The sequence below is a fragment of the Klebsiella grimontii genome, assembly GCF_900200035.1.
GTDB lineage: Bacteria > Pseudomonadota > Gammaproteobacteria > Enterobacterales > Enterobacteriaceae > Klebsiella > Klebsiella grimontii.
The window spans coordinates 57,050-172,392 of the sequence record NZ_FZTC01000052.1; the positions used below are offsets into that span (position 1 = coordinate 57,050).

A 115,343-nucleotide genomic window follows, 5' to 3' on the forward strand; every position below is an offset into this window, starting at 1 on the left:
CCGCCGAGGCCAACCTGCACGTCCAGCGCTTCGTTGTGGCGGAACCACGGGTAGCTATTACGCCCCCAGTCATCCGGCGCTTCCATCTGCTGACCGTCAGCGAAAGACTGGCGGAACAGGCCGTACTGGTAGTTCAGGCCGTAGCCGGTCGCCGATTGTCCCACGGTGGCCATTGAATCAAGGAAACATGCCGCCAGACGACCGAGGCCGCCGTTGCCCAGGCCCGGGTCGATTTCCTCTTCCAGCAGGTCGGTCAGGTTAACGTCATGCGCCTGAAGCTCATCGCTGACCTGCTGATACCAGCCGAGGTTGAGCAGGTTGTTGCCGGTCAGGCGACCAATCAAAAACTCCATTGAGATATAGTTTACGTGGCGCTGTCCTTCGGTCGCTTTTGCTACCGGCTGAGCCGACAACAGCTCGGACAGCGCGCCGCTTACGGCGCGCCACCATTGACGCTGGGTCATCTCGGAAGCGGACTGTAAACCAAAATGCTGCCACTGACGCGTCAGTGCAGCCTGAAACTGAGCTTTGTTAAAAGAAGTCTGTGACATAAGTAATCCGGGTCCTTTACTAAAACGTTAGCGTTAGTGTGCCGACCTCCCGGAGTCACGTCCTCATCCCGCCAGGGATTAGCCGGGGAGGAGTAGCAGGGATGAGCGAAAAGTGTGATCGTGGCCACTATTACGTTAGCTTACCGGCAAAAATTATGCTGCAAAATTCGCCACGCTGGAACCACAAATCGGCCCGCTTCCCGCGCACAATTTTGTTACAAGCCAGGACGATAAAAGCGGGCAAAACGCCGTTTTGTAAATATTGCCAAATAAAAGTAAATATCCGCAGAATAAACGGACTGTAATGCAGAAATAGCTCAAAAAGATGACTTATAAGATTTCACTGATAATATTTTATTAAAAACAAACAGCTACTAATTTTGTAATAAAAGATTAGCTTATCGTGCCTAAAACTTCCGCAATCCCAATAACCGCGCCCGCTGACGCGCATTTATATGAATTTCTCTCACTATGCAAATTTGTGACATAGAGCAAATTCAAGAGCATAAAACTCGGACATAACTTGCAATAAAATTCATTATGGCCGACCTTATTGGATATTAATTACGAAGCGCAAAAAAATTCGCAATTCCTCCCTTGCACAGCGAAATGAAGAACTATGTTGATTCCGTCTAAATTAAGTCGCCCGGTCCGCCTTGAACACACTGTGGTTCGTGAGCGATTGCTGGCGAAACTTTCCGGCGCGAACAATTATCGTCTCGCGTTGGTGACCAGTCCGGCTGGATACGGTAAAACCACGCTCGTTTCTCAATGGGCTGCGGGGAAAAACGATCTCGGCTGGTTCTCGCTGGATGAAGGCGATAACCAACAGGAGCGTTTTGCCAGCTATCTTATCGCCGCCGTTCAGCAGGCCACCGGCGGCCACTGTGCGGCCAGCGAAGCGATGGTGCAAAAGCGCCAGTACGCCAGCCTGCCCTCTCTCTTTGCGCAACTGTTTATTGAGCTGGCCGACTGGCAGCGCCCGTTATTCCTGGTGATTGATGATTATCATCTGATCACCAATCCGGTTATTCATGATGCGATGCGTTTCTTCCTCCGCCATCAGCCGGAAAATATGACGCTGGTGGTGCTGTCGCGTAATCTGCCGCAGCTGGGCATCGCCAACCTGCGCGTGCGCGATCAGCTACTGGAGATCGGCAGCCAACAGCTGGCTTTTACCCATCAGGAAGCGAAACAGTTTTTCGACTGTCGTCTCAGTTCGCCTATTGAGGCCGACGATAGCAAAAGGCTGTGCGACGATGTTGCCGGCTGGGCCACCGCGCTGCAGCTGATTGCCCTCTCGGCGCGTCAGAACAATACTTCCGCCCATCACTCCGCCCGCCGTCTTGCCGGTATAAACGCCAGCCATCTTTCTGACTATCTGGTCGATGAGGTGTTGGATAACGTTGACCCGCGGACGCGTAACTTCCTGCTGAAAAGCTCGCTGCTGCGCTCGATGAACGATGCGCTCATCGTCCGCGTCACCGGCGAAGAGAATGGACAGATGCAGCTGGAAGAAATTGAGCGTCAGGGATTATTCCTGCAACGGATGGACGACTCCGGCGAATGGTTCCGCTACCATCCGCTATTCGGCAACTTCCTGCGCCAGCGCTGCCAGTGGGAGCTGGCGGTCGAACTGCCGGAAATTCACCGTGCGGCCGCTGAGAGCTGGATGGCCCAAGGCTTCCCGAGCGAAGCGATTCATCACGCCCTGGCCGCGGGCGACGCCAAAATGCTGCGCGATATTCTGCTCAACCACGCGTGGGGCATGTTTAACCACAGCGAGCTGAGTTTGCTGGAACAGTCCCTCGCCGCGCTGCCGTGGTCAAACCTGCTGGAAAACCCGCGTTTGATTCTTTTGCAGGCCTGGCTGATGCAGAGCCAGCACCGCTATAGCGAAGTCAATACCCTGCTGGCGCGCGCCGAGCAGGAGATGGATACAGAAATGGACACCGCCATGCACGGTGATTTCAACGCCCTTCGTGCCCAGGTGGCGATCAACGCCGGCGATCAGGACGAAGCCGAGCGCCTGGCGATGGTGGCCCTTGATGAACTGCCGCTGGCCAGCTACTACAGCCGTATCGTTGCCACATCCGTACACGGCGAAGTTCTGCACTGCAAAGGCCAGCTGAGCAAATCGCTGGCGGTCATGCAGCAGACGGAACAGATGGCCCGCCGTCATGACGTCTGGCACTACGCGTTATGGAGCATGATCCAGCAAAGCGAAATTCTCTTCGCGCAGGGCTTCCTGCAGGCCGCCTGGGAAATTCAGGAAAAAGCGTTCCAGCTCATTCGCGAACAGCATCTGGAACAGCTGCCGATGCATGAGTTCCTGCTGCGTATTCGTTCCCAGCTGCTGTGGGCCTGGGCGCGGCTGGATGAAGCGGAAACCTCCGCGCGCAGCGGCATGAACGTACTCTCCTCCTATCAACCGCAGCAGCAGCTGCAGTGCCTGACGCTGATGGTGCAATGCTCGCTGGCGCGCGGCGATCTGGATAACGCCCGCAGCCATTTGAATCGCCTGGAAAACCTGTTGGGCAACGGTCATTACCATAGCGACTGGGTATCCAATGCCGATAAAGTGCGGGTGATCTACTGGCAGATGATCGGCGACAAGGCCGCCGCGGCGAACTGGCTGCGCCAGACGCCAAAACCGGAGTTCGCCAATAACCACTTCCTGCAGAGCCAGTGGCGCAATATCGCCCGCGCGCAAATTCTGCTCGGCGATTTTGATTCCGCCGAAATGGTGCTGGATGAGTTAAACGATAACGCCCGCTCGCTGCGTTTGATGAGCGATCTGAACCGCAACCTGCTGCTGCTCAACCAGCTCTACTGGCAGGCCGGGCGTAAGAGCGAAGCGCAGAAAGCGCTGCTGGAAGCGCTCACCCTCGCTAACCGCACCGGGTTTATCAATCATTTTGTCATTGAAGGCGAAGCGATGGCGCAGCAGCTGCGCCAGCTGATTCAGCTCAATACGCTGCCGGAGCTGGAGCAGCACCGCGCCCAGCGTATTCTGCGCGATATCAACCAGCATCATCGCCATAAGTTCGCCCACTTTGACGAGAGCTTCGTCGAGCGGCTGCTGAACCATCCGGAAGTGCCGGAACTTATCCGTACCAGCCCGCTGACCCAGCGCGAATGGCAGGTGCTGGGGCTCATCTATTCCGGCTACAGCAACGAGCAGATCGCCGGTGAGCTGGACGTGGCCGCCACCACCATCAAAACGCATATTCGCAATTTGTATCAGAAGCTGGGCGTGGCGCACCGCCAGGATGCCGTTCAGCATGCCCAGCAGCTGTTGAAAATGATGGGATACGGCGTATAAGCCGCTATCGGCTGGCCTTATGCATCGCCACCCTGATTCATCGCCGGCGGAAAATATCCCTCCGCCTGGCGTTCTCCCTCTCCATCACCGGAGATAAGCGAGTGACGTATCACCCGCGGCATCACGCCGTGCAGCGCGCGTTGGTCTGCCGCGGGAAATGTTAATGAATCAGCACAGCTCCAGCTGAAGATTATTGTCGGTAATCACCTTCAGCACGCCGGCCGGCGGCATTACATCGGTGTAGACCGCATCAACCATACTGATGCTGCCCATATTGACCATCGCGTTACGGCCAAACTTAGAATGGTCAACGACCAGCATCACGTGACGGGAGTTTTCAATAATCGCCCGCTTGGTGCGCACTTCATGGTAGTCGAACTCCAGCAGTGAGCCATCGGTGTCGATACCGCTGATGCCGAGAATGCCGTAATCAAGACGAAACTGGGAGATAAAGTCCAGGGTGGCTTCACCGATGATACCGCCATCCCGGCTGCGCAGCTCGCCGCCGGCAAGGATAATGCGGAAGTCCTCTTTCACCATCAACGTATTGGCGACGTTGAGGTTATTGGTGACGATACGCAGATCGTTATGGTTAAGCAGCGCATGGGCTACCGCTTCCGGCGTGGTACCGATATCGATAAACAGCGTCGCGCCGTCGGGGATTTCACTCGCCACCTTGCGGGCGATGCGCTCTTTTTCCTGGGTCTGGGTCGATTTCCTGTCGTGCCAGGAAGTATTCACCGAGCTGGAAGGAAGCGCGGCGCCGCCGTGATGACGCAGGATCATTTTCTGATCGGCTAAGTCATTCAGATCGCGGCGAATGGTCTGCGGGCTGACGGCAAACTGCTCGACAAGCTCTTCGGTACTGACGTATCCCTGTTTTTTTACCAGCTCGATAATCGCGTCATGACGTTGTGTTTGTTTCATGAAATATCCCTGGGAATCTCTACGTTCGTTTTCGCACATTCTGCGTATCAACAAACGCCATCGCCAGCCCGGTCACCAGACCGGCCACGTGCGCGCCGTTCGCAATCGACATGCCGAAAACATCAAACCAGCCAGCAATTAACCACACTAAAGAGAAGAGTATCAAGCCGCGCTGTAAATAAACGCCGCTCTGCGGATCGCGCTCGCCTCGCAGCCAGACATAGCCCATTAGCGCATAGACCACGCCGGACAGTCCGCCAAACCACGGTCCGCTAAACTGATGCTGAACAAAGCCGCTCAGCAAGGCGCTGATTACGGTAATCACCACCAGCTTGCCGCTGCCAATGCGCTTTTCTACCGCTCCGCCGAGGTACCACCACCATAGCAGGTTGAACAGAATATGCATCAGCGAGAAGTGCATGAGCGCATGGCTAAAGTAGCGCCAGACTTCAAATTTCAGCGAAGGATCGTAGGGCCAGGCCAGCAGCAGCATGACCGGCCGATCGCCAATGACCGTTTGCAGGACAAAGACGGCGATGCAGGCGATAAGCACGCTCCAGGTAAACGGCCCGGCGTTTTGGCGAAGCGTCGCTAAAAAGGGGAAGCGCTGGTAGTGCAGCCCGCTGTTGGTGTGCCCCGACTGCCAGCTGGCGGCGAGGTAACGCGGATCGGCGGGATTTTCCAGAAAACGGGCCAGCTCGGCCTGCACGCGTCCGGCCTGGGACTCATCGGCCAGCCAGATATCGCTCTGCGTATGCTGCTGAATAGTCAGAATAATCCCCTGCGTCGCCATATAGTCGACAAACGCCTGGGCCACGCGCGGGTTGGCAAAAGAGGTAATCATTAACATGCAGCGGATCGCTTATTCCACACAAAGGGAGATATTATAGCCACAACCGACGCTAACGCCTAAAGTGCGCCATGCGCGACTTCCGCCGGGAAATGCCGATGCCAGGCATCAAACCCGCCATCCACGCTATAAACCTTGTCGTAGCCCTGCTGAAGCAGATACTGCGCGGCGCCTTTGCTGCTGTTGCCGTGATAGCACATCACCATGACCGCCGTATCAAAATCGTTGTCGCGCATAAACGCGCCCAGCGTATCGTTAGTCAGATGAAATGCGCCCGGCGTGTGGCCCATCGCATAGCTTTGCGGGTCGCGAATATCGACCAGCACTGCCGTCTGCTGGTGCATTTTCTGGTGGGCTTCTTCTACGTTAATACATTCAAAGCGATCCATAAGCTCTCTTCTTTATATACGGATATACAGGCAGGCGGCGAAACGCCCTGGATTTTAGCGTCTAGTGTACAGCCTGGCGCTAAATAAACGCCAATATGTTACACGCATCACTCTGAAATGTTTTTTTGATGTTACCAATAGCGCGATTGTTTGCTATATTGAGCGATATCGAACATTTATGAGCTTAAACGAAAGTGTAAGAGGTGGCGAGCGTGGAAACCAAAGATCTGATTGTGATAGGGGGAGGCATCAACGGTGCCGGTATCGCGGCAGACGCCGCAGGGCGTGGTTTATCCGTGCTGATGCTGGAGGCGAACGATCTGGCCTGCGCCACATCCAGCGCCAGCTCAAAGCTGATTCACGGCGGGCTGCGCTACCTTGAACACTATGAGTTCCGCCTGGTGAGCGAAGCGCTGGCCGAACGTGAAGTATTGTTAAAAATGGCCCCGCACATCGCCTTTCCGATGCGCTTTCGTTTACCGCATCGTCCGCACCTGCGCCCGGCGTGGATGATCCGCATTGGCCTGTTTATGTACGATCATCTGGGCAAGCGCACCAGTTTACCCAGCTCAACCGGGTTGCGTTTTGGCACAGAATCGGTACTTAAACCTGAAATCGTGCGCGGTTTCGAATATTCCGACTGCTGGGTCGACGATGCACGCATGGTGCTGGCCAACGCCCAGATGGTTGTGCGTAAAGGCGGAGAAGTGCGTACCCGTACCCGCGCCATCTCGGCAAAACGTGAAAACGGTTTGTGGATTGTTGAAGCGGAAGATATTGATAGCGGCGAGAGGTTTACCTGGCAGGCGCGCGGTCTGGTTAACGCCACCGGCCCGTGGGTTAAACAGTTCTTCGACGAAGGGATGCACCTGCGCTCACCTTACGGTATCCGTTTGATTAAGGGCAGCCATATCGTCGTACCGCGCGTGCATGCGCAGAAGCAGGCCTATATCCTGCAAAATGAAGATAAGCGTATTGTTTTTGTGATCCCGTGGATGGATGAATTCTCCATCATCGGCACCACTGACGTTGAATATAAAGGCGACCCAAAAGCCGTGGCGATCGACGGTAAAGAGATTAACTATCTGCTGAACGTCTATAACGCCCACTTTAAAAAGACGCTCACGCGGGACGATATTGTCTGGACCTACTCCGGCGTGCGCCCGCTGTGCGACGATGAATCCGACTCACCGCAGGCGATCACCCGTGATTACACTCTCGATATTCACGATGAAAACGGACAGGCTCCGCTGCTGTCGGTCTTTGGCGGCAAGCTCACGACCTATCGTAAGCTGGCCGAGCATGCGCTGGAAAAACTGACGCCTTACTACAAAGGCATCGGCCCGGCATGGACCAAAACCGCGGTACTGCCCGGCGGCGATATCGGCGGCGATCGTGACGACTACGCGGCGAAGCTGCGCCGGCGCTTCGCGTTCATTAGCGAATCGATGGCCCGCCACTATGCGCGGACTTACGGCAGCAATAGCGAGTGGATCCTCGGCGAAGCGACTTCACTTGCCGATCTGGGCGAAGATTTCGGCCACGAGTTTTATGAAGCCGAGCTGCGCTATCTGGTAGAACACGAGTGGGTACGCCGTCTGGACGACGCTATCTGGCGCCGGACCAAACAAGGTATGTGGCTGAATGCCGAGCAGCAGGCGCGTATCAGCGAGTGGCTGGCGCAGCACGCGGGAAAGTCTGAACTGTCGTTAGCGTCGTAAAACCGTAAACAGCAACGGGGCCTGGTGGCCCCGTTTTGTTATGGCTAACCCGTTACAAGCGTACCGGATCGATATGCCAGATATGGTCGGCATACTCCTTGATCGTACGGTCAGAAGAGAAGTAGCCCATATTGGCGATATTGAGCATTGCTTTGTTGGCCCACTCTTCCGGGTGAAGATACAGCTCATCCACCTTATCCTGACAATCCACGTAGCTACGGAAATCCGCCAGCACCTGATAGTGGTCGCCGAAGTTGATCAGCGAATCCAGCAGATCGCGATAGCGGCCCGGCTCCGATGGGCTGAACAGGCCGGTGCCGATCTGCGTCAGCGCCTGGTGCAGCTCTTCATCCTGCTCATAGTAATCACGCGGTTTGTAGCCGTCGGCACGCAGGGCCTCCACCTCTTCCGCCGTATTACCGAAGATAAAGAAATTATCCGCCCCTACGTGCTCCTGCATCTCAACGTTAGCGCCGTCCAGAGTACCGATGGTTAACGCGCCGTTAAGCGCGAACTTCATATTACTGGTCCCGGAGGCCTCCGTTCCCGCCAGCGAAATCTGCTCGGAGAGATCCGCCGCCGGAATGATCAGCTGCGCAAGGCTGACGCTGTAGTTAGGGATAAACACCACTTTCAGCTTATCGCCAATCTGCGGATCGTTATTCACCACCGCCGCGACGTCGTTAATTAAATGAATTATATGTTTGGCCATGTAGTAAGCCGACGCCGCTTTTCCGGCGAAGATATTCACCCGCGGCACCCACTCGGCGTCGGGGTTGGCCTTAATGCGATTGTAGCGAGTAATTACGTGCAGCACGTTCATCAGCTGACGTTTGTACTCGTGAATACGCTTGATCTGCACATCAAACAGCGCCTTCGGATTCACTACCACATTAAGCTGCTGACCAATGTAGTTCGCCAGCCGCTGCTTGTTTTCCAGCTTAGCCTGACGCACCGCCTGGTTGACCTTCGGATAGTCAATATGCTGCTCCAGCTCCTTCAGCTGGCTCAAATCCGTGCGCCAGGTATGGCCGATATTTTCATCCAGCACTTTCGATAGCGGCGGATTCGCCAGCGCCAGCCAGCGGCGCGGAGTCACGCCGTTCGTGACGTTGGTAAAGCGCATCGGGAAGATTTTGGCAAATTCGGCGAACAGCGACTCGACCATCAGCCGGGAGTGCAGCTCCGACACGCCGTTGACCTTGTGGCTCACCACCACCGCCAGCCACGCCATGCGTACGCGACGACCGTTGGACTCGTCGATAATCGACGTCCGGCCCAGCATCGCCGTATCGTTGGGGTACTGCTCCTGGAGGGTCTTCAGGAAATAGTCGTTGATCTCGAAGATAATCTGCAAATGACGCGGCAGGATTTTACCCAGCATATCGACAGGCCAGGTCTCCAGCGCTTCGCTCATCAGGGTATGGTTGGTATAGGAGAAGACCTGGCAGGTCACCTCGAACGCCTCATCCCAGCTGAACTTATGCTCGTCAATCAGCAGGCGCATCAGCTCCGGAATCGACAGCACCGGGTGCGTGTCGTTGAGATGAATCGCGATTTTGTCCGCCAGGTTGGCGTAGGTTTTATGCAGCTGGTAGTGGCGGCTGAGGATGTCCTGCACCGTCGCCGAAACGAGGAAGTACTCCTGCCGCAGGCGCAGCTCGCGTCCTGAATAGGTCGAGTCATCCGGATAGAGTACCCGCGACACGTTCTCGGAATGGTTTTTATCTTCCACCGCCGCGAAGTAGTCGCCCTGGTTGAATTTACCGAGGTTAATCTCGCTGCTGGCCTGGGCGCTCCACAGGCGCAGCGTGTTGGTGGCGTCGGTGTCGAAGCCAGGGATAATCTGGTCATAGGCTTCAGCAATAATCTCTTCGGTCTCCACCCAGCGGGAGTATTTACCTTCCTGCTGAATGCGTCCGCCGAAGCGCACTTTGTAGCGCGTATTATGGCGCTCGAACTCCCACGGGTTACCGTATTCCAGCCAGTAATCCGGGGATTCTTTCTGCCGCCCATCGACGATATTCTGCTTAAACATCCCGTAGTCGTAGCGAATACCGTAGCCGCGGCCCGGTAACCCCAGCGCCGCAAGCGAATCGAGGAAGCAGGCCGCCAGACGACCAAGACCGCCGTTGCCTAAGCCCGGGTCGTTTTCTTCATCAATTAATTCTTCAAGGTTCAGCCCCATCTCTTCCAGCGCGCTGTTCACATCCTCATAAATGCCGAGCGATAACAGCGCGTTGGACAACGTACGGCCAATCAAAAATTCCATCGACAGGTAGTAAACCTGGCGAACTTCCTGAGAGAGCTGCGCGCGGTTTGAGCGCAGCCAGCGCTCAACCATACGATCGCGAACGGCGAACAGCGTGGCGTTGAGCCATTCATGCTTGTTAGCGATAGCCGGGTCTTTGCCGATGATAAACATCAGCTTATAAGCAATAGAGTGCTTTAACGCCTCAACGCTCAGGGTGGGTGACGAGTAGCTAAAAGGTACATTCATAGCTTTGGCTCCTGGTTACAGCAAGCGTTGATAAAGTTCGCGGTAAGAATTCGCGGCAACCTGCCAGCTAAAATCCATATTCATCGCCTGACGCTGGACGTAGCGCCAGAGCGATGGGCGCGACCACAGAACGAACGTGCGTCGAATCGCCCGCAGCAGCGACAAGGCGTTGCTATCTTCAAACACAAAGCCGGTAGCCAGGCCATCGGCGAGGTTCTCCAGCGAGCAGTCGGAAACGGTGTCCGCCAGGCCGCCGGTACGCCGCACCAGCGGTAGCGTGCCGTACTTCAGGCCGTACAGCTGGGTTAAGCCGCACGGTTCAAAACGGCTCGGCACCAGAATCACATCGGCGCCGCCCATAATGCGGTGCGAGAAGGCTTCATGGTAGCCAATCTGTACGCCGACTTTGCCCGGATGTTCAGCCGCGGCGGCAAGGAACCCCTCCTGCAGCACCGGATCGCCCGCCCCCAGCAGCGCCAGCTGGCCGCCCTGTTCAAGCAGGCCCGGCAGCGCTTCAAGCACCAGATCCAGCCCTTTCTGGCTGGTCAGACGGCTGACAACGGCAAACAGCGGCGCTTTGTCATCCACCTTCAGCCCCATGGCGATTTGCAGCTGGCGTTTATTCTCCGCTTTTTCTTCCAGCCGATCGCGGTCATAGCGCGCGGCCAGCAGCAGGTCGCTTTCCGGATTCCAGATATGGTCATCCACCCCGTTGAGGATCCCGGAGAGGCGGCCCTCGTGCTGACGCTGACGCAGCAGCCCTTCCATCCCATAAGCGAACTGCGGCTCGGTTATCTCGCGGGCATAGGTCGGGCTGACCGCCGTAATATGATCGGCGTAGTAGAGACCAGCCTTCAGAAAAGAGATTTGGCCGTTAAACTCCAGGCCATGAACGTTATAGAACGACCACGGCAGTTCAATGTCGTTCATATGCCACGAATAGAACATCCCCTGGTAGGCCAGGTTATGCACCGTAAAGACCGACTTAGCCGGGTGGCCGCGCGCCGCCAGATAGGCCGGCGTCAGGCCCGCATGCCAGTCGTGGGCGTGAACAACATCAGGGCGCCAGAAAGGATCCAGGCCGCAGGCCATCTCGCTGCCTACCCATCCCAGCAGCGCAAAGCGCAGCACATTGTCGGTATAGGCGTGCTGATTGGTATCGTGATAAGGGCTCCCTGGCCGATCGTAGAGATGCGGGGCATCAATCAAATAGATGCCCACGCCGTTAAAGTGCCCGAACAGCAGAGTGATGCGCCCGGCAAAGGTCTCCCGACGCGTCACCACCTGCGCATCCGTTACGCCACGACGAAGATCGGGAAACGCGGGCAGCAGCACGCGCGTGTCGACGCCCCCTGCGATTTGCGCTGCAGGCAGCGCGCCGATCACATCCGCCAGTCCACCGGTTTTTAACAGCGGGAACATCTCTGAACATACATGTAATACCTGCATTAGCGCTCCTGTGGGTACCCCAATTTCCGCAGCATGTCGCGGGTGACCAGCACGATACCTTCCTCCGAGCGGTAGAAACGGCGTGCATCCTCTTCCGCGTTCTCCCCAACAACCATACCTTCCGGGATCACGCAGGCGCGGTCAATAATGCAGCGACGCAGGCGGCACGAACGGCCAACCCAAACCTCTGGCAACAAAACTGCCGAATCAATGTTACAGAATGAATTCACCCGCACGCGCGGGAACAGCACCGACTGCACGACCACCGAACCAGAGATAATACAGCCCCCGGAGACCAGCGAGTTCAGGGTCATCCCGTGGCTACCCGAGCGGTCCTGAACGAATTTTGCCGGTGGCAAAGGTTCCATATGGGTGCGAATCGGCCAGTTCTGGTCGTACATATCCAGCTCCGGGGTCACCGAAGCCAGATCGAGGTTGGCTTTCCAGTACGCTTCCAGGGTCCCAACATCGCGCCAGTAGGGTTCAGACTGCGGATCGGACTGTACGCAGGAGAGCGGGAAAGGATGTGCATAAGCCATGCCAGCTTTAGTGATTTTCGGGATGATGTCTTTACCAAAATCGTGGCTGGAGCTTTCGTCGTTATCGTCGTCTTCCAGCAGCTCATAAAGGTAATCCGCATCAAAGACATAGATACCCATACTCGCCAACGATTTGCTGGCATCGCCCGGCATCGCCGGAGGGTTAGCCGGCTTTTCGACGAAATCGATAATCTTATCGCTCTCGTCCACCGCCATCACCCCGAACGCCCGTGCTTCTTCAATAGGCACCGGCATACAGGCGACGGTGCAACGCGCGCCTTTTTCGACGTGGTCGATAAGCATCCGCGAGTAGTCTTGTTTGTAAATATGGTCGCCCGCGAGGATAACGACGTACTCCGCCTTGTAGCGACGAATGATGTCGAGGTTCTGCGTCACCGCGTCCGCCGTGCCGCGATACCAGTTTTCGCCCTGCATCCTTTGCTGGGCGGGCAGCAGGTCAACAAACTCGTTCATCTCTTCATTGAAGAACGACCAGCCGCGCTGGATATGCTGCACCAGAGTATGCGATTGATACTGGGTGATGACGCCGATACGGCGAATGCCTGAGTTAATACAGTTAGATAACGCAAAATCGATAATGCGGAACTTGCCGCCAAAATGGACAGCAGGTTTCGCGCGTTTATTGGTCAGATCCTTCAGACGGGTACCACGTCCCCCGGCAAGGATCAGCGCAACGGATTTGATCGGCAACTGACGCGCCAGCATCAACGGATCGTTCTTTTCTACCCCAACCATAATTAACTCCTTTTTTACTCCCCAGCTTGCCTGCCCTTCTCGCCGCGCCGTCGCTTCGAGACCAACCGGAAGCCTCGAGGTTACGACCTTTGAAATACGCACACTCCGTGCGCGGGCCCATGCCAGACAGCCATAGTGACCGGATTATCCTCTCCGGCGAAAGGTGGAATGGCGCGCCATTCCCCCGCAGGTAAAACCATCTCCGCCACCTCGGCGGTGGCGTTGAGCGCCATCAGCCAGCGATCGGACAATATGATCTGCATACGCGGCGCACCGTGCTGCCATTCATCGGCGGACAGCGGCTGCGCATGTTGGTTTAACCAGCGAACGCGGCCGTCTCCCTCCTGCCACCAGCGATTCTCGGTTAAAGCCGGAATACGCTGGCGCAGATGAATTAACGCGGCGGTGAACGCGGTCAGCCCGCGGTTAGTATGGTTCCAGTCCAGCCAGGTCAACGCATTGTCCTGACAGTAAGCATTATTGTTGCCATGCTGGCTGTGACCGTGTTCGTCACCCGCCAGCAGCATCGGCGTTCCCTGCGCCAGCAGCAGCGTCGCAAGGAGCGCGTGAACGCTGGCACGACGCCGTTCAATCACGGCAAGACTCCCTTCTAATCCTTCTATACCATGATTGTTGCTGTAGTTATTGTTAGTCCCATCGCGATTCTCCTCCCCGTTCGCCTCATTGTGTTTCTGATTGAAACAAACGCAGTCGCGCAGGGTAAAACCGTCATGGGCGGTGATAAGATTCACCGCCGCCGCAGGTGCTCGTCCGTGACGCTGAAAGACGTCGCTGGAGGCGGCAAAACGCTGAGCGAAGTCGCCCAGCGAGACACTCTGCTGCAGCCAAAAACGACGCCCGGTATCGCGGAAATGGTCGTTCCACTCAGCGAACAGCGGCGGAAAATTCCCCACCTGGTAGCCGCCGGGGCCGATATCCCAGGGTTCCGCGATCAGCTTCACCTCCGCCAGGCGCGGATCGTTACGGATGGCCTCGAACAGCGGCGCATCCTGACGAAACGCCGGCGTCCGCCCCATCACCGAGGCCAGGTCGAAACGAAAGCCGTCGACGTGACACTCATCGACCCAAAAGCGCAGGCACTGGCGGGCATACTCCACCACGCCGGGGTGGCTGAGGTTGATGGTGTTCCCGCAGCCGGTCCAATTGTGGTAATCACCGTCTTCCCTGATCCAATAATAGCTACGGTTATCGATTCCGCGCAGGGAGAAGGTCGGCCCTTCCAGGTCTATCTCCGCGCTATGGTTGAGCACCACATCAAGGATCACTTCAATGCCCGCCGCATGCAGCGCTTTAACCGCATCGCGAAACTCATTTAACGCCTGTTCCGGTGCGCTGGCGTAGCGAGTGTCGAGGGCGAAAATCGCCAGCGGGTTGTAGCCCCAGTAGTTGCTTAACCCCATCCGCTGAAGGCGCGGTTCGCTGGCGAACTGCGCCACCGGCATTAACTCTAGTGCAGTAATGCCAAGCATGCGGAAGTAATCGATCATCACCGGGTGACCGAGCGCTTTGTAGGTGCCGCGGATATTCTGCGGTAGATCGGGGTGCAGATACGTCAGCCCCTTGACGTGGGCTTCATAAATCACCGTCTGGCCCCACGGCGTGCGCGGCGGCTTATCGCCGCGCCAGTCGTAATGCAGGTCGATCACCCGCGACTTCGGCGCTATCGCCGCGCTGTCGCGGTTGTCGGGAGCGAAGTCGCCGCCGTGCAGACGCTCATCGTCAGGCAGCCCGCCCGCCACCTGATGGCAGCAGGGGTCGAGCAGCAGCTTGGCCGGGTTGAAGCGGTGTCCCTGCGCCGGGTCCCAGGGCCCGTGGACGCGATAGCCGTAGCGCAAGCCAGGCCCGGCATCGGCGAGCCAGCCGTGCCAGATATCGCCGCTGCGCGTGGGCATATCGACGCGCCGCTCATTGCCCTGGTCGTCAAACACGCAGAGTTCCACCCGCTCCGCATGGGCGGAAAAGAGCGCGAAATTCACGCCCTTACCGTCGTAGCTGGCCCCTAAAGGCGCGGGCTTTCCTGCCGTGAGTACGATCATTGCGCCTCCCGCACCAGCCACACCGTCGCCAGCGGCGGCAGGGTAATGGAGAGGGAGTGCTCACGACCGTTGCTGGCGATCGCTTCGCTTTCAACGACCCCGCCGTTGCCGGTATTGCTGCCGTGGTAGTGCATGGAGTCGGTGTTCAGCTCTTCACGCCAGCGGCCGGGCTGGTTGATGCCAAAGCGGTACTCATGACGCGGCACCGGAGTGAAGTTGCTGGCGACGATGATTTCATTGCCCGCCCTGTCGCGACGAACAAAGATAAACACCGAGCGCTCGTGATCGTCCACCACCAGCCATTCGAAACCGTAAGGGTCGAAATCCAGCTCATGCAGCGCTTTGTGGTGACGATAGGTATGGTTGAGGTCGCGCACCAGCCGCTGGACCCCGTGGTGCCAGTTGTCGCCGCCCTCCAGCAGATGCCAGTCGAGGCTCGCATCGTGGTTCCACTCGCGCCCCTGAGCAAACTCATTGCCCATAAACAGCAGCTTTTTACCCGGGAAGGCAAACAGCCAGCCGTAGTAGGCGCGCAGGTTGGCGAACTTCTGCCAGGCGTCGCCCGGCATGCGGTCGAGTATCGATTTTTTGCCGTGCACCACTTCATCATGCGAGAGCGGCAGGACAAAGTTTTCGGTGTAGTTGTAGAGCATACCGAAGGTCATCTTGTCGTGATGATGTCGGCGATGCACCGGGTCCAGCTTCATGTAGTCGAGGGTGTCGTGCATCCAGCCGAGGTTCCACTTGAACCAGAAACCCAGCCCCCCGGTGGAGGAAGGACGGGAAACGCCGGGAAAATCGGTCGACTCTTCCGCCATCGTCACCGCGCCCGGCGTCTGTTCGCCCAGCACGCGGTTGGTATTACGCAGAAACTCAATCGCTTCAAGGTTTTCCCGACCGCCGAACTCGTTCGGCACCCACTCGCCCTGTTTGCGGCTGTAGTCGCGATAAATCATCGACGCCACCGCATCGACCCGCAGCGCGTCAATGCCAAAGCGCTCGATCCAGTACAGCGCATTGCCGACCAGGTAGTTGCTGACCTCGCGACGGCCATAGTTGTAGATCAGGGTATTCCAGTCCTGGTGATAGCCTTCGCGCGGGTCGCTGTGTTCATACAGCGAGGTGCCGTCAAACGAGGCGAGGGCAAAATCATCCGCCGGGAAATGACCGGGAACCCAGTCCAGAATGACGTTAAGCCCCGCGGCGTGCGCGGCGTTGATAAAGTAGCGGAAATCCTCCCGGGTGCCGAAGCGACGGGTGGGCGCGTACAGCCCGGTTGGCTGATAGCCCCAGCTGCCGTCAAAAGGATGCTCGTTAACCGGCAGCAGTTCGAGGTGGGTAAAGCCCATCCATTTGGCATACGGGACCAGCTGGTCGGCAAGCTCGCGGTAGCTTAGCCAGAAGTTATTATCGGTGTGGCGACGCCAGGATCCGAGGTGCACTTCATAAATCGAGATCGGCGCATCAAACTGATTCGCCTGCTTGCGCGCCGGCGGCTGCTCGACCTTTTCCGGCAGCCCGCAGATAAGCGAGGCGCTCTCCGGACGCATTTGCGCTTCAAAAGCGTAAGGGTCGGATTTCACCCGCAGGTTGCCGTGAGCATCGATAAGCTCGAATTTATACAGCTGGCCGTTCAGCGCGCCGGGAACAAACAGCTCCCAGATGCCGGACTCTTTGCGCAGGCGCATCGGATGACGGCGACCGTCCCAGTAGTTGAACTGGCCGACAACTGACACCCGGCGGGCGTTAGGCGCCCAAACCGAGAAGCGCGTGCCGACCACGCCGTCCATGGTGTCGGCATGCGCGCCCAGCGTTTCATAAGGACGCAGATGCGTGCCTTCCGACAGCAGCCAGACATCGAGATCCTGCAACAGCGGGCCAAAACGATACGGGTCATCAATCAGGTTCTGCTGCCCGTGCCAGGTGACGGCCAGCTGATAGCGAAAAGGATTTTTGCGGCGCGGCAGAACGCCGCAGAAGAAACCGCGCGAGTCGAGGCATTCTAGCTTGCCGACTTTGCGTCCGGTTTTTGGTTCAATGACCCACACATCGGTGGCATCGGGTAATAATGCGCGAACTTCCAGCCCGGCGTCGGCGTAATGCATGCCAAGCACGGAAAAAGGATCCGCAAAATGGCCGGCGATAAGCGCATTAATCACGTCCTTATCAATACGATTAGACATGGTTTCATCCTGTTGTAGGTGTCGCCCTTTCCTGTATCCGGCGACTTTTTTTGACCTGAACGGCGCAGCACGTTATGCGTCCCCCTGCTCCGTCCCACCTTCAGGTAAGGAGACAGCGTGACTCCTTACTTAAAGCATAGCCAAGGCTGAGTTACCTCCGTTGGGAAAAATCTAACATTCGCGTTTACTCCTTGTATTACGCAAAAAAAAGGGGTGTTTCAACACCCCTTTTCCCATCTTGTGACGGCTACGCCAGCTGTTTTAGCATGCGGCGGAGCGGCTCGGCGGCCCCCCACAGCAGCTGGTCGCCCACGGTGAAGGCCGACAGATACTCCGGCCCCATGTTCAGTTTACGCAGGCGGCCCACCGGGGTAGTCAGGGTGCCGGTGACGGCAGCCGGGGTCAGCTCACGCATCGTGATATCACGATCGTTCGGCACCACTTTGGCCCACGGGTTGTGCGCGGCCAGCAGTTCCTCAACGGTCGGAATAGAAACCTCTTTTTTCAGCTTGATGGTGAACGCCTGGCTATGGCAGCGCAGCGCGCCAACGCGAACGCACAGGCCGTCTACCGGAATCGGTGAGGCGGTCGCGAGAATTTTGTTGGTCTCCGCCTGGCCTTTCCACTCTTCACGGCTCTGGCCGTTATCCAGCTGCTTGTCGATCCATGGGATCAGGCTGCCCGCCAGAGGAACGCCAAAGTTGTCCACCGCCAGTTCGCCGCTGCGGGTCAACGAGGTGACTTTGCGTTCAATCTCCAGGATCGCGGAGGCCGGATCCGCCAGCTCAGCCGCAACGTGGCTGTGCAGCTGGCCCATCTGGGTCAGCAGCTCGCGCATATGACGCGCGCCGCCGCCGGAAGCCGCCTGATAAGTCGCCACGCTCACCCACTCGACCAGATCCTGCGCAAACAGGCCGCCGAGGGACATCAGCATCAGGCTGACGGTACAGTTGCCGCCGACAAAGGTTTTCACGCCGTTGTTCAGACCTGCGGTAATGACATCCTGGTTCACCGGGTCAAGAATGATAATGGCGTCGTCCTTCATGCGCAGCGAAGAGGCCGCGTCAATCCAGTAGCCCTGCCAGCCGCTTTCACGCAGCTTCGGATAAATATCGTTGGTGTAATCGCCGCCCTGACACGTGACAATAATGTCCAGCGCCTTCAGCGCTTCCAGATCAAATGCATCCTGAAGCGTGCCACCGGTACTGCCACCAAAGGATGGAGCAGGCTGCCCCAGCTGAGAGGTGGAGAAAAAAACAGGGCGAATGGCGTCAAAATCGCGCTCTTCAACCATGCGTTGCATGAGGACAGAGCCGACCATTCCGCGCCAGCCGATAAAACCAACATTTTTCATAACGTATTCCTGCGAGGTGTGTGCTGTTTGTTCCAGGCCAGTTTCCTACTGGTTAGTCCTTCACATTACAAAATGCAGCTAAAGTCGCAAGTGAAATTAATCAATGATTGCGAGGCAATCAGTAACGCAGCTAATTTTGCCTGATGGCCGCCGTCACTGGCACCCCGGAATACCCGAATAATTATCAGGGAATTTACATGGTGAAGGGAATATTTTCCGCCGCTATTTTATTGATCCGGATTATGGATTTCAGCAGAAATTCGGTTGTTTTACCTTTCCTGACCAAACCCGACAAACCCAGGCGTGGCAAGGGTTTATGAGCCGTATGACGTTTGTCGTATCTCTTATTACGCAGGTTTTAGCGGGATGCAAAGCTTATCTGATACCGCTGCGGATCGGTTAGCTTGTTAATAACTTTCTCCTGCTCGGCTCTAACCAGCCACTCACGTAGCTGTGAAGGGAGCACGTTCAGCTCCTCGCTCAGCTTTTGCAGAGAAACCGGCTGTTGTGCCAGCCGACGCATTTCAGCCAGAAAGAGCTGATAAAACGGATCAGAAGAGGTGTGATACCCCGCGGGCGATTCATAAAGCGAATATTGCTCGACGCTTTGAGTCAACAGGGCTGAGGGGGGGTTAGGCTGCGGTAATAAAAGCTGCTGCGGTTCAATATCGAGGGCATCTTCACTACACCAGGCGCCTCCCAGTTGAACCAGAAGCGCATTCGATGATTCAGGATCATCCGAGGGCTTTACCCAGACGGTTCCCCAGCGATGTTTTAGCGCCTCTTTTGCACCGGTGATGGTTCCACCTTTAGTACCCGCATGGACAACCAGCGCGGCTTCGGCCAGGGAGTAAATATATCGGTTTCGCGCCATCGCATTCGCAACGCTGAAGCCACCCTCCGGATAAAAAGGTGAGATGAGCACCAGCCTGCCATCCATAAGCCCCTTACGCCACTTTGCCGAGGTTGAAGCCCGCAGCAGGCTATCCGCCAGCACGCCGGTCGCGCTTCCTCCTGCTTCGAGCGCAGAGATCATGGCACACTCATCAATGCCGCGGGCCCCGCCGGAAACAATATTCACCCCTTGCGCTGCGGCTTTGCTGGCGAGCTGTTGCGTAAAATGCAAATCATCAGGAAGCGCCGCGCGTGAACCGACAACCGCCAGCCCGCCGCTTTGCAGCAATGCACGATTACCACAGCCAAAAATGACCGGCGGCGAATCATTTTTTAGCGTTGCTTTTAAACGGCACGGATAATCCTCGTCAGCGCGCGTGACCACCCATAACCCTGCCCGCTGCCATTTATCTAGCGCCAGCGCCAGGCTATGACCGCGTGCTAACAGTCCGATAATCCGCGTAACGGGAATTTTCGGATCCTGCCAGGCCATTAACCGAATACCGACCTCTGGCGTTAATAGATCCGCTGGCGACATGCGCTGATGCCTTAACCAAAGCGCCAGCCTTCCCCACTCAGCAAGGCTTAACGGCTGGTGCTCATGCGCCTGCCCTGCCGAAAAGTGACAGGTGAGTAAAAGCGTGGCTTGCGCGATCGCGGTAAGGTTCATCCATTTTTCACCGAAGTTGATGCAAGGGCTACCGGATACACTTTTTCGCATCCGGCCTGACGCAGCAGTGCTGCAAGTACGGTCATAGTCCATCCAGAGTCAATGAGGTCATCAACCAAAAGAACAGGACCATCCGGCAGCGCTGAGTTTACCTGAAAAACGCCATCCAGATTCTGGCACTGATGATAGCGGTTTTGCTGTAATTTCTGCGGCTGATTGTCCCTGACCTTAACAATGGCATCAACAAAAGGAAGTTCTAAAAGTTGCGCCAGACGCCGGGCAAAATCAGGAACAAGCTCGGGGTGCTGTAAAGAAGGCGCACAGCAAACCCAACTCGGCGGCGGATTTGGTGCCCAGCGGTCAGAAATCATTTCAGCCAACCCGGCAACCAGACTATCGGAAAAAAAGCCACGATGTTTATCTCTCGCGACTTCCGCTCCCCAACCGGAATCTCCCCATCGTGATAAAACGCGCCCTTCTTCAGCGCGTAGCGAATCCGGAAAATTCCCCTGAAAGCCATAGGTACTGAAAGCCCCAGCAGCAACCTGCCTGTTCAGTATCAGCGGGAGATCGGCACGCTGAAGAAAGAGATTTGCCGACTCAAGCAAAGAACGATCTTCACGATAATCTAAAAGATGATGCTTTTGGCAGGAACTACATTGCCCGCAACGTTCTGTTGTTGGTTCATCCAGCGCGCGTTGGATAAACGCCATTTTGCATTCATCCGTAGCGATATACTGCCTGACTTCCTGCCATTCAGTCTCCCGCTGCCGGGTGAGATGATCAATACGCTGCTGGTTGAACGCAAATGGTACAGCCGTGCGATACCAGCGCCGGTTCTCCAGCAACACCGGAGAAGGGTATTCAACACTCAGTAATTTGATCGTTTTTTCAATTTGACCGTAGCGCAGATTAGTTCGCGCTTCAATATCGCGAAGCGTCAGCCCATCGCTGCTTTCAAGCACCTGTAACACCTCAGCAATCTGACTTTGCGTTGGGAAAGCGGACTGGCGAAAATAATCATGAATCGCGCTATCTTCTTCTCCCGTCAACAGGATCCCTGATGCATGGTCTATTCCGCGCCCAGCGCGCCCTACCTGTTGGTAGTAACCCACGATCGACCCCGGAGCCTGATAATGAATGACAAAACTTAAATCCGGTTTGTCATAACCCATTCCCAATGCGGTCGTCGCCACCAGCACCTTAAGCTCATTACCCTGTAGCGCATTCTCCAGATATTCTCTGGTCGCGTTGGTATCATTAAACCCTGGATGGACCACGCCGCTATAGTAGGCCTGAGCATTAATAGCGTTTTGCCTGAGCCATCGAGCGACCAGATCGGCATCTCGCGTCGTTAAGGTATAAACGATGCCAGCGCCGGGAAATTCGGGGATCGTGCCCGCCAGCCAGGCCAGCCGTGAAGGCTGGTCGCGCAAAGTCAGTACATCCAGCGCCAGGCTTTTACGCGATAACGTTCCTCGTTGAATGACGATGTCGCCAATTTGCTGTTGGATATCAGTCACGACTCGCTGATTCGCCGTAGCCGTGGTACCCAGAACAGGTGTATTAGCGGGTAGCTGACGCAGGATATCCAGAATACGTCGATAATCAGGGCGGAAATCATGCCCCCAGTCAGAAATACAGTGGGCTTCATCCACAACCAACATCGAAATGCGATCCCCTACGGGCGCTAAAACCGATTGAATGAAATCCTGATTCGCCAGCCGCTCAGGTGAAATTAATAAGCAATCGAGTTCGCCGGCGACAAGCTGTCGGGTGATAAGCAGCCACTCATCCCTGTTCGTTGAATTCAGCGTTTCAGCCCGAATGCCCAGCCGTTCCGCAGCCAGCACCTGGTTTCGCATCAAAGCCAGCAGGGGTGAAACTATTATTGTTGGCCCCCTACCGCGATCGCGGAAAATCTTCGTACTAATAAAGTAGACTGCGCTTTTCCCCCACCCAGTACGCTGCACAACCAGCAACTTTCGCCCATAATTAACTAAAGTATCAATAGCTTCCCATTGCCCTTCGCGAAAGCTTGCAGCAGGATTTGCCAGCATCCGTTGCAAAAGCTGCTCTGCGCCGAATTTGTCCATAATCACGCGCCTTTTCAGATGAATTTATGCGCATTTAGCGGGAAGGGAAAAGAAACGAAGATGACTGAAATCAAGAAATGATGCTAAAAAGGAAAGGAAAGAGTAGCGCTGCGAGCGTGCTCGTAGCGCTATGTATGGCAAGGGTTAACTCAACAACGTAAACGCAATCATACCGACTATCGCCCCGACGGTGCCGAGGATAGTTTCCATCATCGTCCATGTCTTCAGCGTTTGCGCTTCGGTCGCGCCGGTAAACTTACCGAACAGCCAGAAGCCCGCGTCGTTAACGTGGCTGACGACGATAGAGCCGCCGGCGATGCAGATGGAGAGCGCCGCCATCTGCGCGCCGCTGTAGTGCAGCTGTTCAATAACCGGCATGACCAGACCGACGGCCGTCAGGCAGGCAACGGTCGCGGAGCCCTGAATAATACGTACCGCCGCCGCCAGCACGAAGCAGGTGATCGCAATCGGCAGGCCCATCCCGGTCAGCGCTTCGCCGAGCGCCGGCCCCACGCCGGAGTCGACCAGCACCTGTTTGAACACGCCGCCCGCACCGATCACCAGCAGAATAATGCCCGCTGGCTGGAGCGCATGACCGCAAATCTCCATCACCCGGTCTTTCGCCATCCCCTGACGCACCGCCAGGCCATAGATAGCCACCAGGCAGGCAACCAGAATCGCGGTAAACGGATGACCGATAAACTCAAACCATTCATAGGCGGTAGAGCCTTCCGGCACAAAGCGCGCGGCAATGGTTTTCAGGCCAACCAGCACCAGCGGGAGCAAAATTAAGGCCAGGCTGAAGCCGAAGGACGGCATTTTGCCTTCGCCGAGGTGCGGCTCGCTAATATCGTCAGGCGTATGCAGCTCAACGTAGCGGCTGATAAAATTACCCCACAGCGGCCCGGCAATAATCATCCCCGGGATCGCGGCGCACAGGCCAATCAGGATCATCCAGCCAAAGTCGGCGTGCATCTGCGATGCCAGCAGCATCGGCGCAGGCCCCGGCAGCAGGAACGCCGCCGCGGCGGCCACCCCGGCAAACAGCGGGATCACCAGCTTCACAAGGTTGGTACCGGTATGACGCGCCATTGAGAACGCCACGCTGATCAGCAGCACGATCGCCACTTCGAAAAACAACGGCAGCGCGCAGATAAGGCCGGCCAGGCCTATTGCATAGTGGGCGCGACTATGGCCGAAAGATTTCAACATCTTGACGGCAATCTGGTCGACCGCGCCGGTTTCATGCAGGATCTTCCCGAACATTGCCCCTAGCGCGACGACGATAGCCAGAAAGCCCAGCGTGCCGCCCATGCCTTTTTCCATCGTCGCCGCGATCTTGTCCAACGGCATTCCGGAAAAAAGCCCTGCTCCAATAGAAACCACCATCAAAGCCACGAAGGCATGCATACGCGCCTTCATCACTAAAAACAGCAGCAGCAAAACGGAGCCGACTGCTGTTAAAACAAGCGTTAATGTACTCACTATTTACTGCCTTTGTTGATCACCTCAATGGTGCTGGCGACCACGCCTTCCAATGACTGGTCGATATCGACGATTAAAACATCGTTTTCATCCGTGCCCGGCTCTTGCAGCGTTTCAAACTGCGTAACCAACATCTGGGTTTTAAAGAAGTGGCCTTTACGCGCCTTCAGACGTTGTTCGATAACCTCGAAATCGCCTTTCAGGTAGATAAAAGAGAGGTTCGGGTTGCCTTTACGCAGGATGTCGCGATAGCTCTTTTTCAGGGCGGAGCAGACAATCAGCGACACTTTATTGGTACGCTGCATGGCAAACGCGGCATCGTTCAGCGCCTGCAGCCACGGGGTGCGGTCATCGTCATTTAACGGTTCGCCGGAAGCCATCTTGTTGATGTTGCTGCGCGGATGCAGAAAGTCGCCGTCGAGAAACGCGGCGTGCAGTTGATGCGCCACTTCGCTGGCGACAGCGGATTTGCCGCTGCCGGAAACGCCCATCAGGACATAGATGTGGTGATCATGGTTAGTCGTGCTCAAAGCTTCCTCCCACTGGACACATACGCGCAGCTGGCAGCGTTTAACGGCGTGAAATACTGGCGTACAGATTGATTGTTACGGGTAACTGTTATCGGTAACATTGTCATGCCGGAGTTGTGGAGAAGCAATAACCATTCGTGCCAGATGTGAATATGTGTGATCTACTTCAAATTTGTCAGTTTAAATAGATCCGCCCGGTGACAATGTGAAACCTAAATCTAACATCTTAGGCGTCACCGCTTCACCGCGTATCCGCGCCAGCAGACGTTCTGCGCCAATCCGCCCCATCCGCTCGCGCGGCGTCAGCACGCTGGCCAGACGCGGCTCCATCACCTGGCCGATATCGTGGCCGTGGAAACCGGCAATCGCCATATCGTCAGGGATTTTCAGCCCCAGGCGCTGGCACTCAAACGCCGCGCCGACCGCAAGGTCATCGTTGGTACAGAATATGCCGTCAAGCTGCGGATATTCACGACGCGCCTGGCGCATCAGCTCAATCCCCGAGGAATAAGAGGAAGACTGCTCAACCATCACGCTGTAGGGCGTCATCCCGGCATCAAGCATCGCCTGCTCGTACCCCTTCTGTTTGATGATAGTACGTTCATCAAGACGTGCGCCAAGATAGGCTACGTGACGGTGGCCATGATTGATAATCGCCGCGGTCATCTGCCGGGCCGCTTCAAAGTTATCAAAGCCGACGGCGATATCGAGACACGGCGACTGGCTGTCCATCAGTTCCACGACCGGGATCCCTGCGACCTCGATCATCTTCAGGGTGCGCGGCGTGTGGGTTCGTTCGGTGAGGATCAGGCCGTCAATGTTCCAGGAGAGCATGGATTCCAGACGTTTTTCTTCCATTTCCGGCTTATAGCCGTAGTGCGCCAGCATCGTCTGGTAACCGAAAGAGTCAGTCACGCTTTCAATACCGCGCAGCACTTCTGAGAAAACCTGGTTGGTTAACGAGGGCAACAACACGCCAATGGCGCGGCTGGTGGCATTAGAGAGGATGTCAGGGGCGCGATTAGGAATATAACCCAGTTCATCGAGAGCAACGGCTATCTTGCCACGCAGCGCTTCGGAAACCTGTTCCGGGTTACGTAAATAGCGACTGACCGTCATTTTGGTCACGCCGACAAGATCGGCTACATCCTGAAGTACGGGTCTTTTCTTTTTCATCGTCCTGACTGCGATCAACGGGGAAACATTTTCCCAGTTTATCACGGACAAAGCGCAACCTTCCCTAACATCCGGAAAGGTTGCGCAATTTATTTAGACCCGATCGGAGAACGATCAGACGGGCGGCAGATCGAACAGCAGAATTTCGCTATCGCTGTCGGCGTGTACGGAAATCGCCTGCTCGTCCCAAATTGCCAGGCCATCGCTGGTGGTGGCTTTCGTTCCGTTGATGGTGACTTCACCTTTCACCACCTGGATCCACACCCGACGTTCAGCGGCAATCTGGTGCACCGACTGCTCATCTTTCAGCAGCGCCCAGCGGTACAGCTCCATATCCTGGTACACCTTCAGCGAACCTTCACGAGCATCCGGCGACAGTACCAGCTGTTTGCCCTGCGCGGCGTCAAAGCGGCGCTGTTCGTAGCGCGGCGTGATGCCATTTTTTTCCGGCATAATCCAGATCTGGTACAGATGCAGTTTTTCCGTGGCGCTTGGGTTGTACTCAGAGTGACGAACTCCGGTACCCGCGCTCATGATCTGGAACTCGCCCGCCGGCACCTGCTCTTTATTCCCCATGCTGTCCTGGTGCTCAACGGCGCCTTCCAGCACGTAGGTCAGGATTTCCATGTCCTTGTGCGGATGGGTACCGAAGCCCTGGCCGGCATCAATCACGTCGTCATTGATTACCCGCAGCGCCGAGAAGCCCATAAAGTTAGGGTCGTAATAGTTCGCGAAAGAGAAAGTATGCCAGGAATCCAGCCAGCCGTGGTTAGCGTGGCCGCGTTCGTTAGCTTTGCGTAAATAGATCATGTTGCACCCCCGTATGTTTTCGATGGACTCAGTGTGGACCCAATCGCCAAACGATCATAGAGGGTGAAAATTGACTCCTCTGTTCAAAAAATATGAATGAGTACAGAGGAGCCATGATGGCTTATCGGCTAAGGGTAATTGTGGCAGGTGATGGCTGTTCAAAGCCGCGTTCGAGGATCTCCAGGTTTGTGAGAACTTCAGATTCCTTGACGAAATTTGGCTGACCGTTAACCAGGGTTTCATACAGCGAATCATAGACCCGCCCATAGTCGCCGCTTTCAAGCGGGATCTCTTCCCGTACGGTTTCACCCGCCTCATTGACGTACTCCAGCAGGCCAACCGTCTCATCCGCGCCGAATCCCGGCTCGCCCGGCATAATATTGGCCTTCAGGCTGGTCTCCTGCTGGTCGATACCGTATTTAATAAACGAACCTTTATGGCCATGGACGATGAATTTTGGGTAGGGCAGCTTCACCAGATGGCTGGTTTTGACAATCGCCTTCAGGTTGCCGTAGAACAGCTGGGCCTCAAAGGTATCGTCCGGGTTGGCTTTGTTGCGCAGGCTACGGATGTCGTAAGAGGCATGGTGCGGGCGACCGAACAGGGAGATAATTTGGTCCAGGGTATGGACGCCCAGGCCGTAAAACGTGCCGTCCTGAGGCAGCCCGGGCTTCCCTCCATCTACCGGACGATAGTTGTCGAAATGGTTTTCAATCTCGACGATCTCGCCAAGCTTTCCGCTCTCAATCACTTTCTTAGTGGTCAGGAAGCAGGAGTCGAAACGACGATTCTGGTACGGCGTGACCGTCAGTCCCTTGCTTTTCGCCAGGGCGAATAGCGTTTTTGCCTCCTCAAGCGTCGGGGTAAAGGGCTTTTCAACCAGCACATTTTTGCCCGCCTCCAGCGCTCGTTTCGCATAGGCAAAATGGCTGTCCGCGTGGGTGCAGACAATCACCAGTTTGACCTGCGGGTCGTTAAGCACTTCGTCGAGGTCGCTGGTGAAGTGGATGTGCGAATACTGCGGTGCCTGTTCTTCCGGCTTTGCGCTGCGGCGATAGATATGCGCCACGTGCCAGCGGTCTTTTCGATGCAGGACATAGGGAAGATGGTAGCGGGTGGTGCTTTTGCCAAATCCAATAAATGCGCAGTGCAAAGTCATAACGCTATCCTTATTTAAGGTCTCTGCTGTTAACCATAGCGCAAGCTGGCTGCAAACTTAACCCCTTCAATGAGTGTGACAAATTCTTAAATGTTAAATTTAGCGCGCAAATTTATTGACCCTGCAGGCTAAATTCTGGATAAGAGGACCCCTCGGGAAAAGAACGTTTTTTATCCAGCGCGCCCACCGTTTCCCAAAATACGATGACTAAAGGAGTAGCCATCTCGTTCGCATGGAAAGCAAATATATCGCCTTAAATAGCGCCCTTCTCTTTTGGCTGCTTGGCCTGATGGCCTGGTGCTTCGAATCCACGTATCTGGCCTGGCTATCGGGCTCTTTCTCCTTATCCTCCTTCGTTTTTCATTTTCAATATCAGCGGATTAACCATATGTTTAAAAAAAACAAAATCATTGAAGCTACGCCACCGGCGGTGAATACAGCGGTACTCAACGGTGAATCTCCATCCGCCGTGGCCCGAAAACCGGCCACCACGGTTATCGCCAGCGGTATCCGCTTTGACGGAAACATTATCGCCGAGGGAGACGTCGATATTTACGGCACCGTAAGCGGCAATATCGACGCGCGCGAGAGTCAAATTAAGATCATGACCGGCGGTCTGGTAGAGGGGAATATCACCTGCCGCGAGCTGGTTATCGACGGCTGCGTGATCGGCCAGTGCCACAGCGAGACGATTGAAATCGATAAGAACGGCAACGTTACCGGCACGTTGGCCTACCGCACGCTGACCATCAAAAAGGGCGGTGTTTTTTCCGGCCAGGCAGAACTGCTGCCGGCGGCAGATAAGAGCAACGTCGTGGGGTTTATCGCGGATACCGCTATTGAAACTAAAGATAAGATTGAGGCGCAGTAGCAGCCATCCGGGCGCGGCGGAAAAAAAGCAAAAAAAAAGCCAGCACCCGGCTGGCTAAAGTAATACTGGAAGCAATGTGAGCAATGTCGTGCTTTCAGGCTTTCCGCAAGGGTCTCCCTGAATGCAGAGAAATAATAATCATTCTCATTCGCACTTGTCTACTCCTTTTTGCAAAAAATAGTCGTTGATCCCTTTTTTAAAGTCAGTGATGTTTAAAGGGACGATTAACCCAAAAAGGAAAATGAAGAATGAGCGACATAGTGATACGCCACGCCGAGCCACGGGATGCGGAACCTTTACGCCAGATGACTGCGCTTCCGGAGGTCTATCACGACACGCTACAGCTTCCTCATCCTTCTATGGAAATGTGGCAGGAACGCCTGCAACCGAAACCCGGTAGCCGTCATCTGGTCGCGACAATCGACGAAAAGGTGGTGGGCCATCTTAAGCTCAGCGTGGAGCCCAATCCTCGCCGCAGTCACGTCGCGACCTTCGGCGTTAGCGTTGCCGCGCAGGCGCACGGTCGTGGGGTAGGCAGCGCGCTGATGCGCGAGATGATTAATCTCTGTGATAACTGGCTGCGCGTCGAGCGTATCGAGTTAACCGTGTTTACGGATAATCCCTCCGCGGTAGCGCTTTACCGCAAATTTGGCTTTATTGTCGAAGGGACCGGCAAGAAATACGCCCTGCGCAACGGCGAATATGTCGATGCCTACTTTATGGCGCGGCTGAAGGGGTGACGCTCAACTAACCCTCTCCCGGCAGGGAGAGGGTCGGAGTGAGGGTAAACCTAATACCCTGCCGTTAAATCATCCGGGGAACGCGGATCGGATGCGCCGTACAGCGTGCCGTCCGGGCCAACCATAATACTCTGGGTGCTGCCCATCGCCTCTTTCACCGCCACTTTCTGCCCCTTGCTCTCCAGCAGCTTCAGCGTATCCGGGCTGAATCCCTTCTCCACCCGCAGTTCATCCGGCAGCCATTGATGATGGAAGCGCGGGGCGTTAGTGGCTTCCGCGACGTTCATTCCAAAATCGATGGTATTCACCACCATCTGCAGTACGGTAGTGATTATGCGGCTGCCTCCGGGACTACCGGTTACCAGCCAGGTTTTGCCATCTTTCACCACAATCGTTGGCGACATCGACGACAGCGGGCGCTTTTTCGGCTCGACGGCGTTGGCGTCACCGCCCACCAGCCCGTAGACGTTCGGCACGCCGGGTTTAGCCGAGAAATCATCCATCTGATTATTCAGCAGAATGCCGGAGTTCCCCGCCACGATGCCGGTGCCAAAGGTCGTATTCAGCGTATAGGTCACCGCAACGGCGTTACCGTCTTTATCCACCACCGAGAAATGGGTGGTCTGATTGCTTTCGTACGGCGCCAGCTTGCCGGGACGGATCTGGCTCGACGGCTTCGCTTTATTGATATCAATCTGTTCAGCAATCGATTTGGCGTACGCTTTGCTGGTCAGCGCCTGCCACGGCACTTTGACGAAGTCCGGATCGCCAAGGTATTCCGAACGGTCGGCATAGGCGTGTTTTTCAGCTTCCGCCATCACCTGCATGGCATCGGCGCTGCCGAAGCCGTACTTATGCATATCGAAGTTTTCCAGGATATTCAGGATCTGCACGATATGAATGCCGCCGGATGAAGGCGGCGGCATTGAGAACACCTGGTAGCCGCGATATTCGCCGCTCACCGGCGTACGTTCGACCGCTTTGTAATTCGCCAGGTCCGCTTTGGTGATAAGCCCGCCGTGATTCTTCATCTCAGCGGCAATCTGGTCGGCAATCACGCCTTTATAGAACGCGTCCGGTCCCAGCTCGGCAATCAGTTCCAGGCTTTTCCCCAGTTGTTTTTGCACCAGCTTATCGCCCTTTTTCAGCGGCTCGCCGTTTTTCCAGAAGATAGCCCGGCTGTTGGCATGGTCGGGGATCACTTCGCTACCGTAGGTTTTCAAGTCATCGGCCAGCGCATCGTTGACCGTGAAGCCCTCTTCGGCCAGCTTAATCGCCGGGCGAATCACTTTGTTGAGCGGCATCGTGCCGTATTTCTCCAGCGCCAGGGAGAAGCCGGCCACGGTACCCGGCGTACCGGAAGCCAGATGCGAGGTCAGCGATTTCTTACTGTCCGGGTTGCCCTGGTCGTCGAGAAACATATCGCGGGTAGCCTGTTCCGGCGCCATCTCGCGGAAGTCGATCGCCGTGGTATTACCGTCTTTGGTACGCAGCATCATAAAGCCGCCGCCGCCGATATTACCGGCCTGCGGATGGGTAACCGCCAGCGCGTAGCCCACCGCCACGGCGGCATCCACCGCGTTGCCGCCCTGACGCAGAATATCCACGCCGACCTTCGTTGCCAGCGCGTCCACCGAGGCCACCATCCCCTGCTGAGCGCGGACCGGATGAAAAACATCTTCCTCTACACCATAAGACACCGGCGGAGGAGCGGGATTTGCCGCGACGGTAAAACTGCCGCCCGCCAGCAACGCAGCGATAACCACCTGACGCCAGAACGTTGTTTTTATCATTGTCATACTCCTGAATGATGTTTTTATTTACCCATAATCCTGGATGATAAGTCTTAAAAAATCATTGTTGTGCCGGAAAGAGGGTAAACTTAAGAGATCCCATGAAAGGGAGGAGAGAACAATGAAAGCTATGTTATATCTGGCGGCGCTGCTGCCGCTGAGCGTCCTGGCGCAGCCGATCAATATCGACAATAACCCCAATCAGCCGGGGTACGTGGTGCCCAGCCAGCAGCGGATGCAAAATCAGATGCAAACCCAGCAAATGCAGCAGCAAAACAATCTGAAACAGAGTATTCAGAACCAGTCGCGCGCGCAGCAGCAGCATCTGCAGACGCAGTTGAATAACGACCGGCAGCGGGTACAGCAGAATGACAACCTGAACCGGCAGCAGCCTCTGCCAAACACCAACGGTGGGATGCTGCAGCGCCAGACGACCCCGTAAGGGCCGCCTGACGCAGGCGCAGATTACGCCGGGAAGTTGGGGCCGATGACGTCAATCGCATCGGTGCAGATGCTGTCCACGCCCCAACGCAGCAGCTCGGCGGCGCGCTGCGGTTTGTTAACGGTATACACCAGAATATGCAGGCCCGCGGCCTTCAGGCTCGCCACGCGCGCTTCATCCAGCAGCTTATGGTTGAGATGAAGAGAGATGCAGCCGAGGCGCGCGGTCAGTTCGCGCCAATCGTTCCGCCACTCATCCAGCAGCAGCCCGCGCGGCAGCTCGGGGGCGGCTTCCCGCGCGGCTTCCAGGGCATCGATTTCAAACGACGAGAGTAGCGGCGGGGTCATGCCCTGCCAGAGCTCACGCGCCGCCAGCGCTACCGCTTTACCGGTCAGCGGACCGGTACCAGTGGTCGGTTTAATTTCGATATTCGCCATCATGCCGTGCAGACGGCAGCGGTCCGCGACCTCGCTCAGCAGCGGCAGCGGCTCGCCTTTGAACTCGCCGCTGTACCAGTTGCCGGCATCCACTTTCAGCAGATCGCTCCACGTCAGATCGCCCGCCACGCCCCAGCCGTTGCTGGTGCGTTCGAGATTGTCGTCGTGCAGTAAAAAAATCTGCCCGTCTTTCGATAACTTCGCATCAAACTCAATCATCGTATGGCCGTAACGAGCGCCGGTATCGATAGCCGCCAGGGTATTTTCCGGGGCCAGTTTACCGCCGCCGCGGTGGGCGACGATAGGGGGATAAGGCCAGTGACTCATGCGCGTTGTCCTGTTTCACTATCAAAAAGGTGCAGACTTTCCTGCGGCAGATGCAGCCACAGGGTACTGCCCGCCTGCGGTCGCTGCTGGTGCGGCAGCCGGACCACCAGCTTCTGCTCACCCCAGCGCCCGTGGGCGAGGTTATCGGCGCCTAAAATTTCCAGCGTATCCATCACCAGCGGTACGCCACCTTCCGCCTGGGAGCTTAATGCAAAATGTTCCGGACGGATACCCAGCGTCATCTTACGCCCGGCATAGCGGCGATGTTCGCTGTTGATCGGTAAAAGCATCCCGCCTGCAAGCTCGAAGCGGCTACCGTCGTCGCTGACCCGGCCTTCCAGCAGGTTCATTGCCGGGCTGCCGATAAAGCTCGCCACAAAGCGGCTGGCCGGTTTTTCGTAGACCTCAACCGGTGTGCCAATCTGCTCGGCAACGCCTTTATTCATCACCATCACCCGCTGCGCGAGGGTCATCGCCTCCACCTGATCGTGGGTCACGTACAGCGAGGTGGTTTTCAGCCGACGATGCAGGTGCTGCAGTTCAAGACGCATCTGCACGCGCAGTTTCGCATCAAGGTTGGAGAGCGGCTCATCAAACAGAAATACCGCCGGGTCGCGTACGATAGCCCGCCCCATCGCCACGCGCTGGCGCTGCCCGCCGGAAAGCTCGCGCGGACGGCGCTTCAGCAGGCCATCCAGCTCCAGAATGCGCGCCGCCTCCTGGACGCGCTCAGCAATTAATCCTTTACCCAAACCGCGAATTTTCAGGCCCCACGCCATATTCTCTTCCACGCTCATATGCGGATAGAGGGCGTAGTTCTGGAACACCATCGCAATGCCGCGATCTTTCGGCTCCATTTCGGTGACGCGCTTGCGGTCGATCCAGATATCGCCGCTGGTGACCCGCTCCAGACCCGCCACCATGCGCAGCAGAGTTGATTTTCCGCAGCCCGAGGGGCCCACCATCACAATAAATTCGCCGTCCGCGACGTCCAGCGTCAACGGTTGGATCACCTGGGTTTTGCCATCCCAGCTTTTGGTTACTGCCTGTAGCTTAAGTCCTGCCATTTTATTTCTCACTATCCACTAAACCACGCACAAACGCGCGCTGCATGGCTAAAACGATGACAACCGGAGGAATCAGCGTGAGCAGCATCGCCGCCATCACCTGATTCCACTGCGTGGTGCCCTGGCCGATGGCGATCATCCCTTTGATGCCCGCGACCGCCGTGCCGAGATTCACGTCGGTAATGATCAGCAGCGGCCACAGATACTGGTTCCAGCCGTAGATAAAGGTGATGACGAACAGCGCCGCCAGGTTGGTTTTCGACAGCGGCAGCACGATGTCGCGGAAGAAGCGCATCGGCGACGCGCCATCGATACGCGCCGCTTCAATCAGCTCGTCCGGCAGGGTCATAAAGAACTGGCGAAACAGGAAGGTCGCGGTGGCCGAGGCCATCAGCGGCAACGTAAGCCCGGCATAGCTGTCGAGCATTTTCAGGTTGGCGATCACTTCCACCGTCGGGAAAATACGCACCTCAACCGGCAGCATCAGCGTGATAAAGATCATCCAGAAGAACAGATTGCGCAGCGGAAAACGAAACCAGACGATGGCGAAAGCGGAGAGAATCGAGACCGTAATTTTACCCACCGTAATGCCGAAGGCCATGATGAAGCTGTTGAGCATCATCAGCCAGAACGGCGCACTGTTGGCTCCTACGCCGTTCACCCAGATAAATTTCATGTTTTCGAGCAGATGCCCGCCGGGGATCAGCGTCATCGGCGTGTCAAAGACCGCTTTACTGTCCAGCGTCGCCGCGACAAAGGCGACGTACAGCGGGAACAGAATGACCGCAATCCCTAAAATCAGCATGGTGTGGCTGAAAATCGTCAGCCCGCGACGGTTCTCAATCATTGGTAGCGCACCTTTCTTTCAACGTAGCGGAACTGCACCACCGTCAGAATAATGACGAGGAACATCAGCACCACCGACTGGGCGGCGGAAGCGGAAAGGTCGAGCCCGGCAAAACCTTCACGATAGATCTTATAAATCAGCGTCGTCGTCGCCTGAACCGGCCCGCCGCCGGTTGCGGCATCGATAACCGGGAAGGTATCAAAGAAGGCGTACACCAGATTGACCACCAGCAGAAAAAAGCTCACCGGGGCGATCAGCGGCAACGCCAGCCTGAAGAAGCGGCGAACCGGGCCGGCGCCGTCAATGGCGGCGGCTTCTACCAGCGAGCGAGGAATCGATTGCAGCGCGGCGAAGAAGAACAGGAAGTTGTAACTAATCTGCTTCCACACCGAGGCGAAAACCACGAGGAACATCGCCTGGCCGCTGTTCTGCGCGTGGTTCCAGTCGTAGCCCATCTCACCGAGGAGATGGGTAATTAGCCCGCGGCCGGGGTTGAACAAGAAGATCCACAGCACCGCCGCCACCGCGGGCGCAACGGCATAGGGCAGCAGCATCAGCGTCTGATAGAAACGGCTGCCGCGCACCACGTAATCCACCAGCGCGGCGAAAAATAGCGAGATCAGCAGGCCGCTGACGGTAACCATCGTGCTGAACTTAATGGTGGTCCAGAAGGAGTCCAGGTAGTACGGGTCCTGGAAGAGGGCTAAAAAGTTATCCAGGCCGACAAACTGGCTGGAGAGCCCAAACGGATCGACGCTCTGCAGCGAATACCACAGCGCTTCGCCCGCGGGCCAGATAAAAAAGATGACGGTGATGACCAGCTGCGGCGCGACCAGCAGATAGGGCAGCCAACGCGAGCGGAACACCGGACGGGATGATGACATAGTTAAACTCTGAGTTGGTTTCCCCTCATCCCGGCCCTCTCCCTAAACGGATGAGGGTGAAAAGACGGCTCCGGGCGATCCCCTCTCCCCGGCGGGGAGAGGGTGAGGGGCTGGCTATAAGATTACGACTTCGTTGACTGCTCGAAACGGCGCAGCAGCTGATTACCGCGCTCAACGGCCGCGTCCAGCGCCTGCTGAGGCGTTTTCTTACCGGTCCATACGCTTTCCAGTTCTTCATCAACGATGGTGCGGATCTGCGGCATATTGCCCAGGCGCAGACCTTTGGTGAACGGCAGCGGCGGCTTGTTCAGCATCTGGCGCGTCGCGATATCGGCGCCGGGGTTCTTATCATAGAAACCCTGTTCGCGGGTCAGGTTGTAAGCGGCGGTGGTAATCGGCAGATAGCCGGTTTTCTGATGCCATTCGGCGGCATTTTCCGGCTTAGTCAGGAAATCGAGGAATTTGGCGACCCCGGTATAGGTTTCTTTGTCTTTACCCTGCATCACCCACAGGCTGGCCCCGCCGATAATGGCGTTTTGCGGCGCACCCTTCACGTCGGCGTCGTACGGCATCATGCCTACGCCATAGTTGAACTTCGCATACTGACGGATATCCGCCAGCGAGCCGGAGGAAGCGGTGGTGATGGCGCAGTCGCCGTTATAGAACTTCTCGGTTGACTCGTCTTTGCGCCCAAAGTAGCTGAAGTCGCCTTTCTTGTTCAGCTCTGCGAGCAGGGCGATATGCTTCACCTGCTCTGGCTTGTTGAACTCCAGTACCGCATCGGTACCGTCGAAGCCGTTGTTTTTAGTGGCGACCGGCAGGCCGTGCCAGGCGCTGAAGTTTTCAATCTGGATCCAGCCCTGCCAGCCGCTGGCGTAGCCGCACTTCATCCCGGCGGCCTTCAGCTTCGCGGTATACGCCGCCAGATCCTGCCAGGTTTTCGGCGGCTGTTCCGGGTCTAAACCGGCTTTTTTAAAGGCGTCTTTGTTGTAGTACAGCACCGGCGTGGAGCTGTTAAACGGCTGGGAGAGCAGATGGCCGGTTTTGGAGTCGGTGTAATAACCGGAGACGGTAGGCACGAACTGCGTTTCATCAAACTGAATGCCCGCATCGCTGAACACCTGATAGACCGGCTTTATCGCCTTAGAGGCCATCATCGTCGCGGTGCCGACCTCATAAACCTGCAGAATAGCCGGCGCGTTGCCGGTACGGAAGGCGGCGATGCCGGCGCTCAGGCTCTGTTCGTAGTTGCCTTTGTATACCGGAACAATTTTGTAGTCCGGGTTGGCTGCGTTGAAACGTTGCGCCAGTGAATCAACTTCTTTCCCCAACTCCCCTTCCATCGAATGCCAGAACGGGATAGTGGTTACCGCCAGGGCTTGTCCGGCAAATGCCAGGCTGAGCGCCAGTCCTAAAGCTGTATGTCGTAACGATATCATCGGTTATCTCTCTTGTTGTTCCGGATGCGCGATTTCACGCGTTTTATGTTCGCGGGGGTAACATGACATGCTCGAATGACAGAAAAATAACTATTGCATTACAAAAATATTACAATAAATTGGCAAAAACATGATGAAACGGTGAAAAAAAAGTGGCAGGGAAATGGCAAAGCGAAAAAGAGCGCCCGCGCAGACTACAGATAATCAGGGATCTGTAGTTAAATAGGGTTCGTTAAAGAGCACTCTCCGGCGAGCCGTCACAAGGAAAAATATGAAGACGCTGCATAAACCTACCGAGCGCGTTTTACTCATTCTGGAAACCTTAGCCAACGCGGACGGAATGACGCTTTCCGAGCTATCGCTCAAGACGGATATTTCAAAGGGAACCATTTTCCCGATCCTCAAATCACTGCAGTACCGGAAATATATCAGCCACGACGATCGCAACGGTATTTACACGCTGGGTATCTCATGCGCGGTGCTGGCCAGCTCAACGGTGGAAAAAGAGTTCTGGCTGAAAACGATCAATAGCGAAATGCACGCGGTGGTCAACGAATGCAATGAAGTTTGTCAGCTCGGCATTCTGGATGACGCCTGGGTGCTCTATGTTGATAAAGTCCAGGGCGACCAAACCGTGCAGCTGGTCTCTAAGGTAGGGACTCGCCTTCCGGCGATCTGCTCTGCGCTGGGCAAAGCGCTGCTGCATAAGCACCGCGACGAAGAGATTCTCGAGCTCTATCCGCAGGGTTTTCCCTCCGTTACCGCCCGCAGCGTGACCAATATGGCTCAGCTTCGCCAGCAGCTGGAACGGGTCGCCGCCAGCGGTTATGCCATGGACGATCGGGAAATCAACGATGACACTATTTGCTTCGCGGTGCCGCTGCTGCAGAAAGGCGTCATTCTGGCGGCGATCAGCGTCTCCTTGCCCTCTTTCCGCGCCAGCGATGAGAAAACGCAGCAGGTCATTCGCGCGTTAAAAGAGGCAAAGGGTCGTATTGAGAGCGTGCTCAACAAGCTGCCGGATATCAAAAATTACTGATTTATTCGCCAACGGCGCCAGCGTAATTGTGATTACCCACACAATACCGATATTTAATGATCCACCGCGGCGCCCGATTCTTCTGCATAATTCCCCGTCTATTCATTGATTTAACCAATCACCCATACGTCTTTTGCGTCATTTGACTTCACGTCGAGGGCATGTTTACTTATGCCTAATCGCAAATACAAACACAGTTTGTATATACGAACAAACAAAGAGGTTAAATATGCAAAGTCGTTATATCACCCCGGCAATAACGGTTTTTGATGAGCAGGGCAGGCTGGATCCTGACGGAAACTTTCGCCTGTACGATTTCATTAAAAACAGCGTATCGGGATTTGTCGTCATGGGCAGTACCGGCGAGTTTTTCTCGCTGGATATGAAAACATCACGTCAGATAATTCAAATGGCGGCAGAATTCCCCCGTCAGGGAATAAAGGCCTATGCGGGAGCCAGCCGCATGGATATTGACGAATGCGTAGAGCTGGCAAACTACGCTGATGAGTGCGGGCTGGATGGCGTCATGATTATCAGCCCGTGGTACTTCCGCCTGACGGATGAAGGCATTTATACCTTTTATAGCCAGATTGCTCGCCGCACCGCCGCCAAAATATTCATCTATAACTTTCCGGAGCGCACCGGCTATTCCGTCTCGCCGGAGGTCTGTTTACGACTCGCCAGAGAGTTCCCAAACATTATCGGTCTTAAAGATACTATTCCGGACACCAATCATACGTCGCAGGTGATTCGCCAGGTAAAATCTGAGCTGCCGTATTTTGAAGTCTACGCCGGTTATGACAATAACTTCGCGCACAATGTCCTGTCAGGAGGCAATGGATGTATCGGCGGGTTATCCAATATTTGCCCTGAGCTATTCCGCGACTGGATGCAGGCATTTAGCGATAACGATTTACCGCAAATTAGGCGGTATCAACAAAAAGTGGATGGGTTAATGGATATTTACGCGGTTAACGATCCGTTCATTCCAACATTTAAAAAAGCATTACAGCTGCGCGGAATTATTCAGTCCGACCGCTGCACGCCACCGTTTAGCTCGCTCGCCACCTGCCAGACCGAAAGTATTCAGCGGATACTTTCCCGTGCGGGTATTGAAATTAATGCCTGACCCCTACGTGGAGGTATTATGAAAACCATCACAGCTTACGATAATCCGGCCCTCAATTCAGCGATTACCAAATCATGGAAGCGTCTGGTGCCGCTGATGTTTATTTTGTACTTCATCGCCTTTATCGACAGGGTGAACGTGGGATTCGCCAAAGAGGCGATGCAGGTGGATATTGGGCTCTCCAATTCCGCTTTTGCCCTCGGCGCGGGGATCTTTTTCGCCGCCTATGCGCTGTTTGGCATCCCCGCCAACCTGATCCTCAATAAAATCGGCGCGCAGAAATGGTTAAGTATCACCACCGTGCTGTGGGGCGTCCTCTCTGCCCTTACCGGGCTGGTGCAGACGGAAACCCAGTTTATCGTCCTGCGCTTTTTACTGGGATTAGGCGAAGCCGGTTTTTATCCCGGTATCCTGCTGCTGGCCTCCATCTACTTTCCCAATAAAGTTCGCGCCTCCGTCGTCGGTATCTTCGTGCTCGGCGTACCGCTGGCGTTAACCTTAGGCTCGCCTATCTCCGGGGCGCTTCTGGAAATGCACGGCTTCCTCGGCAGGCCCGGCTGGTTCTGGATGTTCTTTATCGAAGGCATTCCGGCGGTCATCATGGGGATCTTCGCCTGGTTCTGGCTTGACGATACGCCAGCCAAAGCGCGCTTCCTCAACGACGAAGAGAAAAAGGCGCTGATTGCCCAGCTTCAGCAGGAGCAGCGGCAGACGGAAACCAGCAGCGTCGGCACCGCGCTGAAAAGCCTGAAAGTCTGGCACCTGGCGCTGATCTACGGCACCATCCAGATCAGCGTTTACGGGCTGATGTTCTTCCTGCCTTCGCAAGTCGCCTCGCTAATGGGCTCCACGCTCGGCTTTAAGGAGTCGCTGGTCGCCGCCATTCCCTGGGCCTGCTCCGCCGTCGGCGTCTATTACATTCCGCGTCTGGCGGACAAAATGCCGGCCCGCCGGGTACTGATTTCGGTCATCTGTATGCTGGCTGCGGCGCTGGGGCTGTTTGTTTCCGCCTGGTCCGGCCCGGTACTCGCCATTGCCGCGCTCTCGCTATCGGCCATCGGCTTCCTCTCCGTGCAACCTATCTTCTGGACTTTCCCGGCGCAGATTGTGTCAGGCTCAGCGCTGGCCGCCAGTATCGGCTTTTGCACCACCATGGGCGCATTTTGCAGCTTCCTCGCGCCGCTGATTCGCGTTGAGGTCGATGCCTTCTTCGGCAACGATTCGGCGGGGCTAGTCGCCTTGTCGCTTATCACCGTCTGCTGTGCGCTGCTGATTGCCGCCCTCGCGGGCAGAAAAGCGACAAACGGCGTCGCGGTCCCCCATCACTAAGTCCTGACGCGCGTATAACAAAGGATAAATAACATGCAGACCATCTTAAAAATTGACCCTACCGATAACCTGATCGTTGCGCTGCAGGACTTACGCAAAGAGCAGCAGGTAAACTGGAACGATGAAGCCTACGTTCTGCGTAGCGATGTCAAAGCCAAGCATAAATTCGCCACCGAGGATATTGCGCCCGGCGATATCGTTTCGCTGTACGGCGTACCGGTCGGCAAAGCGACGCGGCCCATTGCCCGCGGCGAAGCCATCACTACCGACAATATCAAACACTACGCGGCCCAGGTTTCGCTTGACGACGTCGCGCCTTATGACTGGCAGCAGCCCGATGTGTCCGCCTGGCAGCAGCGGACGTTTAAGGGGATCGTTCGTGAAGATGGCCGGGTCGCCACCGCGAACTACTGGCTGGTCATTCCGCTGGTATTCTGTGAAAACCGCAACGTTCAGCGCGTCACCGACGCATTAAACGACGCTCTCGGCTACGCCAATAACGGCCTGAAAAATTTTGCTCGCCAGGTGACCTCGGCGGGGGCCTTAAACGATACCCGGCATCTGCCCTTCCCGCATCTTGACGGTATCCGCTGTATTACCGTCAACTCCGGCTGCGGCGGCGCCACCTCGGACAGCATGACCATGTGCGACGTGCTGGCCGCCTATTCCGATCATCCCAACGTTCTTGGGGTGACGGTCTTTGCCCTCGGCTGTGAAAAAGCGCGAATTGTCGATTTCAAGGCCGCGCTGGCGAAGCGCAACCCGAACTTCAGCAAACCGATTATTTATTTCAGGCAGCAGGACTGGAGTAGCGAAGAAAAAATGATGCAGGATGCGTTGACCGAAACCTATAACGCGATCCGCGAAGCCCCCGTCGCCGAGCGGCAGAACGTCCCACTCTCCCGGCTCAAAATCGGCGTGAAGTGCGGCGCCTCCGACGGTTTCTCGGGGATCAGCGCAAACCCGGCGATGGGTGAGGTTTCAGATCGTCTTGTCGCCCTCGGCGGCGCGTCGGGGCTGGCGGAATTCCCCGAGCTGTGCGGCGCGGAAGGGGATATCGTTCAGCGCTGCACGACCCGCGAGCTGAAAGAGAAGTTTCTGTCGCTGATGAAAAACTATGAGCATGTCGCGAACTTCTTCGGCACCACCATCGCCGATAATCCCAGCCCGGGAAACATTGCCGATGGGCTGATCACTGACGCTATCAAATCCGCCGGCGCGGCGAAAAAAGGCGGCAGGGCGCCGGTAAGCGCGGTATGCGACTATGCCGAACCGATGGGAGAAAGCGGCCTTTCGCTGGTCTGTACGCCGGGCAACGATGTGGATGCGGTAACGGGCCTGGTCGCGGCGGGGTGCAACGTGGTGATCTTCTCAACCGGGTTAGGTACGCCGACGGGAAACCCCATCGTGCCGGTGCTTAAGGTTTCAACCAACTCCGCGCTGGCGAAAAAGATGCCGGACATTATCGATTATGACTGCGGGCCGATTATCGAAGGTACGCCGCTGGCGGACATCGCCGACGGCCTGTTTGAGAAAATCATCGCCACCGCCAGCGGAACCTGGCGCACCAAAGCGGATGCGCTCGAACAGTATGATTTTATGTTGTGGAAGCGCTCTCTGGAGCTGTAGGAATCCAGCAAAACGCCCGGCAGACGCCGGGCGTTTTGACTTCACTAGCCGCCCAGATAGGCGCTACGTACCGCTTCATTCGCCAGCAGCGCGTCGCCGGTATCCTCCAGCACCACGTGGCCGTTTTCCAGCACGTAGCCGCGGTCGGCCAGCTTCAGCGCCTGGTTGGCGTTCTGCTCGACGAGGAAGATGGTCATCCCCTGCTCGCGCAGCTGTTCAATGGTGTCGAAGATTTGCTGAATGATGATCGGCGCCAGACCGAGCGAAGGCTCATCCAACAGCAGCAGGCGCGGCTGGCTCATTAGCGCGCGACCGATGGCCAGCATCTGCTGCTCGCCGCCGGACATGGTGCCCGCCCGCTGAACCCGACGCTCATGCAGGCGCGGAAACAGCTCATAGACCCACTTGATGCGGGTCTGGAACTGGTCGCGGTCGGCAAAGAAACCGCCCATCGCCAGGTTCTCTTCCACCGTCATCCGCGAGAAGACGCGACGCCCTTCCGGTACAATCGCCACCGCTTCGCGCATGATTTTCGCCGTCTGCCAGTCGGTAATATCTTTACCGTCGAACACCACGCGTCCGCTGGAGGCGCGCGGGTCGCCGCACAGGGTGCCCAGCAGGGTGGTTTTCCCCGCGCCGTTCGCGCCAATCAGGGTGACAATCTCTCCCTGATTGATATGCAGGCTGACGTTGTGCAGCGCCTGGATCTTGCCGTAGTGCGCGCTGACGTTGTCAAAAGATAACATCACTTTTTCCATCTTATGCCTCACCAAGGTATGCGCGGATCACGTCCGGGTTGTTGCGGATCTCTTCCGGCGTACCGTTGGCCAGCGGCGTACCCTGGTTTACCACGTAAATACGGTCGGAAATGCCCATCACCAGCTTCATATCGTGCTCAATCAGCAGGATAGTGGTGTTGTGATGGCTGCGCAGCTCGGCGATCAGTTCGTCCAGCTCTTTGGTCTCTTTCGGGTTCAGCCCCGCCGCCGGTTCATCCAGCATCAGGATTTCCGGCTGAGTCACCATACAGCGGGCAATCTCCAGACGACGCTGGTCGCCGTAGGCCAGGTTGCTGGCCTGACGGTTGGCGTGCTCAAGCAGGCCGATACGCTCAAGCCAGGTCGCTGCGCGATCGAGCGCTTCGCTCTGGGCGCGGCGGAAGGATGGCGTCTTCAGCAGGCCGGAGAAAACCCCGGTTTTCAGCTGCTGATGCTGCGCCACCAGCAGGTTTTCAATCACCGTCATTTCGCGGAACAGACGCACGTGCTGGAAAGTTCGCACCACGCCCATGCGGGCGATCTGCTGGCCCGGCAGCCCTTCCAGGTGCTGGTCGCGCAGCATAATGGTGCCGCCGGTTGGCTTATAGAAACCGGTCAGGCAGTTGAAGACGGTGGTTTTGCCCGCGCCGTTAGGGCCGATAAGCGAAACGATTTCCCGCTCGCGCAGCTCCAGCGACACGTTGTTGACCGCCAGCAGGCCGCCAAAACGCATCATCAGACCGTTTACGGATAATAATGGCTGACTCATGCCTGCTCTCCTTCTTTGGCCTGCCCATTTTTCAGCTTCAGCTGTGGACGGGTCATCGGCAGAAGCCCCTGCGGACGCCAGATCATCATCAGTACCATCAGCGCACCCAGCATCAGCATGCTGTATTCATTGAAATCACGCATCAGCTCGCGCGAAACTACCAGCAGAACCGCCGCCAGGATCACCGCGAACTGCGAACCCATACCGCCGAGAACCACAATCGCCAGCACAAAGGCCGACTCGGCGAAGGTAAAGGATTCCGGGCTGACGAAGCCCTGACGGGCGGCGAACAAGGTGCCGGCAAAACCGGCAAACGCGGCGCTGATGGTAAAAGCGGTCAGCTTGATGCGCGTCGGGCTGAGGCCCAGCGAGCGACAGGCGATTTCATCTTCGCGCAGCGCTTCCCACGCGCGGCCCAGCGGCATCCGCAGCAGACGGTTAATCACGAACAGACTTAACACCACCAGCAGCAGAGCGACCAGGTAGAGGAAAATGACGCGATCGGAGGGGTCGTACTTCACGCCAAAGAAGTTGCTGAACGTATCCCAGCCGCCTTCACGGGCGCTGCGGCTAAATTCAAGGCCGAAGAGCGTCGGTTTTGGGATCTGGCTAATGCCGTTCGGGCCGCCGGTTATTTCGGTGTTGTTAAGCAGCAGGATGCGCACGATTTCGCCGAAGCCGAGCGTGACAATCGCCAGATAGTCGCCGCGCAGACGCAGGACCGGGAAGCCAAGCAGGAAGCCCGCTGCCGCCGACACCAGCCCCGCCAGCGGCAGACAGGTCCAGAACCCCAGGCCGTAATAGTGGTTCAGTAGCGCAAAGGTATAGGCGCCGATGGCATAAAAGCCGCCGTAGCCCAGCACTAACAGGCCGGAAAGCCCCACCACCACGTTAAGTCCCAGGCCGAGGATGATATAGATCATCGTCAGGGTAGCGATATCCACCGTCCCGCGCGACACCATAAACGGCCACGCCACGGCGATAACCAGCAGGGCGATCAGGAACAGCTTCTGTTTTACCGTCGAACCGTCGATAGCCGGCAGAATAAACTTCGGCCCGGAGACGTTCTTAATGGTTTTCTGGAAAACAGGACGCAGCAGCTGGAAGAAGAAGACCACTGCGGTACCGATATAGATCCACTGCCAGCGGATATCGGCGGCGGTATCCACCACCAGTTTGGTGCCGTCCAGCTCCAGCTGCACGCCCATAAAGACGCCCGCCAGAATAAAGAACATCACCGCGGACAGCAGCGCCATCGCAAAATGCATCGGTTTCATACTTTTTCTACCTCCGGACGACCCAGGATACCGGTAGGCATCACCAGCAGAACCAGGATCAGCAGCGCGAAGGAGACCACGTCTTTATATTCCGTGCTGAGATAGGCAGAAGAGAGCGCTTCGGCGATACCGAGGATCAGCCCGCCGATCATCGCCCCAGGAATGCTGCCGATACCGCCAAGAACCGCCGCGGTGAAGGCCTTCATCCCGGCCATAAAGCCGATGTACGGGTTGATAACGCCGTAAAACTGACCGAGCAGAACCCCGGCAACCGCCGCCATTGCCGCACCGATAACAAACGTCAGCGCAATCACGCGGTCGGTGTTAATCCCGAGCAGGCTGGCCATTTTCAGATCTTCCGCGCAGGCGCGGCAGGCGCGCCCCATGCGGGAATAGCGGATAAACAGCGTCAGCGCCAGCATCGCGATAAACGTCACCACCCAGATAACCAGCTGCATGGTGGTAATGGTCGCGGAGAAGTTGTCGCTGCTGCCCACCGTCCACTGGCCGTTAAACAGGCTTGGCAGCGCGACATCGCGCGAACCTTCCGTCAGGCTGACGTAGTTTTGCAGGAAGATGGACATCCCGATGGCGGAGATCAGCGCAATCAGGCGTTTGGAGCTGCGCACGGGCCGGTAGGCCACGCGTTCGATACTCCAGCCGTAGGCGCTGGCAATGACGATAGCGCCGACGAATCCGGCGGCAACCAGCAGCCAGCTGGTATCAATGCCCATCATCATCAGGGCGGCAATGATCATGAAGGAGACGTAGCTGCCAATCATATAGACCTCGCCGTGGGCGAAGTTGATCATGCCGATAATGCCGTACACCATGGTATAGCCGATGGCAATCAGCGCGTAGGTGCTTCCCAGCGTGACGCCGTTAAACATCTGCTGCAGAAAATAGAGAAACTGCTCGGACATAAGGTAACCTTTTTCTACCCGCCCGCTTTGCGCGGGCGGTGGGATAACTTGTCTTATGGCTTATTTCGCGAGGGTGGATGACCCGTCCGCGTGCCACTGGAAGACACCAAACTCAAATCCCTTCAAATCGCCTTTTTCGTCCCAATTCAGCGGCCCAATCACGGTTTTCGCGCCGTGAGCTTTCAGATCTTTGATTAAATCCAGCGGCTCCTGGCTTGCGGCCCGGTCCATCGCCTGCGCCAGAGACTGCACGGCGGCGTAGGTGATCCAGACATACGGACCGCTCGGGTCTTTCTTCTCTGCTTTGAGCGCGTCAACGATAGCGCTGTTGGCCGGGTCCTGGTCATAGCGTTTCGGCATCGTGACCAGCATGCCTTCCGCCGCATCGCCCGCGATGTTGGACAGCGACGCGTTACCCACGCCTTCCGGGCCCATAAACACGGTTTTCAGGCCCACGGAGCGCGCCTGGCGCAGCATCTGGCCCATTTCCGGGTAGTAGCCGCCGTAGTAAACGAAGTCGATATTCTCTTTTTTCAGGCGCGCCAGCAGCGCGGAGAAGTCTTTTTCACCGGCGGTAATGCCGTCGAAGAAGACGATATTCGCGCCGCCTTTTTTCAGGCTCTCCTGGACAGAACGCGCCAGGCCTTCACCGTACTGCTGCTTATCATGAATGATAGCAATACGCTGCGGTTTGACGGTTTCCATGATGTATTTTGCGGCGGTCGGCCCCTGCGAAGAGTCCAGACCGGCGGTACGCATGATGTACTGATAGCCGCGCTGGGTCAGCTCCGGGTTGGTTGCTCCCGGGGAGATCATCAGAATGCCTTCATCTTCATAGATATCGGATGCCGGCTGAGTGGAAGAAGAACACAGGTGGCCGATAACGTACTGAATACCGTCATTGACGATTTTATTCGCCACCGCAACGGCCTGTTTCGGGTCGCAGGCGTCATCGTACTCCACGGCAACCAGCTTATCGCCCTTGATGCCGCCCTGGGCGTTAATATCTTTGATCGCCTGGCGCGCGCCGTTGAATTCCATATCGCCCCACTGGGCTACCGGGCCAGACATTGCGCCAACAACGGCGACCTTAATATCTTTGGCAAAAGCCGCCTGGGACATCGCCAGTGCGACTAACCCCGCGATAACCGTTTTCGCGTTCCTTTTCATGCTGCAGAACCCCGTTCGTGATGTGGTGTAAATATTTTGTATTTTTATGGTTAAAAAGCATTCTGTGCTTTTATTAAACAACGCTACTTTTACCATTATCTTTAATGGTTTAGCGAGGTTTTTTGCCTGAATCCAGAGTAAAATCTCTATTTTTCAGGCGATTAAGCAAAGATAATATTCTGTATTTGCTGGAAGATAAACAAAAAAAGTCCAGTAAACAGCATAAAATAACGATACATAAGGCGGAATAAAACGCTACATATCAGGTTAAAATTCTGCTTATTTTTCGATCCATGATGAATTGCACTACCCTGCTCCTTTCAGGAAAACGAATCCCCTGATGAACAGGCAAAAAAGGGCGCTCCGCCCGGCGGGGAATTTGGATACACTAACGCATCCGTTTTGACTGGACCCTCGCGTATGAAACTGACCATTATTCGTTTACAGCACTTCAGCGATCAGGATCGCATCGACTTAGGTAAAATCTGGCCGTCGCAGGATCTCGCGGCGCTGCCGTTAGATGAGAGCCATCGTATTTATGCCGCCCGCTTCAATGAGCGCCTGCTGGCAGCGGTTCGCGTAACGCTGAACGGCGTTGAGGGCGAGCTCGGCGCGCTATGCGTGCGTGAAGTGACCCGCCGTCGCGGCGTCGGACAATATTTAGTGGAAGAAGCGCTAAAGGATAATCCAGAAATCACCAGCTGGCGGATCGCGGATGTCGGCGTGGAAGACCGCGGCGTGATGGCGGCGTTTATGCAGGCGCTGGACTTTAGCGCGCAAACCGGCGGTTGGGTAAAAAATCACTAAATCGGCGAAAGAAGGCCGAATATTCCCGGATTGCGGCGTAACGCCTTACCCTGGCTACCGACTCGCAGATGTTTGCAAATCTGTAGCCCACTCAGCTAAGCGTCAGCAGGGCGTGTTCGTCTATTTAACCCAGCATTTCGCGATGCAGAAAGGCGTCAAGCCCCTCAACCCCGGAAGCTTACATCAGTAAGTGACCGGGGTTGAGGGGCGCAGACAACGCCTCTGCGGCGTGAAAGGCGCAGGTTAAATTATTTGGCGTCGGTCGCCGTACCATTAGCATGCCAGGTAAACACGCCGAACTCGAAGCCCTTCAGGTCGCCCTTCTCGTTCCAGGTGAGCGGCCCCATTACGGTATCGACCGTAGCCCCTTTCAGATATTTGGCGATTTCAGCCGGATCTTCTGACTGATTCAGACCTGCCTGCAGCGACTGCAGCGCGGCATAGGTGGTCCACACGAACGCGCCGCTCGGATCCTGTTTCTTCGCTTTGATCGCATCCACAATCGGTTTGTTCGCCGGCACCTGGTCGTAGTTCTTCGGCTTAGTCACCAGCATACCTTCCGCAGAAGCGCCCGCGATATTAGACAGGGACACGTTCGCTACCCCTTCCGGCCCCATAAACTGCGTTTTCAGGCCAGCGGCGCGAGACTGACGCAGGATCTGCCCCATCTCCGGGTGGTAGCCGCCGTAGTAGACGAAGTCGATGTTCTCTTTCTTCAGACGCGCCACCAGGGTAGAGAAGTCTTTCTCACCGGCGGTGATGCCGTCAAAGAACACCACGTTGGCGCCGCCCTTCTTCAGGTTGTCCTGCACCGCGCGGGCCAGACCCTCGCCGTACTGCTGCTTGTCGTGGACAATCGCGATGCGCTGCGGCTTCACTTTCTCCAGGATATATTTGGCAGCGGTTGGCCCCTGATCGGAGTCCAGACCGGTAGTGCGCAGAATCAGGTGATAGCCGCGGGCCGTCAGCTCCGGCGCGGTGGCGGCCGGAGTGATCATCAGCACGCCTTCATCTTCATAGATATCAGACGCCGGCTGAGTGGAAGAAGAGCACAGGTGGCCGATAACGTATTTGATACCGTCGTTAATTACTTTGTTAGCGACGGCAACCGCTTGTTTCGGGTCACAGGCGTCGTCGTATTTTACCATCTGCAGCTTATTGCCTTTGATGCCGCCTTTAGCGTTGATATCGGCAATGGCCTGCTCAGCGCCAGTAAACTCCTGGTCGCCGTACTGCGCTACCGGACCGGACATCGCGCCAACGACGGCGACTTTGATATCTTCGGCCATTGCCGTACCGCTCATGATTAAGGCAATACATCCTGCCAGTAACGCTTTACCCTTCATATTCATCCTGAGGCTCCCCATTATTATGGTTTTTGCATTTGTTGTGATGTTGTTTATTAGCGCATTATTCTAATTAGACACATAAGAAAAGCATATGATAGTTAGATTAGGGTCTGCCGCCTGCGCTTTTGCAGCACACTATGCTAAACATACCGTCATTCAGGAGAATTGGAAACGATAAAATTGCGGAGTATGTAACAGATAAGTGACAAATAAAAACCCGCGCCGGAATAAACCGAACGCGGTGGCATGAGCAACGCGACTACCAGCCCGCGGGCAGATAGCCAAAGGCAGAAGCGATGGCGTAGACGGCGCTGCAAAGATAGAGCAATACGATGAAGATCTGGATGAACGGGTGCGTTATCAGCGCCGGGCAGGTCCAGCCGGGAGTGATATCCCCCTGCCGCCGCGAACCTTTCAGGATAAGGATCGGCATGATGGACAAAATCACCCCGCTAAATACCCCGGCAAAATAGAGCGCGTTCACGAAGGACACCATCCCGCTGTAGGCCAGAATAAATGGCGGCACGGCGACCACCAGCAGCACCTTAAAGCGTTTGAACGGCTGCTCGTCGTTGCCCAGGCGAAACTGATCGAAAATATTGGTCAGGAAGCTTCCGCCCAGTCCCCAATAGGAAGTCAGCATCGCGCAGAGCGCAAAGAGATTTGCCGAGAAGAAAGCCCACTCGCCGAGCGCCCTGCCCCAGGAAATGGTCGCCACATCAGAAATATTATCCAACCCGCTTAACGCAATCACCGAAAGCGGGACCAGCGCCAGCAGGCAAAAGGTTAACAGCATCCCTACCATAATGGCCTTCGGCAGTTTCTCCGGTTTATCAGCGAAACCGCGCGCCATTTCCGGCACGATATACTGCGCGGAGAAGCAGAAGGCGACGACGTTAAATACTGGCACCATATACAGCCAGTTACCGTCGAGTAAATACCCCACGCTGGCGGTCTCTTGCAGCAACGTGGCGGCGACAAGAATGGCGATCATGACGACCATGCCGATACTAATGAATTTTTCACCCCGGCCAATCGCCTTCAGGCCAAGATAAAGCACTCCGGCCGCGGGAATAAAAAACAGCGCGCTACCGAGGGCCGGCGAGATGCCGAATAACGAATGCAGGAGTTTACCGCTGCCGGTCATATAAGCCGTCAGCGCGCCGACGCTGTTGACGCAAACGGAGAGGAACATCATCAGCGCGCCAAAGCGGCCGACGTAGCGCTGCGACAGGCCGCTAAGCTGCAGATGCTTACGCGTGCGCAGCGTCGACTCCGCGACGTAGAGCATCGTAACGGTTGTCAGGCTACCGACAACGATCAGCCAAAACAGCAGCGGCAGAAAGCCCGCTTTGCTGGAGGCATAGGCGATGGATAGCACCCCAGCGCCGATATTGGTGCCGACGATCATCGACACGCCTTCAATGAAACTCAGAGATTTTGCAGGTACAGCGGTACGCTCCCGGCTCGTCAGAACCGGAGAAAAGGTGGAGTTGTCAGACATAATATTTTCCGTTTTATTCCGGCAACATCCGCTGCCGGAAAAAAGGTGATATCAGGGTGATAAACCACTCACGCTGAGCATGACTGGCCAGAACGCGGCATCCTGTTTCTCTTCGGCTTCCCTGCCGCCGCAGTCTGACCGGGCGAAAAGTTAGGGCTTCAGCACGCGGGCCAGAATATCCAGCGCCTTCGTAAACTGCGCATCCGGAATCGTTAACGGATAGAGGAAGCGAATGACGTTGCCGTAGACGCCGCAGCTCAGCAGCAGCAGACCGTTCTCCTGGGCTTTTTGCTGGATTTGACGAGTGATCTCCGCCGACGGCTCGCCGGTTTGCGGATCGTTAAACTCCACCGCCACCATCGACCCCTGGCCGCGTACGTCCGCAATGGCCGGGCAGCTTTGACGCGCCTGATTCAGCACTTCTTTCAGATGGCTGCCTAAGCGCTCAGCGCGCTGGCACAGTTGCTCTTCTTCAATCACGTCCAGCACCGCGTGCGCAGCCGCGACCGCCAGCGGGTTACCGGCATAGGTACCGCCCAGACCGCCCGGCGCAGGCGCATCCATCACCTCGGCGCGACCGACCACGCCGGAGAGCGGGAAACCGCCGGCCAGGCTTTTAGCCATCGTCATCAGGTCAGGCTTCACATCATAGTGCTGCATCGCAAACAGCTTGCCGGTGCGCGCAAAGCCGGTTTGTACTTCATCGGCAATCAGCAGAATGCCGTGGGTATCGCACAGCGCGCGCAGCGCCTGCATAAACTCAGGCGGGGCGACGTTAAAGCCGCCTTCCCCCTGAATCGGCTCCAGCACAATCGCCGCCACCTGGTCGGCCGCGATATCGGCTTTAAAAATACGATCCAGGCTTTTCATCGCGTCAGCGGTGGTAATGCCATGGGCGGCATTAGGGTAGACTGCGTGATACACCGATCCCGGGAACGGACCGAAACCAATCTTATAAGGCGCCACTTTACCGGTCAGCGCCATGGTCATAAACGTGCGGCCGTGGAATCCGCCGCCGAAGGTAATCAACCCCGGACGACCGGTATAAGCGCGCGCAATTTTCACTGCGTTTTCAACCGCTTCCGCCCCGGTGGTAAAGAACGCCGTTTTTGCCGGACCGTCAATCGGCGCCAGCGCGTTAATCCGCTCGGCCAGCGTGACGTAGCTTTCGTACGGGACAATCTGATAAGCAGTATGGGTAAAGGCCTGCAGCTGTTGTTCAACGGCGGCAATGATTTTAGGGTGCCGATGGCCGGTATTCAGCACTGCGATGCCGGCGGCGAAATCAATCACCTCATTCCCTTCAATATCCCACAGCGTAGCGTTCTCTGCTTTCTCAACAAAGTAGCTGCACATTACCCCTACGCCGCGCGGAGTCGCCTGCTGGCGACGCTGATTCAGTTCTGAACTTTTCACCGGGAATCTCCTGTCATGTGTGTCACGTTATCGCAACAAATCCGAAACTATGTCGTTTATTTACACAGGATTTGGCCCTATAATCGAGTACCAATTCAGATTATCTGAGGGATCCAATTGCGTTCGCTCATCGCAGACCTGGTGCTGGTCAGATTGCAGAAAGAAACCGATCCGCTCCTGCACAAGCGCCTTTACAAGGCGATTCGCCACGCCATTCTGGATGGTTCTCTGCCGCCCCATAGCCGCCTGCCGCCGTCGCGGGATCTGGCGGGGGAGCTGAGAATGTCCCGCAACACAATTTTAACAGTTTATGAACAACTACTGGCCGAGGGGTACGTCGTGTCCCGTCGCGGCAGCGGAACATTCGTCGCGAAAACGCTGCCCGATATGTTCCTTCCCGCCAGCAGCGCCAGTGAAAGCAGCCCGGCGCCGGCAACCAGCGCGCCTATCTCCCGGCGCGGCCAGCATCTGCTGGGACAGGTCAGCGCCAGCCCGCGTCAGTGGGGGGCGTTTATCCCCGGTGTACCGGACGTCAACGCGTTTCCCCATCCGCTGTTCAGTAAAATCCAGGCGCGTATCAGCCGCCGTCCAAAACCGGAACAGCTCAGCTACAGCTGTAACGGCGGAACGGCCGAGCTACAGCACGCGTTGGTGGACTATCTGAGAGTAGCGCGCGGCGTTCAGTGTCAGGCAGATCAAATTCTTATCACCGAAGGGATCCACCAGGCTATCGACCTGATCACCCGCATGCTGTGCGACCGCGGCGATCTCGCCTGGGTGGAGGAGCCGTCCTACTGGGGCATTCGCCATGTGCTGGCGATGAATGAAGTGCGGGCCGAGCCCGTGGTGGTTGATGCCAGCGGCCTGTGTCCGCCCGAAAGCATAGCCGAAGCGCCGCGGCTGATCTTCGTGACGCCGTCCCATCAGTATCCCCTCGGCGCGGTAATGAGCCTTGAGCGCCGACAGCGCCTGCTCACGCTGGCCCATCAGCACGGCAGCTGGATTGTGGAGGATGATTACGACAGCGAGTTTCGCTTTTCCGGCCAGCCGATCCCGGCGCTACAGGGCTTAGTCGCCGAAGCGCCGGTGGTCTACGTCGGGACGTTCAGTAAGACGCTCTACCCGGGGCTGCGGCTGGGCTATGTCGTGCTGCCTCGTCCGCTGGCGGCCGAACTCAAAAACGCCCATGCCGAGCTCTATCGCGGCGGCCATTCGCTTATCCAGCTGGCGCTGGCGGAATTTATCAACGCCGGTCATTACTCGGCGCATATTCGCCGCATGCGCCTGCTCTACAGCCGCCGTCGCGTCTTTTTGACCGAGCTGATTGAGCGGCACTGCGGGCCGCACGCGCTGTCGGACTTCAGCGATAATGCCGGACTGCATCTGATCCTGAATTTGCCGGATGAGGCGGATGACGTGGCGATTGCCCGCGATGCCAACGCACGCAATATTTTAGTGCGTCCGCTGTCGCGCTATTACCTGACAACGCAACGCAAGAAAGGGCTGTTGATGGGTTTTGCTTCGCAGCCGGAAACGCAGATGGGGCCGGCGTTCAACATCCTGCTTGCGTGCCTGAAAATGCACTGCCCGCAGGCGCTGGCGAAGGCAGAAAAACAAAACGCCCCAACGTAATGTGGGGCGTTATCGGGGACTGGCGCTCAGATTAGGCTTCGATAGCGGCGCGCAGTTTTTTCATGGCGTTCTTTTCAAGCTGACGTACACGTTCAGCCGACACGCCGTAGCGGTCCGCCAGCTCCTGCAGCGTGGACTTGTTGTCTTCGTCCAGCCAGCGGGCGCGGATGATGTCCTGGCTACGTTCGTCAAGACCCTGCATCGCGTCGGTCAGCTTGTTCGCCGCCTGCTCTTCCCAGTTATCGTCTTCGATGCCGTCGGCAAAGTTAGACGATTTATCCTGCAGATAGAGCACCGGCGCCATCGGCTGGCTATCGGACTCATCATCCGAAGACATGTCGAAGGTCATGTCCTGCGCCGCCATACGTGACTCCATCTCACGCACGTCTTTGCTCGACACGCCCAGCTCGCGGGCGACCATTTCGACTTCGTCCTGGTTGAACCAGCCCAGACGCTGCTTGGTTTTACGCAGGTTAAAGAACAGTTTACGCTGCGCTTTCGTGGTCGCGACCTTCACGATACGCCAGTTACGCAGCACGTATTCATGAATTTCCGCTTTGATCCAGTGCACGGCGAAGGAAACCAGACGCACGCCCACTTCCGGGTTAAAACGGCGCACGGCTTTCATCAGGCCAATGTTGCCTTCCTGAATCAGATCCGCCTGCGGCAGGCCATAGCCCGAGTAGTTACGAGCAATATGAACAACAAAGCGCAGGTGAGACAGGATCAGCTTTTTCGCTGCTTCCAGATCGCCCTGGTAATGCAGCTTTTCAGCAAGCTCCCGCTCTTCATCAGCCGATAACATCGGCCAAGTGTTAGCAGCCCGGATGTACGATTCCAGGTTACCAACGGGGGCTAAGGCTAAAGTTTGCATATCTTTGGTCATTCAAATCCTCTCAATCGATATCTTCTGGCATCATTCTGTCCTCACAACGGAGCAACAAACATGCCAGCATTGATGAGCAACGAGAATATCACTCACATTAGTATCAGACAGTGATTTTATCCACAAGTTCCATGCAATGATGTGAATAGATTACGCACAAAATGTGACATGGTTATGAAGTTTAGGGAAGCGTCAACAGGGACTCTTTCCCTGCAGAGAGATATTCAGTGCAGGGAAAGATTATACCAGATTTTTATTACTCGGGAGTAAAGTGACGTAAATGTTGAACGGTTGCCAGCCAGGCGGCGACCCAGCCAATCATTGAGCAAACAATCAGCATCAGCAGGCACTCGTCAAAGCCTAAGCCGCTGAGTTCAAACTGCGTGCCGAACACTTTCGCCACTTCGGTGACCGCCGACGACAGGCGCATGACCATAATCTCCGACAGGATCAGCGACAGAAACGCGCCGGAGAACCCCAGCAGCGCCCCGCCGTAAAGGAATGGACGCAGAATAAAACCATCCGTCGCGCCAATCAGTTTCTGCACGTTAATGGTATCGCGACGGGCGAAGATGCTCAGACGCACGCTGTTGCCGATGACCAGGAAGACCGCCGCCACCATCAGTACGCCGATCATCGCCGACACGCGTCCGACCAGCCCGGTTAGCGACGAGAGGCGCGCAAACCAGCTGTCATCCATACGCACTTCATCAACGCCCTGAACGTGGCTCACGCGGTCGCGCAGCGTGTTCAGCGCCTCAACGCTCTGGAAATCAATCTTAGGCACCACGATCGCTACCGCCGGCAGCGGGTTCTCTTCCAGCATATCCAGCGCGCCGCCAAAGCCAGACCAGTTGCGGAATTCGCCAAGGGCTTCATCACGCGACAGATAGTTGACCTTCTCGACGCCCTGCTCCGCCTGCAGCTGGCCGACTACCCGCGCAGCGGCATCGTCATCCAGCGTTTTCTCCAGATAGACGGTGATTTGCGGCGTAGGGTAATACTGCGACGCCGCGGTGCTGACGTTTTTGTAAACCATGTAGCATACGCTCGGCAGGGTCAACGAAATGGCGATCACCATCACCGTCAGGAACGTCGCCAGCGGCGTACTTTTCAGATCCTGTATCGCGCCGTGCCAGGCGTAGCGCACCTGCTCATTGAATACGTTGCTCTTGCGGGAAGCCGGATTCGGCGCCGCTTTTGGCCGTTTCGACGCATTGCGTCCGCCGCTACCGCCCGCCCCGCCCGCATTGCGGAAACGGTCGAATCGATTGCCGAATCGGCGAATGTGGTTCATTGCCTCGCGCTTATTCACCGATATGGCCTCCATGCATATGCCCCTCGCTGAGGGACAGGACGCGGTACGGACGACTGGAGATAAGCCCCAGGTCATGCGTCGCCATCAGTACCGTCACCCCAACGCGGTTAAACTCTTCAAACAGACGTAAGATCCCTTCCGACAGCGCTTCGTCGAGGTTACCGGTCGGTTCATCCGCCAGTAGGACCGCGGGTTTGTTCACCACCGCGCGGGCGATGCCCACGCGCTGTTGTTCACCGCCTGAAAGCTGAATCGGCAGGTTTTTCGCTTTGTCCAACAGCCCGACTTTATCCAGCGCCGCCGAGACGCGACGACGGATATCATCGCCGCTGGCGCCGGCGATAATCAGCGGGATCGCCACATTATCGTAAACGGTACGGTCCATCAGCAGATGGTGGTCCTGGAAAATCATGCCAATCTGACGGCGCAAAAACGGCACCTCGCGGCTCTTCAGGCGGCTGATATCATGGCCGCCGAAGAGGATTTTGCCGGCGCTGGGCCGTTCGATACCGCAGATAAGCTTCAGCAGGGTACTTTTCCCCGCGCCGGAATGGCCGGTCAGAAACGCCATCTCGCCCGCCTGCAGGTGGAAAGTCACCCCCTGCAGCGCTTGTCTCCCACCGAGATAGGCTTTGCTGACTTGTTCAAAGCGAATCATTTTTAATCCTCTCGGGCAAAAAGTGCCTCAATAAAGTCGCCCGCATTAAACGGACGCAGATCTTCAATACGTTCGCCAACACCGATGTAGCGAATCGGAATACCGAACTGATCGGCAACCGAGAAGATAACCCCGCCCTTGGCGGTACCATCCAGCTTAGTCAAGGTGATACCGGTCAGTCCAACCGCTTCGTGGAACAGTTTGGCCTGGCTAATCGCGTTCTGCCCTGTGCTGGCGTCAATGGTCAGCATAACTTCATGCGGCGCATCGACATCGAGTTTTTTCATGACGCGGACAATCTTCTTCAGTTCTTCCATCAGGTGCGATTTATTCTGCAGACGGCCCGCGGTATCGGCAATCAGGACGTCAATATTGCGCGCCTTCGCCGCCTGGATGGCATCGAAAATGACCGATGCCGAGTCCGCGCCGGTATGCTGGGCAATCACCGGAATATTATTACGCTGCCCCCAAACCTGGAGCTGCTCAACCGCCGCCGCGCGGAAGGTATCGCCCGCCGCCAGCATCACCGACTTGCCCTGCTGCTCGAACTGACGCGCCAGCTTACCGATGGTGGTGGTTTTACCGACGCCGTTGACGCCGACCATCAGAATCACAAACGGCGTTTTGCCTTCTACGTTCAGCGGCTCATCCACTTTCGCCAGGATATCGCCCATCTCTTCTTTCAGCAGACCGTACAGCGCCTCGGCGTCGCGCAGCTGCTTACGGCTGGCGTCGTTGGTCAGATTAGTGATGATCTTACGCGTGGTCTCCACGCCGACGTCGGCAATCAGCAGCTGCTCTTCCAGCTCTTCAAACAGATCATCGTCGATTTTCTTACCGCGGAACAGACTGATAAATCCGGAACCGAGGTTTTGTTTGGTTTTCACCAGGCTGCGTTTGAGGCGGGCGAAGAAACCTTCTTTGGTCGGTTTTTCCTGCTCTAACGGCGTCACGACGGTTTCGTCCGGCACCACCTCCACGGCGTTTTCCGCCGCATCGGCTGCCGCCAGAGCCTGCGCTTCCAGCTCTTCATCGCTGATATCGGCTTGCGCATCCGCTAACGGTTCGCCTGCTTCGGCATCTTCGACAACGGCTTCTTCAATCACCGCTTCCGGTTCGGCAATCACCGCTTCCGGCGTCTGCTCAGCGACGGCTTCAGCCGCGACCGGCTCGGCAATGACCTCTTCAACCAGTGGCTCAGCGACAATTTCTTCAACCGCAGGCTGCTCCACAACCTCTTCAACGACCGGAGATTCGACAACCGCCTGCGGTTGTTCGCTCTCAACGATCTGCTCGGTCACCTCAACCACCTCGGCGGCAAAGGCTTCGGCGTCCGGTTTCTCCGTCGCAGGCGCGTCGACCGTTTGCGGCGCAGCGGCAGGCGCTTCGCTTTCCGCGGACGGTTCTGCAACCTCTTGCTGGGCTTCTACTTTTTGTTCTGTTTCGCTTTCCTGCGCCTGTTCTTTTTGGCCAAAGCCCAGCCAGGAAAAGAAGCCACGTTTTTTGTCTTTCGCCATTTGCGACTACACTCCTCGCTGTTAATTCATGGCACAGCTTCGGCCAGTTGGTAGCGGAAGCTGAAAAATGATGAAATTAGTCGGATAGTCTACCACTTAACTTAACTCGCATCACCGCCCCCGGATTAAGGTTTCGTCAACCGCTGCCGATCGTTAGAATAGCAGCCCGGAAGTTGAGACTTGAGCAAAGAGATGAAGAAACCAAACCACGCAGGCAGCGGCCAGATCCGTATTATCGGCGGGCAATGGCGGGGCCGTAAATTACCGGTGCCGGAGAGCCCGGGTCTGCGCCCGACCACCGACCGGGTACGCGAAACGCTATTTAACTGGCTGGCGCCATCGATCGTTGACGCGAGCTGCCTCGACTGCTTCGCCGGCAGCGGCGCGCTGGGCCTAGAAGCCCTCTCCCGCTACGCGGCCAACGCCACGCTGCTGGAAATGGAACGCGGCGTCGCGCAGCAGCTGCAAAAAAACCTGGCGACCCTCAAAGCCAGCAACGCTAAGGTCGTGAACACCAATACTTTAGCGTTTCTCGCTCAGGCGGGCGCGCCGCACGATATCGTGTTTGTCGATCCCCCGTTTCGTAAAGGGCTGCTTGAAGAAACGCTGAAACTGCTGGAAAACAACGGCTGGCTTAGCGATGAAGCGCTCATCTACATCGAGAGTGAAGTCGAAAACGGTTTACCGCCGGTGCCGATGAACTGGCACGTCTATCGTGAAAAAGTGGCCGGACAGGTCGCCTACCGTCTCTATCAACGTGAGGCCCAAGGAGAAAACTATGCTGATTAATTTTGGCCGCTTGCTGATGCTGTGCGTGTGGGCGTTTTTATTGCTGAATCTGTTTCAACCGTTCCCAAAGCCGCTGAATATCTTCGTTAACGTGGCGCTAATCTTTATGATTCTGATGCACGGCCTGCAGCTGACGCTGCTCAAGGCGACGCAGACGAAAGAGATGCCGCCGCTGGGGCGCTTCGAGCAGGTCCGTATTTTCATCTTCGGCGTGTTCGAACTGGTCGCCTGGCAGAAAAAGCTCAAGGCGACCCTGAAGAAGAAGTAATGCCCGGAAAAGGTTCAGGGATCTGGCGCAAAGCCCATAAACCGCGAACCTTTATAGCTCAGGACGCCTTTATCGCCGACGCTTAACGCATGATACTGCGGCGCCTGCAGACGAAAAACCATTTCCATCCCGCCGCTTACCGGCCTGAAGCTGGCTTCGTAACGCATCTCGCTGCCGGTAGGCGTCACCGTCTGCTGGCGTGAACGGCGATCGTTAATCACCTTCTCCCGCTTATTGCTCACCACCACCCGTTTTTGCAACAGCGGCGCGGCGTCGTTCTCCATTTTTTCCCGGCGCTGCTGCGCATAACGATACGATGCGGCAACCGCAATGATGGCAACGGCAACCATAAAAAACAGCGGAACTTTACTCATTCACCTTGCCCCCAGGAATTATCAGGAATAAGCATACTGTGGCTTGATTATCATTGTCATCTTCCTCTGCAAACCACTACACTGAGATTCAGTACTGTAAGTACAATCACTTACTTAATGATAACAGATACAGGGACTTACTATGCTTTGGTCATTTATTGCTGTCTGTTTCTCCGCATGGCTTTACGTCGATGCGTCCTATCGTGGGCCTGCCTGGCGTCGCTGGGTGTTTAAACCCGTCACGCTGATCCTGCTTCTGTTACTGGCCTGGCAAGCACCGATGTTTAACGCCATCAGCTACCTGGTGCTGGCCGGGCTTTGCGCCTCGCTGGTCGGCGACGCCTTGACCCTACTGCCCCGGCAGCGGGTGATGTACGCCGTGGGGGCGTTCTTTCTCTCCCACCTGCTCTACACCATCTGGTTTGCCAGCCAGCTGACGCTGTCGTTCTTCTGGCCGCTGCCGCTGGTGCTGCTGATCCTCGGCGCGCTGCTGCTGGCCATCATCTGGACGCGGCTGGAAGAGATGCGAATGCCGGTGTTTACCTTTATCGCGATGACGCTGGTGATGGTCTGGCTGGCCGGCGAGCTGTGGTTCGCTCGCCCGACGGACACCGCGCTGTCCGGCTTCGTTGGCGCCGCGTTCCTGCTGCTCGGCAACGCGGTCTGGCTCATCAGCCATTATCGCCGCCGCTTCCGCGCTGACAACGCGATCTCCTCGGCGTTTTACTTCGCCGGGCACTTCCTGATCGTCCGCGCGCTCTATTTGTAATTAAGCGCTTGACTCTGGAGTCGACTCCAGAGTGTATCCTGCGGGTAATGAGAAAATTATCATTACCCGGAGGGTCCTATGTCGGCTCCAGAATCGCAGGATAAAAAAGTCCCACACTTCTCATCGTTAAAATTTACCCCTGCCGCGCAGCCTGCGGAAAGCTGCTGCGCGGACCACGCCTGCAGCAGCGAAACCGCCGCTGAAAACGACGCGCTGAGTCATGCACGCTTTAGCTGGCTGGTAGAAGGCATGGATTGCGCGGCCTGCGCCCGCAAGGTCGAAACCGCCGTTCGCCAGGTGCCGGGAGTGAGCCAGGTTCAGGTGCTGTTCGCCACCGAAAAGCTGCTGGTCAACGCCGAGGGCGACGTTGGTCCGCAGATCGAAAGCGCCGTGCGCGCCGCGGGCTACCAGCTGCGGGATGAAAACGCGCCCCGGACAGAGGACGCCACCTCGTGGCTGCGCGAGAATCTGCCGCTCATCACCCTCGTCGCCATGATGGCGCTCAGCTGGGGGCTGGAGCAGTTTAACCCTCCTCTGGGCGAAATCGCCTTCATCACAACCACCCTTGTCGGCCTGTGGCCGGTCGCCCGGCAAGCAATACGCCTGATCAAAAGCGGAAGCTGGTTCGCCATCGAAACTCTGATGAGCGTCGCAGCCATCGGCGCGCTGTTTATCGGCGCCACCGCCGAAGCGGCGATGGTGCTGCTGCTGTTCTTAATCGGCGAACGCCTTGAGGGTTGGGCCGCCAGCCGCGCGCGTCAAGGCGTCAGCGCGTTGATGGCGCTGAAACCCGATACCGCAATCCGCGTGCGCGACGGCGTACGCGAAACCGTAGCCCAGCGCGACCTGCGCCCCGGCGACGTGATTGAAGTGGCCGCCGGGGGCCGTCTGCCCGCCGATGGCCAGCTGCTCTCGCCCTTCGCCAGCTTCGATGAGAGCGCGCTAACCGGTGAATCCGTACCGGTGGAGCGTAACGCCGGGGAACGCGTGGCGGCCGGCGCCACCAGCGTCGATCGTCTGGTACAGCTGACGGTGATCTCCGAACCGGGCGACAGCGCCATCGATCGCATTCTTAAGCTGATTGAAGAAGCGGAGGAGCGCCGCGCGCCGATTGAGCGCTTTATCGATCGCTTCAGCCGCATCTATACCCCGGCGATTATGGTCGTCGCGCTGCTGGTAGCCATTGTTCCGCCGCTGCTGTTTGCCAGCGCATGGCTGCCGTGGATCTATAAAGGTTTAACGCTGCTGCTGATTGGCTGTCCGTGCGCGCTGGTGATCTCCACCCCGGCGGCGATTACCTCCGGGCTGGCGGTGGCGGCGCGTCGCGGCGCGCTGATTAAAGGCGGCGCGGCGCTGGAGCAACTGGGCCGCGTGCGCCAGGTGGCGTTTGATAAAACCGGTACTCTGACCATCGGCCAGCCGCGCGTCACCGCGGTGATGGCGACCACGGACATCGGCGAAAACGATCTGCTGGCGCTGGCGGCCGCCGTAGAGCAAGGCTCCAGCCACCCGTTAGCCCAGGCCGTCGTACGTGAGGCGGAGCAGCGTCAGCTGGTGATTCCGCCGGCCAGCGGCCAGCGCGCGCTGGCTGGCTCCGGCATTGAGGCGCAGGTCGAAGGTCGTCAGGTGCTGATTTGCGCCGCCGGGAAAAATAACGATCCGCAGTACGATGCACATATTCAGCAGTTGGAGAGCGCCGGGCAAACCGTGGTGCTGGTGATGCGCGATGAGACGCTGCTGGGGATTCTGGCGCTGCGCGATACGCTGCGCGACGATGCCCGCCAGGCGGTGGATGAACTCCATCAGTTAGGCGTTCAGGGAGTGATACTGACCGGCGACAATCCGCGCGCGGCGGCGGCCATCGCCAGCGAGCTGGGGCTGGCGTTCCGCGCCGGGCTGCTGCCCGCGGATAAAGTGCAGGCGGTGATGGCGCTCAACGCCGAGTCGCCGCTGGCGATGGTCGGCGACGGAATCAACGATGCGCCGGCGATGAAAGCGGCGACGATTGGCATCGCCATGGGCAGCGGCACCGACGTCGCCCTGGAGACCGCCGATGCGGCATTGACCCATAACCGTCTGACCGGGCTGGCGCAGATGATTTCGCTGGCGCGCGCCACCCACGCCAATATCCGGCAGAACATCGCCATCGCGCTGGGTCTGAAGGGCATTTTTCTGGTCACCACCCTGCTTGGCCTGACCGGCCTGTGGCTGGCGGTGCTGGCGGATACCGGGGCGACGGTGCTGGTCACCGCTAACGCGCTGCGGCTGTTGCGTAAGAAATAGTATCTACCCGGGCTACAGGTTCGTGCGGTCTGGTTTTTTGTCGCCCGGATAAGGCATCAGCCGCAATCCGGGATATATCTGGCGGCGAACGCTGCATTCTTTCCCCGGGGCGGCGCTTGACGCGCCTTGCCCGGGCTACAGGTTTAGTGCCGTCTGGTTTTTTGTCGCCCGGATATGGCATTAACCGCAATCCGGGATATCTCTGGCTGCGAACGCTGCATTCTTTCCCCGGGGGCGGCGCTTGACACGCCTTGCCCGGGCTACAGGTTCGTGCGGTCTGGTTTTTGTAGCCCGGACAGGTGCGCAGCACCGCCTCCGGGAAGACGTACCCAGACTCAGTGGCTTTTACGGATCAGGTAGCGGTACGGCAGCGCCTCGGTTTGCTGCGCCAGCAGCTCATGCTCCATAAAGCGGCAGAAACCGGGAATATCGCGGGTCGTCGCCGGATCGTCGGCCACGATTAGCAACGTCTCGCCCACCGGCATCGTACGCACGGTCTTGCGCACCATCATCACCGGTTCCGGGCAACGAAGCCCCTGCGCATCAAGCGTATGGTCAGGGCTGGAGAAAAGTTCGCTCATTTTCATCTCACATTAACAAAACGGCCCTAGTTTACCCCCAGTTCGTCAGTACGCAAGCCAGGTTAACGTTTGCGCGAAAAACAAGCATTGCAATACGCTCGCAACGCAGTATCATGCAGCCGTTTTTATTGGGTTCCCTCACCCCAACCACTAAAAAGGTCACAATATGAGTCCGTTTACTACCGTACAGCGTAAAAAAGCGCTGATCTGGCTATCGCTATTCCATCTGCTGGTCATCACTTCCAGTAACTACCTGGTACAGTTGCCGATCTCCATCTTTGGTTTTCATACCACCTGGGGCGCGTTCAGCTTTCCGTTTATTTTCCTCGCCACCGATCTGACGGTGCGGATTTTTGGCGCTCCGCTAGCGCGACGCATTATCCTCGCGGTGATGATCCCGGCGCTGCTCATCTCCTACGGGGTTTCCGCGCTGTTTTATATGGGCGAGTGGCAGGGCTTTGCCGCATTAACCAGCTTTAATCTGTTTGTCGCCCGTATCGCCGCCGCCAGCTTTATGGCCTACGCGCTGGGGCAGATCCTCGACGTCCACGTCTTCAACCGCCTGCGTCAGAACCGCCGCTGGTGGCTGGCGCCCACGGCATCCACCCTTTTCGGTAACGTCAGCGATACGCTGGCCTTCTTCTTTATCGCCTTCTGGCGCAGCCCGGATCCGTTTATGGCGGCGCACTGGGGTGAAATCGCCATCGTCGACTACTGCTTCAAGGTGCTGATTAGCATCGTATTCTTCCTGCCGATGTACGGCATGTTGTTGAATATGCTGCTGAAAAAGCTGGCAGATAAATCTGATTTATCCGCATTGCAGCCAGGTTAAGAGTACTCACGAAACGATGTGATAAGATAAGCGAATGAGCCGTTAATGGCCGTTTATCGAAAGGAAGATGTCAATGCGCAATTTGGTTAAATATGTCGGTATTGGCCTGCTGGTTGTGGGTCTTGCGGCCTGTGATAACAGCGATACAAAAACGCCGACTGCCGGGGCGGCTGCGGAAAGCAACGCCAGCGGGCAACCTATTAGTCTGCTGGATGGCAAACTGAGCTTCTCCCTGCCTGCCGGTATGACCGACCAGAGCGGCAAGCTGGGCACCCAGGCCAACAATATGCACGTCTATTCTGACGCCACCGGCCAGAAAGCGGTGATCGTGATTGTTGGCGACAGCACCAATGAAGATCTGGCCGTCATGAGCCAGCGTCTGGAAGAGCAGCAGCGCAGCCGCGACCCGCAGCTGCAGGTCGTGAGCAATAAATCCATTGAGATCAAAGGCCACACCCTGCAACAGCTGGACAGCATCATCTCCGCCAAGGGCCAGACCGCCTGGTCTTCCGTCCTGCTCGGTAAGGTTGATGACAAACTGCTGACGCTGCAGATCACGCTGCCAGCGGATAATCAGCAGCAGGCGCAGACCGAAGCGGAAAACATTATCAACACCCTCGTCATCCAGTAACTACTGGCCTGACGCCGCGGCCTCCGGTTCACCGACCGGGGGCCGTTTTTTTAACCGCCATCCCAGCAGCAGCGCCACCGCGACCAGCCCCGCCGTCGCGAGATAGATCGATGAAATGCCCGCCCACGCCATCAGCAGCCCGGCAAGCGGACCGGTGATCCCCAGCGAGAGATCCATAAATACCGTATAGGTCGCCAGCGCCGACCCCTGATTTTGCTGCGGCACGGCCTTCACCGCCACCACCCCAAGCGCCGGGAACACCAGCGAAAAACCGGCTCCGGCAAAGAAAGTGCCTATTTTCGCCATCAGCGGCGTCTCCGCCAGGCCCACTAACAGCAGCCCAATAATTTCGACGACAAAACAGAGCATCGCCACGTTCAGCCCGCCAAGGCGGTTAATTCCGTTGGGGAACAGCAGACGAGTGCCGACAAAGGCGCAGCTAAACAGCGTCAGGGCGAAGGCCGCGCCGTCCCAGCCTTTGGCATCATAAAACAGGGTGATAAAGGTGGCGATAACGCCAAACCCCGCCGAAGCCAGGGCCAGCGCCATACCGTAGAGCCAGACGCGCCCCAGCACCGCGCGAAACGACATCGCTTTGCCCCTGCCCGCTTTCACCGCCGCCCGCGGCAACGCGCACAGCACCGCCACCAGCGCCACCGCCATAATGGTCAACGCCAGCCCGTGCAGGCCAATCAGCGAGTAACAGAGCATGCCGAGCGGTGCGCCCATCGCCATCGCTCCGTAGGTGACAATGCCGTTCCAGGAGATAACCCGCCCGATATGCAGCGAACCGACTACCCCGACGCCCCACAGCGTGGAGCCGGTTCCCGCGAAGCTCTGCCCAATGCCGAGAATTATGCGCCCAAGGCATAGCAGCGCCAGGCTCACAGCGGGCAAGTCGCCGAAGAGCGCCGCCAGCAGATAGCCGAGTCCGCTCAGAAAGCAGCCGCACAGGCCGAAAACGACGATCTTTTTTGGCCCCAGCAGGTCGGCGTAACGCCCGGCGTGCGGGCGGCTGAGCAGCGTAGCGAAGTACTGGAGGCTAATCACCAGTCCGGCCCAGAAGGCGCTAAACCCCATCACATCATGCACATAGCCGGGCAACACCGCCAGCGGCAGGCCAATGGTCAGATAGCTGGCAAAGTTAAACATCACGACAGAGACAATCCGCAGATTGAGGCGCAATCCATTGAGCGCCGGTTCGGCGACGGTTTCGGGCATCGGGTTCCACCAGATTTTTACTACTGTGTTTCATTTCTACCACGCCACACGTTATAAATCAGCAGCCAGATTAGGATTCCTGGCAGCAAGCCAGCCGCTACACTTAATGAAAATCATAGAAAGGAACCGTGAATGACAACCCCTCAGCCCGATAAAACGGGTATGCATATTCTGCTTAAACTGGCGTCACTGGTGGTGATCCTCGCCGGGATCCATGCCGCGGCAGATATCATCGTGCAGCTATTACTGGCGCTGTTCTTCGCCATTGTCCTCAACCCTCTGGTCACCTGGTTTATTCGCCGCGGCGTGCGTCGCCCGGCAGCCATTACTATCGTGGTGGTGGTGATGCTGATCGTGCTCACCGCGTTAATTGGCGTACTGGCCGCATCGGTTAACGAATTTGTCGCCATGCTGCCAAAATATAATAAAGAGCTGACGGCAAAAGTCCTGCGGCTGCAGGAGGCGCTGCCGTTTTTGCATATTCACATGTCCCCGGAGCGTATGCTGCAACGCATAGACTCTGACAAGCTGATGACGTTCACGACCACCTTGATGACCGGGCTCTCTGGCGCTATGGCCAGCGTCGTTCTGCTGGTGATGACGGTGGTGTTTATGCTTTTTGAAGTCCGTCATGTGCCTTATAAACTCCGCTTTGCCCTCAACAACCCGCAGATCCACATCGCCGGTCTGCACCGGGCCTTAAAAGGCGTTTCGCATTATCTGGCGCTGAAAACGCTGCTTAGCCTGTGGACTGGGGTGATTGTCTGGTTAGGGCTGATGCTGATGGGGGTTCAGTTTGCGCTGATGTGGGGCGTGCTGGCTTTTCTGCTGAACTATGTGCCTAACATTGGCTCGGTGATTTCCGCCGTTCCGCCTATGGTCCAGGCGTTACTTTTTAACGGTTATTATGAGTGTCTGATGGTCGGCGCGCTCTTTTTAGTCGTGCACATGATCATCGGCAATATTCTCGAACCCCGCATGATGGGCCATCGGCTGGGCATGTCTACGCTGGTGGTTTTCCTCTCGTTGCTGGTCTGGGGATGGCTGCTTGGCCCAGTGGGAATGCTGCTGTCGGTACCGTTAACCAGCGTATGTAAAATATGGATGGAGACCACCAAGGGCGGCAGTAAATTAGCCATCCTGCTCGGGCCCGGACGCCCCAAAAGCAGGCTACCGGGCTAGCCCTGCCGCTTCACCGGCCAGAAGATCGTCAGCACCCCGGCGACAATCAGCAGCACGCCCAGCAGCGATTGCCAGTGGAAAGGCTCATGCCAGCCGGGGAGCCAGATGGCGGCGGCCCAGACCAGGATATAGCTCAGGCTCAGCAGCGCGTAGGCTTTCGCCAGCGGCAGTTGATGCAGGGCGAAGTACCAGCAGACCATCGATAGCAGGTAACCCATAAGCCCGAACGTCAGGCCAAACGTGCCCGCCCGCAGATGCAGCAGATGGTTGAGGAAGGTGAATATCTCTGTCAGCGGCGGGAGTTCGACCATCGCGCTGCGCAGCAGCAGCTGCGCGCCGCTCGCCAGGCCGACGCTGAATAACGCCCAGATTAAGCCCATCAGATACGGCTCCCCAGAATAACAATCCCGACGACGATCAGCCCCACGCCAAGCCAGTGGCGGCGCGCGACCGGCTCGCGCCAGATCCCCCACGCCGCCAGCGTCACCCAGACAAAGTTCAGGCTCAGCATAGGGTAGGCGATACTGACCGGGATTGACTGCAGCACGCTAAGCCACAGCAGCATACTGCAGCCGAGAGCGAGCAGCGCTAAACCCAGCCAGCCGAGGATATGGCGCCCGCGCCGCCCGGATTTGGACGGGCGGGTGGCCTGTTTCTGGCACAGCTGTCCGGCGCAGCTCAGCAGGCTGGCGAAAACCAGACAGATCCACACGCTCATTGCGGCAGGTACTGGATAAACACCACGCGCCCCAGCTCGTAGAAGCTGTCCGGTTTCGGTAGCGCTAAATCAGCCATACTTTCTCCTTTGTCCATCAGCAGAACCAGCGAGACGGGTCCCTGCTGGCGGTGCGTCGCCAGCCAGTCAGCAAAATGCGCCTGATCGACAAACTGGTGCTGCGCGTCCGGCCAGGAGAGACCGTACTTCAGCTCGCCCTGCTTGTCGAACAGAATGATATCGCTGCGCTTGAGCTCCCACGACAGCCCGCCGGCGATACCGACGTTATTGGTCAACACGTAGCGGCTCGGCGTCAGCGATTCGCTGACGATATCCACCAGAAACTGCGGCTGCTTGCTGTCGATCACCCGATCCGGGATAGCGAAGCCCACCAGCAGCGCCAGCCCGAGCGGGCAGCAGGCGGCGAGGGTCCAGCGGCGGCCGTTATCCTTCATCGCCAGCCAGCCCATCAGCGCCCACCAGCCAAATATCAGCGCCGCCAGCAGGCACTTATACAGCTCAATGTGGCTCCATACCGGCTTGTGCATAAAGCCCCACGGCGAAACCACCAGCACGGCGACCAGGCCAATCAGGCCAAAGGCCAGGTTGATCGCGCCGTTAATTTTCAGCGCTTTCACCCCCGCCTTCGCCGCATCCAGCGCGTAGCGCGCCATCAGAATCGACAGAGGAGCAAAACAGGGCAGGATGTAGGTCGGGAGCTTACCCTTAGCAATGCTGAAGAACAGCAGCGGCATCGCCACCCATCCGAGCAAATAGAGCGCACCGCGCGCCTCATCGCGCTCGGTCCAGCCGCGCTTGAGCGCCCCCGGCAGCAGCGCCAGCCACGGCAGGCTGCCGGCAATCAGGAACGGAATGTAGTACCAGAACGGCGCTTTATGCTGGGCATCTTTTTCCGCGAAACGCTGGATATGCTCCACCCAGAAGAAGTAGCGCCAGAAATCCGGCTCGCGTTTGGCGATGGCGAGCCCCCACGGCAGCACCACCAGCGCGCAGACGCCCACCGCCAGCCAGCCGTAAGTCAGCACTTCGCGCCAGCGCTTACGCGCAATCACCCACGGCAGCACTCCGACCACCGGCACCGCCAGCGCAAGGAAGCCTTTGGTCATCACTCCCATCCCGCAGGCCACGCCGAGTAAAACATAGCCGAAAATTTTACCGCCGTGGCTTTGAGCCTGCGTCGCGCCCCAGAAGCTGCACATCGCCAGCGCCATCCACATGGTGATCATCGGGTCGAGCACCGCGTAGGTGCCGATACCGTAGACCAGCAGCGCGGTCAGGAAGATAACCGGCGACAGAATCGCGACGCGTTTATCGCGGAAAAGACGCCACGCCAGCCAGGCAACCAGCAGCGCGGTAACGGTAATCGAAAATACCACCCCAAAGCGGACGGCGAAATTATTGTGGCCGAATAGCCACTGGCCGATGCTGTTGATCCAGTAGCCGGCAATCGGTTTTTCAAAGTAGCGTAGCCCGAGGAAATGCGGCACCACCCAGTCGCCGGTCGCCAGCATTTCGCGGCTGATCTCCGCGTAGCGGGTTTCATCAGGCTGCCAGAGCAGGCGGAAGTTGAGCGGCAGTATATAATAGAGGACAAAAAGGGCGACCAGAGAGGCGCCGTAGCGAATGCTTTTCATCAAACACCCGAATTGAGTAATTGTTCACGTCCAAGCCAGCCTTCCCGGCCGGCCAGTTCACCACGAACCACCTTCCCTCGCGGCAGCGCGCTAAAATCGGCGGGCAGCAGCTGGCTTAGCGGGCAAAACTGGATCTCTTCCTGTGCGGCCATGGTCAGCAGTTCATCAAACTGATCCGCGAAAGCAATGCCCTCCACTTCAGCATGGATGGTATAGACCGGCGTCCCCGCGTCGCGGTGGATGCAGTCCAGCAGATAGCGGTTGAAGCCCGCAATATCCACCGCGTTTCCCACCGCTTCATCCCAGGTCGGTAAGGTCACCGGGATCTGCACGGTCCCCGGCGCGCCGTTCCCCAGCTGCGGCAGAAAAGGCCCGGTCCCCCGGCAGTCGCTGTTATAGAGGAAATCGAAAGCCTCTTTGGCTTTGATCACCCGCTGATCGGCGCGCCAGCCGGCAACGGCGGAACAGGTTACCGGGCGACCGATAATCCGCTCCAGCTCCAGCAGCCCGCGTTCAACCTCCAGCGTCAGCCTTTCCTGCGGCCAGACGCCGCTCCACGCCTGCCAGCTATAGTGATCCCAGGCGTGCAGGCCAACTTCATGCTCCTGCGCGGCGGCGCGGATAACCTCTTCATTCCGCGCGCCGATCCTGCGCCCTGGCCAGGCGGTGCCGGCCAGCAGGATATCCCAGCCGTACAGCGACGCGGCCTTTGAGCGCAGCATCTTCCACAGAAACTTCGGCTTTACCAGGCGCCAGATATGACGCCCCATGTTGTCCGGCCCGACGCTGAAAAAGAAGCTTGCCTGAATCCCGTGCTGGCTTAGCAGAGCCAGCAGTCGCGGGACCCCGTCCCGCGTACCGCGAAAGGTATCGACATCGATGCGTAAGCCGACCTGTTTCATGATTTGCCGCTGTCCGTCAGTTCAACCGTGCGCAGGAAGAAGTCCAGGGTATGTTCCACGGTCTCTTCCATTTCCACCGTCGGCACCCAGTTCAGGCAGCGCTTCGCGTTGCGAATGCTCGGCTTACGGTGTTCAACATCCTGGTAGCCTTTACCGTAGTAATCGCTACTTTCCACTTCGCGGAATCCGGCGAAAGGCGGGAAGCGGTCGCGCAGCGGATGGCGTTCAAAGCAGGCCAGCAGCATTTCCGCCAGCTCTTTGATACTCGCTTCGTTATCCGGGTTGCCGATGTTGATGATTTGCCCGTCGCAGCGGCCGTCCTTGTTCTCAATGATGCGGAACAGCGCTTCGATACCGTCGCTGATATCGGTAAAGCAGCGCTTCTGCTTACCGCCCTCAATCAGCTTGATCGGCGAACCTTCGACCAGATTGAGGATCAGCTGGGTGATGGCGCGAGAGCTGCCGATGCGCGCGGCGTTGAGGTTATCGAGGCGCGGCCCCATCCAGTTAAACGGCCGGAACAGGGTAAACTTCAGGCCGTTCTTATCGCCGTAGGCCCAGATCACGCGGTCCAGCAGCTGCTTGGAGACCGAGTAAATCCAGCGCTGTTTGTTAATCGGCCCGACCACCAGGTTGGAGGTGTCTTCATCGAAGTTGTTGTCGGTACACATGCCGTACACTTCCGACGTCGACGGGAAGATGATGCGTTTATCGTATTTCACGCAGTCGCGGATAATCTTCAGGTTCTCTTCAAAATCCAGCTCAAACACGCGCAGCGGGTTGCGGGTATATTCGATTGGCGTGGCAATCGCCACCAGCGGCAGGACCACGTCGCACTTCTTAATGTGGTACTCGATCCACTCGGAGTGGATGCTGATATCGCCTTCAACAAAGTGGAAGCGCGGGTTGTCGAGGAAGCGGCTGATGGCGTCGGAGCCAATATCCAGGCCGTAAATCTCGTAGTTGTCGTCCTGCAACAGACGCTCGGTCAGGTGGTTACCGATAAAGCCGTTCACCCCGAGGATCAGCACGCGGGTGCGGCGCTTAATCGCCACCACCGGTTTGCTGCTCAGCACCGCGCCGGCAACCAGGCCCAGCGCCTGCGCCAGCTGGGTACCCTGCATATAAACGCCGCGCTCGGTCTGCCCGGTAACGATTTCTAACGCCCCTTCCTGACAGGCGACGACCAGCGGCGCAACGGAGAGCACCGTCCCCGCTTTGGCGGCGGCCAGATCGTGGCGCACGCGTGATTTCCAGACGATAAACTTGTTTGCGCCGGCGTAGCCGAACGCGCCCGGCCACGGATCGGAAACCGCGCGGACGAGGTTGTGCAGCGTCTGGGCCGAACGTTCCCAGTCGAGGCGACCGTCTTCCGGCGTACGGCGACCGACGTAAGTCGCCTGGCTTTCATCCTGGACGCGCTCTTCGGTTTTACCGTCGCGGATGGCGGGCAGCGCCTGAGCCAGCAGATCCGACGCTGCGGCGCAGAGTTTACGGTGCAGCGCCAGCGCCGCGTCATCCGCGCCAATCGCTACGCTTTTCTGCGCCACGATATTGCCGGCATCGGCGCGGTTAACCATACGGTGCAGCGTCACGCCGGTTTCGCTTTCGCCGTTCACCAGCACCCAGTTCAGCGGCGCGCGGCCGCGGTATTTCGGCAGCAGTGAACCATGCAGGTTAAAAGCCCCCTGCGGCGCAATATTCAAAATGTCATCGCACAGCAGGTTGCGATAATAGAACGAGAACAGCACGTCCGGTTTTATCTCGCGGATACGTTCGATCCACAGCGGATGATTCACATCTTCCGGCGCCCATACCGGGATGCCTTGCTCAGCGGCGATACGCGCCACGGAGCCAAAGAAATGGTTTTCGCCAGGGTTATCCGGATGGGTAAAAATAGCGGCGATGTCATAACCGGCGTCCAGCAGAGACTGAATACCTGCACAACCCATATCGTGATAAGCGAAGACTACGGCTTTCATGAACGATCTTCCTCTTGAGATGCCGTTTCCGGCTGGCGAACAACACGTTGAATAAAGTAGCGGGGGCGGGCGCGGACATCGTTATAGATGCGGCCGATATACTCCCCGAGCAGGCCCATCCCGACGAACTGGGCGCCGATAAACATGAACAGCACCGCGAACAGCATGAACACCCCTTCTGCCGCCCACTGGGGACCAAACACCAGACGCAGCACCACCAGCATCAGGCCGAAGGCAAAGCCCAGCAGGGCGATAGCGCTGCCGAACAGGCTCAGCAGGCGCAGCGGCGTGGTGGTCAGGCAGGTCACCAGGTCGTACATCAGGTTAATCAGGCGCATAAAGCTGTATTTGGAGTCGCCGAATTCGCGCTCGGCGTGCATCACCGGGATCTCAACCGCCCGGCGGGCAAAAGTGTTTGCCAGAATCGGGATAAAGGTACTGCGCTCATGGCAGTTAAGCATCGCGTCGATGATATGGCGGCGATAGGCGCGCAGCATGCAGCCATAGTCGCCCATCGCTTTACCGGTGGTGCGCTGGATCAGGCGGTTGATCATCTTCGAGGCGCTTTTACGGAAGAAGGTGTCCTGACGGTTCTGGCGCACGGTACCGACCACGTCGTAGCCCTCGTCGGCCTTCTCGACCAGGCGCGGGATCTCTTCCGGCGGGTTTTGCAGGTCGGCGTCAAGGGTAATGATCAGGTCGCCGGTAACGTGGCTGAAGCCCGCCATAATCGCCGAGTGCTGGCCGTAGTTGCGGTTCAACAATACCGCCACCACGTGGCTGCCTTCGGCCTCGGCGGCTTCGGTGAGCATCCGCGCCGAGTCATCGCTGCTGCCATCGTCGACCAGCAGAATTTCATACTGCCGACCGAGCGTCGCGCAGGCGGTATCTGTACGGCGGATAAGCTCCGGCAGGCTCTCCTGCTCGTTATAGACAGGAATGACGACCGAGACCTTTTTCACGGGAGGATAGCTAAACATATCAACGTCCTGACAGCTGGTGCAGTGCGGAAATGACCCGAGTGACATCGTCATCGGTCATATCCGGGAACAACGGGATGGAACAAATGCGCGCGCTGTTCCATTCCGTATGCGGTAATGAAACTTCAGGGAAACGCTCGCGGTAATACTTTTGCGTATGCGCCGCGCGGAAGTGCAGGCCGGTGCCAATGCCCATGGCCTTCAGTTTTTCCATCAGGGCATCGCGGCTGATGCCGCAGGCGGCTTCGTCAACGCGGATAATAAACAGGTGCCAGGCGTGCTGATGCTCCCACGACGGCGCCACCAGCGGCCTGAAGGGCGTATCCGCTAGCTCTCGCAGATAGCGTTGCGCGATGGCGGCGCGACGCTGATTGGCGTGGGCGAGCTTGTCTAGCTGCACCAGCGCCAGCGCGGCGTTGATATCCGCGAGATTGTATTTAAAGCCCGGCGAAATCACCTCCGCCTGCGGAGCGCGGCCCAGGGTCTGGCGGTCATAAGCATCGACGCCGAGGCCGTGGAACTTCAGGCTGCGAATACGCGCGGCCAGCTCGTCATCGTCGGTCACCACCAGCCCGCCTTCGGCGCAGGTCATATTTTTGATCGCATGGAATGAGAAAATGGCGGTACCGCGCCAGCCGACGTGGCGGCCTTTGTAGTACGTCCCCGCCGCGTGGGCGGCATCTTCAATCACCGGAATAGCGTGACGCTCGCCAATCGCGCGAATGGCGTCGATATCCGCCGGCGCGCCCGCATAGTGCACAGGGATAATTGCTTTGGTTCGCGGGGTGATTGCCGTTTCAACCGCTTCGGGGGTAATCATTAGATTGTCGGGATCGACATCGATCATCACCGGGGTCGCGCCGAGCAGGCAGATCATGTTCAGCGTGGAGACCCAGGTCTGGGAAGGGGTGATCACTTCATCGCCCGCACCGATACCCAGCGCCATCAGCGTGACGTGCATGCCGCCGGTCGCCGAACTGACGGCGATGGCGTGGCGGTTGCCGGTTAACGTGCAGAACGCCTCTTCCAGCGCCTGATTTTTCGGTCCGGTAGTGATCCAGCCCGATTGCAAAACTTCACGCAGCGCAGCCAGCTCTGCGTCGCCCATCGACGGGCGCGAAAACGGCAAAAAATCGCTCATCATGTTCCTGTTCTGTCAATGACCCGCCGAAAAACGGGGTCGATAAGAAATATCCTGCACCTGCTGACCTAAACAAAATGAAAATGAACGCGAAATCAGCCCGATGGCGCATTTCATTATTTTGTATTCAGATGTTATTAAATTTAGTCAGCTTTGCTTAGGATAATATTAAGAAATTAATATTAATTAGATATGCATAATGATTCTGTTAAAAATCATTTAGATAGAGTGGGATTTATCGTAAAAAAAGGTGCTATAGCGTTCCCGCCGGACGGAGAAATAGCGGGAACGCATTGGCGAAAAGTAAACGGATGCTCAACCAGATTCTAATAAATCTATCTTTAAACATCGTTCAGGGAATATAAAAAATCCAGGCGAATCACGAAACTATTTCAAAATGATTACAGGTTGCCAGGAAAATTGTCAGGTAATTCGTTAGCCGGGCAATTAATCACTTCGTCGTTATCCGCGCCGCAATCGCGCACAAAAGTGATGGTGGCGAACTCATCAATCACTTCTGTCGGATACGCCGGGCCAGCTTCACGATAAGAGACCATCAGCGGGATATGATCGTTCTGGAAGCAGACGGTTTTCTCCGGATTATTCATTACCCAACGCGGGAAAAAGATGGTGCCGTGAAACAGTTTGTCGCCGAGGTTAACGATCAGGCTCACGTCGGTGCCGGTCGGTTCGGTCCAGGAAATTTTGTAGATGCTTTCGCCGACGCGAACGATGTAAGCGTGCTGATCTTTCACCCAACGATTCGCGACGATACCGCTGTGAATGCGATAATCCAGGGTGGTGCCATTTTTAACGTAAATTTCGTAGTTCCAGCCATTATCGTAGGTATAAACCAGATGTTTGCCGATAAAACCGCTCAGGTCATGTTTGTCGAATGTGCTCATAATCTGTTCTCCTCTATTTGTTGAGAACAAGCATACTGCTTTAAAAAATGGATGAATAACGCTATGTTTGGATTAAACTCATTCACTTTTTAGATAGATTATGCACAAGACTACGCTGGAACAATGGGCGCTGCTGGAGAAAGTGGTCGAGCTGGGTAGCTTCGCGAAGGCGGCGGACGAGACCCACCGCAGCCAGTCGTCGGTGAGCTATAATCTCGCCCTATTGCAGGAGCGCCTCGGCGTCACGCTGCTCACGCCATCGGGACGCCGCGCGGTGCTGACCCCGGCAGGCGAGCTGCTGCTCGGTCAGGTTAAGCCGCTGCTGCAGGCCTTCGCTTACGTCGAAACCCATGCCGCTACCCTGCGTGACGGCGCCCGGACCCGGCTGGATCTGGTGGTCGACAGCATTTTCCCACGCGAACGGCTGTTCGCCATTCTGCGCCAGTTTCAGCAGCGCTACCCGCAAACTCAGGTCAGGCTGACCGAAGTGCTGGAAAACGTTGAGGAAGAGCTTCCGGCCCGCAGCGAGGCGGATGTGATGGTGCTGACCCGTCGTCAGGATATTACCGGCCGCGGCGAATGGCTGATGAATATTGATTTTGTCGCCGTCGCCCATCGCGATCACCCGCTATCCGCCCTCGAAGGGCCGCTGGATGATAACGCGCTGGCTCCCTGGCCGCTGGTGCGCATCGCCGATCGCGGCAACGACCCGCAGTCCGCCCGCGACGCGTGGACGTTTTCCACTATTGATGCCGCCATCGATGCGGTGCTGTATCAGGTTGGGTTTGGCTGGCTGCCGGAAGAGCGTATTCGCCCACAGCTTCAACAAGGGGTGCTGAAAGCGCTGCCGCTGGGACACGGCGCGCGGCGGGCAACGCCGCTGCACCTGATCGTGAAGCGTGATTTAACGCCTATTGATGAGCAGGTCGCCACGCTGTTGGATCTGTTCAGAACGCCCTGATGGGCCTGTTTTACCCGGCTTGCGCTGCGTTTAGCCGGGCTGCAGGCTGGTTCGCCATCCCATACAGCCAAAAGAGCGATATCGTTTTCTTATACTTTCAGGCGCTATATTGATCCAGCTTACGCCGAAAGTATGATGAATCATTAAAATCGTCATACTTTCCTGTCGCTGAGAAAAAGCCTTGTCTATTATCCGCACCACGCTGCTGGCGCTACTCGCCTGCGTTCCTTTGCTGGCCCGCGCCGCGCCGAATGACATCACCACCGCATGGCCGGTCAACGTGGGGCCGCTCAACCCGCACCTCTACACGCCCAATCAGATGTACGCCCAAAGCATGGTGTATGAACCGCTGGTGAAGTATCAGGCGGATGGCTCGGTGAAGCCCTGGCTGGCCACAAGCTGGAGGCACTCGGAGGACGGCAAAGTCTGGACCTTCACCCTGCGCGATGACGTAACATTCTCCAACGGCGAAGCGTTTGACGCCGTTGCGGCGGCGGAGAACTTTCGCGTGGTGCTCGATAACCGCCAGCGCCACGCCTGGCTGGAGCTGGTCAATCAGATCGTCGATGTCAAAGCGCTCGACAAAAGCCATCTGCAAATCACCCTGAAAAGCGCCTATTACCCGTTCTTACAGGAGCTGTCGCTGCCGCGTCCTTTCCGCTTTATCGCTCCGTCGCAGTTCAAAGACAATGAGACCCTGCGCGGCATTAAAGCGCCGATGGGCACCGGTCCGTGGGTACTGAAGGAATCAAAACTCAATCAGTATGACGTGCTGGTGCGTAACGACCGCTACTGGGGTGAAAAGCCGCACATTCAAAAGATTACCGTCAAGGTGATCCCGGACCCGACCACCCGCGCGGTGGCGTTTGAAACCGGCGATATTGATCTGCTCTACGGCAACGAAGGGCTGCTGCCGCTCGACACCTTTGCCCGCTTCAGCCACAACCCGGCCTACCGCACCCAGCTTTCCCAGCCGATAGAAACGGTGATGCTGGCGCTGAACTCCGCCAAAGCCCCCACCAACGAGCTCTCGGTGCGTGAAGCGCTGAACCATGCGGTGAATAAAAAATCGCTGATTGATAACGCCCTGTACGGCACCCAGCAGGTTGCCGATACGCTGTTCGCCCCCACCGTGCCCTATGCCGATATTGGCCTGAAGCCGCGTCGCTACGATCCGCAGCAGGCGAAGATGTTGCTGGAAAAAGCGGGCTGGGTACTGCCTGCAGGGAAAGATATTCGCGAGAAAAACGGCCAGCCGCTGCGCGTTGAGCTGTCGTTTATCGGCACCGACGCGCTGAGCAAATCGATGGCCGAAATCATTCAGGCCGATATGCGCCAGGTTGGCGTCGACGTGGCGCTGGCCGGCGAGGAAGAAAGCAGTATTTATGCCCGTCAGCGCGATGGTCGCTTCGGCATGATTTTCAACCGCACCTGGGGCGCGCCGTACGATCCGCACGCCTTTATGAGTTCAATGCGCGTGCCATCGCACGCCGATTTTCAGGCGCAGCAGGGTTTAGCCGACAAACCGGTTATTGATAAAGAGATTGGCGAGGTGCTGGAAACCCGCGATGAAACGCAGCGTCAGGCGCTGTATCGCGACATTCTGACGCGTCTGCACAACGATGCCGTCTACCTGCCCATCAGCTACGTCTCGATGATGGTGGTCGCCAGGCCGGAGTTGGGCGCGATCCCCTATGCGCCGATCGCGTCTGAAATTCCGTTTGAACAGATTAAGCCGGTGAAACCCTGATGTTACGCTACGCGCTGCGGCGGGTCGCGCTGCTGATACCGATGATCTTCGCCGCTTCGGTGATTATTTTTTTGATGCTCCGCCTGGGCACCGGCGACCCGGCGCTCGACTATTTGCGCCTGTCGAACCTGCCGCCGACGCCGGAGATGGTAGCCTCGACCCGCGCGATGCTGGGGCTGGATCAACCGCTTATCATCCAGTACGGCAGCTGGCTGTGGCGGGCGCTGCAGCTGGATTTTGGCGTTTCGTTCGCCACCCAGCGTCCGGTGCTGGATGACATGCTGAGCTTTCTGCCCGCCACCCTGCAGCTAGCCGGTGCCGCGCTGGTGCTGATCCTCCTCACCTCCGTGCCGCTCGGCATCTGGGCGGCGCGCCACCGCGACCGCCTGCCGGATTTTATTGTGCGGATCATCGCCTTTCTCGGCGTGTCTATGCCCAACTTCTGGCTGGCTTTCCTGCTGGTAATGTTCTTTTCGGTTTATCTGCAATGGCTACCGGCGATGGGCTATGGCGGCTGGCGGCACATCATTCTGCCGGCGGTGTCGATTGCCTTTATGTCGCTGGCGATCAACGCCCGTCTGCTGCGCGCCAGCATGCTGGAAGTCGCCGGGCAGCGTCACGTAACCTGGGCCAGACTGCGCGGCCTGAACGCTAAGCAAACCGAGCGTCGCCATATTCTGCGCAACGCCTCGCTGCCGATGATTACCGCCGTGGGAATGCATATCGGCGAGCTGATTGGCGGCACGATGATTATCGAGAATATCTTTGCCTGGCCCGGCGTGGGCCGCTACGCCGTCTCGGCGATTTTTAACCGCGACTACCCGGTCATTCAGTGTTTTACCCTGATGATGGTGATCGTTTTTGTGGTTTGTAACCTGATGGTTGATCTACTGAACGCCGCGCTGGACCCGCGCATTCGCCGCCATGAAGGAGCGCGCTCGTGAACTTTTTCTTCTCTTCACGCGGGTCAGTCCGCATATCTTTGCTCATCATCGCCCTGCTGGCGATCGTTGCCCTCACCAGCCAGTGGTGGTTGCCGTACGATCCGCAGGCCATCGATCTGCCTTCGCGCCTGCTGCCGCCCGGCGGCCAGCATTGGCTCGGCACCGATCATCTGGGGCGCGATATCTTCTCGCGCCTGCTGGCGGCGACCCGCGTATCGCTTGGCTCGGTAATGGCCTGCCTACTGCTGGTGCTGGCGCTGGGGCTCATCGTCGGCGGCAGCGCCGGGCTTATCGGCGGCCGCGTCGATCAGGCCACCATGCGCGTCGCGGATATGTTTATGACCTTCCCGACCTCAATCCTCTCTTTCTTTATGGTAGGGGTACTGGGAACCGGGCTGACCAACGTGATTATCGCCATCGCCCTGTCGCACTGGGCGTGGTATGCGCGGATGGTGCGCAGCCTGACGATCTCCCTGCGCCAGCGCGAGTTTGTGCTCGCCGCGCGGCTTTCCGGCGCGGGCCATATTCGGGTATTTATCGACCATCTTGCCGGTGCGGTGCTCCCCTCGCTGCTGGTGCTGGCGACCCTGGATATCGGGCATATGATGCTGCACGTCGCCGGGATGTCGTTTCTCGGCCTCGGCGTCACCGCGCCCACCGCCGAATGGGGAGTGATGATTAATGACGCCCGCCAGTATATCTGGACCCAGCCGCTGCAAATGTTCTGGCCGGGGCTGGCGCTGTTTATCACCGTCATGGCCTTCAACATGGTGGGCGACGCGCTGCGCGATCGCCTGGATCCCCACCTGATCGCGGAGCACGCCCACTGATGCCGCAACACATTGAACTGCAAAACATCGTCTTACAGGCTGAGCGTGCGCTGGTGCACGGCGTTTCATTGACGATCAAACGTGGGCGCGTGCTGGCGCTGGTTGGCGGCAGCGGCAGTGGCAAATCGCTGACCTGTGCCGCAGCGCTGGGCATTTTGCCTCCCGGCGTGCGGCAAACAGCGGGAACCATTCTTGCCGACGGCAAGCCGGTTTCTCCCTGCGCGCTGCGCGGCAGCAAAATCGCCACCATTATGCAGAACCCGCGCAGCGCTTTTAATCCGCTGCGGACAATGGCCGATCACGCGCGGGAAACCTGCCGGGCATTGGGTAAAGCAGCAGACGACGCCACGCTTATTGCAGCGCTGGAGGCCGTCGGACTGGAGAACGCGCCGCGCGTGCTGAAGTTATACCCATTTGAGATGAGCGGCGGCATGCTGCAGCGGATGATGATTGCCATGGCGCTGCTGTGCGATGCGCCGTTTATCGTTGCCGACGAACCCACCACCGATCTCGACGCGGTGGCCCAGGCGCGCATTCTCGATCTGCTGGTAAATATTATGCAAAACCGCGGACCCGGGATGCTGCTGGTGACGCATGATATGGGCGTCGTGGCGCGGCTGGCGGACGATGTGGCGGTGATGGATAACGGCTGCATTGTAGAACAGGGCGATGTTGACTCTCTGTTTCGCGCCCCGCAGCACAGCGTCACCCGCGGTCTGGTGGCGGCGCATCTCGCCCTCTATGGTCTGGAGCTGGCCTGATGACATTACTGAGCGTATCCGCGATTAGCCATCAATATACCGATTTAAAGGTACTAAAAGAGGTCTCTTTGGCGCTGAAAAGCGGCGAAACCGTGGCCCTGCTGGGACGCAGCGGCTGCGGGAAAAGCACCCTGGCGCGCCTGCTCGTTGGCCTGGAATCGCCCACTCAGGGCAGCGTCTGCTGGCGGGGAGAACCGCTCTGCCGGCTCAATCGCGCTAAGCAAAAGGCGTTCCGGCGGGATATTCAGATGGTGTTTCAGGACGCCATCAGCGCGGTCAATCCGCGTAAAACCGTACGCGAGATTTTGCGTGAACCTATGCGTCATCTGCTGTCGTTGACCAAAGCGGAGCAGCTGGCCCGTGCCAGCGCAATGCTCAAGGCAGTGGATCTCGACGATAGCGTGCTGGATAAGCGCCCCCCGCAGCTGAGCGGCGGACAGCTGCAGCGCGTCTGCCTGGCGCGGGCGCTGGCGGTAGAACCGAAGTTACTGATCCTTGATGAGGCGGTTTCTAACCTCGACCTGGTGATCCAGGCGGGCGTTATTCGTCTGCTCAAAAATCTCCAGCAACAATTCGGCACCGCCTGCCTGTTTATCACCCACGATTTACGCCTGGTAGAGCGCTTTTGTCAGCGGGTGATGGTGATGGATGAGGGGCAAATCGTTGAGACACAGGCCGTGGGCGACGCATTAACTTTTTCCTCTGACGCCGGTCGCGTGTTACAAAATGCGGTACTTCCCGCCTTTCCCGTGCGCAGAAATAAGGTTTAAGCCAGATGCAACGTATTACCATTACTCTCGACGACGATTTACTCGACACGCTGGATAACCTCAGCCAGCGCCGCGGCTACAACAACCGTTCCGAAGCGATCCGCGATATTCTGCGCGGCGCGCTGGTCGAGGAAACCACTCAGGAGCACGGTATCCAGGGCTTCGCAGTGCTCTCCTATGTTTACGAGCATGAAAAGCGCGATCTCGCCAGCCGTTTAGTCTCCACCCAGCATCACCATCACGATCTCTCCGTCGCCACTCTGCATGTGCATATTAATCATGACGATTGTCTGGAAATTGCCGTGCTGAAGGGGGACATGGGCGACGTTCAGCATTTTGCCGATGATGTTATCGCCCAGCGCGGCGTGCGCCACGGCCATTTGCAATGCCTGCCGACGGAGAAGGAATCCCCCCACTCATAAACTGTGCGCGGCGATAAACGGCTTTTTAACTCGCGAGCGGGCTAATGCGATCATGCTGGCTCGTTGGCCCATGCGCCTCGTAGCGGTTTTTCTCAACCATTAATAAACCATATGAATTATACGCTTGGTGAATTATCTCTCTTCGCTAATAATCACGCCTCATTTAACGATCTCGTTATGGCGAGGCTCCTGCATAAACATAAGTTACCGCCCTGTTGGTATCGAGAGAGACCACTCAGGGAAATACAGGCTTCCATCGAATCAAGGTGTTGCCAAGGTAACTTCTGACGGCGTTCATGCCGGACAGATACGTTGTGCAGTGCTAAAACCAGGACGTAGGGATCTGCCTGTGCTCATCCTGTCTTGTTCGCCCCTATGAGTGATTTTTTATAGGGAATTAAACCATGTCTTCCATTCAACTGTGCGCCGCACGCCACGCCACCTCAGCTTTCGACGGCGACGCGATCGCCCAGTACATGCGTACCGATTTCATCACCCTGCCGGAACATCTCAGCGTGCATGAAGCCCGTGAGCTGTTCGTTTCTCAGCTGGCCAGCGATGAGATCCCCGGCCAGGTTTTTGTCGTCGCCGGAAAAAAACTGCGCGGCAGTTTATCGATAAAAAAGCTGCTGCAGGAGAGCGATACCGCGCAATCCATTCGTTATTTAATGGATAGCTGCCTGTTTCGCGTCAGGCCCGACGATCCGCGCCCGCAGGTAGTCGCCGAACTCGGCGAGCGCGGGCTCGATCTGGTGCCGGTAGTCGAAAAGGGCGAGCTGGTCGGCTGCCTGATGGAAAAAGAGATTGCGCATCTGCTGGAAGATGACGTAACCGAGGATGCTCAGCGCCAGGGGGCGACGCTGCCGCTGGAAAAGCCCTATCTGGAAACCAGCCCGTGGGCGCTATGGAAAAAACGTTCGGTATGGCTGCTGCTGCTCTTTGTCGCCGAAGCCTACACCAGCAGCGTGTTACAGCATTTTGAAGAGGCGCTGGAATCGGCTATCGCGCTGGCCTTTTTCATTCCACTGCTGATTGGTACCGGCGGTAACAGCGGAACGCAGATAACCTCTACGCTTGTGCGTTCGATGGCGCTCGGGGAAGTGCGGCTGCGCGATATGGGACGCGTGATCCGTAAAGAAGTTTCAACCTCGCTGCTGATCGCCATTACGCTCGGCCTGGCGGGCTGCCTTCGCGCCTGGATGATGGGTATCGGCATGGAGATCACCCTGATTGTCAGCCTGACGCTGGTATGCATCACTCTGTGGAGCGCGGTGGTGTCGTCGGTGATCCCCCTGACGCTTAAGCGCCTCGGCATCGACCCGGCTGTGGTCTCAGCGCCTTTTATCGCCACCCTCATCGACGGTACCGGGTTAATTATCTATTTTAAAATCGCCCAGTATTTTCTCGGGCTGAACTGATTATTTTGCCCGGCGGTGAAGACTCGCCGGGCCGTTTTATTCCCGCGCGAATATCCGCAATCGCATTGAGTAATCTCAGTAATTCTGGAGCAAGCCGGTAAAAAGCGTGCCCTTTCTCCGTTAGAGTAACTTTTCTGATATTCCTGCCGCGCGTAATCAGGTTAAAACCCAGTTCATTTTCAAGCGCACATACGCTGGTTGTTATCAACGAAGGCACAATACCCAACCGCTGCGATGCAATATGAATACTCCCATCCCGAACCATCAGCATGAATATCTCCACCTGTGATTTATTCATTGCCAAAATTCCTCCTGATCAAACCTTTGGTTTACGTTTTAAGTTGTCCGGCACGCAATGTCAATCGGTACAAACGGTCCCTCCGCCATACAAATAAAATAAAGTGTGAAGCTGACCGAACGTGCATTTAATTATGCATTTCAGCCATTTCATTATTAAATACACGACCTCGAGGCGGTGTCCGAGGATGTGAAGGACATCACCAAAAGCCAGCGAAGCAAAAAAACAAAATAAGCATATTTATCAGGTAATTATGAAAAAAATCCCGCCTGAATTAATTTATGGCACACGCCATGCAATTACCTCCACGTAATCAACACTGGAGATAGTTAAATGACGTACAAAATTTTACTCCCGCAGGAAATTATGGCGGAAGGAAGAGAATATCTGGAAAGCCGCGGTTATCAACTGATTAACGGCTCAGGGATGGAAGAAGAAGATATCATTCGCGACATCGGAGATTGCGACGGTATTATCGTACGCCTTTCAAAAATGTCCGATCGCGTATTTGAGGCGGCTAAAAATCTGAAAGTCGTTGCACGACACGGTGCCGGTTACGATACGGTCGATCTGGAGTCAGCGAAACGTCACGGCGTAGTCGTATTAAATGCGCCAATTGCTAATAGCATGTCCGTTGCCGAACTGGCCATATTTTATATGCTGCACTGCTCGCGTAATTTCAAGCTGGTACAGGAAAAGATGCTTGAAGATTATTACTGGGCAAAATTGCGCACGCCAAAAGTGGAACTGGATGGTAAAACGCTGGGCCTGATTGGCGTGGGAAATATCGGTTCACGCGTGGCAATCAAAGCGCTGCATGGCTTTAATATGAAAGTTATCGCCTACGATCCGTATAAAACCCAGCAGCAGATCCCCGAAGGCGTAGAGCTTACCGACGATTTTGACCGTATTTTCACAGAGAGCGACTTCGTTTCTCTGCACTGCCCGACGACCGCGGAAACCACCGATTTTGTTGGTGAGAAACAGTTTTCCATGATGAAACCCAGCGCCTACTTCATTAATACCGCACGCGGAAAGCTGGTTGATGAAAAAGCGCTGTATCACGCCTTGAGCACCCACGCTATCGCCGGAGCGGGCGTGGACGTCTTAAAGAAAGAGCCGTTTGATGCCAACGATCCGATTTTCTCGCTAAGCAATATCGTGATTGCCCCGCACATTGGCGCCGCCACTATCGAAGCGACCGACAGAGCCTCGCTCCATTCCGCAATTGGCATTGATGAAGTCTTATCCGGTAAGAAACCGTCCTGGCCGGTCCCGGGTTTTTAAGGAGAAAAACATGACTATTGGTAACCGTATTTTTTTAAAACGTCCGGCCTGCAGCGTCGATCTTCTTAAAGAATTTGAACAGCTCCCGGCGGCGAATATTGCTGACACCATGAATCGTATTGCCGTACTGGGTAACGGGATTAAACGTATTTCTTCGCCGAAAAAACCGATTATGGCGGGCTTCGCCATCACCGTAAAAGTTCGCGCGGGCGATAACCTGATGCTGCACGCCGCGCTGGATATGGCGGGTGAGAACGATGTGATTGTGGTCTCCAACGAAGGCGACCGTTCGCGAGCGCTGATGGGCGAGATCATGGTGGCCTACGCCCACTGCATGAAGAAAGTCGCCGGTATCGTGCTGGACGGGCCAATCCGTGACATCGATGCGCTGTCGGTTCTCGATTTTCCGCTGTTCGCCACCGGCTCCAACCCCGCAGGCCCGTTTAAACAAGGTCCGGGCGAGGTGAACACGCCGATCGCCGTTGGCGGCGTCGCGGTTTGTCCGGGCGACCTGATCGTCGGCGATGCGGATGGCGTGATTGTTATCCCCCTCGGTGACGCAGAAGCCGTACTAAATAAAGCCAAAGATTATGCAAAATTCGATGCCAGCAAAGTAGAGGCCGCGAAAAACGGCACCGCGAATCGCCTTTGGGTCAAAAAATCACTGGATGAGACAGGCGTTGAGTTTATCGACGACATGTATCGTTAATTTGATTAAATAATATCAGGCCGCGGTGCCCTGACGGGCCGTGGCTTTAAAGCAAAGGTAATAAAAATGCTTTATTTAAAACTCTTGCCCATTATCTTTTTTCCCGTTTTATTTTGGATAATACCGCACCCGGAAGGCGTCGCCGCACCGACCTGGCACATGGTTGGCATCTATCTGGCGATGCTGTGCGGACTGGTTTTACGTCCGTTTACCGATGCGGTCATTATGCTGATTATTCTCGGGTTTGCCTCTCTGGTTCTCGACCCTGCTCCTCTGTTTGCGGGTTTTGGTAGCCCGATGGTCTGGTTTATCATCAGCGCCTTTATTATTTGCAAAGCGTTTGTCATTACCGGTCTGGGTAAACGTATCGCCTATCTGTTGCTAAAACGCTACGGTAAAAATACCCTCACCCTGGGTTATCTGATGATGGTGACGGATACCGTACTGGCCCCGGCAACGGGTTCAAATATGTCCCGTTCCGGAGGCATTACCTATCCCATCTTCAGGAATATCGCCGAAGCGCTGGGCTCGAAGCCCGACGACGGTAGCCGGAAAATCGGCGCCTATCTGACCATCCTGATGTACGTCGTCTCAATGGGAACCTCCAGCCTGTTTCTGACGGGGATGGCGACCAACTCAATTACCGTCTCGCTGGCCAACGAGATCATGAAAGTGAATCTCGAATGGATGACCTGGTTTAAAGCCGCCGTGGTGCCCGCCGGACTGGTGCTGCTGCTCGCGCCGTGGATACTGTATAAAATCTACGCGCCAGAACTGAAAGTTATCGATAACGTCAATGAAATTGCCGAGAAGGGTCTGCGTGAGCTCGGTCCGGTAAAACGAGAAGAGAAGCTGCTGATCGTATTCTTTATTCTGGGCGTACTCGGCTGGATGACGGGTTCCATCACCGGTATCGCCTTTATTCCCGTCGGCCTGGCTTTCCTCGCCTGCCTGCTGCTTTTCGGCGTTCTGAGCTGGAATGACGTGGTGAGCGAAAAATCGGCCTGGCAGACCTTCGTCTGGTACGGCGCGTTTTATGGGTGCGCGGTTGCGCTATCAAAAGGCGGGTTCTATGTCTTCCTGGTCGACGTCATCAAAAACTATCTCGACCTGTCACACCTGAATGAAATCAGCGCGATTGCCGTGCTGGTCTTTATCAGCCTTGCCGTCCGCTATTTCTTTGTCTCTAATAGCGCGTTCGTCGTCTCATTCTACCCGGTACTTTTTACCCTGGGAATGACGACTCAGGCGCATCCTATGTACGTGGCGCTATCTCTGGCCTTCTCCGCAGGCTATGGCGCATTGCTTACGCATTATGGCAATGGCGCCGGCGTATTTACGTTCTCCAGCGGCTACGTCCCACAAAAAACGTTCTGGATGCTGGGCACCATCATGGTGGTGGTCAACGTATTAATCTTTTTCCTGATCGGCATACCCTACTGGAAGTTTATTGGCATTTAACAGGAGCATAAAATGAAACTGGATATTCTGATTAAAAATGGTCTGGTCGCCGATCTTGATAGCCGCGATTATATTAATCGCAATATTGGCATCATCGGCGATCGTATCGTTGACTTGAATGCCGTTGATGATTTGCAGGCCGAAACGGTGATTGATGCCGCGGGTTGTATCGTGCTGCCTGGCTTAATCGACTTCCATGGCCATGTTTTTCATGGCGGAACCGCCATCAGCGTTAACCCTGATATCGTATGCTTGCCTAATGGGGTCACCAGTATGGTCGATGCCGGCAGCAGCGGCTGGGTAAATTATCAGCTTTTTCGCAATAGCGTGATTCATCCTGCCATGGTGAAAATCAAAAGCTATTTGAACGTGGTCAACGTTGGGCTTTCTACCCTCGGCGGCGGCCCGACCGGTTATCTGGAAAATACCAATCCGGCAAATTACAACGAGGAGAAGATAGCGCAAACGCTGAATGGCAACAGAGACAATATTCTCGGCTTGAAACTACGCTACAGCCAGGATATCGCCAAAGGGAAACAGTACGCCAGCGACCCGCTTCTCTCTACCGTCTCCCTGGCGCGTAAACTCGATACGACGATTTGCGTTCACGTCACGGATTCTCTTCTCTGCGCCGATGAACTGATCCGCTATTTTAATGCCGATGATATTTATGCGCACTGCTTCCACGGCACCGGCCACTCGATTCTTAATGAACAGGGCGAGGTCTATGCGGCGATAACAGAGGCGCAGTCCCGGGGTGTTATCTTTGACTGTTCAAACGGCGTGGCCCACTTTGATTTTCACGTTGCCAGAACCGCCATGGAGCAAGGATTTTATCCGGATATCATCAGTACCGATCTCACTTTGCGAAATAGCTTACGGACGGATAAGGTTTACAGCCTGCTCCACGTCATGTCGAAATATCTCAACATGGGAATGTCCTTCTTCGATGTTGTTCGCGCGGTAACCGCTACGCCCGCCCGCCTGATGAAGATGCAGGGGCAAATTGGTACCCTGGCACCCGGCGCTTTTGCTGACGTTTCGATTGTTAAACTGCAAAAAGAGAAGATTGTTTTTGAAGATACTCAGGGCGTTAAAATTGAAGGCGACCGTTACATTGATAACTGCGCTACCCTGTGTAATGGTCAAATTGTCTACCGCCGCCTGCGCTTCTAGTCGCTAATTATTAAGCCTTACGCCTACATCGGCGTAAGGCTTTTATTCTGAATCACGCATAATCTGACTTCCCTCATTGATTCTCCTCGCTCTCATCATATACTAAGACTTGCCTACCCTGATGTCTGCGAGAATAATGCATGAATAATAATGAAATTGTTATCTTTTCAGTTTCCAGGACAATAACCCAACGAATTATGAATGTCCTTATTGAAAGGAAACTCGATATCCCCGTGTTTGAATTTCGTTATTCAGATGTTCTCGATAAAGCCCATGAGATGATTCAATCCGGCACTAAGATAATTATTAGCCGGGGCGGTACCGCCGCACTTTTGCGTAGCAACATTACTATCCCTGTCATTGAAATCGCCCATGATTTCCATGGCGTTTATCGCATCTTACAGGAAGCCAACAGCAAATCGCAAAAAATTGCCGCCGTTGGTTTCCCGCAGTTTTGTAGCGCCTTACGCCATTACCAAAACATGACTAATGAAGAGTTTAAAATTTGCCAGGTTTACAACCATCACGATATTGAAAATGTTATAAAAAATCTTTCGGAGAATAATTATCATACCGTAATCGGCGGGCTGACCGTTGCTGAAATGGCGCAAAAATATCACCTCAATGCTATTATGGGTGATACCGATAATATTTCCATCGAGCAGGCCATCAATGAAGCTCACAGTTTATTGAAATACATTAATCGAGAACACAGCAAACTGATCATGAGCCACTCAGCATTGAATCAGGCGCGTGAAGGTATTATGTGCATCGATCAGCTTGGTGAAATTATCAATATCAACGCCACCGGCGTGGCATTATTCCAATGTCAAGCTGGAGATAAAATATTCAAAAAAGAAGCTTTTAAAGAGATCTACGCCAGCATTATTAATGAATTAGACATCAAAGAGCAGGCTATAGACATCAACGGCGTAACGATTCATATTTCCGTGCGCCACTTTTCTAACCGAAAAATATCTTATGCCGTTATTACGGGGTTAAGCCAGGAGAGTACGCTTTGGCAAAACAGCGTCAACAAAAAAAGTAAGCTCCGCGGTTTTTCCACCACCTGGTCTTTCGATGATATTATTGGTCAGTCTCCAGCAATACTCGATGTCATAAAAAAAGCCAAACTGTGCGCCCGCCATGAACTTCCCATCCATATTTTGGGCGATACCGGCACGGGCAAAGAGCTTTTCGCCCAGAGTATTCATAACCATAGCGCCAGAAGCCATAGCCCTTTTATCGCGATTAACTGCGCGGCCATCCCTGAGGGTATTCTGGAAAGCGAACTCTTTGGCTATGCCGACGGCGCATTTACCAGCGCGCGTAAGGGCGGAAAACCGGGGGTGTTTGAAATGGCGATGAACGGCACGGTGTTTATCGATGAAATCAGCGAAGCGCCGCTATCGGTACAGGTCAAACTACTGCGCGTATTGCAGGAGAAGCAGTTTTCTCGTCTCGGCGGCGATACGCTTATTACCGCCGATTTTCGCCTGATCACCGCCAGCAATAAGGATCTACGCCCGCTCGTCGCCAGCGGTGAGTTCAGGCAGGATCTGTACTATCGAATCAATATTCTTGAGTTGAGTCTACCGGCCTTATGCCAGCGACCGGGCGATATCATGCCGTTGATTCAGCACCTGCTTCATCAACAGGGTAAGCAAATCACCTTTACCCCCGATGCGGTGGATTTTTTGCATCGTTATCGCTGGCCTGGCAACATTCGTGAACTCCAGGCGGTGATCTACCGACTCATCGTCCTGGTGGATATTGATCGAGTGAGCAAAGAGATTTTGCTGCAGGTCAGTCAAATATCGCCGGATGACGACAATGAGGGCTCTCACCTCCCGGCCACGGGCGTGACATCAGATGAAACCGATTTATTAAAGAAACAAGAGAAACGGCTGATTACCCATGTCATAGAAAAAACCGACGGGGACAGGACCAAAGCCTCGGTGATGCTCGGCATCAGCCCCACGACCCTATGGCGCAAATTAAAGCAGCACAATATCAGCGGATAAGGCGGAGCCGGGTCTGCTGATACAGAGCAGGAATTATTTCTGTTCCGCTAAAGCCTGCGCGCAAGCCCAGGCTGATGCCCACGCCCACTGGAAGTTATAGCCGCCCAGCCAGCCGGTAACGTCCATCACTTCGCCGATAAAGTACAGACCGGGCACCCCGCGGGCTTCCATGGTGCGCGAAGAGAGCTCATTCGTATCGACGCCGCCGAGGGTTACCTCCGCCGTGCGATAGCCTTCGGTGCCATTCGGCTGGACGCGCCATGCGGTCAACGTCTCCACCAGCGCCTGCTGCTCACGAACGTTAAGCTGTTTCAGGGTGACATCCGGAAGCTGGCCCAGCTGCTGTAAGCACTCAACCAGCCGCTTCGGCAGCTGCATCGCGAGGGTGTTTTTCAGGCTTTGATTGGGATGCGCCGCGCGCTGCTCGTCGAGGAAGTCATCAAGATGGCAATCCGGCAGCAGATTGATGCTGACGAATTCTCCCGGCTGCCAGTAGCTGGAAATTTGCAATACCGCCGGTCCGGACAGCCCACGGTGGGTAAAGAGCAGATTTTCCCGGAAGACGGTACCGTTTTCCGCCGTGATGGTCGACGGTACCGACACCCCGGAAAGCACCTGCAGCTGTTCAAGCAGCGGCTTATGTAAGGTAAACGGCACCAGGCCCGCTCGGGTCGGCAGCACCTTCAGGCCAAACTGCTCGGCAAGCTTATAGCCGAACGGCGAAGCGCCCAGACCGGGCATGGATAACCCGCCGGAGGCGACCACCAGCTTTTTCGCCGCCACCGTCTCGCCGTTAAGCTGCAGCGTGTAGCCCTCATCATCCCGCTCAACGCTGATAATTTCGCTGCGCAGGCGAATTTCAACGCCGCCTTTTTCACACTCGGCCAGCAGCAGGTTAACGATTTGCTCGGCGGAATCATCGCAGAAAAGCTGGCCCAGGGTTTTCTCATGCCAGGCAATACCGTATTTGCCCACCAGATCGATAAAGTCCCACTGGGTGTAGCGCGCCAGCGCAGATTTGCAAAAATGCGGGTTTTGACTGAGATATGCCGCGGGTTCGATATACATGTTAGTAAAGTTGCAACGGCCACCGCCAGACATCAGGATTTTACGCCCGGGCTTTTTGCCGTTATCGAGTAACAGCACCCGGCAACCTGCCTGCCCCGCCTGCGCCGCACAAAACATTCCCGCCGCTCCGGCGCCGATTACGATGGCATCAAACCTTTCCACACAACATTCCTCATATCCCGATTGTCGGGAATTGTAAATTTTTCACTCTGGTCGCACCAGCCTGAAAAAAACAGATTTCTGTACCTCATTGAAAGATATAGGAATACTCCCAACAAGGTAAAACTTAAACAGGAAGAAAATCAAAAAAAGTCTATATTTCACTTTGCCCGCGCCGCGAAAGTCACTGATAATGCGCCGCGTTCATGTCCTCAAAATGGCGTAACGTCCTATGCTACATTTATTTGCCGGTCTGGATTTACATACCGGGCTATTATTATTGCTTGCTCTGGCTTTCGTGCTTTTTTACGAAGCGATCAATGGTTTTCATGATACCGCAAACGCTGTTGCAACGGTGATCTACACACGCGCAATGCGGTCGCAGCTTGCTGTGGCGATGGCGGCTCTTTTTAACTTCTTCGGCGTTCTGTTGGGCGGTCTCAGCGTAGCCTATGCCATCGTGCATATGTTGCCGACCGACCTGCTGCTTAACATGGGTTCAGCGCATGGCCTCGCCATGGTCTTTTCCATGCTGCTGGCGGCAATCATCTGGAACCTCGGCACCTGGTACTTCGGCCTTCCGGCTTCCAGCTCGCACACCCTGATCGGCGCGATCATCGGTATTGGTTTAACCAATGCGCTGATGACCGGCACGTCGGTGGTGGATGCGCTGAACATCCCGAAAGTCATGGGTATTTTTGGCTCGCTGATCATCTCGCCAATCGTAGGTCTGGTGGTGGCGGGCGGCCTGATTTTCATTCTGCGTCGCTACTGGAGCGGAACCAAAAAACGCGCCCGTATCCACCTGACCCCCGCCGAGCGTGAAAAGAAAGACGGCAAGAAAAAGCCGCCGTTCTGGACGCGTATTGCGCTAATTCTGTCCGCCATTGGCGTCGCGTTCTCCCACGGCGCGAACGATGGCCAGAAAGGCATTGGCCTGGTGATGCTGGTGCTTATCGGCGTTGCCCCGGCGGGCTTCGTGGTCAATATGAACGCTTCCGGCTACGAAATCACCCGTACCCGCGATGCGGTCAACAACGTGGAAACCTTCTTCCAGCAGCGCCCTGAGCTGTTGAAGAAAGCGACCGGCGCCGAGCAGCTCATTCCGTCTCCGGACGCAGGGGCCGCCGCTAACGGCGAGTTTCACTGCCACCCGGCAAACACCATCAACGCGCTTGACCGCGTGAAGACGATGCTGGCCGGTACCGAAAGCTACGACACGCTCTCCGTTGAGCAGCGTAGCCATCTGCGCCGTATTATGCTCTGCATCTCCGACACCACCGATAAAGTGGCTAAACTGCCGGAAGTGAATGCTGACGATAAGCGTCTACTGAAGAAGCTGAAAACCGATATGCTGAGCACCATCGAGTATGCGCCAATCTGGATTATTATGGCGGTTGCTCTGGCGCTGGGAATCGGCACCATGATCGGCTGGCGTCGCGTGGCGACCACTATCGGCGAGAAAATCGGTAAGAAAGGGATGACCTATGCGCAGGGTATGTCAGCGCAGATGACCGCAGCCGTATCGATTGGTCTGGCGAGCTATACTGGGATGCCGGTTTCCACCACCCACGTGCTCTCCTCCTCGGTAGCGGGGACGATGCTCGTTGATGGCGGCGGCCTGCAGAAGAAAACCGTCACCAGCATCCTGATGGCCTGGGTGCTCACCCTGCCCGCAGCGATTCTGCTGTCCGGTGCGCTGTACTGGCTCTCGCTGCAGTTTATCTAAGCGGGTATCAGTCAGAAGAGAGACAAACGGGTCAGGAAACTGGCCCGTTTTTTTGCCTGCCGTAAAGCTAGTGCCAGATAGCCAGAGCAATCATGCTGACCACCACCAGGCCGCATAGCGCGCTGGTGAGGATAAACTGCCGACGAACCCGCTCGCAGCGGCGGATAAACTCATCGTCATGGTGATCGCGGTAGCGCTGAGCGTAGATATACCACACCAGGCGCATCTGTTTGCTGGGCTGCCCGTGCGACGTAAAAAAACCGCCGCCGTCGACATATTGATAGAGCAAAGGGTCACAACCACGTAGCACAACAAGCAATGCACGCAGCGACGAGAAGTAGCGTGCCATATTCACTACACATACGATACACAGGGCCCAAAACAGCGCAATAGTGCTGATCATACCTCCTCCCCGGCGACCCGTCCTCGGAGGCTCCCTCCGGGACTACCGCTCCCCAATAGCAAACCGACTGTACAGTAAAAGAGTGCGATTCCGATCACGTTTATTTATCCGACCGGCTCATTAAATAGTGTAGGAGATCAGTTAATTTTTTTACCACAACGTTAATCATTATCAATGCATAAGTCGGATATATTTGTTTAACTATTCGCTGAACAAGGTGGATTGACGGATCGCGAGGGGCGCTATAAGGTAGAAATATCTTCTACAATTAGGTCCTTAAGGACTAGCCCCCGCGAATGTAGCACGCAGGACGCGGGCGAAGCGGCAGCGCTGGCTGTCAGGTCCAACGGTCATCGACAACTTATGGAAGGAGTAACACTATGGCTTACAAACATATTCTTATTGCAGTAGACCTGTCCCCGGAAAGCAAAGTACTGGTAGAAAAAGCCGTTTCTATGGCCCGTCCCTACAATGCAAAAGTTTCCCTGATCCACGTGGATGTGAATTACTCCGATCTCTACACCGGCCTTATTGACGTCAATCTGGGCGACATGCAGAAACGCATCTCTGAAGAAACTCACCACGCGTTAAGCGAGCTGTCGACGAACGCGGGCTACCCGATCACTGAAACCCTCAGCGGCAGCGGCGATCTCGGCCAGGTTCTGGTTGATGCGATTAAAAAATATGATATGGACCTGGTGGTTTGTGGTCACCATCAGGACTTCTGGAGCAAGCTGATGTCCTCAGCGCGTCAGCTTATCAACACCGTTCACGTTGATATGCTGATTGTCCCACTGCGCGACGAAGAAGAGGAATAACAGGACGTTATTTAATCCGCTGATGACCAACGCCCGCTAACGCGGGCGTTTTTGTTTCTCGCCTCACCCGCCGCATAAAAAGCACATACGTCCAAATAATTGCCACAATGCCAGATTGATCAACCATTTCACAGGCAATTTACCCATATAATAATTTGTTAACAGCCATAAACATCATATCATTACGCAAAATAAAGCTTTTTCAGCGCGTTTTGGCATACGCGTTCATACTTTTCCGGACAGGACTTAAAGGCGAAGAAAGATGAATTCAACCGCACCGACAGGCTTGCTGCAGCAACCTCGCCCATTCTTCATGATCTTTTTTGTGGAACTATGGGAGCGATTTGGCTATTACGGCGTTCAGGGCATCCTGGCCGTATTCTTTGTTAAACAGCTTGGCTTTTCTCAGGAGCAGGCGTTTATTACCTTTGGCGCGTTTGCCGCGCTGGTCTACGGCCTTATCTCCATCGGCGGCTATGTCGGCGATCACCTGCTCGGCACTAAACGCACGCTGGTACTTGGCGCGATTGTGCTGGCCGCAGGCTACTTTATGACCGGTCTGTCGCTGCACCAACCCAATCTGATTTTCATCGCACTGGGGACCATTGCGGTGGGAAACGGGCTATTTAAAGCCAACCCGGCGAGCCTGCTCTCCAAGTGCTATCCGCCAAAAGATGCCCGCCTGGATGGCGCCTTCACGCTGTTTTATATGTCGATCAATATCGGTTCGCTGCTGTCGCTCTCGCTGGCGCCGGTAATTGCCGATAAGTTCGGCTACGCGGTGACCTACAACCTGTGCGGCGCGGGGCTGATCGTCGCCCTGCTGGTTTACTTCGCCTGTCGAGGGATGGTGAAGGATATCGGTTCTGAGCCGGACCGCAGGCCGCTAAGCCTGCGCAACCTGCTGTACGTGCTGGCCGGAACGGTGGTCATGATTTTTGTCTGCGCCTGGCTGATGCATAACGTCAAAATTGCCAACCTGGTGCTGATTATCCTCTCGGTGGTGGTGACGATTTTCTTCTTCCGCGAGGCCTTCAAGCTTGATAAGACCGGGCGCAACAAAATGTTCGTCGCCTTTATCCTGATGCTGGAGGCGGTGCTGTTTTATATTCTGTACGCGCAGATGCCCACCTCGCTCAACTTCTTTGCGATCAACAACGTCCACCATGAAATTCTCGGCTTCGCGATTAATCCGGTGAGTTTCCAGGCGCTAAACCCGTTCTGGGTGGTGGTGGCCAGCCCGATCCTCGCCGCTATCTATACGCGTTTGGGCAATAAGGGCAAAGATCTGACCATGCCGATGAAGTTCACCCTCGGGATGTTCCTGTGCGCGCTGGGTTTTTTGACGGCCGCCGCGGCGGGAATGTGGTTTGCCGATGCCCAGGGGCTGACCTCGCCGTGGTTTATCGTGCTGGTCTATCTGTTCCAGAGCCTGGGGGAACTGCTGATTAGCGCTCTGGGGCTGGCGATGGTCGCCGCGCTGGTACCGCAGCATCTGATGGGCTTTATTCTTGGGATGTGGTTCCTGACGCAGGCCGCCGCGTTTCTGCTGGGCGGCTACGTCGCGACCTTCACCGCCGTACCGGACAATATTACCGACCCGCTACAGACGCTGCCGATTTATACCGATGTCTTCAGCAAAATCGGTCTGGTGACCCTGGGCGTAACGGTGGTCATGGCGATCATGGTGCCGTGGCTAAACCGGATGATTAATACACCGGATACCAAACAGTAATTATCATTGCCGGATGGCGGCTAATGCCTTATCCGGCCTTCTTTGCGCGCGCCCGATGAGCCTTGCGCTATCGGGCGGTTCCGGCGACTACGCTTTTCGCGCGGCAATCCAGTCCTGCACTTCAACCACAAAAGTATCCGGCGCTTTGCGGTACATTTTACGCGCCAGATCGAGGATGGTGTGCTGGCCTAAAGCCTCCTCCATCCGCTGCTGCGCCATATCCATCACCGAGCGCACGCCGCAAATGCCTTCACAAGCCCACTGCGGAGGCTGCTCCTCAAATACCGCCAGACGCTGGCGAATTTCACGGCATTCAAAAATCCGTTTATCACCATCAATGGCGTTCGCCACGTCGAGAACCGTAATGTGTTCAGCCGCTTTCGCCAGCTGAAAACCGCCGCCCTTACCCTCGATGCTGCGTACCAAACCGGCCTTTGACAGACGGGTGAAAATTTTGGCCAGGTAATCGTAGGGCACACTTTGCAAGTCAGCAATCTCACGTACGCTCATGTCGCGGGCATCGCCCTTGCTGTCCACCATACACATCAGGCTATGGATGCCGTATTCAACCCCGGAACTGTAGAATGCCATACTCTTATCTCAGCCAAAATTAATCTGAGTTCATTGTAGCTTTTTAAAAATACAGATTCCAGACAGTCAGAGCCAAGCCACGATTATTGGATATATAATTAATTAAATATCAAATAGATAATTATAAAACAACGCACAAAGCAATCCGTTCAGCTGAAATCACATTGCATTTCTAAACTACGACCAATAAAATCCGAGTAAATTCTTCATCGTTACCAGTGAGAAACTCCAATGCGTAAACAAATTCTGATCGTGGGCGCTGGCTTTGCCGGTATGTGGGCAGCGCTGAGCGCCGCACGTCTGGCGGATAAAAATCAGCAGGACATTGATATTACGGTGATTGCGCCACAGCCTGAACTGCGTGTGCGCCCGCGTTTTTATGAAAGCGCCGTTCAAACGCTGGTTGCGCCACTGCAACCGCTGTTCGACGTCACCGGGGTGACTTTCCTGCGCGGCACGGTTGAGAAAATCCTTCCGGCCTCCAAAGAGGTAAGCTGGAAAGATGCCAACGGTGAAATGCGCCAGCATCGCTACGACCGCCTGGTGCTGGCCAGCGGCAGCCAGGTCAATCGCAGTACGGTCGCCGGAGCCGCAGAGTACGCATTCGACCTCGATCAACTGGAAAGCGCTACCGTACTGGAGCAGCATCTGCAAGATCTGGCCCGGCAGCCAGAGAGCACGGCACGTAATACCGTGGTGGTCTGCGGCGGCGGCTTCACCGGTATTGAGATGGCGCTGGAGCTACCGGGTCGTCTGCGGGCAATTCTCGGCGCCGCTGCTAAGACCAGAATTGTCGTAGTTGAGCGAGGCCCGCAGCCAGGCTCACGCTTCAGCGATGAGCTACGCGAGGTGATTATTCAGGCTTCAGAAGAGCTGGGCGTCGAGTGGCTGGTCAATGCCGAAGTGGAGAACGTTGATAGCTCTGGTGTGACGCTGAAAGAGGGTCGGACGATTGCATCACAGACGGTCATATGGACCGTTGGCGTTCAGGCTAACGGCTTAACGGCACAGATCGACGCCCCGCGCGACCGTCAGGGTCGTCTGCACGTGAATGCTAATCTTCAGGTTGTGGAGCATGAAGAGATTTATGCCACCGGCGACGTGGCTTATGCCGCCACCGATGATAAGGGTAATCACGCGTTAATGACCTGCCAGCACGCGATTCTGCTGGGCAAGTTTGCCGGGAATAACGCGGCTGCAAGCCTGCTGAACGTTGAACCGTTGCCGTATCGTCAGGAGATGTACGTCACCTGTCTGGATCTGGGCGAATGGGGCGCGGTTTACACCGAGGGCTGGGATCAGCAGGTGAAACTGACGCGCGCCGAAGCGAAAAAACTCAAGATGTCGATCGTCAGCGAGCTGATTTATCCGCCACAAGCCGATAAAGCGGTGGCGTTCGAGACTGCCGACCCGCTTGCCCCGTTTGTATAAATAAACATTCCCTGCCAGCACGGCAGGGGAATTTTTCACTGCATCATCACTTCACGCACGAACTCTTTCCTGAGCTGCGCGCTGTAGACCTTACCGTAAAACTGTACATCGGTGTCGGGGCGCTTCACGTCCGGGCTGACCTGCCTGTTCCTCGGCGTGGAGCCGGAGGCTTTACTCAGCGCCTGTTGCGTTTCGAGGAGGATCGGCCAGTTAAGGAACAGCCGGGAGGTGATGGCCCCGGTTTTTTGCAGCCCGGCCAGATGCTCTTCCCAGGCGGACATCAGCATCAGCTCGCCGCCGTTCAGACGCGTCAGATTGTCGGCACCAGAGGCGGTGCGGGTGATTAACGAAGGACAGAGCTAGCGCAATACGCGCTCGAATGATTCCTGGAGTGCGGCAAACGTGCTGTACGGCCCGCGGCGGTGTATTAAAACTTCCCCGGAGGCGGAGCTACGCACCTGTCCGGGCTACAAAACCGCCAGACCGCACGAACCCGTAGCCCGGGCAAGGCGCGCCGAGCGCCGCCCCCGGGGAAAGCGCGCACGCTATTTCAGTCAGAAACATGCCCGGATTGCGGCTCAATCACCGTTCCGGCGTAGATATCAAACCGGTGGCCTTTGGTCACCACCGCGTTGGGCGTCGCCACGTCCGCCAGCGGCGGCGCATAGTCCGGGCGCTTGACCACCACGCGTTTGGTTGCCAGCTGACGCGCAGGTTCCAGCAGACCGTCGGCGTCTAAATCCGGTCCCACCAGCGACTGAAAGACCCGCATCTCTTTTTTCACCAGCGCGCTTTTCTGCTTATGCGGAAACATCGGGTCGAGATAGACCACCTGCGGGCGCGGGGTAATATCGGTCAGCGCCGTCAGGCTGGAAGCGTGGATCAGCTGCAACCGCTCCTGCAACCACGGGCCGATTTCCGCATCGGCGTAGCCGCGCGCCAGGCCATCGTCAAGCAGCGCGGCAACCACCGGGTTACGCTCCAGCATCCGCACGCGACAGCCCACGGAAGCAAGAACAAAGGCATCCCTTCCCAGGCCGGCGGTCGCATCGACCACATCCGGCAGGTAGTCGCCTTTAATACCCACCGCTTTCGCCACCGCCTCGCCGCGACCGCCGCCGAACCTGCGACGGTGGGCCATCGCCCCGCCGACAAAATCGACGAAGATGCCGCCAAGCTTCGGCTCATCGCGCTTGCGAAGCTCCAGATGCTCGGGCGTCATCACCAGCGCCATCAGGTTGTCTTCGTCCTGCTCCAGCCCCCAGCGGGCGGCCAGAACGGATAAGGCGCCGTCTCCGGCGCCCGTTTCATCAATTAAACAAATTTTCACAACAGGATTAACTCTTGATACCGTAATGCTCAAGCATCGCATCCAGCTGCGGCTCACGTCCGCGGAAGCGTTTGAACAGCACCATTGGCTCTTCCGACCCGCCGCGGCTAAGGATGTTGTCGAGGAACGACTGGCCGGTTTCGCGATTGAAGATCCCCTCCTCTTCGAAGCGTGAGAAGGCATCCGCCGCCAGCACGTCGGCCCACAGATAGCTGTAGTAGCCCGCCGCATAACCTCCGGCGAAGATATGGCTGAAGGCGTGCGGGAAACGGCCCCACGACGGCCCGGGAATCAACGCGACCTGCTGCTTAATTTCCGCCAGCGTTTCGAGGATTTTCGCGCCCTGCTGCGGGCTGAACTCCGCATGCAGGCGGAAGTCGAACAGACCAAACTCCAGCTGGCGCAGAATAAACATCGCCGCCTGGTAGTTTTTCGCTGCCAGCATCTTCTCCAACAGCTCCTGCGGCAGCGGCTCGCCGGTTTCATAGTGGCCGGAGATAAACGCCAGCGCTTCCGGCTCCCAGCACCAGTTTTCCATAAACTGGCTCGGCAGCTCGACCGCATCCCACGGTACCCCACTGATACCGGATACGCCGGCGGTATCGATACGGGTCAGCATATGGTGCAGACCGTGGCCAAATTCGTGGAACAGGGTGATCACTTCATCGTGGGTGAACAGCGCCGGCTTACCGCTGACGGGACGGTTAAAGTTGCAGGTCAGATAAGCGACCGGCTTTTGCAGCGTACCGTCAAGCTTGCGCATCTGGCCGACGCAGTCATCCATCCATGCCCCGCCGCGTTTATGTTCGCGGGCGTAGAGGTCGAGGTAGAAGCTGCCGCGCAGCTCATTTTTATCATCATAAAGTTCGAAGAAGCGCACTTCCGGATGCCAGACATCAACATCGGTACGCTCTTTCGCGGTAATGCCGTAAATACGCTTAACCACTTCGAACAGGCCGTTAACGGCTTTGTTTTCAGGGAAGTACGGGCGCAGCTGTTCATCGCTGATGCTGTAAAGATGCTGCTTCTGTTTTTCGCTGTAGTAAGCGATATCCCACGGCTGCAGCTCATCAACGCCGCATTCGGCTTTGGCGAAGGCGCGCAGCTGGGCCAGCTCTTTCTCACCCTGCGGACGGGCGCGTTTGGCCAGGTCGGTCAGGAAGTCGAGCACCTGCTGCGGATTTTCCGCCATTTTGGTCGCCAGCGACTTATCGGCATAGCTGTCAAAGCCCAGCAGCTGCGCCAGTTCGTGGCGCAGGGCGAGGATTTCCGCCATCACCGGGCCGTTATCCCATTTTCCAGCGTTTGGCCCCTGGTCGGAGGCACGGGTGGAATACGCGCGATACAACTCTTCACGCAGCGCCTGATTGTCGCAGTAGGTCATCACCGGCAGATAGCTCGGAATATCGAGGGTCAGCAGATACCCCTGCAGCTCTTTAGCTTCAGCCTGGGCTTTCGCGGCGGCCAGCGCGCTTTCCGGCATCCCGGAGAGCTCGGATTCATCGGCGATCAGCTTGGTCCAGCCCATGGTCGCGTCGAGCACGTTGTTGCTGTACTGATTGCCCAGCTCGGACAGGCGGGCGGCGATTTCGCCGTAGCGTTTCTGCTGCTCTTTCGCCAGGCCAATACCGGAGAGTTCAAAATCACGCAGCGCGTTATCGACCGCTTTTTTCTGCGCGGTATTCAGGGTGGCGTAATGATCGCCGTCGCGCAGGTCGCGGTACGCTTTGTACAGACCTTCATGTTGCCCAACCCAGGTGCTGTACTCGGAGAGCAGCGGCAGGGTTTGTTCGTAGGCTTCGCGCAGCTCCGGGCTGTTTTTAACCGAGTTCAGGTGGCTGACCGGAGAAAAAAGACGCCCCAGCACATCGTCCACTTCCGCCAGCGGCTGGCAAAGATTTTCCCAGGTATACGGCGCCCCTTGCGCCACCGCGCGCTCTACCGCCGCCCGGCAGTCATCCAGCGCTTTAGTGACCGCGGGGACCACGTGCTCGGGTTTGATTGCAGAAAATGGCGGTAATGAAAAAGGCGTCAGTAATGGATTGGTCATATGCGCAGTCCTGTTGAATAGGGTGAATGAAGCGCGCGTCCCGCGCTGTAGCATGAGATCTAGAATGGGGGATAGTTGGGTGAATTTCAATGTCAGGCGCCGCGCGCAGGCGGGTATTACTGCGATAAGTCTGGCCGTGGTGGCCATCGCGCATAAAAAAGCCGGGTTCGCATCGCGGCGACCCGGCCCGTTTTAGGCTGACAAGCAGCTTATACCACCATCCCCAGTAGCAGACAGCCTACCAGGCCGCACACGGAGATAATGGTTTCCAGTACCGACCACGACTTAATGGTCTCGCCGATGGTCAGGTTGAAGTATTCCTTAAACAGCCAGAAGCCCGGATCGTTAACGTGGGAGAAGATAACGCTGCCGGAGCCCACGGCGATAACCATCAGTTCCGGGCTCACGCCGGTGGTGGCGATCAGCGGCGCGGCGATACCGCCCGCGGTGATAGCCGCAACGGTGGCGGAACCCAGGGCGATACGCAGTACCGCGGCAATCGACCACGCCATAAACAGCGGGGACATATTGGATTCATGCATGATAGAAGCAATGTATTTATCCATGCCGCTATCGACCAGCACCTGCTTGAAGGCGCCGCCGCCGCCGATGATCAGCAGCATCATGGCGATGATTTTAATCGAGGAGGTCAGCGTATCGTTAATCTGCTCCATTGAACGACCACGGTTGAGACCGAAGGTGAACATCGCGATCAGTACCGCGATCAGCGTCGCCATCACCGGGTCGCCGAAGAATTCAGCAATCGGCAGGAAGGCATGGCCTTTCGGCAGAACCATCTCGGCCACGGCGCGCATCGCCATCAGGATAACCGGGACCAGCGAGGTCCAGACGCTGACGCCAAAGCCCGGCATCTCTTCTTCAGTGAAGGTTTTCGGGTTATGCAGCCCTTCCGGAATCGGCTTATCGATACCTTTCAGGAAGCGCGCATAAACCGGGCCCGCGAGGATAACCGTCGGGATCGCCAGAATCGTACCGAACAGCAGGGTCTTGCCCATGTCGGCATGGAAAATAGTGGCAATCGCCGTCGGGCCCGGGTGCGGAGGCAGGAAGCCGTGGGTCACGGAGAGCGCGGCCGCCATCGGGACGCCGATATAGAGCAGCGGGATACCGGCGGATGCCGCGATGGTAAAGACCAGCGGCAGCATCAGCACGAAGCCCACTTCATAGAACAGGGCGAAGCCGACGGTAAAGCCGGTGAGCACAACCGCCCACTGAATATGTTGTTTACCAAATTTGGCAATCAGCGTGGTGGCGATACGCTGCGCACCGCCGCAGTCCGCCAGCATTTTACCGAGCATCGCGCCGAAGCCCATGATCAGCGCGAGGCTGCCGAGGGTTCCCCCAACGCCGTTTTTAATGGATACGATCACTTTATCCAGAGGCATGCCCTGCATGAGCCCGACGGCAAGTGCCACCAGAACCAGAGCGATAAACCCGTTCAGCTTGAAACGGATCATCAGCAACAATAACAGGGCAACCCCGATAGCAACGATGACTAATGGCATGATTTACCTGGCCTTAATTTGTTATGGGTAACGTCATAGTTTCAACATTGACTTCATCCGTTCCGAGCGGAACAAAAAATGTCTGACGCCGTAGAAGCTGGCTTTATCCTTACCCAGAGAAAGGATAGCTGGCTATTTTTTTATCTGTGGCGCCTGAAGTGAATGATACGGGTAACATATGAAGTTTGAGAATCACCTGGGCGGTGAAAATTTCAAATATGAGACTTAAGTCATACTCTTTCCCGGGTTTTTGCCGGGTCGCTTAGCGGGGAATGTTGCTCGGTAACATAGGGGGAGCCGCCCGGCCGCGCAAAGGCAGCCGGGCGGATAATTAGTAGTAGGAGTGCTCGCCGCGCTGGTGTTCAGTCAGATCGCGTACGCCTTTCAGTTCCGGGAACTCGTTCAGCATCTGCTTCTCGATCCCTTCTTTCAGCGTCACGTCGACCATCGAACAGCCGTTGCAGCCGCCGCCGAACTGCAGGATCGCCAGGCCATCTTCGGTGATTTCCATCAACGTGACGCGCCCGCCGTGCCCGGCCAGCTGCGGGTTAATCTGCGACTGCAGCAGGTACTCGACGCGCTCCATCAGCGGGGCATCGTCGGACACTTTGCGCATCTTGGCGTTTGGCGCTTTCAGCGTCAGCTGGGAGCCCAGTTGGTCGGTAACAAAATCGATTTCAGCGTCTTCCAGATACGGCGCGCTAAGTTCATCGACATACGCGGTGAGCTGTTCAAACTTCAGCGCAGTATCGGAATCTTCCACCGCATCCGGTGGGCAGTAGGACACGCCGCACTCGGCGTTAGGGGTGCCGGGATTGATCACAAATACGCGAATTTGTGTCCCTTCTTCCTGATTTGCCAGCAGTTTGGCAAAGTGCGCTTGTGCAGCATCGGAAATACGGATCATAGCGTTGGCCTAATAGTTGACTATTTTACTGGGTTATAATACGCCCATCAGCAGGGGTCTACAAGGTACGGCATATACACCATACCTGAACCGTCGCGGCGCCGTTTCGCAAAAGCAGGCGGGATATCTCGGCGACGGTGCTTCCGGTGGTGACGACATCATCCACAATGGCGATATGGTGGCCCTGTAGCGACAATTCAAGCTGAAAGGCGTTTTTCAGGTTCTGTTTACGCAATCTGGCGCTGAGCTGATGCTGGGTGGCGGTACGGCGCCGACGGGTCAGCGCATCGCTACGCCAGGCGCAGCCCAGCCAGCGGGATAGCGGCCGACACAGCAGATCGCTCTGATTAAACCCCCGCTTCCACTGGCGCCGCTGCCAGAGCGGTACGCTAATGATCCGGTCCGGTCGGGGAAGATCCCGACGCTGGCGTATACGCAGCAGCAGCAGACGCGCCAGCGCCGGGGCCAGCTCGGGCCGCTGAGTAAATTTCAACTGGTGAATCAGGCCGCTCAGCGGCGGACGATAGTCATTGACCGCCACCAGCCGCTGCCACGGCGGCGGTTTTTGCAGGCAGCGCCCGCAGGGCAGCGCGTCTGACCGAGCCGGCAGGCCGCACTGCGGGCAAAGCGGTTCAGAATCCAGCAGCGCAGACGCGCAACGCGAGCAGATCCCCCAGCGGGCAATGGCCAGCGGCATTTGGCATAGCCAGCATAAGCTGTGTGCTGTTAGCATATTTCCCCTCATTGTGGTGGAAAGAGAACAGTAACTGATGAAAGAGTTGGCGTGGCAGACTACGGGCGAAGGAAATTGTCATCTTGTGCTGCTGCACGGATGGGGGCTGAATGCCGGGGTGTGGGATTGCATTACGCCGCAGCTGTCCTCGCATTTTACGCTGCACCTCGTCGACCTTCCGGGCTATGGCCGCAGCGGCGGCTTTGGCGCAATGTCGCTGGAGGAGATGACGCAACGGGTGCTGGAGCAAGCGCCGGACCGCGCGATCTGGCTTGGCTGGAGCCTCGGCGGGCTGGTAGCCAGCCAGGCGGCAATAACGCATCCCGAGCGCGTGCAGGCGCTGGTCACCGTCGCCTCTTCCCCCTGCTTTAGCGCTCACGACAGCTGGCCCGGCATCAAGCCCGAGGTGCTAAGCGGATTTCAACAGCAGCTGAGCGAAGATTTTCAGCGCACCGTCGAGCGCTTTCTGGCGCTGCAAACCATGGGTACCGAAAGCGCGCGCCAGGACGCGAGAGCGCTGAAGAGCACGGTGCTGTCGCTACCGATGCCGTCGCCGGAGGTTTTAAACGGCGGGCTGGAGATCCTTAAGACCGCCGATTTACGTCAGGCGTTGACCACCCTCGACGTGCCGTTTTTGCGCCTGTACGGTCGCCTGGATGGCCTGGTGCCGCGTAAAATCATCCCGATTCTCGATGCGCTGTGGCCAAAAAGCACGTCGATGATTTTCGATAAGGCCGCCCACGCGCCGTTCATTTCACATCCGCAGGCGTTTTGCGCTCCTCTGATTGAGCTGAAGCGTGAGTTCGATAAATTTTTATAGCGGGACGTGGTAAAAACGCAGGGTGCAGCAATACTTAGGTTGTTGCGGGGGTTGACTATTTCACGCCGGACCCGTGACCTAAAAAAAACAACCTAATGGAGAGTAGAGGCTATGAAATTTGTTACAGGAATTGTTGCATCTCTGGTGATTGGCTCCCTGTCCTTCGGCGCGTTCGCCGCCAAGGAAATTCAAAAAGACGAAGTGGCTAAGATGAACCTGACCAAAATCGGTTCGATTACCACCTCAAGAACGACCTCTCCGATGGATGCAAAGCGCGATCTGTCGAAAAAAGCGGATGAGCTGGGCGGCACCTATTTCGTGGTGATTGCAGGCGAGAAGAACGAGAAAACGGTTCACGCTAACGCGGACGTCTACAAGTAAGCCAGAAAGCGGGTCCCGGGACCCGCTTGCGGTATATGCCGCAGCAAGTTCCCGGAGGCGGCGCGTTGCGCCTGTCCGGGCTACCCACCCCAAACCGTACCAATCTGTGGTCGAATCTCCGGGGTCGCGGCGTAAACGCCTTACCCTGGCTACCAGACTGTCTCTCGTAGCCCGGATAAGGCGTTAGCCGCAATCCGGGGAAACCAGCCTTTACATACCCATCAGCGCAGCGACCACCACTCCCGCAGGCAGGCTTTGCCTTCCGGGCAGCTTTTACAGCTGCCGGAGAGGCAGCCATCGGCATCTTCGGTTACTTTGACCGCTTTACCCATCGCTTCCAGACGACCCAGCATCGCGTCGATCAACGGCTGCGGCGCTTGCAGGCGGGCGCTGAGCTGCTTTGCGTCCATCCTCCCCTGCAGGGCCAGCATATCGCGCACATCAATTAACGACGCCATTATCGCTCCTTAGTGACAATCGCCAGCCGGACTCTGGCAGCAGGACGACGGCGTTTTGCGCGTCGCCAGCAGCGAGACGTCCACCCGGCTACGCGCTCTGCGCAGCAGGCCAAAGACCACGATATTGAACAGCACTACCGCCAGAATGCACACCAGACTATAGCGCGGATGCTGGCTAAAGCTGACGGTCTGGTAGTACAGCGTAGAGAGCGAATAGGCGATATTCAGCCCCCACAGGACCGAGAACATCATCCAGCCGCGGCTTGACTCGCGGGCAATCGCCCCCATCACCGAGATGCAGGGAATATAGAGCAGAACGAATATCAGGTAGCTGTACGCCGCGGCGGCGCTGCCGAATTTGCTGCCCATGACGCCCATCGCGCCGGTTGCCATTTCGCCGTCGCCCTTGCTGGCTTCGATGGGGTTCGCCAGCACGCTCAGGCTAAACGTGTCTTTCAGGCTCTGCCAGGTCTCATCCACCGCGGCCAGTAGCTCATCGCCGAGGCTAAACGCCTGCGGATTAAACGCTTCGTTCTGGATATCTTCGGCGGTGTAGAGGGTGTTCAGCGTCCCCACCACCACTTCTTTCGCCATCGCGCCGGTAAACAGGCCGACGGTCGCCTGCCAGTTATCCTCATGTACGCCAATCGGCTTAAACACCGGGGTAATCACCCGGCTGACCGACGCCAGCGCCGAGTCGTTGATATTATCGACGATCTTACCGTTCAGCGAGAAGCTGTTCAGCGCGCTGAGGAAGATACTGACGATAACGATCACTTTACCCGCCCGCAGGACGAAGCCTTTCAGGCGCTGCCAGGTCTGGATAAGCAGGCTCTTCACGTGCGGAACGTGATACACCGGCAGCTCCATCACGAACGGCGAAGCTTCGCCGCGCATAATGGTATGCTTCAGCATCAGTCCGGTCGCAATCGCCATCACGATCCCCAGCACGTACAGGGAGAAGACCGCCAGCGCGCCGTTCTGGCCGAAAAAGGCGGCGGCGAAGACGGCGAAAATCGCCAGCCGCGCGCCGCAGGACATAAACGGCGCCATCATAATGGTCATCAGACGCTCGCGCGGCGCATCAAGCGTACGCGCGCCCATCACCGACGGGACGTTACAGCCAAAACCTACGATGAGCGGCACGAAGGATTTCCCCGGCAGACCCAGCGCCTGCATCAGGCGGTCCATCACAAACGCCGCCCGCGCCATATAGCCAGAGTCTTCAAGGAAAGAGAGGAACAGGTACATCATGCCGATCTGCGGCACCAGCGGCAGCACGGTATTGATCCCCCCGCCAATCCCCTGGGCGAGGAATACCGTCAGCCAGTCCGGGAAATGCAGGGTATAGCCAATCCACTGTATACCGTGAATAAAGATAGCCACGGAACCGGCATCAAAAATAGGCTGCAGCGCGCCGCCAATATTAATCGCCAGTAAGAACATCAGATACATGACGAACAGGAAGACCGGCAGGCCGAGGAAGCGGTTGAGGATCACTTTATCCATCGCCGCGGTAAAGCGGCTGGGTTCGGCGGTGAGGGTATTACTGACCGCATCGCAAATGGCGGCAATGCTTTGGTAGCGGGCATCGGCGATGTGCAGCGCCGGGTCATCCAGCTCTTCGCTCAGGTGCGCCAGGGCTACGTCCAGCTTGTGGGCGGCGTCTCCGGCGAAGGCGCGGCTGTAAATATCGCCTTCAAGCATCTGTAAACCCAGCCAGCGGCGCTGGCGCGGCGGAATGTCCGTGGCCATCATCTCCGCCAGCTTGTCCGCCTCCCGCAGCAGCGGCCGCGGATAGTGCACCAGTTCAATATCCTGATTTTGCTGATGGCGGTCGATAGCCATTTTCAAGGCTTCGATACCGCGCCCGCGGGTGGAAACCAGCGGGATTACCGGGCATCCAAGGCGGGCGGCCAGCGCGTCGACATCGATGCGGATGTTCTGTTTTTCCGCGATATCGAGCATATTCAGCGCGACCACGCAGGGGATGCCGAGCTCCAGCAGCTGCAGCGTCAGATAGAGGTTACGCTCCAGATTGGACGCATCGACCACGTTTATCAGCATGTCGGCGTCGCCGCTGAGAATATAGTGGCAGGCAATCTGCTCATCCAGCGAGGTTTGCGAGGAGATGGTGGTCAGGGAATAGGTGCCCGGAAGGTCTACCAGCGTGACCTGATGATCGGTGGTGTTGAAGCCACCCTCTTTGCGCTCAACGGTCACCCCCGCCCAGTTCCCGACACGCTGGCGCGCGCCGGTGAGCTGGTTAAACAGCGTTGTTTTCCCGGAATTTGGATTACCAATTAAACCAAGGGTTAATTTTTTCATATTCATACTCTTAGTGCCGGTCAGGCATTATTGTGCAACCGCTTCCAGCTCAATTAACGCAAGATCCTTTTTACGTAATACCAGGCTAACGCGTCGGGTTTCAATATGAATAGGGTCGCCGAGCGGCGCCACGCGAACCACGTTAAAAGACGAACCCGGCAGCATCCCGAGGGACAGCAGCTTCTGCCGATATGCCGGACTAATATCGCGGGAGAAGCCGGTGATTTTCCACGCACTATCAGGTGTGAATTGCATAGGACCTACTTGTGTATCGCCAACCGAAAGAGAGTTTTCCCCTATGCGCCGCAGACGCGGTGCCAGGGACCATAGCCAACGAAGAATAAAAAACACTCAATGGAAATAATGATAATGAGAATAGTTTTTATCATCAATACATATAATGCGCTCGATTCTTTTTTTAAACAGGAAATTGAGCATTTGTTGATATTGAGCAAACTCTATTTTGTCACGACCGTAGAGAGAATCATTATTTCTGCTTAGCGAATGTTTAATAAAGGTGTCATTGGTTAACGAAATGAAAATAATAATCTCATTATCCGTAATTCGCGCTTATTAAGAGGTTATAAGAAAATACTGATGCTTGTTTGCGCAATATGGCGAAGAGCAGAGAAGAAACGGCCCCTCAGAAAAGGGGCCGGAAAGAGATTAGCGTTTTTTACCCATTGCCGCCGCCAGCGCGTCCATCATCGCGCTGTTGCCCGCTGGCTGCGCCTCGCGACCGCGAGGTTTAGCGGCCTTCGCCGCCGGGCGGTTGCCCTGAGGACGATCGTTTCCGCCGCCGCGGCGCGCGTTGCTGTCGCCAGGCTGTTCGTCCAGACGCATCGTCAGCGCGATACGCTTCCTCGGCAGGTCAACTTCCATCACTTTGACCTTCACGATATCGCCCGCTTTGACCACCGTGTGCGGATCTTCAACGAACTTATTCGACAGGGAAGAGATATGCACCAGGCCGTCCTGGTGAACGCCGATATCGACAAACGCGCCGAAGTTGGTGACGTTGGTCACCGCGCCTTCGAGGATCATTCCCGGCAGCAGGTCGTTCATGGTCTCTACGCCATCGGCGAACTGGGCGGTTTTAAACTCCGGACGCGGGTCGCGGCCCGGTTTTTCCAGCTCTTTGATAATGTCGGTTACCGTCGGCACGCCGAATTTATCATCAGTGAAATCAACGGCTTTCAGATTACGCAGCTCGCTGCTGTTGCCCATCAAATCTTTCAGCGCCTGCTGAGTCGCCGCCAGAATGCGCTCCACCACCGGATACGCTTCCGGGTGCACGGTTGAGGCGTCCAGCGGGTTGTCGCCGTGGTTGATGCGCAGGAAGCCCGCGCACTGCTCAAACGCTTTCGGCCCCAGACGGCTCACCTTCAGCAGCTGCTGACGGTTCTGGAACTGACCGTTCTCATCGCGCCAGGAGACGATATTCTGCGCCATCATGCGGGTCAGACCGGCGACGCGGGTAAGCAGCGGGACGGAAGCGGTATTCAGGTCGACGCCGACGGCGTTCACGCAGTCTTCCACCACCGCGTCCAGCTTACGCGCCAACTGGGTCTGGCTGACATCGTGCTGATACTGGCCGACGCCGATGGATTTCGGATCGATCTTCACCAGCTCGGCCAGCGGGTCCTGCAGACGACGGGCGATAGAGACCGCGCCGCGCAGGGAAACATCGAGATCCGGGAACTCCAGCGCCGCCAGTTCGGAGGCGGAATACACGGACGCGCCCGCTTCGCTGACGATAACCTTTTGCGCGGTCACTTTCGGGAACTGCTTCTGCACGTCGAGGAAGAAACGCTCGGTTTCACGCGAAGCGGTACCGTTGCCGATCGCCACCAGCTCAACGTTGTACTTTTCACACAGCGCGGCAACCGCCACCGCCGCTTTAGCGGCCTGCCCGGTATGCGGGTAGATGGTATCGGTAGCCACCAGCTTGCCGGTGCCGTCAACGACGGCGACTTTCACGCCGGTGCGCAGACCCGGATCGAGGCCCATGGTGGCGCGCAGCCCGGCCGGAGCGGCCATCAGCAGGTCGTGCAGATTGCGGGCGAAGACGTTAATCGCCTCATCTTCCGCACGTTCGCGTACGGTGCCCATCAGTTCGGTTTCGAGGTGCATCAGCACCTTGATGCGCCACGTCCAGCTCACCACGCCCTTACGCCAGCTGTCCGCCGGGGCGTTGTTCAGGCGCAGGCCGAGATGGTCGATAATGATTTGCTCGCCGTGACTCTCTTTCGGCGGCTCGTCGAACTGCGGGTCGGCGTTTAAAGAGAGCTGCAGCACGCCTTCATTGCGGCCGCGGAACATCGCCAGCGCGCGGTGCGACGGCACGGTGGCGATCGGTTCGTGATGATCGAAGTAGTCGCGAAATTTCGCCCCTTCCTCTTCCTTACCGCTGACGACGGTCGCCACCAGGTGGGCGTTTTTCCACAGATAGTCGCGCACTTTCGCCAGCAGGGCGGCGTCTTCCGCAAAGCGCTCCATCAGGATATAGCGCGCGCCGTCGAGGGCGGCCTTGCTGTCCGCGACGCCTTTATCCGCGTCGATATATTTGGCGGCTTCGGTTTCCGGGTCGTGAGACGGTTCGTTCCACAGCAGCTCGGCCAGCGGCTCCAGCCCGGCCTCAATGGCGATCTGCCCGCGGGTGCGGCGCTTCGGTTTGTACGGCAGGTAGAGGTCTTCGAGCTCGGTCTTACTCAAGGTCCCGTTGATGGCTTTTTCCAGCGCCTCGGTCAGTTTGCCCTGTTCACCGATGGACTTCAGGATTGCCTGACGGCGATCTTCGAGTTCACGCAGATAACCCAGGCGGGTTTCCAGATTACGCAGCTGCGTGTCATCCAGACCGCCGGTGACTTCTTTACGATAGCGTGCGATAAACGGCACGGTGTTCCCTTCATCAAGCAGGCGAACGGCAGCTTCTACCTGTTCAGCCCTGGCCTGAAGTTCACCCGCAATAATGCGGCAGAGCGAATCATTCATCATCGGTTTAATTCATCTTTAGGATCAAAAATCAGGGGGATAGTTATACGGACTGACACGGTAAAATGCCAGCCACGACCCAAGCCTCTCGGAATGTTCCGGGCTTAATTGACGTATTCAATTTCATTAACATACCAGGCCGCCTCGCCCGCGGGCGTGTTAACGATAGCTAAATCGCCGACCTCTTTTTTCAGCAGCGCGCGCGCCATTGGCGAATCAATGGAGATGTAGTCATTGCGGCCAAAGATTTCATCGTAGCCGACAATCCGAAAGCGCTTCGTCTCGCCCGCATCGTTTTCAATTTCCACCCACGCGCCGAAAAAAACCTTCCCCTCCTGCTGCGGCGAATAATCGACGATTTTCAGCTGCTCAAGGCATTTGGTCAGATAGCGCACCCGGCGGTCGATTTCACGCAGGCGCTTTTTATTGTACTGATAGTCGGCGTTTTCGCTGCGGTCGCCAAGGCTCGCCGCCCAGGTCACTTTTTTGGTAACTTCCGGACGTTCTTCGCGCCACAGGGTGTCCATCTCTTTCTTCAGTTTTTCATACCCTTCACGGGTGATCAGCGGCGTTTTCATCGAAGGTTCCGGCTCCTGATTACAAATCTTTGTGCAATGCTGCGCACAATTCGTCGCACGTCATCATAGCAACAGGATAAATAATGTGTCTTATGCTTAAATGTATACTTAAGCTGCTGTTAAATATGCTTTGTAACAATTTAGCCTGGAATATATACCAGATTTCGCTGGTGGGCGACCCGGGCTTTTTTGAGAATACGTACTGACAATTGCAGTGAACCTTTGGGAGTATAAACAATGCAAGAGAATTATAAGATTCTGGTTGTCGATGACGACATGCGCCTGCGCGCGCTACTCGAACGTTATCTGACCGAGCAGGGCTTCCAGGTTCGTAGCGTGGCGAACGCTGAACAGATGGATCGCCTGCTGACTCGTGAATCCTTCCACCTGATGGTGCTGGATCTCATGCTGCCGGGCGAAGATGGCCTGTCCATTTGCCGCCGCCTGCGCAGCCAGAGCAACCCGATGCCGATCATCATGGTCACGGCGAAAGGGGAAGAAGTTGACCGTATCGTGGGCCTGGAAATCGGCGCCGACGACTACATCCCAAAACCGTTCAACCCGCGCGAGCTGCTGGCCCGTATCCGCGCCGTGCTGCGCCGCCAGGCTAATGAACTGCCGGGCGCGCCTTCGCAGGAAGAGGCGGTGATCGCCTTTGGTAAGTTCAAGCTGAACCTCGGCACCCGCGAGATGTTCCGTGAAGATGAACCCATGCCGCTGACCAGCGGTGAATTCGCGGTACTGAAAGCGCTGGTGAGCCATCCGCGCGAACCATTATCCCGCGATAAGCTGATGAACCTCGCCCGCGGCCGTGAATATTCGGCCATGGAACGTTCCATCGACGTACAAATCTCCCGTCTGCGCCGCATGGTGGAAGAAGACCCGGCGCATCCACGCTATATCCAGACCGTTTGGGGCCTGGGCTACGTTTTCGTCCCGGACGGCTCTAAGGCATGAAACGCGTGCGCTTTTCGCCGCGAAGCTCGTTTGCCCGCACCCTGTTACTGATCGTCACCCTGCTGTTCGCCAGCCTGGTGACGACCTATTTAGTGGTGCTGAATTTCGCGATCCTGCCCAGTCTCCAGCAGTTTAATAAGGTTCTGGCCTACGAAGTGCGTATGCTGATGACCGATAAACTGCAGCTGGAAGACGGCACCCAACTGGTGGTGCCCCCGGCGTTTCGCCGCGAGATTTATCGCGAGCTGGGCATTTCGCTCTATTCCAACGAAGCGGCGGAAGACGCAGGCCTGCGCTGGGCGCAGCATTATGAATTCTTAAGTCAGCAGATGGCGCACCAGCTCGGCGGGCCGACCGAAGTGCGGGTGGAAGTGAATAAAAGCTCGCCCGTGGTGTGGCTGAAAACCTGGCTCTCCCCCAATATCTGGGTGCGCGTACCGCTGACCGAAATCCACCAGGGCGACTTCTCGCCGCTGTTCCGCTACACCCTGGCCATCATGCTGCTGGCGATTGGCGGCGCCTGGCTCTTTATTCGTATTCAGAACCGACCGCTGGTCGACCTGGAGCACGCGGCGCTGCAGGTCGGGCGAGGCATTATTCCCCCGCCGCTGCGCGAATACGGCGCATCGGAAGTGCGGTCGGTGACCCGCGCTTTTAACCATATGGCGGCTGGCGTGAAGCAATTGGCGGACGACCGTACGCTGCTGATGGCCGGAGTCAGCCATGATTTACGCACCCCTCTCACGCGTATTCGTCTGGCGACGGAGATGATGGGCGAAGAGGACGGCTATCTCGCCGAATCGATTAATAAAGATATCGAAGAGTGTAACGCCATTATTGAGCAGTTTATCGACTACCTGCGCACCGGTCAGGAGATGCCGATGGAGCTGACGGACCTTAACGCGGTGCTGGGGGAAGTGATTGCGGCGGAGAGCGGCTACGAGCGAGAAATCGCCACCGATCTGCAGCCGGGCGAGATCCCGCTGCGCGTGCATCCGCTTTCCATCAAGCGCGCGCTGGCGAATATGGTGGTTAACGCCGCCCGCTACGGCAACGGCTGGATTAAAGTCAGCAGCGGCAGCGAGGGAAACCGGGCCTGGTTCCAGGTGGAAGATGACGGTCCGGGGATTAAACCAGAGCAGCGCGAGCATCTGTTTCAGCCGTTCGTGCGCGGCGATAGCGCCCGTACGATTAGCGGAACCGGCCTCGGCCTGGCTATCGTTCAGCGCATCATCGATAACCATAACGGCAAGCTGGAACTTGGTTCCAGCGAACGCGGCGGATTATTAATTCGCGCCTGGCTGCCGGTGCCGATGAATCGCGCTCTGCCTGCGGTAAAATCCACCAAAGAGAGCTAGATCGGCCTTAAACCAACCTCATCCGGTACGCCCGCATAAAACCGCCCGGCGGCGGCTCGCGCCTTACCGGGACTACGAGCTCACCACCGTCTGCGGACCAGTAGCCCGGACAAGGCGCGTCAAGCGCCGCCTCCGGGACGTTGCCGGACTGCTTCAGGTTTAATGCGCTTTATTCGCCATCTGATACGCCGCCGGCAGATTCAGCCGCTGCCAGAACTGCTGAGCGTCATTCTCACCGGAGAGCGGATACCCTGCGGGTAGCGCCGTTTTGACCATCAGCGCCCGACGCTGCGCGGCGGACAGATTCGGCAGCGCAGCCTCCAGCAGCACTTCAGCCCCTTGCGGCACCTTCAGGCTCTGTTTTTCGCCCTTCTGCTGCGGCAAATCGTAGGTCATGGTGAAACGATAAAACGCCTTCATCGCCGGGTCGCGATACGGATCGTCTTTCGCAGGCATCTTCGCGCATTCCGCCAGCGTCGTGCCGCACTCCTTCTCCAGCGCGGCGCGCAGCTGGTCGCGGGCCTCATTAAACAGCCCGCGATACTTCGCGTCATTCAAATAGTGGGCGACGTTGCGCTGCGCCACCATCCGCGAGCCCATCACGTCCAGCGGATAGTGCACGCCCAGCACGATGCGCGAATAGCCATAGCGAGCGCCGCGGGTAACCAGCGCATCGAAGCGCTCCGGGATCATCTCCGCCATTAGCAGAGCGTCGGTATAGCCTGTATTGGTGTGCCCGCTTGGAAACGAGCCGCCGTCTGCGGTATAGGGCTTATTGTCCTTAACGACCACATCGTCCGGCACCAGATGGATGGTATTGCCCTGAATCAGGAACGGACGCGGGTTGTTAAAGTGCTTTTTCGCCGCCCCGGTACTCACTTCAGAAGCTTTGATCAGCGCCGCCGCCTTACCGAGCTCGCCTTTGTCGTAGGCGGCGAGGAACGCTTTACCGAGGCGCGGCCCCAGCGCATCGCTGAGGAAGTAGAGATAGCTGATGCCCTCGGCATCCGCCAGCGCCTGATGGCGGGAGGTCTGTACGGCATCGCGGTTAATGGCGGTGACCGTCGCCAGATTTTGCTCAATCACCGCCTGCGGCAGCGCAGTGAACGCCGAGAGCAGCTCGATTCCTGCCTGCTGGTTGGCTTTGGTCTGAAAGTCGTACCCGCTGGCCTTCAGCCACGCGGTATCCGCCTGGGTTTTATTCTGTCTGGCGTGTTCAAGCTGGTCGCGAGTCAGGGTCGCCGCATCGCCCTTCAGCGCGTTGCGCAGCTGCGACAGGCTTTGGCTCTCCAGCGCGTCAAACGCCGGGCTGGCGGCGGCTGGCGTCACGGCGTTGGCCATTGTTGCCGCCTGGTTCAAAGGGACCTCTTTCGCCAGTACCGGCAGCGCCAGCACGAGCGCCGTTGCGAGAAGCGTGATTTGCATTTTCATTATTTTTCCTTTTATTCAAACAATTACCTTGCCTGTACGTGACGCTAGCCTCTCTGTTTGACGCTTTTATGACACGGTTATGTTTTGCAACGCTTTAAGCGGAATGGAAACAGCGCGGCGGTAATCCAGGCCGATCTGCGGTAAACTATCGGTAATCTT

Annotated in this window: 100 protein-coding genes, 1 pseudogene and 1 riboswitch (1 of these 102 cut by a window edge); of the genes and pseudogenes, 39 read left to right on the plus strand and 62 right to left on the minus strand. The window is 56.7% G+C overall.

The genetic code is table 11. The features are described 5' to 3' along the window. Positions 1–551 carry the 5' end (the start) of a maltodextrin phosphorylase gene (malP, locus tag KOSB73_RS28725; protein ID WP_024359828.1) on the minus strand. Its footprint begins 1,840 nt before the window's first position, so 551 of the gene's 2,391 nt are visible here — the first part of the coding sequence; the start codon lies at positions 549–551; the stop codon falls past the left edge of the window. Positions 552–1,170: 619 nt separating this feature from the next. Here malP and malT point away from each other — a divergent pair. Further along, positions 1,171–3,876 (plus strand): HTH-type transcriptional regulator MalT, encoded by a 2,706-nt coding sequence (gene malT / locus KOSB73_RS28735; RefSeq protein ID WP_004870255.1) that lies wholly within the window; start codon positions 1,171–1,173, stop codon positions 3,874–3,876. Positions 3,877–4,044: 168 nt separating this feature from the next. Here the strand turns inward: malT and KOSB73_RS28740 are convergent, their stop codons facing one another. Genes KOSB73_RS28740 through glpE form a run of 3 tightly spaced genes read right to left on the minus strand, consistent with a single transcriptional unit; the run spans position 4,045 to position 6,042 of the window. Beyond that, positions 4,045–4,803, minus strand: a complete 759-nt coding sequence (locus tag KOSB73_RS28740; protein WP_024359827.1) for a DeoR/GlpR family transcriptional regulator — start codon at positions 4,801–4,803, stop codon at positions 4,045–4,047. Between the two features lie 19 nt (positions 4,804–4,822). Next, complete coding sequence (gene glpG / locus KOSB73_RS28745; protein ID WP_049100366.1) at positions 4,823–5,653, minus strand: rhomboid family intramembrane serine protease GlpG; 831 nt, start codon at positions 5,651–5,653, stop codon at positions 4,823–4,825. A gap of 59 nt (positions 5,654–5,712) precedes the next feature. Continuing rightward, a complete protein-coding gene (gene glpE / locus KOSB73_RS28750; RefSeq protein ID WP_004126086.1) occupies positions 5,713–6,042 on the minus strand; it encodes a thiosulfate sulfurtransferase GlpE in 330 nt (109 codons plus the stop codon). A 212-nt stretch (positions 6,043–6,254) separates the two neighbouring features. Here glpE and glpD point away from each other — a divergent pair, with 212 nt between their 5' ends. Then, complete coding sequence (glpD, locus tag KOSB73_RS28755) at positions 6,255–7,763, plus strand: glycerol-3-phosphate dehydrogenase (protein ID WP_024359826.1); 1,509 nt, start codon at positions 6,255–6,257, stop codon at positions 7,761–7,763. A 52-nt stretch (positions 7,764–7,815) separates the two neighbouring features. On the opposite strand, the gene glgP is transcribed toward glpD, so the two are convergent. The 13 genes from glgP to KOSB73_RS28820 form a co-directional block, all read right to left on the minus strand. Beyond that, the gene (gene glgP / locus KOSB73_RS28760) at positions 7,816–10,263 is read right to left on the minus strand and encodes a glycogen phosphorylase (RefSeq protein WP_049087561.1); all 2,448 of its coding nucleotides are present in this window, start codon (positions 10,261–10,263) and stop codon (positions 7,816–7,818) included. 15 nt (positions 10,264–10,278) lie between these two features. Further along, complete coding sequence (gene glgA, locus KOSB73_RS28765; protein ID WP_004126091.1) at positions 10,279–11,712, minus strand: glycogen synthase GlgA; 1,434 nt, start codon at positions 11,710–11,712, stop codon at positions 10,279–10,281. Then, positions 11,712–13,007 carry a glucose-1-phosphate adenylyltransferase gene (glgC, locus tag KOSB73_RS28770; RefSeq protein WP_004126094.1) on the minus strand — a complete coding sequence of 432 codons (1,296 nt, stop codon included), beginning with the start codon at positions 13,005–13,007 and terminating at the stop codon, positions 11,712–11,714. Before glgC ends, glgA begins: the two co-directional genes overlap by 1 nt. A gap of 80 nt (positions 13,008–13,087) precedes the next feature. Then, a complete protein-coding gene (glgX, locus tag KOSB73_RS28775; RefSeq protein WP_024359823.1) occupies positions 13,088–15,064 on the minus strand; it encodes a glycogen debranching protein GlgX in 1,977 nt (658 codons plus the stop codon). Next, on the minus strand, positions 15,061–17,247 hold the full coding sequence (gene glgB, locus KOSB73_RS28780; RefSeq protein WP_098141364.1) for a 1,4-alpha-glucan branching enzyme: 2,187 nt from the start codon (positions 17,245–17,247) through the stop codon (positions 15,061–15,063). Before glgB ends, glgX begins: the two co-directional genes overlap by 4 nt. Before the next feature lie 247 nt (positions 17,248–17,494). Further along, the gene (gene asd / locus KOSB73_RS28785) at positions 17,495–18,601 is read right to left on the minus strand and encodes an aspartate-semialdehyde dehydrogenase (RefSeq protein ID WP_004126104.1); all 1,107 of its coding nucleotides are present in this window, start codon (positions 18,599–18,601) and stop codon (positions 17,495–17,497) included. A 358-nt stretch (positions 18,602–18,959) separates the two neighbouring features. Next, positions 18,960–20,165: a DNA-processing protein DprA gene (locus KOSB73_RS28790; RefSeq protein ID WP_049099268.1), complete on the minus strand. Its 1,206-nt coding sequence runs from the start codon at positions 20,163–20,165 to the stop codon at positions 18,960–18,962. Then, the gene (locus tag KOSB73_RS28795) at positions 20,162–22,261 is read right to left on the minus strand and encodes a RecQ family ATP-dependent DNA helicase (protein ID WP_004870224.1); all 2,100 of its coding nucleotides are present in this window, start codon (positions 22,259–22,261) and stop codon (positions 20,162–20,164) included. Before KOSB73_RS28795 ends, KOSB73_RS28790 begins: the two co-directional genes overlap by 4 nt. A gap of 144 nt (positions 22,262–22,405) precedes the next feature. Further along, a complete protein-coding gene (gene gntU, locus KOSB73_RS28800; protein WP_004126107.1) occupies positions 22,406–23,746 on the minus strand; it encodes a gluconate transporter in 1,341 nt (446 codons plus the stop codon). After that, the gene (gene gntK / locus KOSB73_RS28805) at positions 23,746–24,276 is read right to left on the minus strand and encodes a gluconokinase (RefSeq protein ID WP_004126110.1); all 531 of its coding nucleotides are present in this window, start codon (positions 24,274–24,276) and stop codon (positions 23,746–23,748) included. Before gntK ends, gntU begins: the two co-directional genes overlap by 1 nt. A 180-nt stretch (positions 24,277–24,456) precedes the next feature. After that, a complete protein-coding gene (gntR, locus tag KOSB73_RS28810) occupies positions 24,457–25,452 on the minus strand; it encodes a gluconate operon transcriptional repressor GntR (RefSeq protein WP_004106498.1) in 996 nt (331 codons plus the stop codon). Positions 25,453–25,566: 114 nt separating this feature from the next. After that, on the minus strand, positions 25,567–26,262 hold the full coding sequence (locus KOSB73_RS28815; RefSeq protein ID WP_024359821.1) for a pirin family protein: 696 nt from the start codon (positions 26,260–26,262) through the stop codon (positions 25,567–25,569). 121 nt (positions 26,263–26,383) lie between these two features. After that, on the minus strand, positions 26,384–27,421 hold the full coding sequence (locus tag KOSB73_RS28820) for an oxidoreductase (RefSeq protein WP_098141366.1): 1,038 nt from the start codon (positions 27,419–27,421) through the stop codon (positions 26,384–26,386). Positions 27,422–27,653: 232 nt separating this feature from the next. Here KOSB73_RS28820 and KOSB73_RS28825 point away from each other — a divergent pair, with 232 nt between their 5' ends. Further along, positions 27,654–28,292, plus strand: a complete 639-nt coding sequence (locus tag KOSB73_RS28825; protein ID WP_049090189.1) for a bactofilin family protein — start codon at positions 27,654–27,656, stop codon at positions 28,290–28,292. 248 nt (positions 28,293–28,540) lie between these two features. Then, positions 28,541–29,032, plus strand: a complete 492-nt coding sequence (yhhY, locus tag KOSB73_RS28835) for an N-acetyltransferase (RefSeq protein ID WP_082237861.1) — start codon at positions 28,541–28,543, stop codon at positions 29,030–29,032. 50 nt (positions 29,033–29,082) lie between these two features. On the opposite strand, the gene ggt is transcribed toward yhhY, so the two are convergent. Next, complete coding sequence (gene ggt, locus KOSB73_RS28840) at positions 29,083–30,825, minus strand: gamma-glutamyltransferase (protein ID WP_098141368.1); 1,743 nt, start codon at positions 30,823–30,825, stop codon at positions 29,083–29,085. A gap of 121 nt (positions 30,826–30,946) precedes the next feature. Between ggt and KOSB73_RS28845 the strand changes: the two genes are divergently transcribed. Further along, positions 30,947–31,267: a DUF2756 family protein gene (locus KOSB73_RS28845; RefSeq protein ID WP_004870201.1), complete on the plus strand. Its 321-nt coding sequence runs from the start codon at positions 30,947–30,949 to the stop codon at positions 31,265–31,267. Positions 31,268–31,290: 23 nt separating this feature from the next. Here the strand turns inward: KOSB73_RS28845 and ugpQ are convergent, their stop codons facing one another. The 5 genes from ugpQ to ugpB form a co-directional block, all read right to left on the minus strand. Further along, positions 31,291–32,031, minus strand: coding sequence for a glycerophosphodiester phosphodiesterase (ugpQ, locus tag KOSB73_RS28850; protein ID WP_049087628.1), 741 nt, complete (start codon positions 32,029–32,031; stop codon positions 31,291–31,293). Further along, positions 32,028–33,098: a sn-glycerol-3-phosphate import ATP-binding protein UgpC gene (locus tag KOSB73_RS28855; protein ID WP_004126131.1), complete on the minus strand. Its 1,071-nt coding sequence runs from the start codon at positions 33,096–33,098 to the stop codon at positions 32,028–32,030. Before KOSB73_RS28855 ends, ugpQ begins: the two co-directional genes overlap by 4 nt. Before the next feature lies 1 nt (position 33,099). Then, positions 33,100–33,945, minus strand: coding sequence for a sn-glycerol-3-phosphate ABC transporter permease UgpE (gene ugpE / locus KOSB73_RS28860; protein ID WP_098141370.1), 846 nt, complete (start codon positions 33,943–33,945; stop codon positions 33,100–33,102). Next, positions 33,942–34,829, minus strand: coding sequence for a sn-glycerol-3-phosphate ABC transporter permease UgpA (gene ugpA, locus KOSB73_RS28865; protein WP_004870196.1), 888 nt, complete (start codon positions 34,827–34,829; stop codon positions 33,942–33,944). Before ugpA ends, ugpE begins: the two co-directional genes overlap by 4 nt. A gap of 122 nt (positions 34,830–34,951) precedes the next feature. After that, the gene (gene ugpB, locus KOSB73_RS28870) at positions 34,952–36,268 is read right to left on the minus strand and encodes a sn-glycerol-3-phosphate ABC transporter substrate-binding protein UgpB (RefSeq protein ID WP_004870193.1); all 1,317 of its coding nucleotides are present in this window, start codon (positions 36,266–36,268) and stop codon (positions 34,952–34,954) included. A 271-nt stretch (positions 36,269–36,539) separates the two neighbouring features. On the opposite strand from ugpB, the gene KOSB73_RS28875 reads away from it, so the two are divergent. From KOSB73_RS28875 to KOSB73_RS28890, 4 genes are all read left to right on the plus strand, one after another. Beyond that, positions 36,540–37,307, plus strand: coding sequence for an IclR family transcriptional regulator (locus tag KOSB73_RS28875; protein WP_004870191.1), 768 nt, complete (start codon positions 36,540–36,542; stop codon positions 37,305–37,307). Between the two features lie 229 nt (positions 37,308–37,536). Then, positions 37,537–38,436 carry a dihydrodipicolinate synthase family protein gene (locus tag KOSB73_RS28880; protein WP_004870189.1) on the plus strand — a complete coding sequence of 300 codons (900 nt, stop codon included), beginning with the start codon at positions 37,537–37,539 and terminating at the stop codon, positions 38,434–38,436. A gap of 18 nt (positions 38,437–38,454) precedes the next feature. Then, positions 38,455–39,765 (plus strand): MFS transporter, encoded by a 1,311-nt coding sequence (locus tag KOSB73_RS28885; RefSeq protein WP_024359817.1) that lies wholly within the window; start codon positions 38,455–38,457, stop codon positions 39,763–39,765. A 33-nt stretch (positions 39,766–39,798) separates the two neighbouring features. Further along, positions 39,799–41,394, plus strand: a complete 1,596-nt coding sequence (locus KOSB73_RS28890; RefSeq protein WP_049090192.1) for a UxaA family hydrolase — start codon at positions 39,799–39,801, stop codon at positions 41,392–41,394. A 44-nt stretch (positions 41,395–41,438) separates the two neighbouring features. Here KOSB73_RS28890 and livF read toward each other — a convergent pair whose 3' ends face one another. The 5 genes from livF to livK are packed head-to-tail and all read right to left on the minus strand — an operon-like array spanning position 41,439 to position 46,291. Further along, entirely contained in the window at positions 41,439–42,152 is a 714-nt protein-coding gene (gene livF / locus KOSB73_RS28895) for a high-affinity branched-chain amino acid ABC transporter ATP-binding protein LivF (protein ID WP_004126158.1), read from the minus strand. A gap of 1 nt (position 42,153) precedes the next feature. Next, the gene (gene livG / locus KOSB73_RS28900; RefSeq protein ID WP_004126165.1) at positions 42,154–42,921 is read right to left on the minus strand and encodes a high-affinity branched-chain amino acid ABC transporter ATP-binding protein LivG; all 768 of its coding nucleotides are present in this window, start codon (positions 42,919–42,921) and stop codon (positions 42,154–42,156) included. Next, on the minus strand, positions 42,918–44,198 hold the full coding sequence (gene livM / locus KOSB73_RS28905) for a branched chain amino acid ABC transporter permease LivM (protein ID WP_004126168.1): 1,281 nt from the start codon (positions 44,196–44,198) through the stop codon (positions 42,918–42,920). The genes livG and livM overlap by 4 nt, the downstream gene beginning before the upstream one ends. Continuing rightward, the gene (gene livH, locus KOSB73_RS28910; RefSeq protein WP_004106541.1) at positions 44,195–45,121 is read right to left on the minus strand and encodes a high-affinity branched-chain amino acid ABC transporter permease LivH; all 927 of its coding nucleotides are present in this window, start codon (positions 45,119–45,121) and stop codon (positions 44,195–44,197) included. Before livH ends, livM begins: the two co-directional genes overlap by 4 nt. A gap of 60 nt (positions 45,122–45,181) precedes the next feature. After that, positions 45,182–46,291, minus strand: a complete 1,110-nt coding sequence (gene livK / locus KOSB73_RS28915; protein WP_004133035.1) for a high-affinity branched-chain amino acid ABC transporter substrate-binding protein LivK — start codon at positions 46,289–46,291, stop codon at positions 45,182–45,184. Positions 46,292–46,711: 420 nt separating this feature from the next. Here livK and panM point away from each other — a divergent pair, with 420 nt between their 5' ends. Continuing rightward, on the plus strand, positions 46,712–47,098 hold the full coding sequence (panM, locus tag KOSB73_RS28930) for an aspartate 1-decarboxylase autocleavage activator PanM (protein ID WP_049100306.1): 387 nt from the start codon (positions 46,712–46,714) through the stop codon (positions 47,096–47,098). A gap of 248 nt (positions 47,099–47,346) precedes the next feature. On the opposite strand, the gene livJ is transcribed toward panM, so the two are convergent. The 3 genes from livJ to KOSB73_RS28945 all read right to left on the minus strand — a co-directional run bounded on the left by livJ (position 47,347) and on the right by KOSB73_RS28945 (position 51,367). Next, positions 47,347–48,450, minus strand: a complete 1,104-nt coding sequence (gene livJ, locus KOSB73_RS28935; protein WP_004133032.1) for a branched chain amino acid ABC transporter substrate-binding protein LivJ — start codon at positions 48,448–48,450, stop codon at positions 47,347–47,349. 256 nt (positions 48,451–48,706) lie between these two features. Beyond that, a complete protein-coding gene (locus KOSB73_RS28940) occupies positions 48,707–49,951 on the minus strand; it encodes an aromatic amino acid transport family protein (protein ID WP_004133030.1) in 1,245 nt (414 codons plus the stop codon). Positions 49,952–50,101: 150 nt separating this feature from the next. Beyond that, entirely contained in the window at positions 50,102–51,367 is a 1,266-nt protein-coding gene (locus KOSB73_RS28945; protein WP_024359814.1) for a 4-aminobutyrate--2-oxoglutarate transaminase, read from the minus strand. 117 nt (positions 51,368–51,484) lie between these two features. On the opposite strand from KOSB73_RS28945, the gene pdxR reads away from it, so the two are divergent. Beyond that, the gene (gene pdxR, locus KOSB73_RS28950) at positions 51,485–52,999 is read left to right on the plus strand and encodes a MocR-like pyridoxine biosynthesis transcription factor PdxR (protein WP_098141372.1); all 1,515 of its coding nucleotides are present in this window, start codon (positions 51,485–51,487) and stop codon (positions 52,997–52,999) included. Positions 53,000–53,030: 31 nt separating this feature from the next. Here pdxR and rpoH read toward each other — a convergent pair whose 3' ends face one another. The 4 genes from rpoH to ftsY form a co-directional block, all read right to left on the minus strand. After that, positions 53,031–53,885 (minus strand): RNA polymerase sigma factor RpoH, encoded by an 855-nt coding sequence (rpoH, locus tag KOSB73_RS28955; RefSeq protein WP_004133023.1) that lies wholly within the window; start codon positions 53,883–53,885, stop codon positions 53,031–53,033. Between the two features lie 256 nt (positions 53,886–54,141). After that, positions 54,142–55,200: a permease-like cell division protein FtsX gene (ftsX, locus tag KOSB73_RS28960; RefSeq protein ID WP_024359812.1), complete on the minus strand. Its 1,059-nt coding sequence runs from the start codon at positions 55,198–55,200 to the stop codon at positions 54,142–54,144. Further along, the gene (gene ftsE, locus KOSB73_RS28965) at positions 55,193–55,861 is read right to left on the minus strand and encodes a cell division ATP-binding protein FtsE (protein WP_004106557.1); all 669 of its coding nucleotides are present in this window, start codon (positions 55,859–55,861) and stop codon (positions 55,193–55,195) included. The genes ftsX and ftsE overlap by 8 nt, the downstream gene beginning before the upstream one ends. Before the next feature lie 2 nt (positions 55,862–55,863). Continuing rightward, positions 55,864–57,378 (minus strand): signal recognition particle-docking protein FtsY, encoded by a 1,515-nt coding sequence (ftsY, locus tag KOSB73_RS28970; protein ID WP_098141374.1) that lies wholly within the window; start codon positions 57,376–57,378, stop codon positions 55,864–55,866. A 192-nt stretch (positions 57,379–57,570) separates the two neighbouring features. Here ftsY and rsmD point away from each other — a divergent pair, with 192 nt between their 5' ends. Together rsmD and KOSB73_RS28980 are read left to right on the plus strand one after the other, a co-directional pair. Beyond that, positions 57,571–58,167 (plus strand): 16S rRNA (guanine(966)-N(2))-methyltransferase, encoded by a 597-nt coding sequence (gene rsmD, locus KOSB73_RS28975; protein WP_004133018.1) that lies wholly within the window; start codon positions 57,571–57,573, stop codon positions 58,165–58,167. Further along, entirely contained in the window at positions 58,157–58,435 is a 279-nt protein-coding gene (locus KOSB73_RS28980) for a DUF1145 family protein (protein WP_004126191.1), read from the plus strand. The genes rsmD and KOSB73_RS28980 overlap by 11 nt, the downstream gene beginning before the upstream one ends. Before the next feature lie 14 nt (positions 58,436–58,449). On the opposite strand, the gene KOSB73_RS28985 is transcribed toward KOSB73_RS28980, so the two are convergent. Further along, positions 58,450–58,809, minus strand: a complete 360-nt coding sequence (locus KOSB73_RS28985) for a DUF2500 domain-containing protein (RefSeq protein ID WP_098141376.1) — start codon at positions 58,807–58,809, stop codon at positions 58,450–58,452. A gap of 142 nt (positions 58,810–58,951) precedes the next feature. Between KOSB73_RS28985 and KOSB73_RS28990 the strand changes: the two genes are divergently transcribed. Beyond that, positions 58,952–59,578 carry a lysoplasmalogenase gene (locus KOSB73_RS28990; protein ID WP_004126194.1) on the plus strand — a complete coding sequence of 209 codons (627 nt, stop codon included), beginning with the start codon at positions 58,952–58,954 and terminating at the stop codon, positions 59,576–59,578. A 78-nt stretch (positions 59,579–59,656) separates the two neighbouring features. Beyond that, positions 59,657–61,861: a Zn(II)/Cd(II)/Pb(II) translocating P-type ATPase ZntA gene (gene zntA / locus KOSB73_RS28995; RefSeq protein ID WP_082237865.1), complete on the plus strand. Its 2,205-nt coding sequence runs from the start codon at positions 59,657–59,659 to the stop codon at positions 61,859–61,861. A 335-nt stretch (positions 61,862–62,196) separates the two neighbouring features. Here the strand turns inward: zntA and tusA are convergent, their stop codons facing one another. After that, positions 62,197–62,442, minus strand: coding sequence for a sulfurtransferase TusA (tusA, locus tag KOSB73_RS29000; RefSeq protein WP_064410702.1), 246 nt, complete (start codon positions 62,440–62,442; stop codon positions 62,197–62,199). A gap of 166 nt (positions 62,443–62,608) precedes the next feature. Between tusA and KOSB73_RS29005 the strand changes: the two genes are divergently transcribed. Both KOSB73_RS29005 and KOSB73_RS29010 read left to right on the plus strand, forming a co-directional pair. Continuing rightward, positions 62,609–63,274 (plus strand): 7-cyano-7-deazaguanine/7-aminomethyl-7-deazaguanine transporter, encoded by a 666-nt coding sequence (locus KOSB73_RS29005; protein WP_004126198.1) that lies wholly within the window; start codon positions 62,609–62,611, stop codon positions 63,272–63,274. A 73-nt stretch (positions 63,275–63,347) separates the two neighbouring features. After that, a complete protein-coding gene (locus KOSB73_RS29010) occupies positions 63,348–63,905 on the plus strand; it encodes a DcrB family lipoprotein (RefSeq protein WP_004126200.1) in 558 nt (185 codons plus the stop codon). Here the strand turns inward: KOSB73_RS29010 and KOSB73_RS29015 are convergent, their stop codons facing one another. Then, entirely contained in the window at positions 63,906–65,126 is a 1,221-nt protein-coding gene (locus tag KOSB73_RS29015) for an MFS transporter (protein ID WP_024359809.1), read from the minus strand. Positions 65,127–65,258: 132 nt separating this feature from the next. On the opposite strand from KOSB73_RS29015, the gene KOSB73_RS29020 reads away from it, so the two are divergent. Further along, positions 65,259–66,308, plus strand: a complete 1,050-nt coding sequence (locus KOSB73_RS29020; RefSeq protein ID WP_004134785.1) for an AI-2E family transporter — start codon at positions 65,259–65,261, stop codon at positions 66,306–66,308. Here the strand turns inward: KOSB73_RS29020 and arnF are convergent. From arnF to KOSB73_RS29060, 8 genes are all read right to left on the minus strand, one after another. Further along, complete coding sequence (gene arnF / locus KOSB73_RS29025) at positions 66,305–66,688, minus strand: 4-amino-4-deoxy-L-arabinose-phosphoundecaprenol flippase subunit ArnF (protein WP_004134783.1); 384 nt, start codon at positions 66,686–66,688, stop codon at positions 66,305–66,307. The genes KOSB73_RS29020 and arnF overlap by 4 nt on opposite strands. Continuing rightward, positions 66,688–67,026 (minus strand): 4-amino-4-deoxy-L-arabinose-phosphoundecaprenol flippase subunit ArnE, encoded by a 339-nt coding sequence (gene arnE / locus KOSB73_RS29030; protein WP_004134781.1) that lies wholly within the window; start codon positions 67,024–67,026, stop codon positions 66,688–66,690. Before arnE ends, arnF begins: the two co-directional genes overlap by 1 nt. After that, positions 67,023–68,678 carry a lipid IV(A) 4-amino-4-deoxy-L-arabinosyltransferase gene (arnT, locus tag KOSB73_RS29035; protein WP_004134779.1) on the minus strand — a complete coding sequence of 552 codons (1,656 nt, stop codon included), beginning with the start codon at positions 68,676–68,678 and terminating at the stop codon, positions 67,023–67,025. Before arnT ends, arnE begins: the two co-directional genes overlap by 4 nt. After that, positions 68,678–69,580 carry a 4-deoxy-4-formamido-L-arabinose-phosphoundecaprenol deformylase gene (gene arnD, locus KOSB73_RS29040; protein ID WP_024359808.1) on the minus strand — a complete coding sequence of 301 codons (903 nt, stop codon included), beginning with the start codon at positions 69,578–69,580 and terminating at the stop codon, positions 68,678–68,680. The genes arnT and arnD overlap by 1 nt, the downstream gene beginning before the upstream one ends. Next, positions 69,577–71,562 (minus strand): bifunctional UDP-4-amino-4-deoxy-L-arabinose formyltransferase/UDP-glucuronic acid oxidase ArnA, encoded by a 1,986-nt coding sequence (gene arnA / locus KOSB73_RS29045; RefSeq protein WP_004134775.1) that lies wholly within the window; start codon positions 71,560–71,562, stop codon positions 69,577–69,579. Before arnA ends, arnD begins: the two co-directional genes overlap by 4 nt. After that, positions 71,559–72,542 carry an undecaprenyl-phosphate 4-deoxy-4-formamido-L-arabinose transferase gene (gene arnC, locus KOSB73_RS29050; RefSeq protein WP_004134773.1) on the minus strand — a complete coding sequence of 328 codons (984 nt, stop codon included), beginning with the start codon at positions 72,540–72,542 and terminating at the stop codon, positions 71,559–71,561. Before arnC ends, arnA begins: the two co-directional genes overlap by 4 nt. 1 nt (position 72,543) lies before the next feature. Next, entirely contained in the window at positions 72,544–73,683 is a 1,140-nt protein-coding gene (gene arnB, locus KOSB73_RS29055) for a UDP-4-amino-4-deoxy-L-arabinose aminotransferase (RefSeq protein ID WP_098141378.1), read from the minus strand. 401 nt (positions 73,684–74,084) lie between these two features. Further along, positions 74,085–74,591: a phenolic acid decarboxylase gene (locus KOSB73_RS29060; RefSeq protein WP_024359806.1), complete on the minus strand. Its 507-nt coding sequence runs from the start codon at positions 74,589–74,591 to the stop codon at positions 74,085–74,087. 97 nt (positions 74,592–74,688) lie between these two features. Here KOSB73_RS29060 and KOSB73_RS29065 point away from each other — a divergent pair, with 97 nt between their 5' ends. The 8 genes from KOSB73_RS29065 (at position 74,689) to KOSB73_RS29100 (ending at position 82,444) form a co-directional block, all read left to right on the plus strand. Continuing rightward, positions 74,689–75,549, plus strand: a complete 861-nt coding sequence (locus tag KOSB73_RS29065) for a LysR family transcriptional regulator (protein WP_024359805.1) — start codon at positions 74,689–74,691, stop codon at positions 75,547–75,549. 181 nt (positions 75,550–75,730) lie between these two features. Continuing rightward, positions 75,731–77,299: a nickel ABC transporter substrate-binding protein gene (gene nikA / locus KOSB73_RS29070; RefSeq protein ID WP_049087056.1), complete on the plus strand. Its 1,569-nt coding sequence runs from the start codon at positions 75,731–75,733 to the stop codon at positions 77,297–77,299. After that, complete coding sequence (gene nikB, locus KOSB73_RS29075; protein ID WP_004134764.1) at positions 77,299–78,243, plus strand: nickel ABC transporter permease subunit NikB; 945 nt, start codon at positions 77,299–77,301, stop codon at positions 78,241–78,243. The genes nikA and nikB overlap by 1 nt, the downstream gene beginning before the upstream one ends. Next, positions 78,240–79,073: a nickel ABC transporter permease subunit NikC gene (gene nikC, locus KOSB73_RS29080; RefSeq protein ID WP_004134761.1), complete on the plus strand. Its 834-nt coding sequence runs from the start codon at positions 78,240–78,242 to the stop codon at positions 79,071–79,073. Before nikB ends, nikC begins: the two co-directional genes overlap by 4 nt. Then, positions 79,073–79,834 carry a nickel import ATP-binding protein NikD gene (gene nikD / locus KOSB73_RS29085; RefSeq protein ID WP_024359803.1) on the plus strand — a complete coding sequence of 254 codons (762 nt, stop codon included), beginning with the start codon at positions 79,073–79,075 and terminating at the stop codon, positions 79,832–79,834. The genes nikC and nikD overlap by 1 nt, the downstream gene beginning before the upstream one ends. Then, complete coding sequence (gene nikE, locus KOSB73_RS29090) at positions 79,834–80,604, plus strand: nickel import ATP-binding protein NikE (RefSeq protein ID WP_004134753.1); 771 nt, start codon at positions 79,834–79,836, stop codon at positions 80,602–80,604. Before nikD ends, nikE begins: the two co-directional genes overlap by 1 nt. A gap of 5 nt (positions 80,605–80,609) precedes the next feature. Further along, positions 80,610–81,026 carry a nickel-responsive transcriptional regulator NikR gene (gene nikR / locus KOSB73_RS29095; RefSeq protein WP_049087054.1) on the plus strand — a complete coding sequence of 139 codons (417 nt, stop codon included), beginning with the start codon at positions 80,610–80,612 and terminating at the stop codon, positions 81,024–81,026. 164 nt (positions 81,027–81,190) lie between these two features. Then, positions 81,191–81,374: riboswitch (M-box (ykoK) riboswitch) on the plus strand. 56 nt (positions 81,375–81,430) lie between these two features. Further along, on the plus strand, positions 81,431–82,444 hold the full coding sequence (locus KOSB73_RS29100; RefSeq protein ID WP_024359800.1) for a magnesium transporter: 1,014 nt from the start codon (positions 81,431–81,433) through the stop codon (positions 82,442–82,444). Here the strand turns inward: KOSB73_RS29100 and KOSB73_RS29105 are convergent. Further along, the gene (locus KOSB73_RS29105) at positions 82,410–82,742 is read right to left on the minus strand and encodes a LysR family transcriptional regulator (RefSeq protein WP_075211055.1); all 333 of its coding nucleotides are present in this window, start codon (positions 82,740–82,742) and stop codon (positions 82,410–82,412) included. The genes KOSB73_RS29100 and KOSB73_RS29105 overlap by 35 nt on opposite strands. Positions 82,743–83,075: 333 nt before the next feature. Between KOSB73_RS29105 and KOSB73_RS29110 the strand changes: the two genes are divergently transcribed. The 5 genes from KOSB73_RS29110 to KOSB73_RS29130 all read left to right on the plus strand — a co-directional run bounded on the left by KOSB73_RS29110 (position 83,076) and on the right by KOSB73_RS29130 (position 89,399). Further along, positions 83,076–84,029 (plus strand): hydroxyacid dehydrogenase, encoded by a 954-nt coding sequence (locus KOSB73_RS29110; protein ID WP_098141380.1) that lies wholly within the window; start codon positions 83,076–83,078, stop codon positions 84,027–84,029. Positions 84,030–84,039: 10 nt separating this feature from the next. After that, positions 84,040–84,738: an RraA family protein gene (locus tag KOSB73_RS29115; protein ID WP_004106638.1), complete on the plus strand. Its 699-nt coding sequence runs from the start codon at positions 84,040–84,042 to the stop codon at positions 84,736–84,738. A gap of 66 nt (positions 84,739–84,804) precedes the next feature. Then, a complete protein-coding gene (locus KOSB73_RS29120) occupies positions 84,805–86,199 on the plus strand; it encodes a DASS family sodium-coupled anion symporter (protein ID WP_024359797.1) in 1,395 nt (464 codons plus the stop codon). Between the two features lie 12 nt (positions 86,200–86,211). Continuing rightward, entirely contained in the window at positions 86,212–87,375 is a 1,164-nt protein-coding gene (locus KOSB73_RS29125) for a metallo-dependent hydrolase (protein WP_098141382.1), read from the plus strand. 140 nt (positions 87,376–87,515) lie between these two features. Continuing rightward, a complete protein-coding gene (locus tag KOSB73_RS29130; RefSeq protein WP_098141384.1) occupies positions 87,516–89,399 on the plus strand; it encodes a sigma 54-interacting transcriptional regulator in 1,884 nt (627 codons plus the stop codon). 33 nt (positions 89,400–89,432) lie between these two features. Here the strand turns inward: KOSB73_RS29130 and KOSB73_RS29135 are convergent, their stop codons facing one another. After that, positions 89,433–90,629, minus strand: coding sequence for a BaiN/RdsA family NAD(P)/FAD-dependent oxidoreductase (locus tag KOSB73_RS29135; protein WP_064410555.1), 1,197 nt, complete (start codon positions 90,627–90,629; stop codon positions 89,433–89,435). 229 nt (positions 90,630–90,858) lie between these two features. Between KOSB73_RS29135 and pitA the strand changes: the two genes are divergently transcribed. Further along, entirely contained in the window at positions 90,859–92,355 is a 1,497-nt protein-coding gene (pitA, locus tag KOSB73_RS29140) for an inorganic phosphate transporter PitA (protein ID WP_004126266.1), read from the plus strand. A gap of 67 nt (positions 92,356–92,422) precedes the next feature. Here pitA and uspB read toward each other — a convergent pair whose 3' ends face one another. After that, positions 92,423–92,758, minus strand: coding sequence for a universal stress protein UspB (uspB, locus tag KOSB73_RS29145; RefSeq protein ID WP_004126267.1), 336 nt, complete (start codon positions 92,756–92,758; stop codon positions 92,423–92,425). Positions 92,759–93,138: 380 nt separating this feature from the next. Here uspB and uspA point away from each other — a divergent pair, with 380 nt between their 5' ends. Together uspA and dtpB are read left to right on the plus strand one after the other, a co-directional pair. After that, the gene (gene uspA / locus KOSB73_RS29150; RefSeq protein ID WP_004106650.1) at positions 93,139–93,576 is read left to right on the plus strand and encodes a universal stress protein UspA; all 438 of its coding nucleotides are present in this window, start codon (positions 93,139–93,141) and stop codon (positions 93,574–93,576) included. Between the two features lie 262 nt (positions 93,577–93,838). Further along, complete coding sequence (gene dtpB, locus KOSB73_RS29155) at positions 93,839–95,311, plus strand: dipeptide/tripeptide permease DtpB (RefSeq protein WP_098141386.1); 1,473 nt, start codon at positions 93,839–93,841, stop codon at positions 95,309–95,311. Positions 95,312–95,398: 87 nt separating this feature from the next. Here dtpB and KOSB73_RS29160 read toward each other — a convergent pair whose 3' ends face one another. Further along, complete coding sequence (locus KOSB73_RS29160; RefSeq protein ID WP_004134715.1) at positions 95,399–95,902, minus strand: RrF2 family transcriptional regulator; 504 nt, start codon at positions 95,900–95,902, stop codon at positions 95,399–95,401. 231 nt (positions 95,903–96,133) lie between these two features. Between KOSB73_RS29160 and KOSB73_RS29165 the strand changes: the two genes are divergently transcribed. Beyond that, positions 96,134–97,333: an NAD(P)/FAD-dependent oxidoreductase gene (locus KOSB73_RS29165; RefSeq protein WP_098141388.1), complete on the plus strand. Its 1,200-nt coding sequence runs from the start codon at positions 96,134–96,136 to the stop codon at positions 97,331–97,333. A gap of 35 nt (positions 97,334–97,368) precedes the next feature. Here KOSB73_RS29165 and KOSB73_RS29170 read toward each other — a convergent pair. The 6 genes and pseudogenes from KOSB73_RS29170 to gntX all read right to left on the minus strand — a co-directional run. After that, positions 97,369–97,677 (minus strand): annotated as a pseudogene (locus KOSB73_RS29170) (hypothetical protein); the annotation flags it as partial. Between the two features lie 206 nt (positions 97,678–97,883). Further along, the gene (rsmJ, locus tag KOSB73_RS29175) at positions 97,884–98,663 is read right to left on the minus strand and encodes a 16S rRNA (guanine(1516)-N(2))-methyltransferase RsmJ (RefSeq protein ID WP_098141392.1); all 780 of its coding nucleotides are present in this window, start codon (positions 98,661–98,663) and stop codon (positions 97,884–97,886) included. 7 nt (positions 98,664–98,670) lie between these two features. Then, positions 98,671–100,713, minus strand: coding sequence for an oligopeptidase A (prlC, locus tag KOSB73_RS29180; RefSeq protein WP_004134707.1), 2,043 nt, complete (start codon positions 100,711–100,713; stop codon positions 98,671–98,673). Between the two features lie 209 nt (positions 100,714–100,922). Next, positions 100,923–102,239 (minus strand): gluconate transporter, encoded by a 1,317-nt coding sequence (gene gntT, locus KOSB73_RS29185; RefSeq protein WP_004134706.1) that lies wholly within the window; start codon positions 102,237–102,239, stop codon positions 100,923–100,925. 331 nt (positions 102,240–102,570) lie between these two features. Continuing rightward, the gene (gene nfuA / locus KOSB73_RS29190) at positions 102,571–103,146 is read right to left on the minus strand and encodes a Fe-S biogenesis protein NfuA (RefSeq protein WP_004126273.1); all 576 of its coding nucleotides are present in this window, start codon (positions 103,144–103,146) and stop codon (positions 102,571–102,573) included. A 58-nt stretch (positions 103,147–103,204) separates the two neighbouring features. After that, positions 103,205–103,879 carry a DNA utilization protein GntX gene (gntX, locus tag KOSB73_RS29195; RefSeq protein WP_004134293.1) on the minus strand — a complete coding sequence of 225 codons (675 nt, stop codon included), beginning with the start codon at positions 103,877–103,879 and terminating at the stop codon, positions 103,205–103,207. 37 nt (positions 103,880–103,916) lie between these two features. Between gntX and bioH the strand changes: the two genes are divergently transcribed. Both bioH and KOSB73_RS29205 read left to right on the plus strand, forming a co-directional pair. Next, positions 103,917–104,699 (plus strand): pimeloyl-ACP methyl ester esterase BioH, encoded by a 783-nt coding sequence (gene bioH, locus KOSB73_RS29200; RefSeq protein WP_004134290.1) that lies wholly within the window; start codon positions 103,917–103,919, stop codon positions 104,697–104,699. 111 nt (positions 104,700–104,810) lie between these two features. Then, on the plus strand, positions 104,811–105,080 hold the full coding sequence (locus KOSB73_RS29205) for a YdgH/BhsA/McbA-like domain containing protein (protein WP_004134288.1): 270 nt from the start codon (positions 104,811–104,813) through the stop codon (positions 105,078–105,080). Between the two features lie 221 nt (positions 105,081–105,301). On the opposite strand, the gene feoC is transcribed toward KOSB73_RS29205, so the two are convergent. The 5 genes from feoC to greB all read right to left on the minus strand — a co-directional run bounded on the left by feoC (position 105,302) and on the right by greB (position 111,438). Beyond that, entirely contained in the window at positions 105,302–105,538 is a 237-nt protein-coding gene (gene feoC, locus KOSB73_RS29210; protein ID WP_004134286.1) for a [Fe-S]-dependent transcriptional repressor FeoC, read from the minus strand. 9 nt (positions 105,539–105,547) lie between these two features. Continuing rightward, complete coding sequence (gene feoB / locus KOSB73_RS29215; protein WP_004134283.1) at positions 105,548–107,866, minus strand: Fe(2+) transporter permease subunit FeoB; 2,319 nt, start codon at positions 107,864–107,866, stop codon at positions 105,548–105,550. A 27-nt stretch (positions 107,867–107,893) separates the two neighbouring features. After that, positions 107,894–108,121, minus strand: a complete 228-nt coding sequence (feoA, locus tag KOSB73_RS29220; protein WP_004126281.1) for a ferrous iron transporter A — start codon at positions 108,119–108,121, stop codon at positions 107,894–107,896. A 411-nt stretch (positions 108,122–108,532) separates the two neighbouring features. Continuing rightward, complete coding sequence (locus tag KOSB73_RS29225) at positions 108,533–110,863, minus strand: Tex family protein (RefSeq protein ID WP_024359788.1); 2,331 nt, start codon at positions 110,861–110,863, stop codon at positions 108,533–108,535. A gap of 101 nt (positions 110,864–110,964) precedes the next feature. Continuing rightward, entirely contained in the window at positions 110,965–111,438 is a 474-nt protein-coding gene (gene greB, locus KOSB73_RS29230) for a transcription elongation factor GreB (RefSeq protein WP_082237875.1), read from the minus strand. Positions 111,439–111,675: 237 nt separating this feature from the next. Here greB and ompR point away from each other — a divergent pair, with 237 nt between their 5' ends. Then, complete coding sequence (ompR, locus tag KOSB73_RS29235) at positions 111,676–112,395, plus strand: osmolarity response regulator transcription factor OmpR (RefSeq protein ID WP_001157751.1); 720 nt, start codon at positions 111,676–111,678, stop codon at positions 112,393–112,395. Further along, positions 112,392–113,753 carry a two-component system sensor histidine kinase EnvZ gene (envZ, locus tag KOSB73_RS29240; protein WP_024359787.1) on the plus strand — a complete coding sequence of 454 codons (1,362 nt, stop codon included), beginning with the start codon at positions 112,392–112,394 and terminating at the stop codon, positions 113,751–113,753. The genes ompR and envZ overlap by 4 nt, the downstream gene beginning before the upstream one ends. A 159-nt stretch (positions 113,754–113,912) precedes the next feature. On the opposite strand, the gene KOSB73_RS29245 is transcribed toward envZ, so the two are convergent. Then, the gene (locus KOSB73_RS29245; protein WP_064410560.1) at positions 113,913–115,184 is read right to left on the minus strand and encodes an acid phosphatase; all 1,272 of its coding nucleotides are present in this window, start codon (positions 115,182–115,184) and stop codon (positions 113,913–113,915) included. Positions 115,185–115,343 lie beyond the last annotated feature (159 nt).

Excerpts from the sequence above, each read along its gene's own strand:
- nfuA (WP_004126273.1), bottom strand. The coding sequence starts at position 103,146 with ATGATCCGTATTTCCGATGCTGCACAAGCGCACTTTGCCAAACTGCTG.
- arnB (WP_098141378.1), bottom strand. The coding sequence starts at position 73,683 with ATGAGCGATTTTTTGCCGTTTTCGCGCCCGTCGATGGGCGACGCAGAG.
- KOSB73_RS28990 (WP_004126194.1), top strand. The coding sequence starts at position 58,952 with ATGCTTTGGTCATTTATTGCTGTCTGTTTCTCCGCATGGCTTTACGTC.
- KOSB73_RS29105 (WP_075211055.1), bottom strand. The coding sequence starts at position 82,742 with ATGAATAAATCACAGGTGGAGATATTCATGCTGATGGTTCGGGATGGG.
- rsmD (WP_004133018.1), top strand. The coding sequence starts at position 57,571 with ATGAAGAAACCAAACCACGCAGGCAGCGGCCAGATCCGTATTATCGGC.
- KOSB73_RS29100 (WP_024359800.1), top strand. The coding sequence starts at position 81,431 with ATGTCTTCCATTCAACTGTGCGCCGCACGCCACGCCACCTCAGCTTTC.
- gntT (WP_004134706.1), bottom strand. The coding sequence starts at position 102,239 with ATGCCATTAGTCATCGTTGCTATCGGGGTTGCCCTGTTATTGTTGCTG.
- ugpE (WP_098141370.1), bottom strand. The coding sequence starts at position 33,945 with ATGATTGAGAACCGTCGCGGGCTGACGATTTTCAGCCACACCATGCTG.
- KOSB73_RS28980 (WP_004126191.1), top strand. The coding sequence starts at position 58,157 with ATGCTGATTAATTTTGGCCGCTTGCTGATGCTGTGCGTGTGGGCGTTT.
- prlC (WP_004134707.1), bottom strand. The coding sequence starts at position 100,713 with ATGACCAATCCATTACTGACGCCTTTTTCATTACCGCCATTTTCTGCA.
- KOSB73_RS29130 (WP_098141384.1), top strand. The coding sequence starts at position 87,516 with ATGAATAATAATGAAATTGTTATCTTTTCAGTTTCCAGGACAATAACC.
- greB (WP_082237875.1), bottom strand. The coding sequence starts at position 111,438 with ATGAAAACGCCGCTGATCACCCGTGAAGGGTATGAAAAACTGAAGAAA.
- livF (WP_004126158.1), bottom strand. The coding sequence starts at position 42,152 with ATGGAAAAAGTGATGTTATCTTTTGACAACGTCAGCGCGCACTACGGC.
- arnD (WP_024359808.1), bottom strand. The coding sequence starts at position 69,580 with ATGAAACAGGTCGGCTTACGCATCGATGTCGATACCTTTCGCGGTACG.
- KOSB73_RS28890 (WP_049090192.1), top strand. The coding sequence starts at position 39,799 with ATGCAGACCATCTTAAAAATTGACCCTACCGATAACCTGATCGTTGCG.
- KOSB73_RS29165 (WP_098141388.1), top strand. The coding sequence starts at position 96,134 with ATGCGTAAACAAATTCTGATCGTGGGCGCTGGCTTTGCCGGTATGTGG.
- ftsY (WP_098141374.1), bottom strand. The coding sequence starts at position 57,378 with ATGGCGAAAGACAAAAAACGTGGCTTCTTTTCCTGGCTGGGCTTTGGC.
- glgA (WP_004126091.1), bottom strand. The coding sequence starts at position 11,712 with ATGCAGGTATTACATGTATGTTCAGAGATGTTCCCGCTGTTAAAAACC.
- arnT (WP_004134779.1), bottom strand. The coding sequence starts at position 68,678 with ATGAAAAGCATTCGCTACGGCGCCTCTCTGGTCGCCCTTTTTGTCCTC.
- ggt (WP_098141368.1), bottom strand. The coding sequence starts at position 30,825 with ATGATAAAAACAACGTTCTGGCGTCAGGTGGTTATCGCTGCGTTGCTG.
- KOSB73_RS29245 (WP_064410560.1), bottom strand. The coding sequence starts at position 115,184 with ATGAAAATGCAAATCACGCTTCTCGCAACGGCGCTCGTGCTGGCGCTG.
- yhhY (WP_082237861.1), top strand. The coding sequence starts at position 28,541 with ATGAGCGACATAGTGATACGCCACGCCGAGCCACGGGATGCGGAACCT.
- KOSB73_RS28845 (WP_004870201.1), top strand. The coding sequence starts at position 30,947 with ATGAAAGCTATGTTATATCTGGCGGCGCTGCTGCCGCTGAGCGTCCTG.
- arnA (WP_004134775.1), bottom strand. The coding sequence starts at position 71,562 with ATGAAAGCCGTAGTCTTCGCTTATCACGATATGGGTTGTGCAGGTATT.
- asd (WP_004126104.1), bottom strand. The coding sequence starts at position 18,601 with ATGAAAAATGTTGGTTTTATCGGCTGGCGCGGAATGGTCGGCTCTGTC.
- tusA (WP_064410702.1), bottom strand. The coding sequence starts at position 62,442 with ATGAGCGAACTTTTCTCCAGCCCTGACCATACGCTTGATGCGCAGGGG.
- KOSB73_RS29225 (WP_024359788.1), bottom strand. The coding sequence starts at position 110,863 with ATGATGAATGATTCGCTCTGCCGCATTATTGCGGGTGAACTTCAGGCC.
- KOSB73_RS28875 (WP_004870191.1), top strand. The coding sequence starts at position 36,540 with ATGAAGACGCTGCATAAACCTACCGAGCGCGTTTTACTCATTCTGGAA.
- ugpA (WP_004870196.1), bottom strand. The coding sequence starts at position 34,829 with ATGTCATCATCCCGTCCGGTGTTCCGCTCGCGTTGGCTGCCCTATCTG.
- KOSB73_RS29160 (WP_004134715.1), bottom strand. The coding sequence starts at position 95,902 with ATGGCATTCTACAGTTCCGGGGTTGAATACGGCATCCATAGCCTGATG.
- KOSB73_RS29005 (WP_004126198.1), top strand. The coding sequence starts at position 62,609 with ATGAGTCCGTTTACTACCGTACAGCGTAAAAAAGCGCTGATCTGGCTA.
- KOSB73_RS28940 (WP_004133030.1), bottom strand. The coding sequence starts at position 49,951 with ATGTCTGACAACTCCACCTTTTCTCCGGTTCTGACGAGCCGGGAGCGT.
- KOSB73_RS28815 (WP_024359821.1), bottom strand. The coding sequence starts at position 26,262 with ATGATCTATTTACGCAAAGCTAACGAACGCGGCCACGCTAACCACGGC.
- uspA (WP_004106650.1), top strand. The coding sequence starts at position 93,139 with ATGGCTTACAAACATATTCTTATTGCAGTAGACCTGTCCCCGGAAAGC.
- KOSB73_RS29065 (WP_024359805.1), top strand. The coding sequence starts at position 74,689 with ATGCACAAGACTACGCTGGAACAATGGGCGCTGCTGGAGAAAGTGGTC.
- uspB (WP_004126267.1), bottom strand. The coding sequence starts at position 92,758 with ATGATCAGCACTATTGCGCTGTTTTGGGCCCTGTGTATCGTATGTGTA.
- rpoH (WP_004133023.1), bottom strand. The coding sequence starts at position 53,885 with ATGACCAAAGATATGCAAACTTTAGCCTTAGCCCCCGTTGGTAACCTG.
- glgX (WP_024359823.1), bottom strand. The coding sequence starts at position 15,064 with ATGATCGTACTCACGGCAGGAAAGCCCGCGCCTTTAGGGGCCAGCTAC.
- ugpB (WP_004870193.1), bottom strand. The coding sequence starts at position 36,268 with ATGATATCGTTACGACATACAGCTTTAGGACTGGCGCTCAGCCTGGCA.
- ftsE (WP_004106557.1), bottom strand. The coding sequence starts at position 55,861 with ATGATTCGCTTTGAACAAGTCAGCAAAGCCTATCTCGGTGGGAGACAA.
- zntA (WP_082237865.1), top strand. The coding sequence starts at position 59,657 with ATGTCGGCTCCAGAATCGCAGGATAAAAAAGTCCCACACTTCTCATCG.
- KOSB73_RS29115 (WP_004106638.1), top strand. The coding sequence starts at position 84,040 with ATGACTATTGGTAACCGTATTTTTTTAAAACGTCCGGCCTGCAGCGTC.
- arnC (WP_004134773.1), bottom strand. The coding sequence starts at position 72,542 with ATGTTTAGCTATCCTCCCGTGAAAAAGGTCTCGGTCGTCATTCCTGTC.
- pitA (WP_004126266.1), top strand. The coding sequence starts at position 90,859 with ATGCTACATTTATTTGCCGGTCTGGATTTACATACCGGGCTATTATTA.
- nikD (WP_024359803.1), top strand. The coding sequence starts at position 79,073 with ATGCCGCAACACATTGAACTGCAAAACATCGTCTTACAGGCTGAGCGT.
- KOSB73_RS29205 (WP_004134288.1), top strand. The coding sequence starts at position 104,811 with ATGAAATTTGTTACAGGAATTGTTGCATCTCTGGTGATTGGCTCCCTG.
- ugpQ (WP_049087628.1), bottom strand. The coding sequence starts at position 32,031 with ATGAGTCACTGGCCTTATCCCCCTATCGTCGCCCACCGCGGCGGCGGT.
- KOSB73_RS29015 (WP_024359809.1), bottom strand. The coding sequence starts at position 65,126 with ATGCCCGAAACCGTCGCCGAACCGGCGCTCAATGGATTGCGCCTCAAT.
- livM (WP_004126168.1), bottom strand. The coding sequence starts at position 44,198 with ATGAAACCGATGCATTTTGCGATGGCGCTGCTGTCCGCGGTGATGTTC.
- KOSB73_RS28740 (WP_024359827.1), bottom strand. The coding sequence starts at position 4,803 with ATGAAACAAACACAACGTCATGACGCGATTATCGAGCTGGTAAAAAAA.
- KOSB73_RS28885 (WP_024359817.1), top strand. The coding sequence starts at position 38,455 with ATGAAAACCATCACAGCTTACGATAATCCGGCCCTCAATTCAGCGATT.
- livJ (WP_004133032.1), bottom strand. The coding sequence starts at position 48,450 with ATGAATATGAAGGGTAAAGCGTTACTGGCAGGATGTATTGCCTTAATC.
- KOSB73_RS28985 (WP_098141376.1), bottom strand. The coding sequence starts at position 58,809 with ATGAGTAAAGTTCCGCTGTTTTTTATGGTTGCCGTTGCCATCATTGCG.
- nikB (WP_004134764.1), top strand. The coding sequence starts at position 77,299 with ATGTTACGCTACGCGCTGCGGCGGGTCGCGCTGCTGATACCGATGATC.
- gntX (WP_004134293.1), bottom strand. The coding sequence starts at position 103,879 with ATGCTAACAGCACACAGCTTATGCTGGCTATGCCAAATGCCGCTGGCC.
- malT (WP_004870255.1), top strand. The coding sequence starts at position 1,171 with ATGTTGATTCCGTCTAAATTAAGTCGCCCGGTCCGCCTTGAACACACT.
- panM (WP_049100306.1), top strand. The coding sequence starts at position 46,712 with ATGAAACTGACCATTATTCGTTTACAGCACTTCAGCGATCAGGATCGC.
- feoA (WP_004126281.1), bottom strand. The coding sequence starts at position 108,121 with ATGCAATTCACACCTGATAGTGCGTGGAAAATCACCGGCTTCTCCCGC.
- KOSB73_RS28880 (WP_004870189.1), top strand. The coding sequence starts at position 37,537 with ATGCAAAGTCGTTATATCACCCCGGCAATAACGGTTTTTGATGAGCAG.
- KOSB73_RS28855 (WP_004126131.1), bottom strand. The coding sequence starts at position 33,098 with ATGGCAGGACTTAAGCTACAGGCAGTAACCAAAAGCTGGGATGGCAAA.
- glgC (WP_004126094.1), bottom strand. The coding sequence starts at position 13,007 with ATGGTTGGGGTAGAAAAGAACGATCCGTTGATGCTGGCGCGTCAGTTG.
- feoC (WP_004134286.1), bottom strand. The coding sequence starts at position 105,538 with ATGGCGTCGTTAATTGATGTGCGCGATATGCTGGCCCTGCAGGGGAGG.
- nikR (WP_049087054.1), top strand. The coding sequence starts at position 80,610 with ATGCAACGTATTACCATTACTCTCGACGACGATTTACTCGACACGCTG.
- feoB (WP_004134283.1), bottom strand. The coding sequence starts at position 107,866 with ATGAAAAAATTAACCCTTGGTTTAATTGGTAATCCAAATTCCGGGAAA.
- KOSB73_RS29110 (WP_098141380.1), top strand. The coding sequence starts at position 83,076 with ATGACGTACAAAATTTTACTCCCGCAGGAAATTATGGCGGAAGGAAGA.
- glgB (WP_098141364.1), bottom strand. The coding sequence starts at position 17,247 with ATGTCTAATCGTATTGATAAGGACGTGATTAATGCGCTTATCGCCGGC.
- KOSB73_RS29020 (WP_004134785.1), top strand. The coding sequence starts at position 65,259 with ATGACAACCCCTCAGCCCGATAAAACGGGTATGCATATTCTGCTTAAA.
- glpG (WP_049100366.1), bottom strand. The coding sequence starts at position 5,653 with ATGTTAATGATTACCTCTTTTGCCAACCCGCGCGTGGCCCAGGCGTTT.
- livK (WP_004133035.1), bottom strand. The coding sequence starts at position 46,291 with ATGAAAAGGAACGCGAAAACGGTTATCGCGGGGTTAGTCGCACTGGCG.
- arnF (WP_004134783.1), bottom strand. The coding sequence starts at position 66,688 with ATGGGCTTAATCTGGGCGTTATTCAGCGTCGGCCTGGCGAGCGGCGCG.
- livH (WP_004106541.1), bottom strand. The coding sequence starts at position 45,121 with ATGTCCGAGCAGTTTCTCTATTTTCTGCAGCAGATGTTTAACGGCGTC.
- envZ (WP_024359787.1), top strand. The coding sequence starts at position 112,392 with ATGAAACGCGTGCGCTTTTCGCCGCGAAGCTCGTTTGCCCGCACCCTG.
- KOSB73_RS28820 (WP_098141366.1), bottom strand. The coding sequence starts at position 27,421 with ATGACTTTGCACTGCGCATTTATTGGATTTGGCAAAAGCACCACCCGC.
- KOSB73_RS28790 (WP_049099268.1), bottom strand. The coding sequence starts at position 20,165 with ATGAACCTTACCGCGATCGCGCAAGCCACGCTTTTACTCACCTGTCAC.
- KOSB73_RS29125 (WP_098141382.1), top strand. The coding sequence starts at position 86,212 with ATGAAACTGGATATTCTGATTAAAAATGGTCTGGTCGCCGATCTTGAT.
- livG (WP_004126165.1), bottom strand. The coding sequence starts at position 42,921 with ATGAGTCAGCCATTATTATCCGTAAACGGTCTGATGATGCGTTTTGGC.
- bioH (WP_004134290.1), top strand. The coding sequence starts at position 103,917 with ATGAAAGAGTTGGCGTGGCAGACTACGGGCGAAGGAAATTGTCATCTT.
- KOSB73_RS29010 (WP_004126200.1), top strand. The coding sequence starts at position 63,348 with ATGCGCAATTTGGTTAAATATGTCGGTATTGGCCTGCTGGTTGTGGGT.
- KOSB73_RS28825 (WP_049090189.1), top strand. The coding sequence starts at position 27,654 with ATGGAAAGCAAATATATCGCCTTAAATAGCGCCCTTCTCTTTTGGCTG.
- glgP (WP_049087561.1), bottom strand. The coding sequence starts at position 10,263 with ATGAATGTACCTTTTAGCTACTCGTCACCCACCCTGAGCGTTGAGGCG.
- KOSB73_RS28795 (WP_004870224.1), bottom strand. The coding sequence starts at position 22,261 with ATGGACAAATTCGGCGCAGAGCAGCTTTTGCAACGGATGCTGGCAAAT.
- arnE (WP_004134781.1), bottom strand. The coding sequence starts at position 67,026 with ATGAGCGTGTGGATCTGTCTGGTTTTCGCCAGCCTGCTGAGCTGCGCC.
- KOSB73_RS29120 (WP_024359797.1), top strand. The coding sequence starts at position 84,805 with ATGCTTTATTTAAAACTCTTGCCCATTATCTTTTTTCCCGTTTTATTT.
- ompR (WP_001157751.1), top strand. The coding sequence starts at position 111,676 with ATGCAAGAGAATTATAAGATTCTGGTTGTCGATGACGACATGCGCCTG.
- gntR (WP_004106498.1), bottom strand. The coding sequence starts at position 25,452 with ATGAAAAAGAAAAGACCCGTACTTCAGGATGTAGCCGATCTTGTCGGC.
- dtpB (WP_098141386.1), top strand. The coding sequence starts at position 93,839 with ATGAATTCAACCGCACCGACAGGCTTGCTGCAGCAACCTCGCCCATTC.
- glpE (WP_004126086.1), bottom strand. The coding sequence starts at position 6,042 with ATGGATCGCTTTGAATGTATTAACGTAGAAGAAGCCCACCAGAAAATG.
- nikE (WP_004134753.1), top strand. The coding sequence starts at position 79,834 with ATGACATTACTGAGCGTATCCGCGATTAGCCATCAATATACCGATTTA.